Origin of the sequence: Streptomyces sp. NPDC003247, from assembly GCF_042888135.1 — a bacterium.
Lineage (GTDB): Bacteria > Actinomycetota > Actinomycetes > Streptomycetales > Streptomycetaceae > Streptomyces.
Genome location: NZ_JBIAPF010000012.1, coordinates 56,775 through 172,117 on the forward strand (window position 1 = coordinate 56,775; position 115,343 = coordinate 172,117).

At 73.6% G+C, this 115,343-nt stretch carries 94 protein-coding genes, 1 pseudogene and 1 riboswitch (2 of these 96 cut by a window edge); of the genes and pseudogenes, 47 read left to right on the forward strand and 48 right to left on the reverse strand.

Features of this window, described 5'->3' with window-relative positions; all coding sequences use genetic code 11:
- The 15 genes from ACFYWQ_RS33370 to ACFYWQ_RS33440 form a co-directional block, all read right to left on the reverse strand.
- Positions 1 to 2,256, reverse strand: partial view of a CHAT domain-containing protein gene (locus ACFYWQ_RS33370; RefSeq protein WP_389521708.1) — the 5' portion only. 1,266 nt of this gene lie to the left of the window's left edge; only the first 2,256 of its 3,522 coding nucleotides appear in the window; the start codon lies at positions 2,254 to 2,256; the stop codon falls past the left edge of the window.
- Between the two features lie 561 nt (positions 2,257 to 2,817).
- On the reverse strand, positions 2,818 to 4,431 hold the full coding sequence (locus tag ACFYWQ_RS33375; RefSeq protein WP_389521710.1) for a hypothetical protein: 1,614 nt from the start codon (positions 4,429 to 4,431) through the stop codon (positions 2,818 to 2,820).
- Entirely contained in the window at positions 4,428 to 6,179 is a 1,752-nt protein-coding gene (locus tag ACFYWQ_RS33380) for a hypothetical protein (RefSeq protein WP_389521712.1), read from the reverse strand. The genes ACFYWQ_RS33375 and ACFYWQ_RS33380 overlap by 4 nt, the downstream gene beginning before the upstream one ends.
- A gap of 155 nt (positions 6,180 to 6,334) precedes the next feature.
- Positions 6,335 to 8,464, reverse strand: a complete 2,130-nt coding sequence (locus ACFYWQ_RS33385) for a CATRA conflict system CASPASE/TPR repeat-associated protein (RefSeq protein WP_389521713.1) — start codon at positions 8,462 to 8,464, stop codon at positions 6,335 to 6,337.
- The gene (locus ACFYWQ_RS33390) at positions 8,461 to 8,874 is read right to left on the reverse strand and encodes a CATRA system-associated protein (protein ID WP_389521714.1); all 414 of its coding nucleotides are present in this window, start codon (positions 8,872 to 8,874) and stop codon (positions 8,461 to 8,463) included. The genes ACFYWQ_RS33385 and ACFYWQ_RS33390 overlap by 4 nt, the downstream gene beginning before the upstream one ends.
- Before the next feature lie 16 nt (positions 8,875 to 8,890).
- Positions 8,891 to 10,249, reverse strand: coding sequence for a macro domain-containing protein (locus tag ACFYWQ_RS33395; protein WP_389521716.1), 1,359 nt, complete (start codon positions 10,247 to 10,249; stop codon positions 8,891 to 8,893).
- 176 nt (positions 10,250 to 10,425) lie between these two features.
- Positions 10,426 to 11,271 carry an endo alpha-1,4 polygalactosaminidase gene (locus ACFYWQ_RS33400; protein ID WP_389521718.1) on the reverse strand — a complete coding sequence of 282 codons (846 nt, stop codon included), beginning with the start codon at positions 11,269 to 11,271 and terminating at the stop codon, positions 10,426 to 10,428.
- Between the two features lie 56 nt (positions 11,272 to 11,327).
- Entirely contained in the window at positions 11,328 to 11,990 is a 663-nt protein-coding gene (locus tag ACFYWQ_RS33405; RefSeq protein ID WP_389521719.1) for a spherulation-specific family 4 protein, read from the reverse strand.
- Entirely contained in the window at positions 11,987 to 12,883 is an 897-nt protein-coding gene (locus ACFYWQ_RS33410) for an NAD-dependent epimerase/dehydratase family protein (RefSeq protein WP_389521721.1), read from the reverse strand. Before ACFYWQ_RS33410 ends, ACFYWQ_RS33405 begins: the two co-directional genes overlap by 4 nt.
- A gap of 7 nt (positions 12,884 to 12,890) precedes the next feature.
- The gene (locus tag ACFYWQ_RS33415; protein WP_389521723.1) at positions 12,891 to 13,604 is read right to left on the reverse strand and encodes a sugar phosphate nucleotidyltransferase; all 714 of its coding nucleotides are present in this window, start codon (positions 13,602 to 13,604) and stop codon (positions 12,891 to 12,893) included.
- A 72-nt stretch (positions 13,605 to 13,676) separates the two neighbouring features.
- Complete coding sequence (locus tag ACFYWQ_RS33420; protein ID WP_389521724.1) at positions 13,677 to 14,678, reverse strand: GDP-mannose 4,6-dehydratase; 1,002 nt, start codon at positions 14,676 to 14,678, stop codon at positions 13,677 to 13,679.
- 249 nt (positions 14,679 to 14,927) lie between these two features.
- Entirely contained in the window at positions 14,928 to 16,352 is a 1,425-nt protein-coding gene (locus tag ACFYWQ_RS33425; protein WP_389521726.1) for a hypothetical protein, read from the reverse strand.
- Positions 16,349 to 17,863, reverse strand: coding sequence for a GT4 family glycosyltransferase PelF (pelF, locus tag ACFYWQ_RS33430; RefSeq protein ID WP_389521728.1), 1,515 nt, complete (start codon positions 17,861 to 17,863; stop codon positions 16,349 to 16,351). The genes ACFYWQ_RS33425 and pelF overlap by 4 nt, the downstream gene beginning before the upstream one ends.
- Before the next feature lie 954 nt (positions 17,864 to 18,817).
- On the reverse strand, positions 18,818 to 20,971 hold the full coding sequence (locus ACFYWQ_RS33435) for a hypothetical protein (RefSeq protein ID WP_389521730.1): 2,154 nt from the start codon (positions 20,969 to 20,971) through the stop codon (positions 18,818 to 18,820).
- A gap of 434 nt (positions 20,972 to 21,405) precedes the next feature.
- A complete protein-coding gene (locus tag ACFYWQ_RS33440) occupies positions 21,406 to 21,930 on the reverse strand; it encodes a hypothetical protein (protein WP_389521731.1) in 525 nt (174 codons plus the stop codon).
- 544 nt (positions 21,931 to 22,474) lie between these two features.
- Here ACFYWQ_RS33440 and ACFYWQ_RS33445 point away from each other — a divergent pair.
- Together ACFYWQ_RS33445 and ACFYWQ_RS33450 are read left to right on the forward strand one after the other, a co-directional pair.
- Positions 22,475 to 24,526, forward strand: coding sequence for a phosphocholine-specific phospholipase C (locus ACFYWQ_RS33445; RefSeq protein ID WP_389521733.1), 2,052 nt, complete (start codon positions 22,475 to 22,477; stop codon positions 24,524 to 24,526).
- Between the two features lie 83 nt (positions 24,527 to 24,609).
- Positions 24,610 to 25,443, forward strand: a complete 834-nt coding sequence (locus tag ACFYWQ_RS33450) for a phospholipid scramblase-related protein (protein WP_389521735.1) — start codon at positions 24,610 to 24,612, stop codon at positions 25,441 to 25,443.
- A gap of 328 nt (positions 25,444 to 25,771) precedes the next feature.
- Here the strand turns inward: ACFYWQ_RS33450 and ACFYWQ_RS33455 are convergent.
- Together ACFYWQ_RS33455 and ACFYWQ_RS33460 are read right to left on the reverse strand one after the other, a co-directional pair.
- Positions 25,772 to 26,710: pseudogene (locus ACFYWQ_RS33455) on the reverse strand (hypothetical protein); the annotation flags it as partial.
- Entirely contained in the window at positions 26,707 to 27,528 is an 822-nt protein-coding gene (locus ACFYWQ_RS33460; RefSeq protein WP_389521737.1) for a phosphatase PAP2 family protein, read from the reverse strand. The pseudogene ACFYWQ_RS33455 and the gene ACFYWQ_RS33460, both read right to left, overlap by 4 nt.
- A gap of 257 nt (positions 27,529 to 27,785) precedes the next feature.
- On the opposite strand from ACFYWQ_RS33460, the gene ACFYWQ_RS33465 reads away from it, so the two are divergent.
- On the forward strand, positions 27,786 to 28,403 hold the full coding sequence (locus tag ACFYWQ_RS33465; protein ID WP_389521739.1) for a TetR/AcrR family transcriptional regulator C-terminal ligand-binding domain-containing protein: 618 nt from the start codon (positions 27,786 to 27,788) through the stop codon (positions 28,401 to 28,403).
- Between the two features lie 144 nt (positions 28,404 to 28,547).
- Here the strand turns inward: ACFYWQ_RS33465 and ACFYWQ_RS33470 are convergent, their stop codons facing one another.
- The gene (locus ACFYWQ_RS33470) at positions 28,548 to 29,582 is read right to left on the reverse strand and encodes a DUF2510 domain-containing protein (RefSeq protein ID WP_389521741.1); all 1,035 of its coding nucleotides are present in this window, start codon (positions 29,580 to 29,582) and stop codon (positions 28,548 to 28,550) included.
- Positions 29,583 to 29,868: 286 nt separating this feature from the next.
- Between ACFYWQ_RS33470 and ACFYWQ_RS33475 the strand changes: the two genes are divergently transcribed.
- Entirely contained in the window at positions 29,869 to 32,592 is a 2,724-nt protein-coding gene (locus ACFYWQ_RS33475) for an ATP-binding protein (protein WP_389521743.1), read from the forward strand.
- Between the two features lie 561 nt (positions 32,593 to 33,153).
- Here the strand turns inward: ACFYWQ_RS33475 and pcaD are convergent.
- From pcaD to ACFYWQ_RS33510, 7 genes are read right to left on the reverse strand one after another with little or no spacing between them, the layout of a single operon-like run.
- The gene (gene pcaD, locus ACFYWQ_RS33480) at positions 33,154 to 34,275 is read right to left on the reverse strand and encodes a 3-oxoadipate enol-lactonase (protein ID WP_389521744.1); all 1,122 of its coding nucleotides are present in this window, start codon (positions 34,273 to 34,275) and stop codon (positions 33,154 to 33,156) included.
- Positions 34,272 to 35,615: a 3-carboxy-cis,cis-muconate cycloisomerase gene (gene pcaB / locus ACFYWQ_RS33485; RefSeq protein WP_389521745.1), complete on the reverse strand. Its 1,344-nt coding sequence runs from the start codon at positions 35,613 to 35,615 to the stop codon at positions 34,272 to 34,274. Before pcaB ends, pcaD begins: the two co-directional genes overlap by 4 nt.
- A complete protein-coding gene (gene pcaG, locus ACFYWQ_RS33490) occupies positions 35,612 to 36,214 on the reverse strand; it encodes a protocatechuate 3,4-dioxygenase subunit alpha (protein WP_389521747.1) in 603 nt (200 codons plus the stop codon). The genes pcaB and pcaG overlap by 4 nt, the downstream gene beginning before the upstream one ends.
- A 6-nt stretch (positions 36,215 to 36,220) precedes the next feature.
- A complete protein-coding gene (gene pcaH / locus ACFYWQ_RS33495) occupies positions 36,221 to 36,994 on the reverse strand; it encodes a protocatechuate 3,4-dioxygenase subunit beta (protein WP_389521749.1) in 774 nt (257 codons plus the stop codon).
- Between the two features lie 8 nt (positions 36,995 to 37,002).
- Positions 37,003 to 38,205 carry a thiolase family protein gene (locus tag ACFYWQ_RS33500; RefSeq protein ID WP_389521750.1) on the reverse strand — a complete coding sequence of 401 codons (1,203 nt, stop codon included), beginning with the start codon at positions 38,203 to 38,205 and terminating at the stop codon, positions 37,003 to 37,005.
- Positions 38,202 to 38,846 (reverse strand): CoA transferase subunit B, encoded by a 645-nt coding sequence (locus tag ACFYWQ_RS33505; RefSeq protein WP_389521752.1) that lies wholly within the window; start codon positions 38,844 to 38,846, stop codon positions 38,202 to 38,204. The genes ACFYWQ_RS33500 and ACFYWQ_RS33505 overlap by 4 nt, the downstream gene beginning before the upstream one ends.
- A gap of 2 nt (positions 38,847 to 38,848) precedes the next feature.
- The gene (locus ACFYWQ_RS33510) at positions 38,849 to 39,625 is read right to left on the reverse strand and encodes a CoA transferase subunit A (RefSeq protein ID WP_389521754.1); all 777 of its coding nucleotides are present in this window, start codon (positions 39,623 to 39,625) and stop codon (positions 38,849 to 38,851) included.
- Between the two features lie 217 nt (positions 39,626 to 39,842).
- Between ACFYWQ_RS33510 and ACFYWQ_RS33515 the strand changes: the two genes are divergently transcribed.
- Both ACFYWQ_RS33515 and ACFYWQ_RS33520 read left to right on the forward strand, forming a co-directional pair.
- Positions 39,843 to 40,307 (forward strand): MarR family winged helix-turn-helix transcriptional regulator, encoded by a 465-nt coding sequence (locus tag ACFYWQ_RS33515; RefSeq protein WP_389521755.1) that lies wholly within the window; start codon positions 39,843 to 39,845, stop codon positions 40,305 to 40,307.
- 266 nt (positions 40,308 to 40,573) lie between these two features.
- Positions 40,574 to 41,764: a zinc-dependent alcohol dehydrogenase gene (locus ACFYWQ_RS33520; RefSeq protein ID WP_389521757.1), complete on the forward strand. Its 1,191-nt coding sequence runs from the start codon at positions 40,574 to 40,576 to the stop codon at positions 41,762 to 41,764.
- A 15-nt stretch (positions 41,765 to 41,779) separates the two neighbouring features.
- Here the strand turns inward: ACFYWQ_RS33520 and ACFYWQ_RS33525 are convergent, their stop codons facing one another.
- Entirely contained in the window at positions 41,780 to 42,865 is a 1,086-nt protein-coding gene (locus tag ACFYWQ_RS33525) for an ATP-dependent DNA ligase (RefSeq protein ID WP_389521759.1), read from the reverse strand.
- Positions 42,866 to 42,939: 74 nt separating this feature from the next.
- On the opposite strand from ACFYWQ_RS33525, the gene ligD reads away from it, so the two are divergent.
- From ligD to ACFYWQ_RS33540, 3 genes are all read left to right on the forward strand, one after another.
- Positions 42,940 to 43,965, forward strand: coding sequence for a non-homologous end-joining DNA ligase (gene ligD / locus ACFYWQ_RS33530; protein WP_389521761.1), 1,026 nt, complete (start codon positions 42,940 to 42,942; stop codon positions 43,963 to 43,965).
- 89 nt (positions 43,966 to 44,054) lie between these two features.
- The gene (locus ACFYWQ_RS33535; RefSeq protein WP_389521763.1) at positions 44,055 to 44,993 is read left to right on the forward strand and encodes an ornithine cyclodeaminase family protein; all 939 of its coding nucleotides are present in this window, start codon (positions 44,055 to 44,057) and stop codon (positions 44,991 to 44,993) included.
- A 132-nt stretch (positions 44,994 to 45,125) separates the two neighbouring features.
- Complete coding sequence (locus tag ACFYWQ_RS33540) at positions 45,126 to 46,175, forward strand: LacI family DNA-binding transcriptional regulator (RefSeq protein ID WP_389521765.1); 1,050 nt, start codon at positions 45,126 to 45,128, stop codon at positions 46,173 to 46,175.
- A 39-nt stretch (positions 46,176 to 46,214) separates the two neighbouring features.
- Here ACFYWQ_RS33540 and ACFYWQ_RS33545 read toward each other — a convergent pair whose 3' ends face one another.
- Entirely contained in the window at positions 46,215 to 47,006 is a 792-nt protein-coding gene (locus ACFYWQ_RS33545) for a VOC family protein (protein ID WP_389521767.1), read from the reverse strand.
- Positions 47,007 to 47,336: 330 nt separating this feature from the next.
- On the opposite strand from ACFYWQ_RS33545, the gene ACFYWQ_RS33550 reads away from it, so the two are divergent.
- Positions 47,337 to 47,582, forward strand: a complete 246-nt coding sequence (locus tag ACFYWQ_RS33550; protein ID WP_389521769.1) for a WhiB family transcriptional regulator — start codon at positions 47,337 to 47,339, stop codon at positions 47,580 to 47,582.
- A gap of 327 nt (positions 47,583 to 47,909) precedes the next feature.
- On the opposite strand, the gene ACFYWQ_RS33555 is transcribed toward ACFYWQ_RS33550, so the two are convergent.
- The 4 genes from ACFYWQ_RS33555 to ACFYWQ_RS33570 form a co-directional block, all read right to left on the reverse strand.
- On the reverse strand, positions 47,910 to 48,884 hold the full coding sequence (locus ACFYWQ_RS33555; protein ID WP_389521771.1) for an acyl-ACP desaturase: 975 nt from the start codon (positions 48,882 to 48,884) through the stop codon (positions 47,910 to 47,912).
- Positions 48,885 to 49,108: 224 nt separating this feature from the next.
- Positions 49,109 to 49,885: a dimethylargininase gene (gene ddaH / locus ACFYWQ_RS33560; RefSeq protein ID WP_389521773.1), complete on the reverse strand. Its 777-nt coding sequence runs from the start codon at positions 49,883 to 49,885 to the stop codon at positions 49,109 to 49,111.
- A 144-nt stretch (positions 49,886 to 50,029) separates the two neighbouring features.
- Complete coding sequence (locus ACFYWQ_RS33565) at positions 50,030 to 51,652, reverse strand: ABC-F family ATP-binding cassette domain-containing protein (protein WP_389521775.1); 1,623 nt, start codon at positions 51,650 to 51,652, stop codon at positions 50,030 to 50,032.
- Positions 51,653 to 52,074: 422 nt separating this feature from the next.
- A complete protein-coding gene (locus ACFYWQ_RS33570) occupies positions 52,075 to 52,488 on the reverse strand; it encodes an SsgA family sporulation/cell division regulator (RefSeq protein ID WP_389521777.1) in 414 nt (137 codons plus the stop codon).
- A gap of 310 nt (positions 52,489 to 52,798) precedes the next feature.
- Here ACFYWQ_RS33570 and ACFYWQ_RS33575 point away from each other — a divergent pair, with 310 nt between their 5' ends.
- From ACFYWQ_RS33575 to mmpA, 3 genes are all read left to right on the forward strand, one after another.
- Positions 52,799 to 53,125 carry a plasmid stabilization protein gene (locus ACFYWQ_RS33575; RefSeq protein ID WP_389521779.1) on the forward strand — a complete coding sequence of 109 codons (327 nt, stop codon included), beginning with the start codon at positions 52,799 to 52,801 and terminating at the stop codon, positions 53,123 to 53,125.
- Between the two features lie 61 nt (positions 53,126 to 53,186).
- Positions 53,187 to 53,882, forward strand: a complete 696-nt coding sequence (locus ACFYWQ_RS33580; RefSeq protein WP_389521781.1) for an endonuclease V — start codon at positions 53,187 to 53,189, stop codon at positions 53,880 to 53,882.
- Between the two features lie 160 nt (positions 53,883 to 54,042).
- Positions 54,043 to 54,189 (forward strand): morphogenic membrane protein MmpA, encoded by a 147-nt coding sequence (gene mmpA / locus ACFYWQ_RS33585; RefSeq protein ID WP_389521783.1) that lies wholly within the window; start codon positions 54,043 to 54,045, stop codon positions 54,187 to 54,189.
- A gap of 143 nt (positions 54,190 to 54,332) precedes the next feature.
- Here mmpA and ACFYWQ_RS33590 read toward each other — a convergent pair whose 3' ends face one another.
- Positions 54,333 to 55,511, reverse strand: coding sequence for a saccharopine dehydrogenase family protein (locus ACFYWQ_RS33590; RefSeq protein ID WP_389521785.1), 1,179 nt, complete (start codon positions 55,509 to 55,511; stop codon positions 54,333 to 54,335).
- Between the two features lie 355 nt (positions 55,512 to 55,866).
- Between ACFYWQ_RS33590 and ACFYWQ_RS33595 the strand changes: the two genes are divergently transcribed.
- From ACFYWQ_RS33595 to ACFYWQ_RS33605, 3 genes are read left to right on the forward strand one after another with little or no spacing between them, the layout of a single operon-like run.
- Positions 55,867 to 57,033, forward strand: coding sequence for a CaiB/BaiF CoA transferase family protein (locus ACFYWQ_RS33595; protein WP_389522027.1), 1,167 nt, complete (start codon positions 55,867 to 55,869; stop codon positions 57,031 to 57,033).
- A 35-nt stretch (positions 57,034 to 57,068) separates the two neighbouring features.
- A complete protein-coding gene (locus tag ACFYWQ_RS33600) occupies positions 57,069 to 58,283 on the forward strand; it encodes an acetyl-CoA C-acetyltransferase (RefSeq protein WP_389521787.1) in 1,215 nt (404 codons plus the stop codon).
- A 40-nt stretch (positions 58,284 to 58,323) separates the two neighbouring features.
- Positions 58,324 to 60,501 carry a 3-hydroxyacyl-CoA dehydrogenase NAD-binding domain-containing protein gene (locus ACFYWQ_RS33605; RefSeq protein ID WP_389521788.1) on the forward strand — a complete coding sequence of 726 codons (2,178 nt, stop codon included), beginning with the start codon at positions 58,324 to 58,326 and terminating at the stop codon, positions 60,499 to 60,501.
- A 419-nt stretch (positions 60,502 to 60,920) separates the two neighbouring features.
- Here ACFYWQ_RS33605 and ACFYWQ_RS33610 read toward each other — a convergent pair whose 3' ends face one another.
- Positions 60,921 to 61,652 carry a MerR family transcriptional regulator gene (locus ACFYWQ_RS33610; RefSeq protein ID WP_389521790.1) on the reverse strand — a complete coding sequence of 244 codons (732 nt, stop codon included), beginning with the start codon at positions 61,650 to 61,652 and terminating at the stop codon, positions 60,921 to 60,923.
- A 272-nt stretch (positions 61,653 to 61,924) separates the two neighbouring features.
- Between ACFYWQ_RS33610 and ACFYWQ_RS33615 the strand changes: the two genes are divergently transcribed.
- Genes ACFYWQ_RS33615 through ACFYWQ_RS33625 form a run of 3 tightly spaced genes read left to right on the forward strand, consistent with a single transcriptional unit; the run spans position 61,925 to position 64,846 of the window.
- On the forward strand, positions 61,925 to 63,391 hold the full coding sequence (locus tag ACFYWQ_RS33615) for an amino acid permease (RefSeq protein WP_389521792.1): 1,467 nt from the start codon (positions 61,925 to 61,927) through the stop codon (positions 63,389 to 63,391).
- Positions 63,392 to 63,440: 49 nt separating this feature from the next.
- On the forward strand, positions 63,441 to 63,929 hold the full coding sequence (locus tag ACFYWQ_RS33620) for a macro domain-containing protein (RefSeq protein WP_389521793.1): 489 nt from the start codon (positions 63,441 to 63,443) through the stop codon (positions 63,927 to 63,929).
- Positions 63,926 to 64,846, forward strand: a complete 921-nt coding sequence (locus ACFYWQ_RS33625; RefSeq protein WP_389521795.1) for a PfkB family carbohydrate kinase — start codon at positions 63,926 to 63,928, stop codon at positions 64,844 to 64,846. Before ACFYWQ_RS33620 ends, ACFYWQ_RS33625 begins: the two co-directional genes overlap by 4 nt.
- A gap of 265 nt (positions 64,847 to 65,111) precedes the next feature.
- Here ACFYWQ_RS33625 and ACFYWQ_RS33630 read toward each other — a convergent pair whose 3' ends face one another.
- Positions 65,112 to 66,098 carry an FAD-dependent oxidoreductase gene (locus ACFYWQ_RS33630; protein ID WP_389521797.1) on the reverse strand — a complete coding sequence of 329 codons (987 nt, stop codon included), beginning with the start codon at positions 66,096 to 66,098 and terminating at the stop codon, positions 65,112 to 65,114.
- Positions 66,099 to 66,189: 91 nt separating this feature from the next.
- Here ACFYWQ_RS33630 and ACFYWQ_RS33635 point away from each other — a divergent pair, with 91 nt between their 5' ends.
- Positions 66,190 to 67,830, forward strand: a complete 1,641-nt coding sequence (locus ACFYWQ_RS33635) for an ABC-F family ATP-binding cassette domain-containing protein (protein WP_389521799.1) — start codon at positions 66,190 to 66,192, stop codon at positions 67,828 to 67,830.
- 2 nt (positions 67,831 to 67,832) lie between these two features.
- Here ACFYWQ_RS33635 and ACFYWQ_RS33640 read toward each other — a convergent pair whose 3' ends face one another.
- From ACFYWQ_RS33640 to ACFYWQ_RS33660, 5 genes are all read right to left on the reverse strand, one after another.
- Positions 67,833 to 68,420 (reverse strand): DinB family protein, encoded by a 588-nt coding sequence (locus ACFYWQ_RS33640; RefSeq protein ID WP_389521800.1) that lies wholly within the window; start codon positions 68,418 to 68,420, stop codon positions 67,833 to 67,835.
- Between the two features lie 182 nt (positions 68,421 to 68,602).
- The gene (locus ACFYWQ_RS33645) at positions 68,603 to 71,032 is read right to left on the reverse strand and encodes a Tex family protein (protein WP_389521802.1); all 2,430 of its coding nucleotides are present in this window, start codon (positions 71,030 to 71,032) and stop codon (positions 68,603 to 68,605) included.
- 108 nt (positions 71,033 to 71,140) lie between these two features.
- Complete coding sequence (locus ACFYWQ_RS33650; protein ID WP_389521803.1) at positions 71,141 to 71,341, reverse strand: hypothetical protein; 201 nt, start codon at positions 71,339 to 71,341, stop codon at positions 71,141 to 71,143.
- A gap of 3 nt (positions 71,342 to 71,344) precedes the next feature.
- A complete protein-coding gene (locus ACFYWQ_RS33655) occupies positions 71,345 to 71,476 on the reverse strand; it encodes an LPFR motif small protein (RefSeq protein WP_389521805.1) in 132 nt (43 codons plus the stop codon).
- A 117-nt stretch (positions 71,477 to 71,593) separates the two neighbouring features.
- The gene (locus ACFYWQ_RS33660) at positions 71,594 to 72,343 is read right to left on the reverse strand and encodes an enoyl-CoA hydratase/isomerase family protein (protein WP_389521807.1); all 750 of its coding nucleotides are present in this window, start codon (positions 72,341 to 72,343) and stop codon (positions 71,594 to 71,596) included.
- 342 nt (positions 72,344 to 72,685) lie between these two features.
- On the opposite strand from ACFYWQ_RS33660, the gene ACFYWQ_RS33665 reads away from it, so the two are divergent.
- The gene (locus ACFYWQ_RS33665; RefSeq protein ID WP_389522029.1) at positions 72,686 to 73,231 is read left to right on the forward strand and encodes an ATP-binding protein; all 546 of its coding nucleotides are present in this window, start codon (positions 72,686 to 72,688) and stop codon (positions 73,229 to 73,231) included.
- A gap of 15 nt (positions 73,232 to 73,246) precedes the next feature.
- Here ACFYWQ_RS33665 and idi read toward each other — a convergent pair whose 3' ends face one another.
- Positions 73,247 to 73,840: an isopentenyl-diphosphate Delta-isomerase gene (gene idi / locus ACFYWQ_RS33670; RefSeq protein ID WP_389521809.1), complete on the reverse strand. Its 594-nt coding sequence runs from the start codon at positions 73,838 to 73,840 to the stop codon at positions 73,247 to 73,249.
- Between the two features lie 217 nt (positions 73,841 to 74,057).
- Positions 74,058 to 74,999: a cation diffusion facilitator family transporter gene (locus ACFYWQ_RS33675; protein WP_389521811.1), complete on the reverse strand. Its 942-nt coding sequence runs from the start codon at positions 74,997 to 74,999 to the stop codon at positions 74,058 to 74,060.
- A gap of 389 nt (positions 75,000 to 75,388) precedes the next feature.
- On the opposite strand from ACFYWQ_RS33675, the gene ACFYWQ_RS33680 reads away from it, so the two are divergent.
- The 20 genes from ACFYWQ_RS33680 (at position 75,389) to ACFYWQ_RS33775 (ending at position 96,716) form a co-directional block, all read left to right on the forward strand.
- Positions 75,389 to 77,233 (forward strand): DUF5941 domain-containing protein, encoded by a 1,845-nt coding sequence (locus ACFYWQ_RS33680; RefSeq protein WP_389521813.1) that lies wholly within the window; start codon positions 75,389 to 75,391, stop codon positions 77,231 to 77,233.
- A complete protein-coding gene (locus ACFYWQ_RS33685; protein ID WP_389521815.1) occupies positions 77,230 to 77,985 on the forward strand; it encodes a sugar phosphate nucleotidyltransferase in 756 nt (251 codons plus the stop codon). Before ACFYWQ_RS33680 ends, ACFYWQ_RS33685 begins: the two co-directional genes overlap by 4 nt.
- Positions 77,973 to 79,034: an iron-containing alcohol dehydrogenase family protein gene (locus ACFYWQ_RS33690; protein ID WP_389521817.1), complete on the forward strand. Its 1,062-nt coding sequence runs from the start codon at positions 77,973 to 77,975 to the stop codon at positions 79,032 to 79,034. Before ACFYWQ_RS33685 ends, ACFYWQ_RS33690 begins: the two co-directional genes overlap by 13 nt.
- Positions 79,012 to 79,791: a CDP-alcohol phosphatidyltransferase family protein gene (locus ACFYWQ_RS33695; RefSeq protein WP_389521819.1), complete on the forward strand. Its 780-nt coding sequence runs from the start codon at positions 79,012 to 79,014 to the stop codon at positions 79,789 to 79,791. The genes ACFYWQ_RS33690 and ACFYWQ_RS33695 overlap by 23 nt, the downstream gene beginning before the upstream one ends.
- The gene (locus tag ACFYWQ_RS33700; protein WP_389521821.1) at positions 79,788 to 80,672 is read left to right on the forward strand and encodes a glycosyltransferase family 2 protein; all 885 of its coding nucleotides are present in this window, start codon (positions 79,788 to 79,790) and stop codon (positions 80,670 to 80,672) included. The genes ACFYWQ_RS33695 and ACFYWQ_RS33700 overlap by 4 nt, the downstream gene beginning before the upstream one ends.
- A 97-nt stretch (positions 80,673 to 80,769) precedes the next feature.
- On the forward strand, positions 80,770 to 81,699 hold the full coding sequence (locus tag ACFYWQ_RS33705; RefSeq protein WP_389521823.1) for an ABC transporter permease: 930 nt from the start codon (positions 80,770 to 80,772) through the stop codon (positions 81,697 to 81,699).
- Positions 81,692 to 82,474, forward strand: coding sequence for an ABC transporter ATP-binding protein (locus ACFYWQ_RS33710; protein WP_389521825.1), 783 nt, complete (start codon positions 81,692 to 81,694; stop codon positions 82,472 to 82,474). The genes ACFYWQ_RS33705 and ACFYWQ_RS33710 overlap by 8 nt, the downstream gene beginning before the upstream one ends.
- Before the next feature lie 359 nt (positions 82,475 to 82,833).
- On the forward strand, positions 82,834 to 83,736 hold the full coding sequence (gene hpnC, locus ACFYWQ_RS33715; protein ID WP_389521827.1) for a squalene synthase HpnC: 903 nt from the start codon (positions 82,834 to 82,836) through the stop codon (positions 83,734 to 83,736).
- A complete protein-coding gene (gene hpnD / locus ACFYWQ_RS33720) occupies positions 83,733 to 84,683 on the forward strand; it encodes a presqualene diphosphate synthase HpnD (RefSeq protein ID WP_389521829.1) in 951 nt (316 codons plus the stop codon). Before hpnC ends, hpnD begins: the two co-directional genes overlap by 4 nt.
- Positions 84,683 to 84,835 (forward strand): DUF6380 family protein, encoded by a 153-nt coding sequence (locus ACFYWQ_RS33725; protein WP_389521830.1) that lies wholly within the window; start codon positions 84,683 to 84,685, stop codon positions 84,833 to 84,835. Before hpnD ends, ACFYWQ_RS33725 begins: the two co-directional genes overlap by 1 nt.
- Complete coding sequence (gene hpnE / locus ACFYWQ_RS33730) at positions 84,832 to 86,328, forward strand: hydroxysqualene dehydroxylase HpnE (RefSeq protein WP_389521832.1); 1,497 nt, start codon at positions 84,832 to 84,834, stop codon at positions 86,326 to 86,328. The genes ACFYWQ_RS33725 and hpnE overlap by 4 nt, the downstream gene beginning before the upstream one ends.
- A 74-nt stretch (positions 86,329 to 86,402) precedes the next feature.
- Positions 86,403 to 87,467 (forward strand): polyprenyl synthetase family protein, encoded by a 1,065-nt coding sequence (locus tag ACFYWQ_RS33735; RefSeq protein WP_389522031.1) that lies wholly within the window; start codon positions 86,403 to 86,405, stop codon positions 87,465 to 87,467.
- 120 nt (positions 87,468 to 87,587) lie between these two features.
- A complete protein-coding gene (gene shc, locus ACFYWQ_RS33740) occupies positions 87,588 to 89,603 on the forward strand; it encodes a squalene--hopene cyclase (RefSeq protein ID WP_389521834.1) in 2,016 nt (671 codons plus the stop codon).
- On the forward strand, positions 89,603 to 90,244 hold the full coding sequence (locus ACFYWQ_RS33745; RefSeq protein WP_389521836.1) for a 1-hydroxy-2-methyl-2-butenyl 4-diphosphate reductase: 642 nt from the start codon (positions 89,603 to 89,605) through the stop codon (positions 90,242 to 90,244). The genes shc and ACFYWQ_RS33745 overlap by 1 nt, the downstream gene beginning before the upstream one ends.
- A gap of 5 nt (positions 90,245 to 90,249) precedes the next feature.
- Complete coding sequence (hpnH, locus tag ACFYWQ_RS33750; RefSeq protein WP_389521838.1) at positions 90,250 to 91,272, forward strand: adenosyl-hopene transferase HpnH; 1,023 nt, start codon at positions 90,250 to 90,252, stop codon at positions 91,270 to 91,272.
- 4 nt (positions 91,273 to 91,276) lie between these two features.
- On the forward strand, positions 91,277 to 92,434 hold the full coding sequence (ispG, locus tag ACFYWQ_RS33755; protein WP_389521840.1) for a flavodoxin-dependent (E)-4-hydroxy-3-methylbut-2-enyl-diphosphate synthase: 1,158 nt from the start codon (positions 91,277 to 91,279) through the stop codon (positions 92,432 to 92,434).
- Positions 92,435 to 92,461: 27 nt separating this feature from the next.
- Positions 92,462 to 94,384, forward strand: a complete 1,923-nt coding sequence (dxs, locus tag ACFYWQ_RS33760; RefSeq protein WP_389521842.1) for a 1-deoxy-D-xylulose-5-phosphate synthase — start codon at positions 92,462 to 92,464, stop codon at positions 94,382 to 94,384.
- On the forward strand, positions 94,381 to 95,766 hold the full coding sequence (locus tag ACFYWQ_RS33765; RefSeq protein WP_389521844.1) for an aspartate aminotransferase family protein: 1,386 nt from the start codon (positions 94,381 to 94,383) through the stop codon (positions 95,764 to 95,766). The genes dxs and ACFYWQ_RS33765 overlap by 4 nt, the downstream gene beginning before the upstream one ends.
- An 87-nt stretch (positions 95,767 to 95,853) precedes the next feature.
- Positions 95,854 to 96,597, forward strand: a complete 744-nt coding sequence (locus tag ACFYWQ_RS33770) for a helix-turn-helix domain-containing protein (protein WP_389521846.1) — start codon at positions 95,854 to 95,856, stop codon at positions 96,595 to 96,597.
- Complete coding sequence (locus ACFYWQ_RS33775) at positions 96,594 to 96,716, forward strand: DUF6126 family protein (protein ID WP_385068775.1); 123 nt, start codon at positions 96,594 to 96,596, stop codon at positions 96,714 to 96,716. The genes ACFYWQ_RS33770 and ACFYWQ_RS33775 overlap by 4 nt, the downstream gene beginning before the upstream one ends.
- Positions 96,717 to 96,735: 19 nt before the next feature.
- On the opposite strand, the gene ACFYWQ_RS33780 is transcribed toward ACFYWQ_RS33775, so the two are convergent.
- A complete protein-coding gene (locus ACFYWQ_RS33780) occupies positions 96,736 to 97,533 on the reverse strand; it encodes a tyrosine-protein phosphatase (RefSeq protein ID WP_389521848.1) in 798 nt (265 codons plus the stop codon).
- Between the two features lie 217 nt (positions 97,534 to 97,750).
- Between ACFYWQ_RS33780 and ACFYWQ_RS33785 the strand changes: the two genes are divergently transcribed.
- The 5 genes from ACFYWQ_RS33785 to ACFYWQ_RS33805 all read left to right on the forward strand — a co-directional run bounded on the left by ACFYWQ_RS33785 (position 97,751) and on the right by ACFYWQ_RS33805 (position 105,082).
- Positions 97,751 to 99,823: an alpha-galactosidase gene (locus ACFYWQ_RS33785; protein WP_389521850.1), complete on the forward strand. Its 2,073-nt coding sequence runs from the start codon at positions 97,751 to 97,753 to the stop codon at positions 99,821 to 99,823.
- A 307-nt stretch (positions 99,824 to 100,130) separates the two neighbouring features.
- Positions 100,131 to 100,288: riboswitch (cyclic di-AMP (ydaO/yuaA leader) on the forward strand.
- 4 nt (positions 100,289 to 100,292) lie between these two features.
- Positions 100,293 to 101,258 (forward strand): peptidoglycan DD-metalloendopeptidase family protein, encoded by a 966-nt coding sequence (locus ACFYWQ_RS33790; protein ID WP_389521851.1) that lies wholly within the window; start codon positions 100,293 to 100,295, stop codon positions 101,256 to 101,258.
- Positions 101,259 to 101,553: 295 nt separating this feature from the next.
- Positions 101,554 to 103,422 (forward strand): hypothetical protein, encoded by a 1,869-nt coding sequence (locus ACFYWQ_RS33795; protein WP_389521853.1) that lies wholly within the window; start codon positions 101,554 to 101,556, stop codon positions 103,420 to 103,422.
- Between the two features lie 14 nt (positions 103,423 to 103,436).
- The gene (locus ACFYWQ_RS33800; RefSeq protein ID WP_389521855.1) at positions 103,437 to 104,150 is read left to right on the forward strand and encodes a DUF6250 domain-containing protein; all 714 of its coding nucleotides are present in this window, start codon (positions 103,437 to 103,439) and stop codon (positions 104,148 to 104,150) included.
- A 146-nt stretch (positions 104,151 to 104,296) separates the two neighbouring features.
- Positions 104,297 to 105,082 (forward strand): SGNH/GDSL hydrolase family protein, encoded by a 786-nt coding sequence (locus ACFYWQ_RS33805; protein WP_389522032.1) that lies wholly within the window; start codon positions 104,297 to 104,299, stop codon positions 105,080 to 105,082.
- Between the two features lie 223 nt (positions 105,083 to 105,305).
- Here ACFYWQ_RS33805 and ACFYWQ_RS33810 read toward each other — a convergent pair whose 3' ends face one another.
- Complete coding sequence (locus ACFYWQ_RS33810) at positions 105,306 to 105,926, reverse strand: TetR/AcrR family transcriptional regulator (protein WP_389521857.1); 621 nt, start codon at positions 105,924 to 105,926, stop codon at positions 105,306 to 105,308.
- A gap of 185 nt (positions 105,927 to 106,111) precedes the next feature.
- Between ACFYWQ_RS33810 and ACFYWQ_RS33815 the strand changes: the two genes are divergently transcribed.
- On the forward strand, positions 106,112 to 107,338 hold the full coding sequence (locus tag ACFYWQ_RS33815; protein WP_389521859.1) for an MBL fold metallo-hydrolase: 1,227 nt from the start codon (positions 106,112 to 106,114) through the stop codon (positions 107,336 to 107,338).
- A 147-nt stretch (positions 107,339 to 107,485) separates the two neighbouring features.
- Here ACFYWQ_RS33815 and ACFYWQ_RS33820 read toward each other — a convergent pair whose 3' ends face one another.
- The 5 genes from ACFYWQ_RS33820 to fxsT all read right to left on the reverse strand — a co-directional run.
- Positions 107,486 to 108,571: a hypothetical protein gene (locus tag ACFYWQ_RS33820; protein WP_389521860.1), complete on the reverse strand. Its 1,086-nt coding sequence runs from the start codon at positions 108,569 to 108,571 to the stop codon at positions 107,486 to 107,488.
- Positions 108,568 to 110,235 (reverse strand): M48 family metallopeptidase, encoded by a 1,668-nt coding sequence (locus tag ACFYWQ_RS33825; RefSeq protein ID WP_389521862.1) that lies wholly within the window; start codon positions 110,233 to 110,235, stop codon positions 108,568 to 108,570. Before ACFYWQ_RS33825 ends, ACFYWQ_RS33820 begins: the two co-directional genes overlap by 4 nt.
- A 431-nt stretch (positions 110,236 to 110,666) precedes the next feature.
- A complete protein-coding gene (locus ACFYWQ_RS33830; RefSeq protein ID WP_389521864.1) occupies positions 110,667 to 111,899 on the reverse strand; it encodes a cytochrome P450 in 1,233 nt (410 codons plus the stop codon).
- An 81-nt stretch (positions 111,900 to 111,980) separates the two neighbouring features.
- Entirely contained in the window at positions 111,981 to 112,898 is a 918-nt protein-coding gene (locus ACFYWQ_RS33835; protein WP_389521866.1) for a RimK family alpha-L-glutamate ligase, read from the reverse strand.
- Between the two features lie 259 nt (positions 112,899 to 113,157).
- A protein-coding gene (gene fxsT / locus ACFYWQ_RS33840) for an FxSxx-COOH system tetratricopeptide repeat protein (RefSeq protein WP_389521868.1) crosses the window boundary here: on the reverse strand, positions 113,158 to 115,343 show its 3' portion. Its footprint extends 718 nt past the window's final position; 2,186 of the gene's 2,904 nt are visible here — the last part of the coding sequence; its start codon lies off the right edge, out of view — the gene reads right to left on this strand; the stop codon is at positions 113,158 to 113,160.

Consider the following 115,343-nt stretch of genomic DNA (forward strand, 5'->3'; position numbering starts at 1 on the left):
TTCCCGCAGCCGCACGAACTCCGCCGCCAGGGGCGCGGGCAGCGCCGTCGGGCCGTCATGGGCCTCGATGGCCTCGCCCAGCAGGACGCCCCGGGTGCGTTCCAGCAGTTCCACCGCGCGGCCGGGCCGTCCCGCCGCGAGGGCCGCCGCCACCGCCTGCTGCGGAAGACCGGCGTGCCGCTCCAGACCGCGCTCCCTGCCACTGCGGGCCAGGTGCCGGGGCGCCACGTACGGCAGGAGGCCGACCGCCTGTTCCACGGCGTCCAGCGCCTCGGCGGGACGGCCGGCGGCCAGCCACAGGGCGCACAGGGCACGGGCGCACTCCAGACGGTCCTGGGGGAGGGAGGCGGTGGCGGCGGCGCCCGCCGCGAGGACCTCGGCCGCCTCGGCCCAGGGAGGGGGCGACGGGGGCGGCGGCGCGGGCGGGGAGGGCGGGGAAGACGGGGAGGGCTCCGGTGCCGGGGCGCCGGCCGTCGCACCGGAGGCCGCGGCACCGCCGGAATCGTCCGCACCCGGCCCGTACCGCGCGACCAGCGCCGTTCCCAGCGTCAGCGCGACCCCCGCGTGCTCCACCCGGTCCCCGGGAAGGGCCCGCAGCGCGTGCCGGGCCAAGGCCACCGCCTCGGTCGCCGCCTCCTCGGCGGAGGCTTCCGCGACGCCCGGCGCGCGGGCCAGCAGGACCAGCGTCCAGGCGAGTTCGCCGGTGCGCCGGCCCCGGTCGGGGGAGTCCTCGGGCGTGTGGGCCAGGGCGCGGCGGGCCGCCGCCACCAGTTCCGTACGCAGGCCGAGGTCGCCGCCCGTCACCCCGTCCAGGTCGTGCAGCGCCGAGCAGAGCGTGCCCAGGTACAGCGGGAGGCGGGGGTCGTCGCCGGCCAGACGCACCGCCTCCCGGGCGGTCGCCACGGCCTCCTCCAGGTAGGCGCGGTCGCGGTCGAGCCAGTGACGGGCGCGCAGTGTGCCGCTCAGGTTGTTCAGCCAGGGCACGCGCTGCGCACCGGACTCCGGGCCCTCCTCCAGCGCCGCCCGGGCGGCCCGTACCGCGTCGTCCAGCAGACCGGGCTCCTGGGTGTGGTCGTACAGCGTGACCAGCGCCTCCACGAGCACCGAGCGGCAGGCCCCGCGTTCCGGACGGGCCGCCGGCAGTGCCGCCAGGGCCTCCTCCACGGCCCGCACCGCCGCTCTGAGCGTCTCGGTGTCGCCGGTCAGCCGGAAGAGGGCCAGGCGGTGGGACGACAGGGTGCGCAGATGGCCGGGCCGGTCCAGGTGGCCGGGCGGGGTGGCGGCGACGGCCTCCGCGGAGACGGCCACCGCCCGGCGGGCCCACCCGGCGTCCCCGGTGCGTGCGGCCAGGTGGCCGAGGGTGGCGGAGGTGATGTTGAGGTAGGCGGGACGGCGCGGATCGTCGGGCGCGACACGCTCCAGTGCCCGTTCCTCCAGGGCCAGCGCCTCGTGCGCGTCCGCGAGGTCGCCGCGCGCCAGGTACCGGGTGAGGAGGGCGCCGGCCGCGGACACCTGGTGCAGCGGGTCCCCGAGGGCCCCGGCCGCCGCCCGGCCCAGCGCGCAGGCCTCCTCCAGCGCGTCGAGGTCGCGGGTGGCGTCGTAGCGGGCCCGCAGGTGACCGGCGAGGTTGTGCTGGTGGCGGGCACGCAGTGGATCGTCCGGCGCGAGGCAGGCCAGTGCCTCCCGCTCGGCCGTGACGGCCGTGTCGAGGGCGGCCGGGTCACGGCGGAACTGGTGGACGCGGTGCAGCACCAGGGCGAGGTTGGACAGACAGCCCGCCCGCGCGGGGTGGCCCGGAGGACTCAGCCGCACCGCCCGCCTACCGTGTCGCTCCGCCTCGTCGAGCAGGGCGAGGTCCGTCGTCGTCTCGAACAGGGCGACGAGCGCGGCGCACTGGTTGCGGTGGACCTCGACGGGATCGGGATGCCGGCCGTCCAGCAGCGCGGCGCGCCCCAGCGCCACCGCCTCCTCCAAGGCCTCCGCCCGGCCGGACAGCCGCCACCGGTGGTACAGGTGCGAGGACAGCCGGCCGGCCAGCACCGCCCGCAGCCCCGGCTCCGCCAAGGGCAGCGCCAACGCCTCCCGCACGCCGGCGATCGCCTCCTCCAGCGCCGCCGCACCCCCGACGCCACGGTCGAAACGCTCCCGCGCGGCGAAGGCGCGCCGGGCGAGGGACAGGGCCCGGCGCAGGCAGACACCCGAACCACCGGACGCCTCCCCCGCTCCGGGGCCGCCCGAAGCGGGAGGACCCGGCACGGGATTCCCGCCCGCGAGCCCACCTTCGTCCGGGCGGGGCCGCTGGTCTTCGTCCGGGCCGGGCGCCTGGCCTTCGTCCGGGCGGGGCCGCTGGTCTTCGTCCGGGCCGGGCGCCTGGCCTTCGTCCGGGCGGGGCCGCTGGTCTTCGTCCGGGCGGGGCCGCTGGTCTTCGTCCGGGCCGGGCGCCTGGTCTTCGTCCGGGCGGGGCCGCTGGTCTTCGTCCGGGCCGGGCGCCTGGTCTTCGTCCGGGCGGGGCCGCTGGCCTTCGTCCGGGCCGGGCGCCTGGTCTTCGTCCGGGCGGGGCCGCTGGCCTTCGTCCGGGCCGGGCGCCTGGCCTTCGTCCGGGCCGGGCGCCTGGCCCTCGTCCGAGCGGGGCCCCCGGCCCTCGCACGAGCCGGGCCCCCGGCCCTCGTCCGAGCCGGACGCCCCCTGAGGGGACGCCGGCGCGATGGCGGGCTTCGGTGGCGGTGGCCTCTCGGCCGGGGGTGGCTCCCCGTGACTCATCCGTGCCCCCGGTCCGGCACCCGTTCCCGCTCCCGCCTCGCCGGCGCCCCCCCCGTCTCACTCGGAACCCCCCGTCTCCCCGGCGCGCAGGACCGCCTCCAGCAGCCGGCCGGTGTCCTCGGGCAGGGTCTGCTCCGCCTTGGCGGCGAGGGCCGCCGGGGTGGCGCCGAGGCGTTCGATGCGGCGGTGGATGTCGCGGCGGACGGCGTCCAGGGGGCCCGGGGCCTTGCCGGCGGCGGTGGAGAGGGCCGCGTGCCAGGCCGTGAGGGCGAGGGCGACGCCCCGGACGCCGAGGGGGTCGTACGTGACGGCCACCTCGCGCACGCCGACCGTCTCGTCCCAGTGGTCGGTGCGTACGTACCGCTGGTCGTAGCCGGTCACCACCTGCCGTTTCTTCTTCTTGTAGCCGACGAGGACCTCCTCGCTGACCCAGCGCTCGGCGACGAACCCGTCGCCGCCCAGCCAGTTGCCGATGCCGTCCAGGAACTCGTCGAAGTCGCCGGGCGAGACCTTCACCTTGCGGCGGCGCGTCTCGTAGACCGGCCGGCTGTAGTCGGTCTCCTTGACCCAGTCGTAGCGCGGCACGTCCTCGTAGACGTCCTTCGAGCGCCGTTCGATGATCGGCTCGGTGGCCACCTTCCGCAGGCCGGCGAGTTCCTTGGCGGTGAGGGCCTCGAAGCGCTTCAGCCAGGGCCCGTGGTCGCGGCCGCCGCCGCCCGCGAGGCGGTCCGCGTACTCCACGAGCCGCCGGGCGGCCGCCATGGGCACCTCGCCGGCCGTGGCGTCCGACGCGGGCGTGACCGCCGCGACCTGCGCGGCGAACCGGACCACGGCCTGCTGCACCTCCCGGCGGTACAGGCGCGGCGCCCGTTCGTGCTGGTAGGTGACGATCTCGGTCAGCGCGGCGTTCCCGCCGAGGCAGTCGCGGGCCGCGGACAGCAGTCCCGCCAGCCCCGCCCCGGACCGGCAGTCCATGGGCACGATCCGCGAGGTGTCCAGCCGCCGGCCCGCCTCCTGGTGCCAGCGCGCCAGGGCGGCGTGCGCGTCCTCCAGGTTCTGCGGGGTGGCGAGCCGCCGGCCGGCCTCGTCGTGGAAGAGGTTCAGCACGAACAGGACGCGCTCACTGCCGATCGCGCCCAGCAGGTCCACGATGTACGGCTCCTCGGCCCGGCCGACGCCCCGGTGCGGGGCGCAGAGGTACAGCACGAGGTCGGGGCGGAGCAGGTCGGGCGGGAGACCGGCGGCCGGGTGGGTGTCGTCGGCGATCTGCCGGCGCTCCTCGTACCGCAGGACCCGCAGCGCGTCCACGGTCGGCCACTGCGGTGCCTGCGGCAGGCCCAGCGCCAGCCGGTTGAAGTTCTCCAGCCGGTCGTCGCCGGCCACGCCGGGCAGGTCGACGTAGGTGAGTCCGCGGGGGAAGCGGAGGACGTGGGCGGCGTCGGTGCAGTCCTGGAAGCCGGTCGAGCGCAGCAGGTCGTCGGAGCCGACCAGGAGGTTGCCGAGTGTGGACTTGCCGCTGCCGGTCCGGCCGGTGGACACCAGCCGGGGCAGCCGGCCCGCGGTGGTGGGGCGGGCCGTGCCCAGCCGCCTCTGGATGAGGGCGGCGCGCACGTCGCCGAGGGACGGCTCGTCGAGGGTGAGCAGCGTCTGCCCCCTCGTGCGGGCGCTCATGACGTGGCGAGGAGACGGTCGAGCAGCACGGCGATCTCCTCCTCCGCTTCGTGGCCCTTGCGCAGCAGCTTCGACAGCTGCGGCTCGGCCCGGTCCAGCACGATCGCGATCCGCTGCCGCTCCCGTTCCACGTAGGTGTCGATGCCGTCCCGTCCGTCCTCGGCGACGCAGTACGCCTCCACGCCCGTCCCCACCGACAGCAGCAGCTCGATCACGGGGAGGCCGCCCTTGAGTGCCTTGGTGCCGATGACGCGCTCGGTGACGTCCACGACCTCCTCGACGGTGGCGAGCACCTTCTCCTGGTAGCCGACGACCTTCTGGCGGATCTCGGTGACCGGGACCTCGACCTCCTCCTGGACGGTGCTGGTGGTCCGGTGCACGGAGTTGCGCCGGGCCCGTTCGCGCAGCGCGTCGTGCTTGTCCCAGCCGCCGCCGCCGAGGGCGTTGTCGATCTGGTCGACGGTGGCCTTCGCGTGCTCCTTCAGCGTGTTCAGGAAGCCCTTGCCGGTGACCTGCTCGACCTCGCGGGTGATCTTCTTCTTCTCCTTGCGGGTCGTCTCGACGAGGTCGAACTTCGGTTCCTTGGTGACGATGTCCCGCTTGCGGGTCGTGAGGTCCTTGGTGATGACCTTCTCGGACTGCTTCTCCCGGACCGACCGCGCCTCACGGTCGACCAGTTCCGCGAGCGCGTCCCGGAGGGCGGCCGCCGCGGCCCCGGCCTCGAAGGTGAGCACCCCGAACTGGCTGACGCCCTTGGCGGCGACCGCCACCAGGTCCTGGTTCCCGGCCTGCTGGTCCACGGTGTTGAGCGCCAGCCGGGCCGCGATCCGGTTGACCGTACGGCGGTAGTGCAGGCTGCGTTCCCGGCGGGCGTGCTCCTTGAGGTCGCCGTCCAGGACGGCCTGCATGCCGCCGAGCTTCTCCGGGGCGATCACCTGGCACAGCGCCCGGGTGAGGTCGTGGACGCCCGTGCCGCTCAGGGCGTCGAACCGGACGAACCGGGGCTCGGCCGAGGCGCCGAAGACGTCCTGGTAGACCGACGTGATCTGCCGGCGCACGTTGAGCACGTCGACGTCCCGGGTGGCGCTCTCCCACGTGTTGAGGGCGACGACGACCTTGTCGCCGTACCGCTCCAGCATGTCCCTGAGGTAGTCCTGGTCGGGACGGAGGAACAGGCGCTGGGGCACCACGAGGTAGACGATGACGTCCGGCGGGTACTTCTCGCCGAAGTCCCGGTCGCGGTCGGCCGCCGCGACCTCCGTGCGCAGCACGCCGACCACCTTCTCGCCCTCCAGGGACGCGTCCGTGAAGTCGAGCAGTTCGAACGACTTCGCCTTCCTGCCCCGGATCTGTTCGAGGCCGAGGGCGAGACGGGCGAAGTTCTCGTACTGCTCGTCGCCGCCCGCGCCGGGGGTGTCGAAGTACCACAGGTCGCTGCGGAGCCTGAGCATGCCGATGTAGTCGGTGCAGTCCTGGTAGCCGGTCGAGCGCATCGCCCGCTCGCCGAACAGGAGGTTGCCGAGGGAGGTCTTGCCGGCGCCGGTCTGGCCCACGGCGAACTGGAAGACCGGCAGGCCGAACAGCCGGTCGTGGGACTGGATCTCCTCCACCACACCGCGGCCTTCGAGGTCGCCGAGCGTCACGGCCCGCAGCAGTCCGGGCCGGTCCTGGAAGAGGGCCCTGAGCAGTTCGAGCGTGGTGTCCGGCGAGGGCCGCCGGCTGGTGTCGTTGCTCTGTGTTTCTGCCATGCCCCGACCTCACCCCCGCCGCCGCTTCCGACGACACCACCCCGGTGATTCCCCGTGCTTCCCGCCGCTTCCCGCCGCTTCCGTGCGCTTCCCCTCCGCTTCCCGGGCGGGGCGCGGGCGGGCCCGGCCGGGCGGGGCCGGCCGGGCGGGACCGGTCACGGGGCGGCCCCGGGCGGGCGGCGGTCGTAGGCGGTGAGGGCGGTGAAGTCGCCCGCGGTGAGCCAGTCCTGGCCGTCCGTGTCGACCGGACAGCCCGCCAGCCGCAGCCGGCTCGCGACCTTGGCACGGAAGCCGGGCGCCCCGGACATCTGGACGAAGTTGCGCCCGCCGAGGTCGCTCACCGGCCGCTGGTCGCCGGCGACCACGATGACCGTCCGGTCGGGGTGGGTCACCAGGGCCATGCCCAGTTCGAGCAGCACGTTCGGACGGGCCTGCAACGACCAGCGGGCCTCGTGCGCCGCCTCCTGCGTCTCGTGCAGGTCGGGGTGGAGCCGGACGACGTCCTCGGGGGTCATCAGCACCACCACGGCCTGGGTGTACGGCATGGCCCGCGCGATCACCTCGCCCAGGAACGGTGACGCGCTGCCGGTGAGGGCGACCAGGTCCTCCCATTCGAGCGGGCACAGGCCGAGCGCGCGCAGGAAGGTGAAGAACGCGTCGCGGGCCGGGACGTCCCGGCCGTGCACGACGAAGACGTTGCGGGAACGGTCGCCGCCGGGCGGGCTGCCGGGTTCGCTGCCGGGCGTGGTGCGGGGCGTGCCGCGGGGTCCGCTGCCGGGCGGGCTGCCGGGCCGGCCGCCGGGTGCGCTTCCGGGCGGGCTGCCGGGCCGGCCGCCGGGTGCGCTTCCGGGTCCGCTGCCGGGCCCCGAGAGGCCCGCGACAGGCCCGGAGGCGGGGGTCACAGGCCCGGGGACCGGGACCGGGGCGGCTGCCGCTTCAGCCGTCGCTCCGGGCCCCGTGACGCCCTCTGCCGTGACGCCCTCTGCCGTGGCCTGGTCCGTCGTGGGGTCGCCCGTCGTGGCGCGGTCCGTCGTGAGGCCGTCTGCCGTGAGGCCGTATGGCGTGGCGCCGTCCGTCACGGCGCCGTCCGTCGTGGCGCGAGCCGTCGCCGCTCCCGGTGGGGGCGTGGGCGGGGGCGTCGCGGGCCCGGGGGCCGGGGAGGGGTGGGCCGCGGCCAGTTCTCCGGCGCCGTCGGCGGCGAGACCGAGGTACGCCAGGTCGTCGTCGAGCCGTTCCAGGAAGGACCGGGCGAGGTCGGCGTCGTCAGCGAACGGGGTGCCGGGGGCGGCCGGCCCGGGCAGGTCGACGGCCCGGCGCAGGTTGTCGGCGGCGATGTCCACGGTACGGCGCAGGGCGCGCAGGTCGTTGAGGAAGAGCAGCGAGTCGAGCCGGCGCAGCCGCAGCAGTTCGGCCGTCGCGCGGTCGCCGGCGCCGAGCCGGCGCAGTTCCGTACCCAGCGTCTCCAGGGCCGTCCGCAGCTCCCGGGCCTGGTTGTCGCGCTGCCACACCCGTAACTGGTAACGGAGTTTGGCGGCGTGCAGCAGATAGCGGGCGAACGGGGGCAGCGCGGTGTCGCCCCGGGACCACAGCCAGGCGCTCGCCGCCCGATCGGCGTCGGGGGCGACGGCCACCAGGAAGCGGCGCAGGGCGCGTTCGTCGGTGTCGTCCCCGGTCTCCCACAGAGCCAGGCCGCTGGTGTGGGGGGTGCCGCGCCGCCAGGCGGGGGAGGCGCGGACCGCCTCGGCGGGCAGCAGGCGGTGCAGCCGTGCGTACAGGGGCGGGGCGCAGGTGCGGACCTCCTCGGCGGAGGGGACGCGCGCCAGGTAGAGGCGGGCCTGGCCCAGCAGGTGCGGGGCGTGCCGGCCGGTGAGGGCGGACCACGCGCGGTTGGGGGCCCGCCAGCGCTCGCCCTCCTCGCCCCACGCGGTCCCGGTCGGCCCGGTAGGCCGGGTGAGCCCGGCGGGCCCGGCGGGCCGGTCGGACGTCAGGGACACCGACAGGTTGAGGAGGTCCTGGTGGAGGCGGAGGACGGCCTGGCAGTCGGTGCCGGGGCGTTCCTGCGCGGCCAGCGCCCGCTCCGCGCCGAGCGGCAGCGCGCCGAGGTCGGCCGGCGGCACGGGGGGCAGCCCGGTCCCCGCGATCGGCTCGGTCATGCCGAAGAGCAGGCGGCAGCCGTTCCACAGGGCGTGCAGGGCGCGGTGGGCGGCGGGTGCGCCGGGTCCCTCGGCGGGGGCGTACAGGTGGACGACCAGGTGCTGGTCGAGGAGTCCCGCCGGCCCGGTCACGGACGTCCGCCGGGCCGCTGCCCGCCGCGGGGGCCGTCGTCCGGCGGACGGCCGTCCTCGTCCGGGGTCCCGCCGGGGCCGCCCGACAGGGTGTGGATGAGATGGTTCAGGCGCTCCCGGACCGGCGGCGGTGCCGGTGCGGGGACGGATTCCCGGGGGGAGCCGCGGTGCGGGTCACCGATGCGGGTGATGCGGACGGGCCCGGCCAGCTCCAGCTCCACGGTGGCCTGGTCGAAGCGGTCCGCGTCGCCCGCGCGCAGGGCGCCCGCGGCCGTGTCGAGGAGGCCGGCCAGCCGCTCCCACCGGTCGGGCGGCAGCCGCCACAGCCGCACGTCCCGCAGGACCACGAGGGCCGCCTCACGCAGTCCGGGGGGCAGCTCACGCGTCGGCTCACGCGTCGGCTCACGCATAGGCTCCGGCGTCGGCTCACTCATCGGCGTACCGCCCGGTGCCGTCGAGGCGTTCCACGAACCGTGCCACGTCCCAGATGCGGATCCGTTCCAGGGACGAGGTGCGGACGACGATGCGCAGTTCGGGCGCGACGGGGGTGCTGCGCGACGCCCGCAGGAAGGTCTCGATGATCATCCGTATGGATTCCTCGTCGCCGAGCCCGTCGATCCGGGCGAGCCGGGAACCGACGAGCGGGACGGCCACCGGCTTGTACAGGCCGTGCACGGTCACCGACTCCCACAGCCGGTCCAGCGCGGCGCGCAGCTGGTCCTTGGTGCCGCGGGTGACGAGGTCGTTGCCCTGCCGGCAGTAGACGGTGGCGAAGATCCGTCTGCCGGGCAGCGGCAGCGGGACGACCGTGCCGACCGGGTAGCGCACGCGTTTGCCGCGCGGCTTGTCGCGGACGTTCTCCACCCCGGAGGGGGTCACCCCGCGCAGTGCCTTGCGCAGCCGGCGGTCCAGGTCCTCGCGGCTGCCGCCGTACACCCGGTGCAGCAGCTGGCCCTGCACGCTGTCCCGGCTGATGACGACGTCCTCGTCGGTCGAGGTGTCGAAGGTGTCGCCGAACCCGACGACGACATTGGCGTCGTCCTGGTCGAACAGGTCGCCCCGCTTGACCACGATCGTGGTGCGCAGCGGCCGGATCTCGTGGCGCAGCACCTCGTCGCCGTGCCGGGCCCGCAGGCTCTCCCGCAGGGCGTGCAGCGCGCGGGCGGCCTCCGGGTCGCCGGGCGCCTCCCGGGCCAGTGACTCGGCGATCGGCAGGGCCAAGTGCAGTTGCCCCAACTCGGCGTGCACGCGGACCAGTTCGCGGCGGGCCGTGTCGTACAGGTCGGTGAGCCTGCGGACCAGGGGCCGGGCGAAGGGGGAGGTGGCCACCTCCTCGAACGGGGTGCCCCGCCACAGGCGCAGCGCCTCGTTCAGCATCGCCGCCGCGTGGCCGGGCGCCGCGTGGGTGGCCTGGTTCACCAGCCGTTCGAACTCCAGGCGGTCCAACTGGTTCTGGTCCAGCACGAGCCGGTACGCCGACACCGGGTCCCGCCCGGTGAGCGACTGCTCGGTGCGTAACAGGCCGGCCTGGTCGCCGGGTGGTCCGGCCGCCATGGCGCGGCGCAGTTCGTGGACCCGTTTCTGTACCTCCGTGCGGTGCAGGCGGGTGATGCGCAGGCCGGGCGGGGCTCCCCACAGTTCCGCGTAGAGCCGCCCGGCGGGAATGGTGTCGCCGTCGGCGGCGACGAGGCGCAGCAGGAGTTTCACGGCCTGCGGCGAGAGGCGGACGCGCGCACCGTCGAGTTCGAGACACGCGGAGCCGAGGACCTTCACACGAATGCGCACCACATGGTCTCCAGGTGGCCGGTCTGCCTGCCCGTCCCCCAGACGCGGGCAGGGACGGAAGTCTATAACCTGCCAATGGCATAAATGAGGGTCCTTCGGTGGATCGATCGACAGAACGTGCGTTCCCGTCACAAGGGACTCAGCCGTCACCTCGCCGGAGGACGCGACCACCCGCGTCAGCAGGGCTTGCGCCACACCCCGAGTTCCGGCTTCTTCCGCATCGACGACAGCCCCAGCCGCCGCGCCTCGGGGCAGAAGGCGGCCGTCGGCTCGGCGTACTCCACGTGGAAGACCGCCTTGCCGGCCTCGATGAACGGGGTGAGCCGCCCGCACTCGTCGTACTGCGCGCACTCCTCGTTGACCGCGAAGTCGAAGTCGGCCAGCAGCTGCGGGATCTGGGGGAGGTCGTTCTTCAGGCCCACCGCCATCCCCCGCTCGTGGGCGAGAGCGGCGATCATGCGGTTGTAGCGGAGCTGGTCGCCGGCGGTGAGCGGGAAACCGGTGTCGTCGCCGTAGCCCTCCACCAGGTCGGGCTCGACCGCGTCGAAGCCCTTGTCGCGGCACATGTCGAAGCGCCGTTCCATGAGGGGGCGCAGCACGGAGATCCGCCGGATGTCCAGCCAGCGCTCGCCCTCCCAGCCGTTGGGCCCGCCGAGCACCGAGCGGGGGAACGCGTCGGCGTCGGGCCGGAAGTCCTCCCAGGCACCCACGTTGACGTAGCAGATGACCTTGCGCCCGGCGCGGTGCAGACGGGCGACGTCGGCCGCGGAGTTCTCGAAGCCGTCGATGTCGTAGACGGGCACGTCGGCCGACGGGTCGACCGGGCCGTCGAGCTGCCACTGCCAGGCCAGTCCGGGGCGCGGCTGCCAGCGGGCCTGCGCCGTGCCGCGCCCGTCGGCGGACCGGCGCGGGCCGTCGGGGCCATCGGGACCGTCGGGGCCGTCCGGGCCGGAACAGCCGGTCAGCGTCCAGGCCGCGAGCGCGGCCAGCAGTGTCACGTACGCCAGTGCCCTGCTTCTCATCCCTCCGCTCCTCATCCCTCCGTTCCTCATCCCTCCGTTCCTCATCGCTCCGCTCCTCATCGTTCCGTCCCGTTCAGCGCGGGCGTCAACGTGGCCCAGGGGTTGGGAAGGTGTCCCGTCACGGGCCCGCAGACCGCCGCGCCCCGCTCGTGCGCGGTGCGCACGGCGAGCGGGACGAGCGCCCGCGGGACCCCGTAGACCAGGTGGCACAGCCGGCCGGGCGGGTGCCGGGCGGTCCACGCCGGCCGGCTGAACGCCGAGACGTACGTCGACCAGGGACCCTCGAAGGTGACGGTCAGGTCGGCGAGGCGGGCGTACCCGGGCGCCGGGTGCACCCCCGGGTTCAGCACGACCGTCCCGGCCCCGAGCCGGCGCACCGCCCGCACCAGCCGGCGGCACGCGGGCAGCCCCTCGGCCGTCGCCGTGACCCGGTCGAGGAAGCAGCCGTCGGCCGCGTACCACTCCCGGTGCCGGCGGACGTCCTCGCTCACCTCGGCCCGGCCGCGCACCCCGTAGTCGGTGTCGACGTAGCCCAGCAGCCGCCCCCCGGCCGCCCGCAGCGCCGCGGCCGCCGCGGTGAACGCCGGGTCGGGGCGCTCGCCCGGCCCGTTCGCCGGGTTGAGGACGACGCCGTAGGTGTCCGGCGCGGCGGTGATCAGCCGGTGCCAGGCGCCCGGGTCGTCGGCCGGGTGGACGTAGAGCGGGACCAGCAGGCTCAACGGTCGCCTTCCCACAGGGCGGCCAGCGCCTCCTCCAGGGAGTGCGCGGGCCGCCAGCCGAGGGCCGCCTCGGCGGCGGTGATGTCGGAGCACTGCCACGACACCTCCGCCGACCGGGCCGAGCCCGCCGGACCCTCGGCGTCCTCCTCGATCCGGCCCCGGAACCCGGCCCGCCGGGCCAGGCCGTGGACCAGCTCGCGCACCGGGACGGCCCGGCCCCCGCCGACGTTCAGGACCGGCGGCAGCGGACCCGGCGCGGTGACCGCGAGGGCGACGGCCCGCGCCACGTCCCGTACGTCGACGAAGTCGCGGTACGCGGACAGGTCCCCGAGCCGCAGCACCGCGTCCGGGTCCGGCCCGGCGGCGCGCAGCAGTCGCCGGGTCCGCCCGGGCAGGCCGGTGGACGGCGCCCCCGGCCCCACCGGGTTGCCCACCCGCAGCACCACCGCGTCCAGGCCGGACGCGGTCACCGCGGCCGTGCCGGCGAGCTTGGTCGCGCCGTACGGTCCGGCCGGCCGGGTGGCCGCCGACTCCGTCACGGTGAGGCCGGGCGTGCCGGGGCCGTACTCGGCGGCCGAGCCCAGGTGGACCAGGCGGACCGCGGGAGCCGCCTCGCGCAGTGCGGAACACAGCACCGCGGGCCCGCGGGCGTTGACCTCCGCGAGGGTCACGGCGTCGCCGCCGGTGGCCCCCGCGCAGTTGACGACGGCGTCGGGGGCCGCCGACGCCAGCGCCTTCGCCAGCCGTGCGGGGCGGACGGTGGCGAGGTCGACGGGGAACGCGGCGGCGGACGAGCGGCCGGCGCCGAGGACCGTCACACCCGGCAGGGCGGTCAGCCGCCCGGCGACGTGGGCGCCCAGGTAGCCGGTGTGACCGAGGACGAGGATGCGCATGCGGTGCTCAGGCTCCCTTGAGCAGAAGCGACTTGCGGGTGGTGAACTCGGCGTTGGCCCGGTCGTAGTCGTCCGGGCGGCCGATGTCCAGCCAGTAGCCGTCGAACGCGTAGGCCTGCGGCGGTCTGCGGTCCCGCAACAGGTCGAGGACCAACTCGTCGAAGCCGAGCGGCAGCCCCGGCGTGTACCCCTCCAGCGTCGCGCGGGACAGGCCGTAGACGCCCATCGAGACGCGGTAGTCCATGCTCGGCTTCTCGGTGAACGCGACGACCTTGCTGTCGTCGGTGGTCAGCACCCCGAAGTCGATGCTCACGGTGCGGGCGTACGTGGCGATGGTCAGCGGCGCGCCCGACTCCCGGTGCCGGCGCAGCACGTCGGCGTAGTCGAGGTCGGTGAGGACGTCGCCGTTCATCACCAGGAACGTCTCCGGCAGCCGGTCGCGCAGGTTCAGCAGCGGGCCCATGGTGCCCAGCGGGCTCTCCTCGGTGGCGTAGTCGACGGCCATGCCCCACTGGGAGCCGTCGCCGACGTAGGCCCGGATGATCTCGCCGAGGTGGCCGATGGCGAGGGTGCAGCTGGTGAAGCCGGCCGAGGCGAGCTGGCGCAGCACGATCTCCAGGATGGCGTGCTGGTCGCCGATGGGCACGAGCGGCTTGGGCAGCGCGGTGGTGTACGGACGCAGCCGGACGCCCTTGCCTCCCGCCAGGATCACTGCGTGCATGGGGCTCCTCCTTCGTGGATGTGCTTCGGACGGACCGGATCTATGGGATGTATCGGAGGGACCGGACGGGGGTCAGATGTTGTAGATGCCGGTCTTGTAGCGGGCCAGGTTGGCCGGGTCGCGGAAGAACTCCACCGTGCGGGCGAGCCCGTCCTCCAGGGTGTGGGCGGGCTGCCAGCCGGTGGCGGCTGCCAGCCGGCTCGCGTCCGCGACCAGCCGCATCACCTCGGAGTTCGCGGGCCGGATGCGGGTGGCGTCCTCCCGCACGTCGAGGGCGGTGTCCATCACCTTGCCGATCAGTGCGACCAGGTCCCCCACGGAGATCTCGCCACCGGTACCGGCGTTGAAGGTGCGCCCGACGACCCGCTCCGCGGGCGCGGTGCCCACCGCGAGGAACGCCCGCGCGGTGTCCCCGACGAAGGTGAAGTCACGGGTGGGACGCAGGTCGCCCAGGGTGATCGTGCGCTCCCCGGCGGCGACCTGGCCGATGACGGTGGGGATGACCGCCCGCATCGACTGGCGCGGCCCGAAGGTGTTGAACGGCCGCAGCGTCACCACCGGCGTGCCGAAGCTGGCGTGGTAGCTGTCGGCCAGCCGGTCCCCGCCCGCCTTCGACGCGGCGTACGGCGACTGGGTGTTGATCGGGTGGTCCTCGGTGATCGGCACGGTCTGCGCGGTGCCGTACGTCTCGCTCGTGGACGTGTGCACCAGCCGGGGCGTGCCGAGGGCACGGACCGCCTCCAGCACGTTGAGGGTGCCGGTGACGTTGGTGTCCACGTAACTGTGGGGCGCCTGGTAGGAGTACGGGATCGCGATCAGCGCGGCCAGGTGGTAGGCGGTGTCGGCGCCGTCGAGCAGCCCGCGGACCGAGCCGGGGTCGCGGACGTCGCCGAGGACGACCTCCACCTGGTCCAGGACGTCCGGGTGCAGCGTCTCCAGCCAGCCGTAGGAGGAGAAGGAGTTGTACTGGGCCATGGCCCTGACCCGGTGGCCGGAGGCGACCAGCGCCTCGGTGAGATGGGAGCCGATGAAACCCTCGGCTCCGGTGACGGCGGCGAGCGGTGCGGAGGTCAACTCGGTGGTCCTTTCGGTCGGTGGAGGGGAGGAGCGGGGTGGTGGTGCGGGGTGACGGTGCGGGGCGGTGGAGCGGGTCGGTCCCAGGGGCAGGGGGCCGGGCGGTGCGGATCGGTGCGGATCGGGGCGAATCGGGGCGGCGGCTGTGGTGGTGGCGGCTGTGGTGTGGTGGCGGTGGCGGTAGCGGTGTGGCGGTCGAGGTCGAGGTCGAGGTCGCGGTGGCGGCGGTGCGGGGCGGGGCGGGTGGTCTCAGGCGTGCGCGGACGGGCGGCCCAGCAGCCGCAGCGCGCACGCCGTCAGACAGAGCGCCGCGGCACCGCAGCCGAGCGGGAGCACGGCCGGGCCCGGTGGGAGGTGCAGGAGGACGACCGCCCCGGCACCGCCCGCCGCCGTGAGACAGATGGCGGCCGACGGCCAGGCCGCCCCGAACGCCTGGAGCAGCAGCGCGGTCCACAGGGCCGCCGCCAGGGGCAGTACGACGGCGGGTTCGGCGCCGGTGAGCAGGGCCGCCGGCAGCAGCGGCAGGAGGTAGGCGGTCAGGCACAGGCCGAGGACGCCGGCCGAACGCAGCCGGAACCCCGCCGGGGTGACGGCGGCGCGCAGCGCGGCCACCGACAGCCCCCGGTAGCGGTACAGCAGCCACTCCGCCGGGCCCATGCTCACCGTCAGCACGATCACCGCGTACGGCTCCCGCTCTCCCGCCAGCAGCACCAGCACCCCCGCCGCCAGCCCGAACAGGCCGTACGGCAGGGACCGCAGCACGGGCGGCCGGCCGGCGCCGGGCACGGCGGGCGCGGCGAGCGAGGCCCGCAGGGCGTGGCCGGTGACGGCGAGGACGGCGAGCAGCGCCAGCAGCGGGAGCCCCGCCCGCGGCCACGGGCCCGGATCCGCCCAGGGCAGCACGGCGGCACCGGCGACCAGGGGAGCGAGCGCGGCCGCCAGCAGCCGTTCCCGGCCCAGGACGAGCAGCACGCCCGCCGCCGCGAGGTACGCCGACTGCGCGGCCGCCACGAGTGTCACCGGCCCGCCCCCGGCGGGCAGCGCGGCGGCCGCCGTGGCGATGACGGCCCCCAGCGGCGCGCCCACCAGGAGGGTGCGGCCCGCCTCCCGCGGCCCGGTCGCCCTCCGCAGATGGGCGCGGTGGCCCAGCGCCTGCCCCCACGCCCAGGACACCAGCCCCGCCACGACGAGCACGGCGGTGTGCCGGCCGGCGTCCCACAGCGGCGCCGTGAGCAGGTAGGCGAGGCCCGGCAGCGCGAACAGCACGCCCCGCAGCAGACAGCGCACGGTGTCCGGGCGCCACGGATCGGCCGCCGGCGGCGGATCGGGGAACGTGCGCGGCACCCGCTCGTACAGCGCGGCGGCGAGCGAGAACAGGTCCGGGTGGCCGTACCGCTCCTTGATCACCGAGCCCGGCAGGCCCTCCGCCTCCAGCAGCGCGGCCACCTCGTAGGGGTGGACGGCGGGCCCGATGCGGTCGGCGAGTTCGGCGGCGAGGGCGCTGACCGCCTCCTCGTCCGGTCCGGTGCCCGGCAACCGGATGGCGAGGGTGGTGTCGTCCAGGGCCCAGCGCGGGCGGCGGCGCGGCGGGCGCGGCGGGCGGGTCCCGGCGAGGCGGAGTGCGAGCGTGTCCTGTTCGGCGCCGCCCGGTTCGAGGGAGATCGGGCCGCTCATCCGGCGAGGCTCCCCGTGACCGTCGGGACCGCTCGCTCGACGCGGACGTCGCCCGCCGGCACGCCCCGCCCCACCGTGGGCAGCTCCTGGTAGATGGACCGGAAGGTGTCGACGGTCTGCCGCAGGGTGAACTGCTCGATCACCCGCAGCCGCGCCGCCTCCCCCATCGCCCGCCGCCGCCCGGGGTCGGCGAGCAGTTCCAGCGCCGCCGCGGCCATCGCCGCCGGGTCGCGCGGCGGGACCACCAGCCCGGTGTCGCCGACGGCCTCCCGCACCCCGCCCACGTCGGTGGAGACGGTCGCCCGGCCGCACGACATGGCCTCGATGAGGGTGAACGGGAACCCCTCGCTGATGCTGGAGAGCATCACGACGCTGCCGGCCGCGTAGGCGTCCTTGATGTCGTCGACGCGGCCCTCGAAGGTGACGGCGTCCGCGTGACCCAGCTCGGCGGCCAGCGCCTCGCACCGCTCCCGGTAGGCCTCACCGCCGCGCGGTGTCCCGCCGAACAGCCGCAGCCGGGCCTCGGGACGACGGGCCCGGACGAGGGAGAAGGCGCGGATCAGGGTCTCCAGGTCCTTGATCGGGTCGACCCGGCCTGCCCAGCTGAGGGTGGGTGCCTCCGGCTCGGGCCCGGCCGGCGGGAAAGCGGCGGGGTCCACGCCGTTGTAGACCGTGCGGATCGACTCCGGGGCGGCACCGCCCTGTTCCTCCCACAGCCGGTTGTAGCGGTTGCCGGGGGTGATCAGGGCGGCCCGGCGGTACGTCTCCTCGGCCAGCAGCCGGAAGAAGCCGAGGACGACCGCCTTCACCGGCCAGCGGTAGGGGGCGGTGCGGTAGCCGAGGTAGCGCTCGCGCAGATAGACGCCGTGCTCGGTCAGCAGCAGGGGGACGCCGTGCCGTTCGAGGGCGGCGAGGCCCGGCAGGACGGCGACCCCGCCGCTGACCGCGTGGGCGACTCCGGTCTCCGGCGGCGGCGCCGCCAGCGGGCGCAGCGCGTGCTCCAGCAGGGCGGTCGCGGTCAGCGCGTCGTGCACGGTCGGCCGGGCCTCGCGCGCCGCGATCCCGGGCCGGTTCCAGACGGCGGTCAGCAGGGCGACCGCCCGGTCGCCGCGGAGGAAGGCGCTGAGCCCGCCGTCGGCGGCCGACCGCGCCATCGTGTACAGGGCGGGCGCGAAGCCGCCCTCGGCGCGCGGGTCGAGGAGCGCGGTGAGGAACTCCTCGTAGGCGGCGGCGAGCCGGTCGCGCGGGCGGCCGCGGGGCGGGCGGCCCTCGGGCGGAGCGCCCCACATCGGGACGGAGAGCACGCGTGAGACGTGCGCGGGCAGCTCCCACACCAGGGGTTCGCGGCCCGTGCCGGTGACCGCGACGACGTCGAAGCCGACGTCGGGCATGCCCTGCACGAGCTGGTCGCACCAGACGCTCACGCCGCCGTGACTGTGCGGGTAGGTGCCTTCGGTGAGCAGGGTGACGCGCGTTGCGCCGGGGCGTCGCGCGCCGTGGGGATCGTGCATCGGTGTGCTCCACGGCCGAGGTGTGGGGTGGTCCGCGCCGGGCCGGTCGCCCGACGGCGGTCGGCTCCCGGGGGAACCGTTTCGCCTGTGGTGGTCCCGGCCTGGGTGGAGAGCGGCCGGAACCGGTGGATCGGAGGGTCTGCCGACGACCGGTCCGACATCGGTTCGAGGTCGGCCCGAGGTCGGCCCGAGGTCGGCCCGACGCCGGTTCGATGTCGGTCCGACGCCGGTCCGTCAACCGGCCCGACGCCGGTCCGTCGACCGGCCGAGGGCCGGGGCCGTCGGCGAACGCGGGCCGGTCCGCGGAGCGGTTCGCGGACCGGCCCGCCGGCGGGGTCTGTGAGCCGGCGGACCGCGGACGGGTCCGTGGACCGGTGCATCGGCGGGGCCGGTGGACCGATCGGCGGACGGGTGCGTGGGCCGGTTGGCCGACGGTCCGTGAGCCGGTCTGCCCACGGTCCCCAGCCCGGTCCGTAGCCCTGGTCTGCCGACCGGTCCGTGGGGCCGGTCCGCCGACCGGCCCGAGTCTGGTCCGTTGGTCGGTCCGAGCCTGGGCTGCCGACCGGTCCGAGCCCGGTCCGCCGACCGGTCCGCTGGCCGGTCCGTAGCCTGGGCTGCCGACCGGTCCGAGCCTGGTCCGTTGGTCGGTCCGAGCCCGGTCCGCCGACCGGTCCGAGCCTGGTCCGTTGGTCGGTCCGAGCCCGGTCCGCCGACCGGTCCGAGCCCGGTCCGTCGACCGGTCCGAGCCCGGTCCGCCGACCGGTCCGTAGCCCGGTCAGCAGACCAGCCCGAGAAGCCCGGTCGGCAGACCGGCCCACGGACCGGCCGCCGACGGAGGGGCCGACCGGCTGCGCGACCGGCCATGGACCGGCGCCTGCCGGTGGCCGCCGGCGCCCGCCCGACCGGCCTCCCCCCGGCTCCCGGACGCGCCCGGGAGCCGGGGGGAGGCAGGCCTCAGTCGCGCGTCGTGTACGGCACCTGCCGGGTCACGCCCGCCGGGACGCGGGTGTCCGGTGCGGGCGCGGTGACCTCGGCGGACGCGGTGGCGGCGGCGGACGCGGTGCCGGCGGCCGGTTCGTCGGCGGCGTCGGCGGTGGCCGGGAGGGCGAACGTGAGCGGGGTGCCGCCGGCCGGCGTCCACCCGGACACCGCGCCCGCGTAGGCCTCCCCGAAGGCGGCGCCCGCCAGGGTCGTACCGGTGGGCAGGGTCGCGGTGAGCGCGAGCCCGTCCGGGGCCTCCACGGTCACGGTGTCGCCGATGCGGTAGGCGGTCACCTGCCCGGCATCCAGGGCGGCCCGCCAGGCGGCACGGCGCTGGAGCTCGATGCCGATGTCCTTCATCCGCAGGTTCACCACGGGGGTGTCGTCGGCGAACAGCGCGGCGTAGCCGTCGAGGACGCCGTCGAGCACCGGGTAGGCGATCCGGTCCTCGGCCAGGTTCGACTGGTGGATGAAGTGCGGCTTCGGGTCGTTGGCGAGGACGTGACCGAGGGCGATCCGGGTCTCCAGCGGCACGATGTGCTCGGTGTAGCCGGTGGCCGGGTCGAGCGGGGCCGCCAGACAGGTCGTGGTGGCCGGGTTGTCCTCGCAGATGCCGCTGCCGCCCTGGGCGCGGCTGGTGTAGATCCAGTTGTACTCGTCGACCTGCTCGGCGGCGCGCCCCGCGTTGTAGAAGACGTTCACCGGGTAGCGCGGCACGGTGGTGGCGGTGCCGACCGCGCGCTGGCCGGGCTCACGGGAGTTGTCCGAGCCGAGCCAGGCGACGCCGTTGTCGGCGAGGGCGAGCGCCAGGTTGGGGTTGTCCTCGGTCTGCTGCGGCAGCACCTTCATGCCGGAGTGCTCTCCGGTGACCAGCTCGTCGTCCTCCAGCGGCAGTCCGGCCGTCTCGCCCCAGACCCGGTTGGTGGCGATCTCGTCGGAGATCTCGGCGCGGCTCACCCACTGGACGGTTCCGTCGGCATCGGTGGCGCACCGCCAGGGCACGACCGTGGTGTCCTGCACACAGCCGAGGAAGGCGTGCGTGTAGGTGTGGTTGATCCAGCGGAACTGGTTCCGGTCGGCGACCAGTTCGTCGGCGAGCAGGTCGACGCCGCCGTTGTCCTCCCGGTGGTCGACGCTGCCGGCGCCGTTGTAGGCGAAGTCGAGGGTGAAGCCGTGCTCGTTCTGCCAGGAGACGGCGTGGTCGACGTCCTCGGGGGTCATCCGGATCGGGTCGGGGGTGGCGTTCGGGTCGGTGCAGTCGACGTCGCCGGGCGTGCAGTTGAGGGTCGTGTTCCAGCGGTCGTCGGCGGCGAACACGTCGTCGACGTGCACGGCGAAGTAGTTCCGTGAGGCGCCCAGGTGCACGCCCTGCGTCGCCCACTCGACGATGCCGCGGGCGAGCAGCCGGAACTGCTGCTGGTACTGGTTGTATACGAAGGTGACGACCAGCTCGCGCCGCCCGTCGTGCCGGTACTCGCCCACCAGCGAGCCCCGCGTCGTCCCGCCCGGGACCGGGGCGTCCACGTACGAGGTGAAGTCGGCGCCGGTCGCGGGCGTCGACAGGTAGGCGTAACTCTCGCCCACGGCCGGGTCGTTGTCCTCGAAGGGCACGGCCCCGTCGAGGTAGCCGAAGGGGCCCGCCTTCCCGGCGGCCGTGACCGACGCCTCCGTCCCGTCGAGGCTGCCGGAGTAGCCGCCGTACACCGGGTACTGCAAACCCGCTTCCGGACGCGCGTAGGTGTAGGCGTCGACCTGGGGCACGGCGTACGTCCGCTCGTAGTCCGCGAGCGCCGTCATCTCGGTGGAACCGGCCGCGAACGGGTTGTCGTTGGGCAGCACGACCGCCTGGAACCTGGCCCGCGGCCGGCCGTCCACCGTGTCCGCGAGGAACCCGGCGTCGATCACGGTCCGGTCGGACCGGGTCAGGTCGATCTCGGTGTACGGCGTTCCCGCCGCGTCGAGTTCCGCCGCGATGGCGTCGGTCGACGGGCCGCCGTCGCTGACCACCAGTACCCGCAGGTCGACGCGGGGTGCGGTGGTGTCGGCGTGGGCCGTGCCGGCCGGCAGGCCCAGCGCGGCGATGAGTACGCCCGCCGTCAGCACGGCGGTGCGTATGGTCCGCTTCATGCGGTGAAGTCCCCCTCCCGGGCAGGGGTGGACACGGCTCCCACGGCTCCCGTGGAGCGGACGCACCCCCTTGCGCGACGCCGGCGTCCCCCTCAGAAGCCGGTCGTCGACGCATCCGTCGCGTCACATGGTGATGGCTGTGTGTAGCTTTTGCGGTCATGCTGCGAAACATGACGGAAAAGCGCAGGTGTCCATCAGGGCTTTTTCGGAACGGAGTTGAGCGTTCGGTCGCCCGTCGGGGCGAGGGGTGTGCGACGGGCGCGAGTGGTGTGTGTGCAGGTCCGGGCCGTGTGCGGTGCTCCGGCGGGTCGGTCGGGTCCGCCGGGCGCGGTGCCGGTGGTCCACACCGCGACGCGTGACTGATCGCAGACTGCTTTCGAGTCACCACGGGCCTTGCCGGGTGGGGCGCCGTCGGCCCGGACCCCGTCGGGCCGTCAGGCGCAGAGCACGCGGGTCTCGGGGGTGTACACCGGACCGCCGCTGACGCTCGTGGTGTCGCTGAACTCGGCGTAGAAGTACGAGTAGAAGCCGACGTTGCCGTTGCAGCCGGAGTCGGCGGCGATCTGGAGCGTCAGCGTCACGGTGCGGCTCTGGCCGGGCGGGACGGTGGTGCCGTAGTTGGCGCCGAGGTCGGCGGGGCCGGTCCCGGAGCAGGGGGTGGAGCCGGCGGCCGTGGTCAGGGCGCAGCCGGTGAAGGAGTACTTCAGGTCCGGGCGTTGGGTGGTCAGCCACGTGGGGTCGATCGTCTGGTACACGAACCAGATGTCGTAGGTCTTGTTGTTGGTGAGCGTCATCGACAGGTTCACCGTGCCGCCGGGCGTGGTGGTCGCGGTGTCGGTGGCGAACGTCAGCTCGGCCGGCGCGGGGTCCGCGCTCGCGCTGGGGGCCAGGCCGAACACGGCCAGTACGACGGCGAGGACGGCGCTGAGGCCGAGACGTCTCATCAGTGGTGATCGCATGGGCCGGGAGGCTAGGCAGGCGGCGAGTCCGCCGTCTGCACCGCGGGTTGCCTCTGTGGCGCGGATCGGCTGGAAGTGTGCGTCATGTGAGGAACGTGTGAAGGGACGTTTCCCGCGTGCTACGGGGCATGCGGGGCGGACGGCGGGAAACGCGGCGCCCCGGCGGTATTTGGCGCGTACCGGACCGGTGGGCCGCCCCCGCGGCCGGGCCGGCCCCCGGGGCATCTCGGCCATCCGCCGATTTCCGGCCCGCCCGGCCCCGCTCGCCCCTCCCGCCCGGCCCCACTTGCCCTACGCCCGGCCCGCGTTCGGCCCGCGCCGGACCCACCCCGCGCCCCCCGCACCCCCCGTACCGCCGCCCGTCACATCGGCGCCATGCGGCCCTTCCCTGGCGTTGCGCGCCCCTGGAACACTCCTAGGTCCTGGCGTCCCCTTCCCGTCTGCCCCGCGACGACGGGAAGGTGACGCCAGGACCCAGCGCGCGCACCCCGTCACGGCACCGGCCGGCCGTGGCCCTCCCCCTGGTACGAGAGGTCCCTCACCCATGCCCGAAGTCAACCGGCGCCGCTTCCTCCGGATCGCGGGTGCCACCACGGCCTTCAGCGCGCTCGCGAGCAGCATCGAGCGCGCCGCCGCCCTGCCCGCGAACCACCGCACCGGGTCGATCGAGGACGTCGAGCACATCGTCGTCCTCATGCAGGAGAACCGTTCCTTCGACCACTACTTCGGTACGTTGCGGGGCGTGCGCGGCTTCGGCGACCCGCATCCGGTCACGCTGCCGAGCGGCAAACCGGTGTGGTACCAGTCGGACGGCACCCAGGACGTGCTGCCCTTCCACCCCACCGCCGACGACCTCGGCATGCAGTTCCTGGAGGGCCTGCCCCACAGCTGGCCCGACGGCCAGGCCGCCTACAACGGGGGCCGGTACGACCGGTGGGTGCCGGCGAAGGGCACCACGACCATGGCGTACCTCACCCGTGAGGACATCCCCTTCCACTTCGCCCTGGCCGACGCGTTCACGGTCTGCGACGCCTACCACTGCTCGTTCATCGGCTCCACCGACCCCAACCGGTACTACCTGTGGTCCGGCCACACCGGCAACGACGGCCTGGGCGGCGGACCGGTCCTCGGCAACGACGAACTCGGCTACGACTGGACGACGTACCCCGAGCGCCTGGAGCGGGCGGGCGTCTCCTGGAAGATCTACCAGGACGTCGGCGACGGTCTCGACGCGAAGGGCTCCTGGGGCTGGATCCAGGACGCCTACCGCGGCAACTACGGCGACAACTCGCTGCTGTACTTCAACGCGTACCGCGACGCGCAGCCCGGCGACCCGCTGTACGACAAGGCCCGCACCGGCACCGACGTCAAGAACGGCGACGGCTACTTCGACCGGCTGCGCGCGGACGTGCGGGCCGGCACGCTGCCGCAGGTCTCCTGGATCGCCGCGCCCGAGGCCTTCTCCGAGCACTCCAACTGGCCCTCGAACTACGGCGCCTGGTACATCTCCCAGGTGCTGGACGCGCTCACCTCCGACCCGGAGGTGTGGGCGAAGACCGCCCTGTTCATCACCTACGACGAGAACGACGGCTTCTTCGACCACCTGGTGCCGCCGCTCCCGCCGGAGTCCGGGGCCGGGGGCAGGTCCACGGTCGACGTCTCGCTGGACCTCTTCGCGGGCAGCGCGACCCACACGGCCGGCCGCTACGGGCTCGGCCCGCGCGTGCCGATGCTCGTCGTCTCCCCGTGGAGCAAGGGCGGTTACGTCTGCTCCGAGACGCTCGACCACACCTCGGTCATCCGGTTCATGGAGCGCCGCTTCGGGGTGCGCGAGCCGAACATCTCGCCCTGGCGGCGCGCCGTCTGCGGCGACCTGACCGCGGCCTTCGACTTCGCCCGCACCGACACCCGGCTGGTCACGCTGCCCAACACCGGCGGCTACGAGCCCCCGGACCGCGAGCGTCACCCCGACTACCGTCCCGTGCCGCCCGCCGAGGGCGCCCTTCCCCGGCAGGAGCGCGGCTCGCGGCCCACCCGCCCGCTCCGGTACGCGCCCGCCGTGGACGGATCGGCCGACGCCGCCGCGGGGACGCTCACGCTCACCTTCGCCTCCGGCCCCCGGGCCGGCGCCGCCTTCCTCGTCACCTCCGGCAACCGCACGGACGGGCCGTGGACGTACACCACCGAGGCCGGCAAGAAGATCTCCGACACCTGGGACCCGGCCGGCTCCGACGGCACCCACGACCTGACGGTGCACGGCCCGAACGGTTTCCTGCGGGTCTTCAAGGGCGCCGGTAAGCAGGCGGGATGCGAGGTGGTCGCCCGGCACGTCGGCGACGGGCTGGAGCTGACCTTCACCAACCGGGGCTCGGGCACCGCCGCCTTGACGGTGGCGGACGGCTACGGCGGCCGTACGACGACCGTCCGAGTGCGGGTCGGGGCGGTCCTCAAGCGCACCGTCGACCTGGGCGCGAGCCGGCGCTGGTACGACCTCACCGTCACCTCGGACGCGGACACGGCCTTCCTGCGTCGGTTCGCCGGGCACGTCGAGAACGGCCGGCCCGGCGTCAGCGACCCGGCCATCGCCACGGATTGAGGGCAATGCGCTGGTAAAGGGCGGGTGAACACCGCATCGTGGGGACTGGTCAGGTCCTGGTGGGCTCGGGATAGTGTGCCCCGGTGACCACGCATTCGAACACACCTGCAGGTTGGTACCCGGACCCCCACGGAGCGGTGCGGACCCTGCGGTACTGGGACGGCACCCAGTGGACCGAACACACCCACGCCGACCAGCAGGCACCGGCGCCGGGGCAGCCCCCGGCCCAGGTGCCCGCGCAGCCCGCCGGGCCCGACCCGCGCGTGCAGCGCCAGGTGCAGCAGCAGGCCGGCGTCGCGGCGAGCGGCGCCGGCGGCGGCACGCTCTTCAGCGAGCCGGTGCTGGTGGTGAACCAGAAGGCCAAGCTGATCGAGCTCACCAACGAGTACACGGTCATGGACCAGCAGGGCAACCAGCTCGGCTCGGTCGTCCAGGTCGGGCAGAGCGCGCTGCGCAAGGTCCTGCGTTTCGTCGCCAGCATCGACCAGTTCCTGACGCACAAGCTGGAGATCCGCGACGCGTACGGGCAGCCGGTGCTGCTGCTGACCCGGCCCGCGAAGGTTTTCAAGTCCCGGGTGATCGTCACCCGTCCCGACGGGCAGCCGGTCGGCGAGATCGTCCAGCAGAACGTCTTCGGGAAGATCAACTTCTCGATGACCGCGAACGGGCAGCAGGTCGGCGCCATCAAGGCCGAGAACTGGCGGGCCTGGAACTTCGCGATCGTCGACCACGCGGACAACGAGGTCGCCCGGATCACCAAGACCTGGGAGGGCCTCGCCAAGACCCTGTTCACGACCGCCGACAACTACGTCCTGCAGATCCACTACCAGCTGCCCGAGCCGCTGCTGAGCCTGGTCGTCGCCACGGCGCTCACCGTGGACACGGCGCTCAAGCAGGACTCGCGCGGGTTCGGCTGACGGCGCCCGCCGCCCCGCCCCCCGGCCCGGCGGCCGACTCCTGGAGCGGGGCGGGGCGTCCCGGCCCGCCCGGCTGCCGGGGCAGCAGCACCGGCTCGGGCGAGGCGGTGCGCGGCTCCAGCACCAGCACCACCGCCACCGGATGCCCCTCCCCACCGACCGGTGCCGGCTCCGGCACCGCCACGGCGGCCACCGGGCGCTCCGCCCGGCCGGCCGGTCCCGGCGCCGGCTCCGGTTCCGGCGTGAGCAACGCCACCACCGGGTGCTCCGCCCTGCCGACCAGTGTCGGCTCCGGCGCCGGCGCGGCGGCCACCGGGTGCTCCTCCCCACCGACCGGTGCCGGCTCCGGCACCGCCACCGCGGCCACCGGGTGCTCCGCCCCGTCGGCCGGTTCCGGCTCCCGCGTGACCGCCGCCGCCGTGTGTTCCGCCCCGTCGGCCGGTTTCGGCTCCGGCGCCGTTCGGGACAGCAGCACCACGCCCCATCCGGCGAGGCCCGCCCCCAGCAGCGCCGGCAGCATGCCCGTGGCCCCGCCCCGGAGCCGTTCGCCCAGCAGTGCGATGCCGATGACCGCGGCGGCGACCGGGTTCGCCAGGGTGACCACGGCGAGCGGGGCGCCGAGGCCGCCCCGGTAGGCGGTCTGCGACAGCAGCAGCCCGGCCGTCGCGAAGGCGGCGACGAGCAGCGCCACCCCCAGCACCTGCACGCTGAGCAGCGGACCCGACCGGTCCGTGGCGGCCACCGTGACGGTCTGGGTGAGCGCCGAGGCGACGCCGGAGGCGCACCCGGACGCGGTCGCGTGCCGCAGTCCGGGCCGGGTGCCCGGCCGCGCCAGCAGCCCGATCAGCGCGGCCGTGGACCCCGCCACCGCGAGCGCCTCGCCCACGCCGAGCACGTCCTCGGGCGCCGGCCCGGACGCCGCGGCCAGGATCGCCGCCAGCCCCAGCAGGGTGAGCGCGGTGCCACGCCACTCGGCCGTGCCGACCCGCCGCCCCGCGACCCGGGCCCCCAGCGGCACGGCCGCGACCAGGGTGAGCGCGCCGAGCGGCTGCACCACGGTGAGCGGACCGTACTTGAGGGCCACGACGTGCAGCAGCGCGGCACCGCCGTTCAGTCCCGTCGACGCCCACCAGGCGCCGCTGCCCAGCAGCCGCAGCAGTCCCGTGCCCGGGGAACGGGCGGCCAGCCGCTCCTGGGCGACGGCCGCGCCCGCGTAGGCGACGGCCGACAGCAGCGACAGCGCGACGGCGACGACGGCGGCGCTCATCGTCCCGCCCCCACGAGCACCCGCTCCCCGGCCGGCACGGGCCGCCGCTCCCGGCACCCCACCGTGGTCCCCGGGCGCCGGGGCGCCCGCACCGCCGTGAGCACGACGCCCGCCAGGGCCGCGGCCACCAGCGCGTCGATCCAGTAGTGGTTCGCGGTGCCCACGATCACGAACAGCGTGACCAGGGGGTGCAGCAGCCACAGCCACCGCAGGGGCGACCGGGTGGCGGCGATCAGCCCGAGCGCGACCATCAGCGCCCAGCCGAAGTGCAGCGAGGGCATCGCCGCGAACTGGTTCGCCAGGTGGTCGGCCTGCGGCGGCCCGTACACCGACGGGCCGTACACCCGCGCGGTGTCGACCAGGCCCGCCGCCGCGAGCATCCGGGGCGGGGCGAGCGGGAAGAGGAGGTGGAGCAGCAGGGCGGCGGCCGTGACGGCGGCCAGCGCCCGCCGCGCCCGGACGTAGTGCGCCGGGCGCCGCAGGTACAGCCAGACCAGGAAGGCGGCGGTGGCGGGGAAGTGGACGGTCGCGTAGTAGGTGTTCGCGGCGCGGGCCAGGGTGTCGCCGTGCAGCAGCAGGGACTGCACCGCGCCCTCGCCGGGCAGCCGGAGCCACCGTTCGGCGTCCCACACCCGGTGGGCGTTGCGGAAGGCCTCGGCCGTGTGGCCCGCGGCCAGTTGCCGTCCCGCCTTGTAGACGAGGAAGAGCCCTGCGACGAGCAGCAGCTCCCGGACCACGGGAGGCCGGGCCGGCGTGGCCGGCTCCGCTTCCCCAGGCTCGGCCGGCTCCGCTTCCCCAGGCTCGGTGCGGACGTTCATCCCCCGGCCCCTTCGCTGACGGTGGTGCGTGTGGAGGTGCGGCGCGGACCGAAGACCCGTGTATGCACCATCGATACGATCTCGTACCGATACGCCAGTGTACCGATACGCCTCGGTACCGGTACACTGGCGTATCGATTGTTGTCGGAGACACTGGAGTCGGCCCCCCACGGGCCCGCGCACCGCGCCGCCGGCGACAGCGGTGACGACAGCAACGACAGTCACGACAGCAACGACACTCACGAGGGGACACAGCGATGACGTCGCAGGCCGCGGACGGACCGGACCCGGTCACCGCCTCGCGCCGCTCCAAGCTCACGCCCGAGCGCGAGCAGGAGTTCTTCGACGCCGTCCTCGAACAGATCCGCGAGTGCGGCTACGAGTCCGTCACCATGGAGGGGGTCGCCAGCAGCACGCGGTGCAGCAAGTCCACCCTCTACCGGCAGTGGAAGACCAAGCCGCAGTTCGTGGTGGCCGCGCTGCGCTCCCGGCGCCGCTCCCGGCTGACCGGCATCGACACCGGGTCGCTCACCGGGGACCTGCGCGAGGCCGCGCGGGCCGCGGCCCGCTGGTCCACGGCCGACACCAAGCTGCTCCAGGCCCTCGGCCACGCGGTCACCCAGGACCAGGAACTCGCCCGGGCCCTGCGCGAGGCGCTCGTCGACCCGGAGATCGCCGCCCTGCGGGAGATCCTGCGGCGCGGTGTCGAGCGCGGCGAGGTCCCGGCCGGGCACCCGGCGCTGGAGTTCGTCCCGGCCCAGATGTTCGGCGTCGTCCGCGCCCGCCCCGTGGTGGACGGCACCTACGCCGACGAGGAGTACCTGCTCCGCTTCGTGGAGGCCGTCGTGCTGCCGGCGCTCGGCCTCACACCATGACCCAGGCCGCCGTCCGCGGGATGACCGGACGGTGACCTGCTCGCGCCGCACCGTGGGGACGGGGGCGGCGCGCACCCCCCGGCCGGGTGGGGTTCCCCTTGAGCGGAGGGGCGCCCCACCCGGCCGACCGGCGTCCGGGGCGGCTCAGACGTCCTGACCGCTGCCGCTGCCGCCGCCCGAGGCGGCCTTGATGCCCTGGGTGACGGTGTCGATGACCGACACCGACTGGTCGGCGTCCACGCCGAAGCGCACCACCACCAGCCGGTCGGTGTCCGCGGGCGCCGGGAACACCAGCGACTCGACGTAGCCGTCGGCGCCCTTGCTGGTGACCGCCTTCCAGCGGACCAGGTAGCCCTTCTGCCCGGCCACGGTGACCGCCTTCGAGGCCAGCACCTGGTGCGAGGTGATCTCGCCGTAGGTGGTGCCGCCGTAGGACTCCTCGGCGTTGGCCTCGATGTCCGCCTTCGCGACCTCCTCCGCCGTGTCCCCCTCGGTGCCCAGCGCTTCGGCGGGCGCCGAGTACAGGCCTCCCTTGGTGCACGTCTTCGACGTGTCGCCGGGGCACTCGTAGGAGGAGTCGGACGTGATCTGCGCCCCCACGCTCAGCTCCTGCCCGGTCCAGCCGTCCGGGATCGGGATGCTGATGCCGTTGAGCGCGTCCGTCACCGAGCCGCTCTTGATCTCGGGCGCCTCCGACTCCTCCGGCGCGGGGGAGGACCCGCCCGAGCCGCCCGAGCCGCCGGACCCGCCCGAGTCGCCGAACGGCCCGCCCTGGCCGCCGCCCTGGCCGCCGGGGCCGCCCGACTCGCCCGGAGCGCCCTGGCCGCCGGGTCCCTGCGCGGTTCCCGTACCGCCGGAGCCGCCGTCGTCCTTGGTCAGCGCGTACACGCCGATCCCGATGCTCGCCAGGACCGCCACGGCCGCCGCGACGGCGATGCCGGTGCGCAGCCCGCGCCGTCCGCCCTGGCCGGCCGGTGCCCCGGGATACGGCGGGTAGGCCGGATAGGCCGGGCCGCCCCCGGCGGCCGGCTCCTGCGCCGCCGGACCCCATGCGTCGGCCGAGCCCGCGGGGCGGGTCCGGTCCGTCCACGCCCCGCCGTCCCACCAGCGTTCGGTGGCGGGACCGTCACTTGTCTGCCCGGGGTCGGGGTACCACCCGGGAGGAGTCACCTGCGTCATGCCCCCACCGTATGAGGCGTCGGTGAAAGTCGTATGAGAGGGATGGGTACTTGTTGGAGCACTCTGTCCGGCACCCCGTGCCACCGTGGCGTGAAACCGACGTCAACGCCCCGCGCGCTACGCGCCGTTGACGTCCACGCGCCTCCCCGCAGGCTCGCGGCGGCGCCCCGGTCCGGCCCCCGTCACCCGGCGGGGCAACAGCTGCGCGGACCGCCCTCCGCACCGGCCCCCGGAGGACTACGCTCAAGGTCTGTACGTCGTTCGGGCGACTCGGGGAGGTAGCGGGATGACGGAGGTACGGCCGGCGGCGGCCGCCTCGGCCTCCCTGTGGGAGCGCGACGAGGCGGTCGCCGCCATCGAGCGGGCGGTCGGGACACTCTGCGCCGACCGGTCCTCCTCGGGCCGGGTGCACCTGCTGCGCGGCGACGCCGGACTGGGGAAGACCACGCTGTTGGCCGAGACCCGCCGTATCGCCGAGGCCCGGGGATGCACGGTCTGGTCGGCGCGCGGCGGCGAGACCCTCAGGTCCGTCCCCTTCAACGTGGTACGGCAGTTGCTCCAGCCCGCGCTGCTGTCCCTGCACCCCGAGGAGGCCCGCGAGTACCTCGGCGACTGGTACGACATCGCCGGCCCCGCCCTCGGCATCGCGGAACCCGTCGCGGACCAGGCCGACCCGCAGGGCGTGTGCGACGGCCTGGTCGCCGCGGTGACCCGGCTGGCCCGGCGGGACTGGCCCCTCGTCCTGCTCGTGGACGACGCGCACTGGGCCGACCAGGAGACCCTGCGCTGGCTCGCCGCCTTCGCCGACCGCCTCGACGAGCTCTCCGTCCTCGTCGTCGTGGCCCGCAGGCCCGGCGGGGTCAAGGGGGACAGCGCCCGCCACCTCGACGCCGTGGCCGCCGTCGCCGGATCCTCCGTCACCAGCCTCAGCGCCCTCACCCCCGACGCGGTCGCCGGCCTCACCCGCGCCACCGTGGGCGCGCACGCCGACGACCCGTTCTGCCGCGAGGTCTGGGCCGTCACCGGCGGCAACCCCTACGACACCGTCGAACTCCTCGCCAAGGTCCAGGACGGCGCGATGGAGCCGAGCGAGTCCTCGGCCACCGAACTGCGCCCCCTCAACCGCGCGGCCCGCGGCGGCGGCCTCGTCGACCGCCTGGAGGAACTGGGCGTCGACGCCACCCGGTTCGCCATGGCCGCCGCCATCCTCGGCGCCGACATCTCCGTCGATGAGGCGGCCCAGCTCGCCGGCATGCACCGCGACGACGCCGAGCGCTGCGCCGACCTGCTGCGCAGCGCCCGCATCCTCACCGACCCCGATCCCGCGGTGGGGCCCGTCGCCGAGGCCGGCCGACTGGAGTTCGTCCACCCGCTGATCGCCACCGCCGTCTACAACTCCATCCCCGAAGGCCTGTGCCGGGCCATGCACGGCATCGCCGCGAAGGTCGTCCTGGACGCCGGCCGGGGTGTCGCGGCCGCCTCCCGCCACCTCCTCCAGGTCCATCCGGACGACGACGAGGAACTCGTCGAGCAGTTGCGGGAGGCCGCCCGCGAACACGTCGCCGTCGGCGCCCCCGAAGCGGCCCGCCGCTGCCTGGAGCGCGCCCTGGAGGAACCGCCCGGGCCCGACGTCCACGCGCACGTGCTCTACGAACTCGGCTGCGCCACCCTCCTCACCGCGCCCGCCCGGACCATCGGCCACCTGCGGGAGGCGCTCGCCGCACCCGGCCTCGACGGCGGCCTGCGGGTCGACGCCGTCTACCGGCTCTCCCAGGCGCTCCTGCACAACGACCAGTTGGAGCAGGCCGTGCGCACGGTCGAGGCGGAGGCCGCCCGGCAGCCGCCGGGACCGGCCCGGATGCGGCTCCAGGCCGTGCAGTTCATGTGGGAGGGCATCCACGCCGGGGAGACCACGTCACCGGGCCGCTCGCAGAAGCTCGCCGCGCTGGCCGCCACCTGCACCGGCCGCGACAACGCCGAGCGCGCCCTGCTCATCCTGCGCGGCTTCGACGCCATGACCCACGGCGAGAACGCCGAGATCGTCGTCGAACTCTGCGACCGCGCCCTCGTCAACGGACGCCTGGCGCCCGGCCTCGGCTGGACCGACACCGAGTGGGGCATCGAACTGCTGATGATGCTCGCCAGCTCCTACGTCTACACCGACCGCCTCGACCGCGCCGAAGCCCTCTTCAACGAGGCCCTGCGCGCCTACGAGTCCGCCGGCTGGAGCGGCGGGCACCTCGCCCTCGCCCACGCCTACCTCGGCCTGGGCCTGCGCCGCCGCGGCCGGCTGAAGGAGGCCGAGGAGTCCCTCCGGGAGGCACTGCGCCTGGCCGAACGCGTCGGACGCGGGCTGCCCCTGTACTGGTCCGCGACCTGCAACCTCGTCGACACGCTGCTCGCCCGCGGCCACGTCGAGGAGGCCTGGCGGATCGCCGACCAGTACGGTTTCGCCCCGCCGTACCCGTCCACGATCGTCCTGCCCGACCCCCGCTCGGTGCGCGGCCGGCTGCTGCTCGCCGTCGGCCGCACCCAGGAGGGCGTCAACGAACTGGAGGAGGCCGAGAAGGCGGCGGCCGTCCGCGGGCACCTCAACCCCGTGATGGTGCCCTGGGCGGCCGACCTCGCCCGGGCCCTCGCCACCGAGGACCCGGCCCGCGCGGCCCGGCTCGCCTCCGACGCGCGCCGCCAGGCCGAGCGCTTCGGGACCGACACCGCCATCGGAGAGGCCCTGCGCTGCGCCGCCGCCCTGGAGACCGGCCAGCGCGCCGTCCGGCTCACCGCCCAGGCGGTCGCCTACCTGGAGTCCTCGCCCTGCCAGTACGAACACGCCGCCGCCCGCATCGAGCACGGCATAGCCGCCCGCTCCGTCGCCGAACTCAACCGCGGCCTGACCCTCGCCCGCACCTGCGGCGCCGACGGCCTGATGACCCGAGCCCGACAGGCCCTGGCCGGCTTCGGCTCACCCCAGGTGGGACTCGTACCGGGACAGGCACGCGGACGCGAGTAGGAGCGGGGCCCCACCATGGGCGGTGCGCCGCGTAGGCCCGTGAGCGGTGTCGGCGGGCGGTGCGCCGCGTAGGCCGTTGAGCGGCGCCGGTGGGCGGTGCGCCGCGTAGGCCCGTGAGCGGTGCCGGTGGGCGGTGAGCCGCGCGCGGGACGCCAGGTGGCGGGCGTCCGGCCGGTGTGCCTGTCCGCCCGGTGCGCCTGTGCGCGGAGGAGCCGGGGTGCGCGGAGGAGCCGGGGTGCCGCGGGGGAGTCGGGGCGCGCGGGGGAGCCGGACGGGCTCACCCGGCGACGTTCGCCGAGACACCGGTGCCCGTCCCCTCTGAGCCCCGGTCGCCCCGGGGCGGGCAACTCCCCGCCTCGGTCGCCCTGGCGCGGATCGCTCCCGCCCGGTCACTCCCGGCAGGGGGCGCTTCAGGCCGCGGGCACGTGCGGCTCCGGTCGCCTCGGACCGGGGTGTGCCGGGGCGGGGCGCTCCCGGCCCCGTGCTCTCGGCCCCCGGGCCGGGGTGCCCCCGGCCCGGCGGCCGAGGCCCCCCGTCACGCTCGGCCCGGGCCGAAGCGCCTCAGCCCTCGTCCTCCTCCGCCAGCACCCGCTGGGCCGTCGCGAAGGCCGAGTTCGCTGCCGGGACCCCGCAGTAGACGGCCGTCTGGAGCAGGACGGCGCCGATCTCCTCGGGGGAGAGGCCGTTGCGGCGGGCGGCGCGGACGTGCATGGCCAGTTCGTCGTAGTGGCCGTGTGCCACCAGCGCGGTCAGTGTGATCATGCTGCGTTCGCGGCGGCTGAGGGTCGGGTCGGTCCAGATCTCGCCCCAGGCGTAACGCGAGATGAAGTCCTGGAACCGGGCGGTGAACGGCGTCTGCCGGGACTGCGCCCGGTCCACGTGCGCGTCGCCGAGCACCTGCCGCCGTACCTCCATGCCCCGCTTCGCCCCACCGGAGAAGTGCGCGCGCAGCGCGGTCAGCACGGCTTCGGGGCGCTCCGCGGGCGCGAGGTGCGAGGCGCCCGGGATCTCCGTGAGCGCGGAGCCCGGGACCGCGTCCGCGATCTCCCGCAGGTGCGCGGGCGGCGTCGCGGGATCCTCGCGGCCGGCGACCAGCAGGGTGGGCACGGAGATCTCCGCCAGCCGCTCCCGCAGGTCGAACGCGGCCAGCGCGTCGCAGCAGGCGGCGTACGCCCCGGGGTCGGCGTCGCGGTGGTCGGCGACCAGTTCCGGCACGGTGAAACCGGGCGTGAACCAGCGGGCGTTCGCGCTCTCCGCCAGGCCGGCCAGCCCCTCGCGCCGGACCAGCGCGGCCCGCTCCTGCCACGGCCCGGCCCCGTTGAAGTGGGCGGACGAGCAGATCACGGCGAGCGACGACACCCGCTCGGGGTGGTGCAGCGCCAGGTGCAGTCCGACCGCGCCGCCCAGCGACACCCCGGCGTACGCGAACCGCTCCAGGCCGAGGGAGTCGGCGAGCTCCAGCACCAGGCCGGCCAGGTCGCCGACGGTGGCGCCGGGGCCGATCAGGCCGGCGTCGGAGCCACCGTGCCCGGGGAGGTCCCAGCGGACCACCCGGTGGGTGATGGACAGCTCGGGCGCGACCTTGTCCCACAGGGCGTACGAGGTGCCCAGGGACGGCCCGAGCAGCAGCGGCGGAGCGGAAGCGGGCCCCTCGGCACGGTGGTTGAGCAGTTTCTCGGTCAACGTCGCTCCAGCGCACGGTCGGTGAGGGCTCCGGCGGAGCCGGTGTAGCGGGCGGGGTCGGTGAGGTCGCCGAGGTCGACGTCCTTCAACTCGGGCTCTTCCGTGAGGAGTTCGGCCAGTGAACGGCCTTCGGCGTAGGTGCGCGGTGCGAGCCGGGTGAGGAGTTCCTTGGCGCGGGCGCGGCCGAGCACGGCCGACAGCTCGGCGGACAGCCGCTCGGAGACGATCAGCCCGTGGGTGAGGTCGAGGTGCGCGCGCATGGCGTCCGGGTGCACCCGCAGGCCCTCCGTCAGCTCGGCGGCGTCCCGGGCGGCACCGCCCACCAGCCGCAGCAGGTCCCGCAGCGGCTCCCACTCGGCGTGCCAGGCCCCGGCCGGCCGCTCGTCCTCGGCCACCAGCGACCCGTACAGCGTGGCCGCGAGCTGCGGGGCGTGCCGGGCGGCGGCCGCGATCAGCGTGGACCGCACCGGGTTCGCCTTGTGCGGCATCGCCGACGAGCCGCCCCCGCTGCCCTCCGCGACCTCGGCGGTCTCGGTGCGGGCCAGGGTGAGGACGTCGGCCGCGAGCTTCCCCAGCGCCCCGGCCGTGAAGGCCAGGCATCCGGCGAGGTCGGCGACCGGCGTGCGCAGGGTGTGCCACGGCAACCGCGGGGCGCGCAGGCCCAGTTCACGGGCGTACGCGGCGGGCAGCGCGGTCGCGTCGGCGGCGCCGTACGCCGTGAAGGCGGCCAGGGTGCCGGCCGCGCCGCCGAGCTGGGCGGGCAGGGCGTCCCGTACGGCCGTCACGCGGTCCCGCGCGTCCAGCACCAGCGACCGCCAGCCGGCCGCCTTCAGCCCGAAGGTCGTCGGGACGGCGTGCTGGGTGAGGGTGCGCCCCGGCATCGGCGTGTCCCGGTGCCCGGCGGCGAGCCGCGCCAGCGCGCGCTGCGTGCGGTCGAGGTCGGCCAGGACGAGGGCCAGGGCGCGCACGGCGACCAGCATGGTCGCCGTGTCCATGATGTCCTGGCTGGTGGCCCCCCGGTGGACGTACGGCCCGTACTCCGGGCCGGTCGCCTTCGTGAGGTCCGCGACCAGGGGGATCACCGGGTTCCCGCCGCCGCGGGCGCGCTCCGCCAGCGACCGTACGTCGTAGGCGTCCGCACCGGCGGCCTCGGTGACCGCCGCCGCGGCCTCGGCGGGGGCCAGGCCCAGGGAGGCCTGGGCGCGGGTCAGCGCGGCCTCCGCGTCGAGCAGCGCCCGCAGGAAGGCGTCGTCGCTCGTCGCGGAGGCGGCGGGGGCGCCGGTCCACCCGGGGGCGAGCAGACCGGCGTCGGAGGGGACATCGGGGACAGCGGGTGTCACTGGAACTCCAGGAAGACCGTCTCGCCTTCGCCCTGAAGGCGGATGTCGAAACGGTAGGTGCTGTTGCCCTCGTCCTTCGCGATCAGCGTGTCGCGCCGGTCGCCCACCCGGGTGAGCAGCGGGTCGGCCGCGAGCGCGGCGTCGTCGCCCGGCAGGTAGATGCGGGTGAACAGGTGCACCAGCAATCCGCGTGCGAAGACGCACACGCTGAGGTAGGGGGCGCTGTGCCCGCGAGCGCCGGGGCGCAGCGTGCGGGCGTACCAGTGGCCGTTCGCGTCGGTCTGGATGCGGCCGAAACCGGTGAACTCCACGCCGTTGCGGCCCAGGAAGCCGCCGGACGACGGGTCGCGGCGCATCGAGCCGTCGGCCGTGGGCACGTTGCCCTCCGGGTCGGGACCCCACAGCTCCACCATGGCGTCCGGCAGCCCGTTGCCCTCACCGTCGTACACGTATCCGTGCACGGTGATCGTGTCCGCGTGCCCGTGGGGCGCGATGTCCTCGCCGCCGCGGAACGGCAGGGCGTGGCCGTAGAAGGGGCCGACCGTGTGCGACGCGGTGGGCAGCACGGTCTCGGGACGGCTCGTGTCGATCTTCGTCATGGCAGGTCAGCGTCCCTCTTCGATCCAGGTGGCGTTCGGGCCGTCGAGCACGATGTCCCAGTGGTAGCCCATGGAGAACTCCGGCACCGACAGGTTGTGGTCGTACGTGGCGACGAGCCGCTGCCGGGCCGCGTCGTCCGTCACCGACTGGATGATCGGGTCGTACGGGAACAGCGGGTCGCTCGGGAAGTACATCTGCGTCACGAGCCGCTGGGTGAAGGCCGAGCCGAAGAGCGAGAAGTGGATGTGCGCCGGCCGCCAGGCGTTCACGTGCTGGCGCCACGGGTACGGGCCCGGCTGGATGGTGGTGAAGTGGTAGGAGCCGTCGTCGCCGCTGAGGGTGCGGCCCACGCCGGTGAAGTTCGGGTCCAGCGGCGCGTCGTGCTGCTCGCGCTGGTGGGCGTACCGGCCCGCCGAGTTGGCCTGCCAGATCTCGATCAGCTGGCCCCGGATCGGGCGGCCGTCGCGGTCGAGCAGCCGGCCGGAGACGGTGATGCGCTCGCCGATCGGTTCGCCGGTGTGCTGCCGGGTCAGGTCGTTGTCGATCTCGGTGATGTCGCGCTCGCCGAAGGCGGGGGAGGCCAGCTCCACCAGCTCCGGGTCCTTGTTCACGTCGATCGCGACCAGCGGCTGTTTCGGGTGGCGCAGCACCGAGGAGCGGTAGGGGGCGTAGTCGCGGCGCGGCTGGTGCTCGACGGGGGCGCCGTCGGCGATCCGCTTCTCGTACGCGGCGCGCTCGGCCGCGATCTCCAGGTCGATGTCCGCTTGCGTGAGAGTCATGGGGATTCCTAGCGTTCGAGGACGAGGGCGAGGCCCTGGCCCACGCCGATGCAGAGGGTGGCGACGCCGATGCCGCTGCCGCGGCGGGCGAGCTGGTGGGCGACCGTGCCGGCGAGGCGGGCGCCGGACGCGCCGAGCGGGTGGCCGAGGGCGATCGCTCCGCCCTGCGGGTTGAGGATCCCGGGGTCGAACTCGGGCCACTCGGCCACACAGCCCAGCACCTGGGCGGCGAAGGCCTCGTTCAGCTCCAGCACCGACAGGTCACCGAAGCCCTTGCCGGCCTTGGCCAGCGCGCGGTTGACCGCCTCGACGGGGGCGAGCCCGAAGTACTGCGGGTCGTTCGCCGACACCCCGGTGGCGCGGACGCGGGCGAGGGGCTCGCGGCCGGTGGCGGCCAGGCCCTCCTCGTCGACCAGCAGCAGGGCCGCGGCGCCGTCGTTGAGGGGGGAGGCGTTGCCGGCCGTCACCGTGCCGTTCTCCGTGCGGAAGGACGGCTTCAGCTTGGCCATCGCCTCCAGGGAGGCGTCCGCGCGGACGCTCTCGTCGGCGGCGACGACCTGCGGGTCGCCCTTGCGCCGCGGGATGGTCACCGGCGCGAGCTCGGCGTCGAACAGGCCCTCCGCCTGCGCGGCGGCCGCCTTGCGGTGCGAGGCGAGCGCGAACTCGTCCTGCTGCTCCCGGCTGATCTTGTGCTTCTCGGCGATGAGTTCGGCCGACTCGCCCAGCGGGATCGTCCACTGGGGGTCCATCTTCGGGTTGACCATCCGCCAGCCGAGCGTGGTCGAGTACAGCTCGGTGTGCGCGGCCGGGAACGGCCGGTCGGACTTGGGCAGCACGTAGGGGGCGCGGGTCATCGACTCCACACCGCCGGCCACGGCGACCGAGGCGTCCCCGACGGCGATGGCGCGGGCCGCCTGGATCACCGCCTCCAGGCCGGAGGCGCACAGCCGGTTGACGGTCACGCCGGGCACGGAGGTCGGCAGGCCCGCGAGGAGGGCGGCCATACGGCCGACGTTGCGGTTCTCCTCGCCGGCGCCGTTGGCGTTGCCGAAGTAGACGTCCTCGATGCGGGAGGGGTCCAGCTCGGGGGTGCGGGCCAGGAGTTCGCGGATGGCGTGCGCGCCGAGGTCGTCGGGGCGCACCGGGGCGAGGGCGCCGTTGTAGCGGCCGATCGGGGTGCGGACCGCGTCGACGATGTAGACGTCCTTCACTGCACTTCCTCCGTCAGGGTCACCTTGGCGTCGGTCTTGGCGACGATCTCGTCGGCGCTCACCCCGGGGGCGGTCTCGACGAGGACCAGCCCGTTCTCCGTGACGTCGAGGACGCCGAGGTCGGTGATGATCCGGTTCACGCACCCCTTGCCGGTCAGGGGCAGCGCGCACTCGCTGACGATCTTCGGGCTGCCGTCCTTGGCGGTGTGCGTCATGACGACGATGACCGTGCGGGCGCCGTGGACCAGGTCCATCGCCCCGCCGATGCCGGTGATCATCTTGCCGGGGATCGCCCAGTTGGCCAGTTCGCCGGTCTCGGACACCTGCATCGCGCCGAGCACGGCGACGTCGATGTGACCGCCGCGGATCATGCCGAACGACAGCGCCGAGTCGAAGAAGGAGGCGCCCGGCAGGACCGTCACGGTCTCCTTGCCGGCGTTGATCAGGTCCGGGTCGACCTGGTCCTCGGTGGGGTAGGGGCCGGTGCCCAGGATGCCGTTCTCCGACTCCAGGATCACCTCCACGTCCGCCGGGAGGTAGTTCGGGATCAGCGTCGGCAGACCGATGCCCAGGTTGACGTACTGACCGTCCTGGAGTTCGCGGGCCGCGCGGGCCGCCATCTCTTCCCGTGTCCACGCCATGGTCAGGCCACCGTTCCCTCTGCCGGCGCGGAGACCGTGCGCCGCTCGATCTTCTTGTCCGCCGCCTGCTCGGGGGTCAGCGCGATCACCCGCTGCACGAAGATGCCCGGCACGTGCACCGCGTCCGGCTCGATCTCGCCGGGCTCGACGAGTTCCTCGACCTCGGCGATCGTCACCCGTCCGGCCATCGCCGCGAGCGGGTTGAAGTTGCGGGAGGACTTGTTGAACACCAGGTTGCCGTGCCGGTCGCCCTTGGCGGCCCGCACCAGCGCGAAGTCGGTGCGGATACCCCGCTCCAGCACGTACTCGGTGCCGTCGAACTCCCGCACCTCCTTCGGCGGCGAGGCCAGCGCGACGCCGCCCTGCCCGTCGTAGCGCCACGGCAGACCGCCGTCGGCGACCTGCGTGCCCACCCCGGCCGGGGTGAAGAACGCGGGGATGCCGGCGCCGCCGGCTCGCAGCCGCTCGGCGAGCGTGCCCTGCGGGATCAGCTCGACCTCCAGCTCACCGGCCAGGTACTGGCGGGCGAACTCCTTGTTCGCGCCGATGTAGGAGCCGGTCACCCGGGCGATCCGCCCCGCGGCCAGCAGCACCGCCAGCCCCGACTCCATCGCCCCGCAGTTGTTGGAGACGACGCTCAGGGAGCCGACCCCGCGCTCGTACAGCGCCTGGATCAGTACGTTCGGGACACCGCTCAACCCGAAGCCGCCCACCGCGAGCGACGCGCCCTCCGGCACATCGGCCACAGCCTCCAGGGCCGTGGCGACCACCTTGTCCATCCGTGAAGCCCCATCCGTCCGAGCGCCCAGGTCGTCAATTAATCAGGGCACTGATTATTTCAGCGAGGTGTCCATCACGCTGCCATCGGGGGAGCGAGGCGTCAAGACCTCGGTGAAAGTGCAGGTCAGATCACATTGGCCGCCAGGAGATGCGGCCCGGCTCCCGCGCGGTATTGTTCAGTGCACCAACGAAACGAAGACGATCTCGGGAGCGCACATGGCCGCGGTGGACCTCTCCTCCCACCCCGGGCACCTGGCCCGCCGGTTGCAGCAGGCGCACTACCTGCTGTGGAACACCATGGTTTCCGAGGAGATCACCTCACCGCAGTTCGCGGTGCTGAACGCGCTCGTCGCCGAGCCCGGCCTGGACCAGCGCACCGTGGGCGAACGGGTGGGGCTGGACCGCTCCACCATCGCCGAGGTGATCAGCCGGCTCGGCCGGCGCGAACTGCTCGACAAGGTCCGCGACCCGCAGGACGGCCGCCGCTTCCTGCTGCGCCTCACCGACGAGGGCCAGCGCGTCCACCGCAAGCTGAGCGTGCGCACGGCCCGGATGAACCAGGTCTTCCTGGCCCCGCTCTCCGCCGAGGAGCAGGTCGTCTTCTTCGACCTCATCCGGCGCGTCTCGGACGCGACCGAAGGACTCCGCAACCCCGTGGAACCCGTCGTCACGCCTTCCTGACCTCCGCCACGCGTTCCTGGCGTCCGTCAGGCCTTCCTGGCCTCCGTCATGTCTTCCTGACCCTCGTCACGCCTTCCTGGCCCCCGTCATGTCTTCCTGACCCCGCGAGCCGGCGGCTGCCCGCACCCCCCGCGGGGCGGACCGGGCCGGACCGGTCCGGGCGCCCGCGCGGTTCGGGGCGCCGCCGCCGGGTACCCGGGCGGCACCCAGGACCAGGCCCCCCGACACGGCGGGACCCCGAAACTCGGTGGAGGGAGCGCGGCACGATGAAGGCAGTGACCTGGCAGGGGAAGCGGGACGTACGGGTGGAGACCGTGCCCGACCCGAAGATCCAGGAACCGACGGACGCCGTCATCCGCGTCACGTCCACCGGACTGTGCGGTTCCGACCTGCACCTCTACGAGGTGCTCACCCCGTTCATGACCCCCGGCGACATCCTCGGACACGAACCCATGGGCATCGTCGAGGAGGTCGGCCCGGGCGTCCCCGACCTGAAGGCCGGCGACCGGGTCGTGGTGCCCTTCCAGATCGCCTGCGGCGGCTGCTGGATGTGCCTGAACGCCCTGCCCACGCAGTGCGAGACCACCCAGGTGACCGGCGAGGGCATGGGCGCCGCCCTGTTCGGCTACACCCGCCTGTACGGCGCGGTGCCCGGCGGCCAGGCCGAGTACCTGCGCGTCCCGCAGGCCCAGTTCGGGCCCATCAAGGTCCCCGAGGGACCGCCCGACGACCGCTTCGTCTACCTCTCCGACGTCCTGCCCACCGCCTGGCAGGCGGTCTCCTACGCCGACGTCCCCGAGGGCGGCACCGTGGCCGTGCTCGGCCTGGGGCCCATCGGCGACATGGCCTGCCGGGTCGCCCAGGTGCGCGGCGCCGGACGGGTGATCGGCGTGGACCTGGTCGGCGACCGGCTGCGCCGGGCCAAGGCGCGCGGCGTGGAGACGTACGACCTGCGCAACTTCGACAGCGAGAAGGAACTGGTCGCCGCGATCCGCGACGAGACCGACGGCCGCGGCCCCGACGCCGTGATCGACGCCGTCGGCACCGAGGCCCACGGCAGCGCCGCCGCACGTCTCGTCCAGAACGCCTCCGCCCTGCTGCCGCGCAAGCTCAGCGGCCCCCTCGCCGAGCGCTTCAGCGTCGACCGGCTCGCCGCCCTGCACACCGCCATCGAACTGGTGCGGCGCGGCGGGACGCTCTCCCTGGTCGGCGTCTACGGCGGCACGGCCGACCCGATCCCCATGCTCACCCTGTTCGACAAGCAGATCCAGATCCGGATGGGCCAGGCCAACGTGCGCCGCTGGAGCGACGACATCGTCCCGTACCTCACGGACGAGGACCCCCTCGGCGTCGACGACTTCGCCACCCACCGGCTGCCGCTGTCGGAGGCGCCCAAGGCGTACGAGATGTTCCAGCAGAAGCGGGACGGCGCGGTGAAGATCCTCATGACACCGTGAGGACGCCGCCGTGCCTCAGGAGGGCGGTGTCCGGGGCGGTGCGCCGAGGATCTCCGCGAGGTCGTAGCGCACCGGCTCCTCCAGCTGCGCGTACGTGCAGCTCTCCGGTGTCCGGTCCGGGCGCCAGCGGCGGAAGCGGGCCGTGTGCCGGAAACGCGCGCCGTTCTCCATGTGGTCGTAGGCCACCTCGGCCACCCGCTCCGGTGCGAGCGGCACCCAGGACAGGTCCTTCTTGCCCGACCAGCGGCTCGGCGCACCGGGCAGCCGGGCCGTCTCGTGGGCGGTCTCGTCCGACCAGGCCGCCCACGGATGGCCCGCGGCGTCCGCCAGGCGCAGCGGTTCCAACTCCTCGACCAGCTCCGCCCGGCGCTTCATCGAGAAGGCGGCGGAGACGCCGACGTGCTGGAGGGCGCCCCGGTCGTCGTACAGGCCCAGCAGCAGGGAGCCCACCACCGGGCCGCTCTTGTGCAGCCGGTAGCCGGCGACGACCACGTCCGCCGTGCGCTCGTGCTTGACCTTGAACATGGCGCGCTCGTCCTGGAGGTACCGCAGGGTGAGCGGCTTGGCGACCACCCCGTCCAGGCCCGCGCCCTCGTACTCCTCGAACCACTGCCGTGCCACCTCGACGTCCAGGGTCGCCGGCGCCACGTGGACGGGCGGCGTCGCCCCCTCCAGCGCCCTGGTCAGCAGGGCCCGCCGGTCGCTCAGGGGTACGTCCAGCAGGGACTGGTCGGCCAGTGCCAGCAGGTCGAAGGCGACGAAGGAGGCGGGGGTCCGTTCGGCGAGCGTGCGCACCCGTGAGTCCGCCGGGTGGATGCGCTCGGTGAGCGCGTCGAAGTCCAGCCGCCCCTCCCGCGCGATCACGATCTCGCCGTCCAGCACGCACCGCTCGGGCACCCGCGCCAGGAGGGCCGCGACGAGTTCGGGGAAGTACCTGGTCAACGGCTTGCCGGTACGGCTGCCCAGCTCGACGTCCGGCCCGTCGCGGAACACGATGGCCCGGAACCCGTCCCACTTCGCCTCGTACTGCATGCCGGGCGGGATCGCCGTCACCGACTTGGCGAGCATGGGCTTCACGGGAGGCATGACGGGCAGATCCATGCTCCGATTCTGCTCGTTCGGTGCGGGTATCGCCCGGTATGCGTGCTGTGCGAGGTGCGCCTACCGTGGCTCGCATGGGTGACGCGGTGGAACTGGAGGCGGGCGGCCGGACGGTACGGCTGTCCAGCCCGGACAAGGTCTTCTTCCCGGAGCGCGGTTTCACCAAGCTCGACCTCGCCCGCTACTACCAGGCGGTCGCTCAGGGCATCCTGCGCGCCCTGCGCGACCGCCCCACCACCCTGGAGCGCTACCCGGACGGCGTGACCGGCGAGTCCTTCTTCCAGAAGCGGGCCCCCAAGGGCATGCCCGACTGGATCCCGACCGCGCACATCGCCTTCCCCAGCGGCCGCACCGCCGACGAGATGTGCCCGACCGAGGAGGCGGCCGTGCTGTGGGCCGCGCAGTACGGCACCCTCACCTTCCACCCCTGGCCCGTCCGCCGCACCGACGTCGACCGCCCCGACGAACTCCGCATCGACCTCGACCCGCAGCCCGGCACCGACTACGACGACGCCGTGCGCGCCGCCCACGAACTGCGCGAGCTGCTCGACGAGTTCGGCGGGCTGCGCGGCTGGCCCAAGACCTCCGGAGGCCGCGGTTTGCACGTCTTCGTACCGATCGAGCCGCGCTGGACGTTCACCCAGGTCCGGCGCGCCGCCATCGCCGTCGGCCGGGAGATGGAACGCCGCATGCCGGACCGGGTCACCATCAAGTGGTGGAAGGAGGAGCGCGGCGAACGCATCTTCATCGACTACAACCAGACCGCCCGCGACCGCACCATCGCCTCCGCCTACTCCGTCCGCCCCCGCCCGCACGCCCCCGTCTCCGCCCCCCTGCGCTGGGAGGAGGTCGGCCGGGCCCACCCCCGCGACTTCGACATCGCGACCATGCCGGCCCGGTACGCCGAACTCGGCGACGTGCACGCCGACATGGACGACCACGCCTACTCCCTCGACGCACTCCTCGACCTGGCCGCCCAGGACGAACGCGACCACGGCCTCGGCGACCTGCCCTACCCACCCGAGTACCCGAAGATGCCGGGCGAGCCCCGACGCGTCCAGCCGAGCCGCGCGAAGAAGAACCACCCACCGGCTTCTTGACGGCCCGCACACCCTGATCCCGCGGGGGGCCGCGCCTTTCAGGGCGCACGGGCACCGGGGGATCACGGGCACTGAGGGATCATGGGGACATGACCCTCGTCCTGACCCGCGGTGACCTGGAGACGGTTCTGGACCCCGAAGCCTGCCTGGCCGCCCTGGACGCGGGCTTCCGCCGCGCGGACGGGGAACGGACACCGGGCCGCCGGATCCGCACCGACCTCCCGTTCCCCGGCACGGCGACGGCGCTCGTCCCGGGGCTGTTGCCCGGCATCGAGGCGTACACCGTCAAGGTCAACGCCAAGTTCCCCGCGGCCCGGCCCGCGCTGCGCGGGGTGATCTGCCTGCACGGCGGACGGGACGGCGAACTGCTCGCTCTCCTCGACTCCGCCACGGTCACCGCCTGGCGGACCGGCCTCGCGGCCGCCCTCGGCACTCACGTCCTGACCGGGCGGGCCGACGGCACCCTCGGGGTGGTCGGCGCGGGCGCCCAGGCGGAGCTGGTGCTGCGCGGACTCGCCGTTCTGCGCGGGCGGCGCGCGCTCGTCGTCCACGACACGGACGCCGGCCGGGCCGCCGCGTTCGCCGCCCGGCACGGCGGAGGGACCGCTGGATCGGCCGCGGAGGTGGCCGCGGCCTCCGATGTCGTCCTGCTGGCGACCTGGTCGCGCACACCGCTGCTGTGCCTGGCGGACACCCGGGCCGGGCAGCACGTCACCAGCCTCGGCGCCGACGAGCCCGGCAAGCGGGAACTCGCCCGCGACCTGCTGGAGGCCGCGCTGCTCGTCGTCGACGAGCGTGAACCGGCGGCTGAGATGGGCGTGCTCGCCTCCGCCGGCCTGCCCCCGAAGGCCGCTGCCGCCACCCTCGGCGAGATCCTGCGCGGCGACCACCCCGGGCGCACGGACCCCGCCACCCGCTCCGTGTACGCCCCTGTCGGCCTGCCCTGGCAGGACCTGGCGCTCACCTGGCTCGCGTACGAGCGGGCCGAACGGACGGGCGTCGGGCGGCGGATCGACCTGCTGGCCTGAGGCCGGCCTGCCGACCTGGGGCCGGCGCCGGGGCGCGTCCCGTTCTCCGGTGGGGGAGCGCTCTCAGCGGCGCCGGTCAGTGTCCTGGTGCGCGGCTATTCTGTCCCCCAGCCGCCGAGGAGGAGCCCCGTAGTGACCGAGACAGCGCCGCGTCCCACGCTGGAGGCCGTGGCCGCCCGGGCCGGGGTCTCCCGGGCCACGGTCTCACGGGTCGTCAACGGTGGGGACGGCGTGCGCAAGCCCCTCGCGGAGCGGGTCCGGCGGGCCGTGGAGGAACTCGGGTACGTGCCCAACCAGGCCGCCCGCAGTCTGGTGACGAAGCGGCACGACGCCGTCGCCGTCGTCATCGCCGAACCGGAGACCCGGATCTTCGCCGACCCCTTCTTCGCGCTGCACCTGCGCGGCATCAGCAAGGAACTGACGGCCCACGACAACCAGCTCGTGCTGCTGCTCACCGAGGGCCGCGACGACCATGCCCGGGTCGCCCGCTACCTGGCCGGCGGCCACGTCGACGGCGCCCTCGTCTTCTCGCTGCACCTCGACGATCCGCTGCCCGGGCTGATCCAGGGCGCCGGAGTGCCGACGGTGTTCGGCGGCCGCCCCGGCTGGAGCGACGGCACCCGCGACGTGGTGTACGTCGACAGCGACAACCGCGGCGGCGCCCGCGCGGCCGTCCGCCACCTGGCCGGTCTGGGGCGCGGCCGGATCGCCCACCTCACCGGTCCCCTCGACCAGACCTCCGCGGCGGACCGGCTGGAAGGGTTCCGGGACGTCGTGGGCGACACCGATCCACGGCTCGTCGTGGAGAGCGACTTCACCTTCGGCGGCGGTGAGCGGGCGATGCGGGAACTCCTCGACCGCCGCCCCGACGTCGACGCCGTGTTCGCCGCCAACGACCTCACCGCCTCGGGTGCCCTGCGCGTCCTGCGCGCACGCGGACTGCGGGTGCCCGAGGACGTCGCCGTGGTCGGCTTCGACGACATGCTGCCCGTCGCCGAACAGACCGACCCGCCGCTGACGACCGTCCGTCAGGACATCGAGGAGATGGGCCGGATCATGGCCCGCCTCCTGCTGCGCGGCCCCGACCCCCGCATGCCCCACGCCGGACCGGACGACGGGCCCGACGCCCCGCCGTCCGGCGTGGTCCTGCCGACCACACTGGTGCGCCGCGCCTCGGCCTGATTGGCCACCACGCCGGAATCCCGGCGTCCCGCGCCGTGCTCACGTCCGCCGCGGCGCGGTACTGATCACCGCGAAGACGGCCCCGTCCGGGTCGGCGAGACGGGCGATCCGGCCGACGTCCTCGATGTCCGTGGGGGCCAGCCGCACCGCGCCCCCCAGCTCCCGCGCCGCCCCCACCACCGCGTCCACGTCCCCGACCGCGAAGTACGGCAGCCAGTACGCCCCCGCCCCCGCCCCCGTGGGGGCGTCGGCCGACGGGACGACCCCGCCGAACGCGCCGTCCTCCCCGGCGCCCGCCGGACGGACACTGGTGTAGGTGCCGCCGGGGAAGGAGACGGCCGAGGTCTCCAGGCCCAGGGCGGCGTGGTAGAAGGCGGCGGCCGCGGCCTCGTCCGGTGTGTACAGCTCGACCCAGCACAGCGAGCCCGGCGCTCCCGCCACCTCCAGGCCCTGGAGCCGCGCGGGCTGCCAGATGCCGAACGGCGCGCCCGCCGGGTCGGCGAGGATCGCCATCGTGCCCTGGTCCCTCACCTCCATCGGCGGGAAGACCACTCTGCCGTGCGCCCGTTCGGCGGCCCCGCACGTGGTCTCGGCGTCCGATGACCGGAAGTACACCGTCCACGACGGCGGGCCCTGCTCGGGCGTGGTCTGCATACCGCCCGCCGCGATGCCGCCGTCCAGCCGGAAGAAGCCGTAGCCCCCGGCGTCCGGCCCCGCCGACTCGAACCGCCAGCCGAGGAGAGCACCGTAGAAGACGGAGGCGCGCCCGATGTCGCTCGTACCGATGTCGATCCAGGTCGGAGCGCCGTTGACGAAACGGGTGGTGAGCATCGTCGCCCTCCTCGTCGAAGTCCCGCCGATCCACTGCCGAGTCTCGCACCGCCCACCGACAACCGCTGCCGGAGCCCGGCGGGGGGAGGGGGCGGGGAGGAGGGGGCGGGGGCAGCGGCCGGGGACTCACCGGCGGCGGGGGACCTGTCAGGGCCGGCACCGATCGAGTCCTGCACCGGTGCCGGAACCCTCCTCCTTCGTCGCGGTCCCGCGCGCCGCCGTGCGCCGCGCCCCTCGGCGGGGGCACCATCGGGGCGGCCGGAGGCCCTGCCGCACCGCGTATATCCGGCGTTGATCGAACGTTTTTCGCCGTTCGCCACGATGCTGGCCATGTACACCGACACCACATCGACGCCCGATCTCACCTGGCAGCGGGAGGCGCTGTGCGCGCAGACCGGGGCGGACTTCTTCTTCCCGGAGCCCGGCAGCTCGGTGCGGGAGGCCAAGCGCATCTGCACCCTGTGCGACATGCGCCCCGCCTGCCTCGAGTACGCCCTGGCCAACGACGAGCGCTTCGGCGTATGGGGCGGCCTGTCCGAGAAGGAACGGTTGCAGCTGCGGCGCGCCTCGTACTGAGCCCGCGAGAGCCGGGCGACCGCATCGCGGGGGTGTGGTCGGGAACCGGGAATCGGGAATCGGGAATCAGGAACCGGGAACCGAGAACGCGGGCCGCGCGGCCGCGGTCCGAGGCGGCATGGTGCCGCAGACCGGGGGACCCGGGCCGGGGGCCGGGGGTCGGAGCCCGGGGCCCCGGGACCGCGGACTGCGGACTGCGGACTGCGGACTGCGGGCCCCGGGTCCGCGGGCTGCGGACCGTGGACAACGGCTGCGCCGAACGACGGACGGCCCGCACCAGGAGGTCGTTCCCGGTGCGGGCCGTCCGTCGTTCGGCGGAGCCGTGTGTCAGCCGGCGGCGCGGGCCGCCATGCGCGCCTTGCGCGCCGCCAGCTTCTCGTCGAACTTCAGGGCCTCGGCGTCCAGGCCGCCCATGAACAGGCCGAGTTCCTCCTGCGCCTTCTGCCCCTCGGGGCCGAGGCCGTCGATCTCCATGACCTTCAGGTGGCGCAGCACCGGCTGGATCACGTCGTCGTGGTGGATGCGCAGGTTGTAGACCTCGCCGATCGCCATCTGCGCCGCGGCCCGCTCGAAGCCGGGGATGCCGTGACCGGGCATCCGGAAGTTGACCACGACGTCCCGCACGGCCTGCATGGTCAGGTCGGGCGCGAGTTCGAACGCCGACTTGAGCAGGTTGCGGTAGAAGACCATGTGCAGGTTCTCGTCGGTGGCGATGCGGGCCAGCATGCGGTCGCAGACCGGGTCCCCCGACTGGTGGCCGGTGTTGCGGTGCGAGATGCGGGTGGCGAGCTCCTGGAAGGCGACGTAGGCGACCGAGTGCAGCATCGAGTGCCGGTTGTCGGACTCGAAGCCCTCGCTCATGTGGGCCATCCGGAACTGCTCCAGCTTGTCCGGGTCCACCGCGCGCGAGGCGAGCAGGTAGTCGCGCATCACGATGCCGTGCCGGCCCTCCTCCGCCGTCCAGCGGTGCACCCAGGTGCCCCAGGCGCCGTCCCGGCCGAACAGGCTGGCGATCTCGTGGTGGTAGCTGGGGAGGTTGTCCTCCGTCAGCAGGTTCACCACCAGGGCGATCCGGCCGACCTCGGTGACCTTCGACTGCTCCTTGTCCCAGGCCTCGCCGTCCTCGAAGAAGCCGGGGAAGTTGCGGGCGTCGCTGAACGGCACGTACTCGTGCGGCATCCAGTCCTTGGCGACCTTCAGGTGCCGGTTCAGCTCCTTCTCGACCACTTCCTCCAGGGCGTACAGCAGCCGGGCGTCGGTCCAGACGGAGGGGCTGCCGAGGTGCGGGGAGGCGATCGTCACGGGTACTCCAGGGGACGTGATGCAGAGCGGAAACCGTCCGGCGGTGCGCCGGAACTTACGGGATCGTAGGCTACGAATCCGTAGGTTACGAAGCCGTAGGTTAAGCGCGCCGTAAAGATCCCTGATCAGCCGCTCTCCGGCACCCCTCGCGGAGGGCGTCCGGGCGGGGCGGACGGCCCCGGATCCGCAGGTCCCGGGGCCACCGGGACGATCCCGCCGGCCGGTCAGGCGTACAGCTCCCGCAGGCGCACCGAGAGGCACGTCACACAGCCCTCGAGTTTCTCGAATTCGCTGATGTCGACCACGACGGGCTCGTACCCGAGGTCGGCGAGGAGACCGGCCGTCCGCGGCGCGCTCGCCGCCATCAGCACCTTGGGGCCGCCCAGCAGCACCACGTGGGCGCCGGCCTCCTCGGGCACCGAAAGGAAGCGCGGGAACAGCGACGGCCGGTCCACCTTCGGGATGTGGCCGATCACCGTGCCGTCGGGCAGCGCGGTCACCGCCGACTTCAGGTGCAGCACCTTGCTCACCGGTACGGCCACGACCCGCGCCCCCAGCGGTTCGAAGGCCTCCCGCACCTGCTGGACGCCGGCCGCGTTGGTCCGGCCGCCGCGGCCGACGTAGACCGTGTCGCCGACCTTCAGCACGTCACCGCCGTCCAGGGTGCCCGGCTCCCAGATCCAGTTGACCGAGCAGCCGAGCCGGGCCACGGCCTCCTCGACGCCGGCGGTCTCCGCACGCCGGGACTCCGCGCCGGACCGCGCGATCAGGGCGACGTTCCGGTACATGACGACCGTGTCCTCCACGAACACGGAGTCCGGGCAGTCGTCGGCCGGGTCGACCTCGATGGTCTCCCAGCCGTGCGTCCGCAGGGCCTCGGCGTACGCCTCCCACTGCTCCCCGGCCAGTCCGACGTCGACCGTCTCCCGCTCGACGTGTGTCACCAGGCCTTCGGCGAGGCGCGGGCCGGGGCGGCGGACGAGGGCCTTCTTGCTGGGCACGACCAGATCTTTCGCATCGGTGGGAGGTCAGGGCCGTCCCTGACCGGCGCCCCTGACGCGGCGCCGGTCAGCCATCATGCAGGGCCGGTCCATCGGGACGAAATCCTCGTTACCGGCCTGTGCCCCTCCTGAGACCCCCCGTGTCTACGCGGGATCCGCCAGCTCCTGCGCGGACGTCTCCCGCAGCTCCCCGTCCAGCAGCAGCCAGCGGGTGATGCCGATCGACTCCAGGAACGGCAGGTCGTGACTGGCCACGACCAGCGCCCCCTCGTACGACGCGAGGGCAGTGGTGAGCTGGCGCACGCTCGCCATGTCGAGGTTGTTCGTCGGCTCGTCCAGCATCAGCAGCTGGGGTGCCGGCTCGGCGAGCATCAGGGCGGCCAGGGCGGCCCTGAACCGCTCCCCGCCGGACAGCGTCGCCGCCTTCCGGTCGGCGCGCGCGCCGCGGAACAGGAAGCGGGCCAGCCGGGCGCGGATCCGGTTGCCGGTGGCGTCGGGCGCGAACCGGGCCACGTTCTCGGCGACCGTCAGCTCGCCGTCCAGGACGTCCAGACGCTGCGGCAGGAACCGCAGCGGCACGTGTGTGCCCACCTCGCCCGACACCGGCGCCAGCTCCCCGGCGATGGTCCGCAGCAGCGTGGTCTTGCCCGCCCCGTTGCGCCCGACCAGCGCGACCCGCTCGGGCCCGCGCAGGTCGAGGCCGCCCACCACGCGCGCACCGTACGCCAGGTGCACGTCCCGGAGCGTGAGCACCTCGCGCCCGGGAGGTACGGCCGTGTACGGCAGGTCGACGCGGATCTCGTCGTCGTCGCGTACGGCGTCCACGGCCTCGTCGAGCCGCTCCCTGGCCTCGGCGAGCCTCTCCTCGTGCAGGATGCGGTGCTTGCCCGCGGACTCCTGGGCCGCGCGCTTGCGCGCCCCCATGACGATCTTCGGTTCGCGCTTGCTGTCCGCCATCTTCTGGCCGTACCGCTTGCGGCGGGCCAGTTTGACCTGGGCGTCGGCCAGTTCGCGTCGCTGCTTGCGCAGGTCGGCCTCCGCGACGCGCACCATCCGCTCGGCGGCCTCCTGCTCGGTGGCGAGGGCGTCCTCGTAGGCGGAGAAGGCGCCGCCGAACCAGGTGACCTCGCCGGCGTGCAGGTCGGCGATCTGGTCGACGAGCTCCAGCAGTCCGCGGTCGTGGCTGACCACGACCAGCACGCCCGGCCAGGACGACACGGCCGTGTACAGCCGGCGGCGGGCGTACAGGTCGAGGTTGTTGGTGGGTTCGTCGAGCAGCAGCACGTCCGGGCGGCGCAGCAGCAGCGCGGCCAGCCGCAGCAGCACCGACTCGCCGCCCGACACCTCGCCGATGGTGCGGTCCAGGTCGACGTGGCCGAGTCCGAGCTCGCCGAGGGCGGCCAGGGCGCGCTCCTCGACGTCCCAGTCGTCGCCGACGGTCTCGAAGTGCTCCTCGGACACGTCACCGTCCTCGATGGCGTGCAGCGCGGCCCGCTGCGCGGCGATGCCGAGGGCTTCGTCGACGCGGAGGGAGGTGTCGAGGGTGACGTTCTGCGGGAGGTACCCGACCTCGCCGGCGACGCGGACGGCGCCGTGGGCGGGGGCGAGTTCCCCGGCGATCAGCTTCAACAGGGTGGACTTGCCGGAGCCGTTGGCTCCGACGAGTCCGGTGCGGCCGGGGCCGAAGGCGACGTCGAGTCCCTCGAAGACGGCGGTGCCGTCCGGCCAGGCGAAGGAGAGGGCGGAACAGGTGACGGAAACGGACAAGTGGGCCTCGCGGTTGCGTGTGCGGTCAGGGCAACGCGTATCGAGACACCAGGGGGCGACCACTGCGGGGAGCGGGTTGCGCGGGCAGCGGGCATACAGAAAGCCCTGTTGCGCAAGGACGGCTCGGACGGTCGAGGTCGCACGCGACGCCCACCCCTCTCGCGGGTGTGGCGCGGTGTCTCAGGACCTCAGACGAGCAACGTCCTTCTCCGATCGGCGGCAACAGAAGCGTTCCACACCGTAGGAGGGGGGTGAGAAGGCTGTCAACGCATTAATCACGGCCGACAGAACGCCCCGCACCGCGCCGGTCACACGTCCGCACCGGGCCGGTCACGCGTCCCGCACCGGGTCGGTCACGCGTCCCGCACCGGGTCGGTCACGCGTCCCGCACCGGGTCGGTCACGCGTCCCGCACCGCGCCGGTCACGCGTCCCGCATCAGCTCCGCCAGGCCGTGGTCGAGGTCGAGCTGGAGGTGTTCCCGGCCGGCCGGCACCAGGTCGCGCGTGGCCCGCAGGAAGCGCCGGATCTCCGACGAGTGCACATGGATCACCGCGGTGCCCTCGGGCGCGCGGAACTCCAGGACCGTGCGGTCGTAGCCGTAGGGGCGGACGCGGACGTCGCCGTGTCCCTCGACGTCGTGGAGGCCGGCGGCGAGCAGGTCGCGGGCGAAGGTCCAGCAGACGTCCACGCCCTCCAGGGTGGCCGGGGCCGGGAAGGTCATGCGGACCGCGAAGGGATCGCGTCGGTCGTAGTGCAGCGTGGCGGGGATGTTCGGCATCCGGGGCGCGGCGGCGACCAGGCGGGCCTCGACGGGCTGCTCGATGACGGTGGACAACGCCTTGCTCCCTCGTGACGGCGGGACGAAACTTCCGGGACGGTGGGCCGGACACTGGAAGAGACGCCGGAACCGGCCGATCCGTGCGCACGAAACGAGTGACCTCGGTCACCGCCTTTCATGCACGGGAGTGACCGACTTCTCCTCCCGTGCCCCGCAGGGCGGTTGAGACCCGTGGGGCGGGGCGCGGCGCACGGGACACCCCGGTGGGCGACCGGTGCCGGCGGCGGGGGGAACATCCGCGGACCGGGGCCGGTCGGCGCGCCGTTTCGGGGTACCCGTCGGGAGCAGGCGAAAGGAGTGAGCGCACATGCCACGCGGTTCCAGCCCCAAGCGGGAGCGCCAGTACGAGCACATCAAGAAGAGTGCGCAGGACCGGGGGGAGAGCACCGACCGGGCGAAGGAGATCGCCGCCCGCACGGTGAACAAGGAACGCGCCCGGTCCGGTGAGTCGAAGACCGCCAGCCGCACCTCCACGCAGGACATGTCGTCCGGCAGGCGCGGCGGCCAGCGGTCCGGGAAGGGCTCGCAGGGGCCCACGTACGACCAGCTGTACGAGGAGGCCAAGCGGCGCAACATCCACGGCCGTTCGGACATGAACAAGAGCCAGCTCCAGCGGGCCCTGGGCAAGGACTGAACCGGCCGCCCGGCGGCACGTTCGCGGGCCGGTCCCCGGGAGCCGTACGCTCGTCCTCACCATGACGACCGTACGCATTCCGGCGGGCTGGCCCGCGAACGACGCCGAGGCCCGCGCCGTGCAGGACGAGCTGCGGGCGAGGGTGGTGCTGGACGAGCCGGGCCCCGCCCCCGGCACGGGCCGGGTGACCGGCGTCGACGTCGCCTACGACGACGCGCTCGACGTCGTGGCGGCGGCGGCCGTCGTGCTGGACGCGGCGAGCCTCGACGTCGTGGCCGAGGCCACGGCCGTCGGACGGATCTCCTTCCCGTACGTGCCCGGCCTGCTCGCCTTCCGCGAGCTCCCCACCGTCCTCGCCGCCCTCGACGCCCTGCCCTGCGAGCCGGGCCTGGTCGTCTGCGACGGCTACGGCCTCGCCCACCCCCGCCGCTTCGGCCTCGCCAGCCACCTCGGGGTCCTCACCGGCCTGCCCACGATCGGCGTCGCCAAGAACCCGTTCACCTTCACGTACGACGACCCGGACGCCCCGCGGGGGTCCCTGTCGCCGCTGCTGGCGGGCAGCGAGGAGGTGGGCCGTGCGCTCAGGACCCGCCAGGACGTGAAGCCGGTCTTCGTGTCCGTCGGCCACCGCGTCGGCCTGGACAACGCCTGCGCCCACACCCTCGCGCTCACCCCCCGGTTCCGCCTGCCGGAGACCACCCGCAGGGCGGACGCGCTGTGCCGCCGGGCCCTGAAGGACGCGACGGCACGCGCCTGACCGGCAGGCTCCGGCGGTCGGCCCGCCTGACCCGAGTGCCTGACCCGAGTGCCTGACCCGAGCACCTGCGCTGAGTACCCGCCTGAGTACCCGACTGAGTACCTGCCCTGAGTACCTGTACGGATGTGAGGCCCGGCCGTCGCCCGGCAGGCTGGTCCGCATGACGACGCACCGTGCCCCGAAGCCCCTCGCCGATCCCGACCGGCCCGTCGAACGCGCCGTGAACGCCGTGCTGGTCCTCGCCACCCTGGCGGGGCTGGCCTGGATCGTCGGGATGGTCTACACGCTGGTGGAGTGGCCGGTCTAGGACGGGACGGGTCAGGACTGTTCCAGGGCGGTTCCAGGACGGTTCGAGGACCGTGGGGGACGGCCGGTCCGGGTGCATGCCGGAACCGCCGGTCCGGGAGCGTGCTGGCACCGCCGGTCCAGGAGCGTGCGGCCGAGGTCCGTTCAGCGGCTCGCGGCCACCCGGAAGCGGATGCCCGCCGCGCGCAGCCGTCCGGTCAGCGCGTCGCCCATCGCCACCGCCGGGGTGACCTGGCCGGCCGTCTCCGGGAGGTCGTCGAAGGACAGGGCGAGCGCCGCCTCGGCGAACATCTTCGCCGTCTCGTCGTAGCCCGGGTCGCCGCCCGAGACCTCGGTGCACACCCGCCGGCCGCCGCCCTCGCCTACGAACCGGACGGAGAACCGGCTGCGCGCCCGCTTCTCGGCGCTCGGCCCCTCCCCGGGCTTCAGCCGGTCCGACAGCACGCGCCGCACGGACGGCAGTTGGGCGGCGGCGAACAGCGCCCCGACGGCCGCGGTGCCGCCCACGGCGACCGGCAGCCGCCGTACCGCCGCGTAGTGCCGGTAGCGGAAGTCGGGGCCGTAGCGCTCCAGAGCCTTCGCGGACCGGCGCACGATCTGCGGGTCGATGGTCGGCAGGGGCAGCGCCCACGCGCCGACCTCCGGGGCGAACCGGGGCACCCCCAGCGGTGCCGTGGCCCTGCGGCCCATCAGCCGCGGTTCGTGACGGTGCCGCTCCCGCGCGGCGGCCACCAGGTGCCGGCCGCGGGCGAACTGGCCCAGCGCGGAGGCGAGCGTGCCGCCCGAGAAGGAGGCGTCGACGGACACGTAGCCGTCCACGGTCAGCGGCACGCCCTCGGGCAGGTGCCGGACGGTGAAGTACACGCCCAGGTCGTGCGGGACGGAGTCGAAGCCGCACGCGTGCAGCAGCCGCGCCCCCGTCTCCCGCGCGCGTGCGTCGTACCGGACGTACATGAGGTCCACGAACTCCGGCTCACCCGTCAGGTCGACATAGTCGGCACCGGTGTCCGCGCAGGCCGCCACCAGGTCCTCGCCGTGGCGCACGTACGGGCCGACCGTCGTCGCCACCACGCGCGCGTGCTCGGCGAGGGCGCGCAGCGAGGCCGGGTCCGACACGTCCGCCCGCAGGACCGCGGGCCGCGCGTCGGCGGGGAGCGCGTCGCGCAGCCGCCGCAGCCTCGTGTCGTCGCGGCCCGCGATCGCCCAGCGCAGGTCCGCCGGCGCGTGGGCCGCGAGGTACTCCGCGGTGAGCGTCCCGACGAAGCCCGTGGCCCCGAAGAGCACGATGTCGTACGGACGGTCCGTCCTTCTTAGCCTGCTCATGACACCCCTTGGTCGTGCAGCACGCGCCGCTCTCGGTGGCTGAGGCTAGCGTGAGGTGTGCCGAGCGCGACCCGGGCCTCCCGGCCGGACGGCGGCCGGGTGGACCGGGCCTCCCGGCCGGACGGCGCTGAGCGGAACCCGGCCTCCCGGCCTAGACTGGCCAAGCGCTTGCTCGCCCGTCCCGCGCGTCTTGTGTCCACTGGAACACGTTCCTAGCATCAGTGGTGTTACATCGGTTGTGTCACAGCAAGGGGGCTGGATGACAACGGCAGGCAGAGCGGGAACGACGGGCACGGCCCCCGCGCCCGGTACGGCCCCCGTGCCCGGTACGGCCCCTGTGCCCGGTAAGGCCGGCATGCTCGGTACGGCCGGCACGCCCGGTACGGCCGGCACCGCCGGTCACGGTCCGCTGGCCGGGGTGCGGGTGGTCGAGCTGGCCGGCATCGGGCCCGGCCCCTTCGCGGCCATGCTCCTGGCCGACCTCGGTGCCGACGTCGTCCGCGTGGACCGCCCCGGCGGCCCCGCCCTCGGCATCGACCCGGCGCACGACCTCACCAACCGCGGCAAGCGTTCCGTGATCGTCGACCTCAAGGCCCCGGACGGCCCCGCCCGCGTGCTCGACCTCGCCGCCCGCGCCGACGTGCTGATCGAGGGCAACCGCCCCGGCGTCGCCGAGCGCCTCGGCGTCGGCCCCGACGCCTGCCGCGCCCGCAACCCCCGGCTGGTCTACGGCCGGATGACCGGCTGGGGCCAGGACGGCCCGCTCGCCCACCGCGCCGGCCACGACGTCGCCTACATCGCCCTCACCGGCACCCTCGGCATGATCGGCGCCCCGGACGCGCCCCCGGCCGTCCCCGCCAACCTCCTCGGCGACTACGCCGGCGGCTCCCTCTACCTCGTCGTCGGCGTCCTCGCCGCCCTGCACCACGCGCGCGCGACGGGCACCGGCCAGGTCGTCGACGCCGCCATCGTCGACGGCGCCGCCCACCTCTCCACCATGATCCACGGCATGCTCGCCGCCGGCGGCTGGCAGGACCGCCGCGGGGTCAACCTCCTGGACGGCGGCTGCCCGTACTACGGCACCTACGAGACCGCCGACGGCGGGCACATGGCCGTCGGCGCCCTGGAACCCCGCTTCTACGACGAGTTCGTAGGCCTGCTGGGGCTCGACGGCTTCACCGACGCCCGCACGGACCCGTCCCGCTGGGACGAGCTGCGCAAGGCGGTCGCGGCCCGCTTCTCGTCCCGCACCCGGGACGAGTGGACGGCCGTCTTCGCGGCCTCCGACGCGTGCGTGGCGCCCGTGCTGTCGCTGCGCGAGGCCCCCCACCACCCGCACCTCGCCGCCCGCGCCACCTTCACCGACCACGGCGGCATCACCCAGCCCGCGCCCGCCCCCCGCTTCTCCGCCACCCCCACCGCCGTCCGCGGCGGTCCCGCGCGGCCCGGCGTCGACACGGCCGACGTGGCGCGCGACTGGGACGCACCCCGGCTCCTGACCGACCCCCCGCAGGGCGACTGACCCCGCTCGGCCCACCCACCCCGAAAGGCTTGCCAGTGAGCACCGAAGCGTACGTGTACGACGCGATCCGCACCCCGCGCGGCCGCGGCAAGGCGAACGGCGCCCTGCACGGGACGAAGCCCATCGACCTCGTCGTCGGCCTCATCCACGAGCTGCGCGACCGCTTCCCCGGCCTGGACCCCGCCGCCGTCGACGACATCGTCCTCGGCGTCGTCGGCCCGGTCGGGGACCAGGGCTCCGACATCGCGCGGATCGCCGCGCTCGCGGCCGGCCTCCCGGACACGGTGGCGGGCGTGCAGGAGAACCGCTTCTGCGCGTCGGGCCTGGAGGCCGTCAACCTGGCCGCCGCCAAGATCCGCGCGGGCTGGGAGGACCTCGTCCTCGCCGGCGGTGTGGAGTCGATGTCCCGGGTGCCCATGGCCTCCGACGGCGGCGCCTGGTTCAACGACCCCATGACCAACCTCGCCGTCAACTTCGTGCCGCAGGGCATCGGCGCCGACCTCATCGCCACCATCGAGGGCTTCTCCCGGCGCGACGTCGACGAGTACGCGGCCCTCTCCCAGGAGCGGGCGGCCACGGCCGTCAAGGACGGCCGCTTCGACCGCTCGGTCGTCCCGGTGAAGGACCGCAACGGCCTGGTCGTCCTCGACCACGACGAGCACCCGCGCCCCGGCACCACCGCCGACTCCCTGGCGAAGCTGAAGCCCTCCTTCGCCGACATCGGCGAGCTGGGCGGCTTTGACGCCGTCGCCCTCCAGCAGTACCACTGGGTGGAGCGGATCGACCACGTCCACCACGCCGGCAACTCCTCCGGCATCGTCGACGGCGCCTCGCTCGTCGCCATCGGCTCGAAGGAGATCGGCGAGCGGTACGGGCTCACCCCGCGCGCGCGGATCGTCTCCGCCGCCGTCTCCGGATCCGAACCCACCATCATGCTCACCGGTCCGGCCCCCGCCACCCGCAAGGCCCTCGCCAAGGCAGGCCTGACCATCGACGACATCGACCTCGTCGAGATCAACGAGGCCTTCGCGGCGGTCGTCCTGCGCTTCGCCAAGGACATGGGCCTGTCCCTGGACAAGGTCAACGTCAACGGCGGCGCCATCGCCCTCGGCCACCCCCTCGGCGCCACCGGCGCCATGATCCTCGGCACGCTCGTCGACGAACTGGAGCGCCAGGACAAGCGCTACGGCCTCGCCACGCTGTGCGTGGGCGGCGGCATGGGCGTCGCGACGATCGTCGAGCGCGTCTGACCACCCCGGCGGAACCCCACGACTTCTACGGAGACCTGTCATGACACAGAGCACCACCATCCGCTGGGAACAGGACCGCACCGGCCTCGTCACCCTCGTCCTCGACGACCCCGACCAGTCCGCGAACACCATGAACGCGGCGTTCCGCGCCTCGCTCGCGGCGGTCACCGACCGGCTGGAGGCCGAGAAGGACACCGTCCGGGGCGTCATCATCACCTCCGCGAAGAAGACCTTCTTCGCCGGCGGCGACCTGCGCGACCTGATCCGCGTCACCCCGGAGACCGCCCAGGAGCTGTTCGACGGCGGCCTGGAGATCAAGCGCCACCTGCGCCGCATCGAGACCCTCGGCAAGCCCGTCGTCGCCGCCATCAACGGCGCGGCCCTCGGCGGCGGCTACGAGCTCGCCCTCGCCTGCCACCACCGCGTCGCCCTCGACGCGCCCGGCTCGAAGATCGGCCTGCCCGAGGTCACCCTCGGGCTGCTCCCCGGAGGCGGCGGCGTCGTGCGCACCGTCCGCCTGCTCGGCATCGCCGACGCCCTCCTCAAGGTCCTCCTCCAGGGCACCCAGTACAGCCCGCGCCGCGCCCTGGAGAACGGCCTGGTCCACGAGGTCGCCGCCACCGAGGAGGAGATGCTGGCCAAGGCCCGCGCCTTCGTCGACGCCCACCCCGAGTCGCAGCAGCCCTGGGACAGGCCGGGCTACCGGATCCCGGGCGGCACCCCGTCGAACCCCAAGTTCGCGGCGAACCTGCCCGCCTTCCCCGCCACCCTGCGCAAGCAGACCGGCGGCGCCCCCTACCCGGCCCCGCGCAACATCCTCGCCGCCGCCGTCGAGGGCTCCCAGGTCGACCTGGAGACCGCGCAGGTCATCGAGGCCCGCTACTTCGTGGAGCTGGCCGCCGGGCAGACCTCCAAGAACATGATCCAGGCCTTCTTCTTCGACCTCCAGGCCGTCAACTCCGGCGCCAACCGCCCCCAGGGCGTCGAACCCCGCCAGGTCCGCAGGGTCGCCGTCCTCGGCGCCGGGATGATGGGCGCCGGCATCGCCTACTCCTGCGCCCGCGCGGGCATCGACGTCGTCCTCAAGGACGTCTCCCTGGAAGCCGCCCTCAAGGGCAAGGGCTACTCCGAGAAGCTGTGCGCCAAGGCCGTGTCCCGGGGCCGTACCACCCAGGAGAAGGCGGACGCGCTGCTCGACCGCATCACGCCCACCGCGGACCCGCAGGACCTGGCCGGCTGCGACGCCGTCATCGAGGCGGTGTTCGAGGACACGTCCCTGAAGCAGAAGGTGTTCCAGGAGATCGAGCACATCGTCGCGCCGGACGCCCTGCTGTGCTCCAACACCTCCACCCTGCCCATCACCGTCCTCGCCGAGGGGGTCGAGCGCCAGGGCGACTTCATCGGGCTGCACTTCTTCTCGCCCGTCGACAAGATGCCGCTCGTCGAGATCATCAAGGGCGGGCGCACCGGCGACGTGGCGCTGGCCCGCGCCTTCGACCTGGTCCGGCAGATCAAGAAGACGCCGATCGTGGTCAACGACTCCCGCGGCTTCTTCACCTCGCGGGTGATCGGCCACTTCATCAACGAGGGCGTCGCCATGGTCGGCGAGGGCATCGAGCCCGCCTCCGTCGAACAGGCCGCCGCCCAGGCCGGCTACCCGGCCAAGGTCCTCTCCCTGATGGACGAACTGACGCTCACCCTGCCCCGCAAGATCCGCAACGAGTCCAGGCGGGCCGTCGAGGAGGCGGGCGGCACCTGGCCCGGCCACCCCGCCGAGGCGGTCATCGACCGCATGGTCGACGAGTTCGGCCGCACCGGCCGCAGCGGCGGCGCCGGCTTCTACGAGTACGGGGAGGACGGCCGTCGGACCCGCCTGTGGCCGGGCCTGCGCGACCACTTCACCCGGCAGGGGGCGGAGATTCCCTTCCAGGACATGCAGGAGCGCATGCTCTTCTCCGAGGCCCTCGACACCGTGCGGCTCGTGGAGGAGGGCGTGCTGACCTCGGTCGCCGACGCCAACATCGGCTCCCTCTTCGGCATCGGCTTCCCCGGCTGGACCGGCGGTGTGCTCCAGTACATCAACGGCTACCAGGGCGGCCTGCCCGGCTTCGTGGCCCGCGCGCGGGAACTCGCCGAGCGCTACGGCGACCGCTTCACCCCGCCCGCGCTGCTGGTGCGGAAGGCGGAGGCGGGGGAGACCTTCACGGACGGACGCTGATCCGGACCCACGGGCGGGCGCCCGCCGCCGGGCCCTGCCCGGAGGCGGCGGGCCCGTCCCTCGGAGGCCGTGGGCCGTCCGGAGGCCGCAGGCCCGTCCGCAGGTCGTGGGTCGGTCCGGAGGCCGCAGGCCCGTCCGCAGGTCGTGGGTCGGTCCGCGGTCCGTGGGTCCGTCCGCAGGACGTGGCCTGCCCGGAGGCAGTAGCCCCGTCCGCGATCCGCGCGCCCGCCTACGGCTCGTAGGCCTGCCGGCGACCCGTAGGCATGCCCGCGACCCGTAAGCCTGCCCGCGACCCGTGGGCGGGCCCCCGGACCCGTGGGCGAGCCCCCGGACCCGTGAGGCGGCCCCCCGCCCGTGGGGCAGCCGGCTCATGAATCCGCCGCGGCGGCCCCGGGCCACCCGCCCGGGACGGACAGCCCTCAGGAGGACCCGTCCGCGGGCGGCTCCCCCATCCACTCCCGCAGCTCCTCCGTGAGCGACCGCTGGAACGCCGTCAGCAGGGCCTGGACCACCAGCGGCTGCATGTGCGCCGACAGCGACCGGACCGCGCCCGCGTCGCGCTCCGGCACCTCCTCGCGCAGCAGCCGCGACAGCTCGTGGGCGGCGGTGCGCGCATGCTCCAGCAGGACGGTCCGGGCGGCGAGGATCGCCTCCGGCGACAGGGGGACGTCGAGGAGCCGGACGCCCAGCCGCAGCAGCCCGGCGTCGACGCGGTACGAGCCGCCGTCGGCCCGGTCGCCGGACCCGGCCCCCACCACGCCCATGGCACGGAGCCGGTCCACGTCCGCCTCGCCGAGCGCCCGCCCGGCCCGCCGCTCGAGCTCCTCCCGCGTCACCGTCTCCACGGTGTCCGGCGCCCACGAGGCCACCACCGCCCGGTGGACGGCGAGGTCGTGCGCGTCGAGTCCGGGCGGCAGCCGGTCCAGGTAGCGCTCGATCGCCGCCAGCGTCATGCCCTGCTGCTGGAGCTCCGCGATCAGCGCGAGACGCGCGAGGTGCTCCGGACCGTAGTGGCCCACCCGGCGCGGACCGATCACCGGCGGCGGCAGCAGGCCCTTGGTGCTGTAGAACCGCACCGTGCGCACCGTGACCCCCGCCCGCGCGGCCAGCTCGTCGACCGTGAGGGCCGGCTCCTCGGTCTCGATCGTCATGTGCAGCAGTATCGCTGTCCCACCACTCCTGTGACACCAGCCGGGACCGCCGAGACCGCGGGGAACGCCGGGACAGCGGGGACCGCCGGAACCCCCGCACCCCGTGTGACGGTCGTGTGAGGAGTCACGCTCTGTGACGTGAAGCACCGCATGAGAGGGGTCCCTCCGGGAAGCTGCTTCCTTGGTCTGGGCCCCGACCGGGGAGCCGCGGGCCACGACCGTCAGGACACCCGGGCATACGGCGCCCGGGCGCACCAGAGAGTGGAACACCCGTGAGCAAGGACACCGCGCACACGGCCGACGTCGCCGCCCACCCCCAGGCGACCACGACACCCGCGGACGCGGGCGACGCCGGCTACAGCAAGGACCTCAAGCACCGCCACGTCAACATGATCGCCATCGGCGGCGCGATCGGCACCGGCCTCTTCCTGGGCGCCGGCGGACGCCTCCACACCGCCGGCCCGGCGCTCGCCCTGGCCTACCTCGTCTGCGGCGTCTTCGCCTTCTTCGTCGTCCGCGCCCTCGGCGAGCTGGTCCTGTACCGGCCGTCGTCCGGTTCCTTCGTGTCGTACGCGCGCGAGTTCCTCGGCGAGAAGGGCGCCTACGTCGCCGGCTGGATGTACTTCCTGAACTGGTCGACCACCGGTATCGCCGACATCACCGCGATCGCGTTGTACACCCACTACTGGAGCATGTTCACGAGCATCCCCCAGTGGGTGCTGGCGCTCGTCGCGCTCGCCGTGGTCCTCGCGGTGAACCTCATCTCGGTGAAGATCTTCGGCGAGATGGAGTTCTGGTTCGCGATCGTCAAGGTCGCCACTCTGGTCGCCTTCATGTGCGTCGGCGTCTTCCTGCTCGCCACCGGGCACGAGGTGGACGGCCGGACGCCCGGCCCGAGCATGATCACGGACCACGGCGGCGTCCTCCCGCACGGCCTGCTGCCCGTCGTCCTCGTCATGCAGGGCGTGATCTTCGCGTACGCCGCCCTGGAACTGGTCGGCGTCGCCGCGGGCGAGACCGCCGAGCCGGAGAAGGTCGTCCCGCGCGCGGTGAACTCCATCATGTGGCGCGTCGGCCTCTTCTACGTCGGTTCCGTCGTCCTGCTCGCCCTGCTGCTGCCCGGCTCGGTCTACTCGGCCGACGAGAGCCCCTTCGTCACCGTCCTGTCGAAGATCGGCGTCTCCGGCGCGGGCGACGTCATGAACCTGGTCGTCCTCACCGCCGCCATGTCGTCCCTGAACTCCGGCCTGTACTCCACCGGCCGCATCCTGCGCTCCATGGCCATGTCCGGCTCGGCCCCGAGCTTCACCGCCCGGATGAACCGCAGCCAGGTCCCCTACGGCGGCATCCTGCTCACCTGCGCGGTCTGCGTCCTCGGCGTCGGCCTGAACTTCCTCGTGCCCGAGCAGGCCTTCGAGATCGTGCTGAACGTCGCCTCCCTCGGCATCATCAGCACCTGGGTGATCATCATGATCTGCCACCTGGTCTTCGTCCGCCGCGCCAGGGCCGGTCTCGTGGCCCGCCCCTCCTTCCGCCTCCCCATGAGCCCGGTCACCGAGATCGTCACGATCGCCTTCCTGATCGCCGTCCTCGGCCTGATGTGGAGCGACCCCGAGGTCGGCCGCAAGACCCTGCTGCTCGTCCCGGTCGTCGCGGCCGCCCTGGTCGGCGGCTGGTTCGCGGTCCGCCGCCGGGTGGCGCGAACGGCCGACGAGGAACTGTCGCGGCTCACGCCGTAGCCGGGGAAGGGGCCGGGCCACTGTCAGTGGCATCGCCTACGGTGGCGTCATGTCGGAGATCACGTATGTCCGGGGGGACGCCACCGTGCCGTCGGTGAAGGGCGTCAAGGTGATCGCCCATGTCTGCAACGACATCGGGGGCTGGGGGAAGGGCTTCGTCCTCGCGCTGTCGCGCCGCTGGCCCGAGCCCGAGAAGGCCTACCGCGCCTGGCACCGGGACCGCGCGTCGAACGACTTCGGGCTGGGCGCCGTCCAGTGCGTCCAGGTCGAGCCGTACGTGTGGGTGGCCAACATGATCGGCCAGCGCGGGACCAGGACGGGCAGCAAGGGCGTCCCCGTGCGGTACGAGGCCATCGACGCGGCACTGGCACGGCTGGCCGGCCGGGCGGTGGAGCTCGGTGCCTCCGTCCACATGCCGCGGATAGGGTGTGGCCTGGCCGGCGGCACGTGGTCCCGCGTCGAACCGCTGATCACCGAGCGGTTGGTCGGGCGGGGGATCGCGGTCACGGTCTACGACCAAGGGGAGGGCCAGAGTTGAGCCGTGACACCGACGTCCTCGTACTGGGCGGCGCGGGCGTGGACACCATCGTGTACGTCCCGGAGCTGCCGCTCCCGTACGCCGACAGCTACATGATCGACAGCGGGGTACGCACCCGAGCGGGCCAGACCGGGGACTTCGTCGCCATGGGCCTGAGCGCCCTCGGTCTGCGCACCCACCACCTCGACTTCCTCGGCGACGACCCCGAGGGGGACCTGGTCCGCGCCCTGCACCGCGACCGGGGCATCGGCCTCACCGCGGTCCCGCAGCCCGCCGGCACCAAGCGCGCGGTGAACCTGGTCGGCCCGGACGGCCGGCGGCTGTCCCTGTACGACACCAGCCGCTCGCTCCCCGACGACCGGTTCCCCGAGGACACGCTGAGGGCCCTGGCCGCGAGGAGCCGCCACGCCCACGTCTCGATCACCCAGCCCTGCGCCCTCGCCCTGCCGGTGCTGCGCGAGGCGGGCGTCGGCATCTCCACCGACCTGCACAACTGGGACGGGGAGAACCCGTACCACGCGTCGTTCGCGTACGAGGCCGACGTCGTCTTCCTCTCCGCGGCCGAACTGACCGACCCCGAGCGGACCATGCGCCGCGTCGCCGAACGCGGGCGGGCCGAGGTGGTCGTCGCCACCGCGGGCGCGCACGGCGCGTACCTTTTGACCGACGGCGAGCTGACCCGCATACCGGCGGTGCCGCCCCCCGCGCCCGTGGTGGACTCCAACGGCGCCGGCGACGCCTTCGCGGCCGCCTTCCTCTTCGGCCGCCTCACCGGCGAGCCGCCCCTGACCTGCGCCCTGTTCGGCGCGGTGGCCGGCGCCCACGCCTGCACCGTGCCGTCGACGCGGACGGACGCGATCGACCGCGACGAACTCCTGACCCGCTCGGCCGTCGCCCAGGCCGCCGAACCGCGCTAGGAGGCCCTCGGCCACCGCCTCCGCGCGCGGTGTACCGAGGCCGATGGCCCAGGTCGGGGAGATCAAGGACCGGCTCGACCGCCGTACCGATGCCGGAGCACCGGTCCGACCGGTCCGGGCCTGTGCCCCCGATCTGGCGCCCGCGCCGCCGCCGGAGCCCTGGCACCGTCCGGGCCCCGCTGCCGCTCGGCCCCCAACGCCGCCCCGGCCCCGACGGCACGCTCCGACCCGACGCCGACCCGCCCCGCCCCGGCGTGCCGGGACGCTACAGCCCCTGGAGCCGGGCCCCGGTCGGGCCGGCCGGGAACGCCAGCCCGGCCGCCTCCTCCGCGCACCCCCACGCCACGGTCACCCCGCCGCCGCCGTGCCCGTAGTGGTGCACCACGGACCGCCCGTCCGGCAGCACCTCCCGCTCCAGCCGCACCGCGGGCCGCACGGGCCGCAGCCCCACCCGGTGCTCCAGGACCCGCGCCCCCGCGACCTCCGGGCGGAAGGAGGCGCACCGCCGCACGATCGCCGCGGCCACCGCCGGGTCCGGATCCGGCGACCAGTCGTCGTCCTCCGCGGTGCCGCCCAGCAGCAGCCGCCCCGGCTGCGGGAAGAGGTACGCCAGTTCACCGTCCGGGCCGGTGGACACCAGCCAGGTGCGGATCCCGGGGTTCTCCACGACGACCAGCTGCCCCCGCTGCGGCCGTACCGAGCCGTCCGCGGCCAGATCACGGGCGCCCAGGCCCGTGCAGTTGACGACGACCGGCGCGTCGGCCTCCGCCAGATCGCCCACGGCGCGTTCCTCGACCGTGCCGCCCGCGCGCAGCAACCGCTCCCGCAGCCACGGCAGATGGACCGCCATGTCGATCAGCGGCAGCCGCGCCCACAGACCCCTCCCGGCGGGGTACTCCCGGGCGGTCGCCGGACGCAGCCCGGTCAGCCGGCCGGCCGTCCAGGCCGCGACGGCGTCCGGCTCCGCTCCGCCCATGACCCCCTCGACCAGACGCACCCCGGTGTCCTCGGGCCGCCCGGCCAGTCGCTCGTACACCTCCAGCGAGCGCAGCGCCCACACCCGCGCCGACGCCACCGGCCCGATGTGGTACGGCCACCACAGCGCGCCCGCGACGGCCGAGGTGGTCCGCTCGGCCGGCTCCCGCGTCCACATCCGCACCCGGCGGCCCCGCTCGGCGAGGACCACCGCCGTCACCAGCCCGACGACCCCGCCGCCGACCACGATCACATCGTCGTTCCCGCGCGTGCCCACGCCCTGACGGTAGCCCGTCGGCGCGCCCACCGGCCACGGGGCGCGACCCCCGCGCCCCGGGCGCCGCGCGCCCACTAGGATCTACCGTCTGATGACTGCCACCCTCGTCGCCAAGAACCTCGCCGCCGGCCACGGCGACCGCTCCCTCTTCTCCGGGCTCGACCTCGTCGTCGCCCCCGGTGACGTGATCGGGCTGGTCGGAGCCAACGGCGCGGGCAAGTCCACCCTGCTGAAGCTCCTGGCCGGCCTCACCGCGCCGGAGGAGGGCGAGCTCCGGCTCTCCCCGCCGGCCGCGACCGTCGGCCACCTGCCCCAGGAGCCGGAGCGCCGCCCCGGCGAGAGCGTGCGGGAGTTCCTCGCCCGCCGCACCGGAGTCGCCGAGGCGCAGCGCGCGATGGACGAGGCCACCCAGGGCCTGGTCGACGGCGCTCCCGGCGCCGACGACGCCTACGCGGCGAGCCTGGAGCGCTGGCTCGGCCTCGGCGGCGCCGACCTCGACGAACGCGCGGAGGACGTCGCCGACTCCCTCGGCCTCGGCGTGGACCTCGGCCAGCCGATGACGTCCCTGTCCGGCGGCCAGGCCGCCCGCGCGGGCCTCGCCTCCCTCCTCCTGTCCCGCTACGACGTCTTCCTCCTCGACGAGCCCACCAACGACCTCGACCTCGACGGCCTGGAGCGCCTCGAACGCTTCGTGACCGGCCTGCGCGCCGGCACCGTCGTCGTCAGCCACGACCGCGAGTTCCTCGCCCGCACCGTCACCAAGGTCCTCGAACTCGACCTCGCCCAGCGGCAGATCAACCTCTACGGCGGCGGCTACGAGGCCTACCTGGAGGAGCGGGACACGGCCCGCCGGCACGCCCGCGAGGACTACGAGGAGTACGCCGACAAGAAGGCCGCCCTGCACGAGCGCGCGCAGACGCAGCGCTCCTGGATGGACAAGGGCGTGAAGAACGCGCGCCGCAAGGCGGGCAACGACAACGACAAGATCGGCCGCAAGTTCCGCAGCGAGGCCAGCGAGAAGCAGGCCGCGAAGGCCCGCCAGACCCAGCGCATGATCGAACGCCTGGAGGTCGTCGAGGAGCCCCGCAAGGAGTGGGAGCTGCGCATGGAGATCGCGGCCGCCCCGCGCTCCGGCGCGCTCGTCGCCACCCTCCGGGACGCCGAGGTACGGCGCGACACCTTCACCTTCGGCCCGGTGACCCTCCAGATCGACTGGGCCGACCGGGTCGCGGTCACCGGCGCGAACGGCGCGGGCAAGTCGACCCTGCTCGCCGCGCTGCTGGGCCGCATCCCGCTGGACGCCGGCCACGCGGCCCTCGGCTCGGGCGTCCTGGTCGGCGAGGTCGACCAGGCGCGCGGGCTGTTCCACGGCCCCGAGGCCCTGCTCGACGCCTTCTCCGCCGCCGTACCGGACACCGAACCGGCCGACGTGCGCACCCTCCTGGCCAAGTTCGGTCTGAAGGCGGACCATGTGCTGCGTCCGGCGGCGACCCTCTCACCGGGCGAACGCACCCGCGCCGCCCTCGCGCTGCTCCAGGGACGCGGCGTCAACCTGCTCGTCCTCGACGAGCCGACCAACCACCTCGACCTCCCGGCGATCGAGCAGCTGGAGTCCGCCCTGGACGCCTACGAGGGGACCCTGCTGCTGGTCACCCACGACCGGCGCATGCTGGACGCGGTCCACGTCACCCGCCGCCTGGAGGTCGCGGACGGCAAGGTGACCGAACGGTAGCCTCACCCGGTGCGGCCCGCCTCCCGGGCCGCCCGTTCCACCCGCTCGCGGTGCGCCGTCCACCACGCCGGGTCGCCGTCGGGCGTGTTGGCGCCGCCCGGGCGCTGTCCCGTCGCTCCGTCGACCAGCTCCCGGACGACGTCGGCGTGCCCGGCGTGCCGGTGCGTCTCACCGATCATGTGGGCGAGGATCCGATGCAGGGTCACCTCGCCGCCCTTGCCTCCCGGGATCCGGCCGACCGCGTCCCACGGCAGCGCCGCGACCGTCTCGTCCGCGTGCGCGCAGGCCCGCCGGTACAGTCCGACGATCTCCTCGCGCGTCTCGTCGGCCCGCGCCCACAGGTCGGCGTTCGGCTCCGCGTCCCCGGTGATCCACAGCGGCGTCCCCGCGAACGGCCGCCCGAACACCGCCCCGAAGTACAGTGCCTCCGCCCCGGCCAGGTGCTTGACCAGCCCCAGCAGATTCGTGCCGGTCGGCGTCATGGGCCGGCGCACCTCGTACTCCGACAGCCCGTCGAGCTTCCACACCAGCACGTCGCGGGCGTCCTGGAGGCACCGGAGGAGGTCCGCCTTGGGGTCGAAAGCGTTCATCCCGCCAGTGTGTCGGTACGACGATCACCGGCAACCGGATTTTCCCCGCCCCGAGCGGGCGTCCCGCCGGCCCCGGACGGTCGGCGGCGTCCCGTCCTCGTCGGACCCGGTGTCCTCGCGGACGCGGACGGTACGAGCGGGGGCCGGGCCACGGGCGGTGCCGCCGGGCCCGGCCCCCTCGCTCAGCTCCGGCCCTTCTTGGGGTCGACCAGCCCGGCCCGGCGCAGTGCGTCGGCCATCGCGCTGTTCGCCGGCGCCGGAGCCTGCCGGGCACCGCCCCCGCGCTGACCGCCGCCCGCGCCCCGCTGACCGCCGCCCGCGCCCCGCTGACCGCCGCCGCGCTGGCCGGACTGCTGCCGCTGCTGCGGCGGGCGCCCGCCCCCGCGCTGCGGCCGGCCCTCGCCCGGGGCGCCCTGGGGGGCCGCCTCGTCGTCGAGCCTGAGCGTCAGTGAGATCCGCTTGCGCGGGATGTCGACGTCGAGGACCTTCACCTTGACGATGTCCCCGGGCTTGACCACGTCCCGCGGGTCCTTGACGAACGTCCTGGACATCGCGGAGACGTGCACCAGGCCGTCCTGGTGGACACCGACGTCGACGAACGCGCCGAAGGCGGCCACGTTCGTCACCACGCCCTCCAGGACCATGCCGGAGGACAGGTCGGAGATCTTCTCCACGCCCTCCTTGAAGGTGGCCGTCCGGAAGGCGGGCCGCGGGTCGCGCCCGGGCTTCTCCAACTCCTTGAGGATGTCGGTGACGGTCGGCAGACCGAAGGTGTCGTCCACGAAGTCGTCCGGCCTGAGCGACCGCAGCACCGACGTGTTGCCGACGAGGGCGGCCACCTCCTGCCCGCTCGTCTTCACCATCCGCCGGACCACCGGGTACGCCTCGGGGTGCACGCTGGAGGCGTCCAGCGGGTCCTCGCCGCCGCGGATCCGCAGGAAGCCCGCGCACTGCTCGTACGCCTTGGGCCCGAGCCGCGCCACCTTCTTCAGGTCCTTGCGGGAGGTGAACGGGCCGTTGGCGTCGCGGTGCGCCACGATGTTCTCGGCGAGGCCGGAGGTGATGCCGGAGACCCGGGCGAGCAGCGGGGCGGACGCGGTGTTCACGTCGACACCGACGCCGTTCACACAGTCCTCCACCACCGCGTCCAGCGAGCGCGACAGCTTCACCTCGGACAGGTCGTGCTGGTACTGGCCGACCCCGATGGACTTCGGGTCGATCTTCACCAGCTCGGCCAGCGGGTCCTGGAGCCGGCGGGCGATCGACACGGCGCCGCGCAGCGACACGTCCATGTCGGGCAGCTCCTGCGAGGCGAACGCCGAGGCCGAGTAGACCGAGGCGCCCGCCTCGGACACCATCACCTTGGTGAGCTCCAGCTCCGGGTGCCGGGCGATGAGGTCACCGGCGAGCTTGTCGGTCTCACGGGACGCCGTGCCGTTGCCGATCGCGACCAGCTCGACGGCGTGCTCCTTCGCCAGCCGGGCCAGCTTGGCGATCGCCTCGTCCCACCGGTTCGCCGGGACGTGCGGGTGGATGACGTCGGTGGCGACGACCTTGCCGGTCGCGTCCACCACGGCCACCTTCACGCCCGTGCGGAAGCCGGGGTCCAGGCCGAGCGTCGCGCGCGTGCCCGCGGGGGCGGCGAGCAGCAGGTCCCGCAGGTTCGCCGCGAACACGTCGACGGCCTCGTCCTCGGCGGCCGTCCGCAGCCTGAGCCGCAGGTCGATCCCCAGGTGCACCAGGAGCCGGGTGCGCCAGGCCCAGCGGACGGTGTCGGTCAGCCACTTGTCGCCGGGGCGGCCCCGGTCGGCGATGCCGAACCGGTGGGCGACGATCCCCTCGTACGACGAGGGCCCGTCCGTCGGCTCCTCCGGCTCCAGGACGAGGTCGAGCACCTCTTCCTTCTCACCGCGCAGCATCGCCAGGACGCGGTGCGAGGGCAGCTCGGTGAACGGCTCGGCGAAGTCGAAGTAGTCGGCGAACTTGGCGCCCGCCTCCTCCTTGCCGTCCCGCACCTTCGCGGCGAGGCGCCCGCGCACCCACATGCGTTCGCGCAGCTCGCCGACCAGGTCGGCGTCCTCCGAGAACCGCTCGGTGAGGATCGCCCGTGCCCCGTCCAGCGCGGCCTGCGGATCGGCGACGCCCTTGTCGGCGTCCACGAAGGCGGACGCCGCGGCGAGCGGCTCGACGCCCGGGTCGCCGAGCAGCCCCGTGGCCAGCGGCTCCAGCCCGGCCTCCCGCGCGATCTGCGCCTTCGTGCGCCGCTTGGGCTTGTAGGGCAGGTAGATGTCCTCCAGCCGGGCCTTGGTCTCGGCGCCGCGGATCCGCGCCTCCAGTTCGCCGGTGAGCTTGCCCTGCTCGCGCACGGAGTCCAGGATCGCCGCCCGGCGCTCCTCCAGCTCCCGCAGATAGCGCAGCCGCTCCTCGATCGTGCGCAGCTGCGCGTCGTCGAGCATCTCGGTCGCTTCCTTGCGGTAGCGGGCGATGAAAGGCACCGTCGAACCGCCGTCGAGCAGTTCCACGGCGGCCTTCACCTGCCGCTCCCGTACGCCGAGCTCCTCGGCGATCCTGCCTTCGATGGACCCTACTTCGATGGACCCGGGTGTCGTCACGATCCCGTACCGCCTTCTCCACTGAGGTTGCGCGGCAATTGTGGCAGGCGGCGCCGACAATCGGGGATCAGGGCGGACTCCCGGCGGGCCGGGCGGGCGGCAGCGCCCTCACGCGTCCGGAAACGCGTCCGGAAACGCGTCCGGAAACGCGTCCGGGAACGCGTCCGGGAACGCGTCCGGGAACGCGTCCGGGAACGCGTCCGGGAACGCCTCCGGGAACGCCTCCGGGAACGCGTCCGGGAACGCCTCCGGGAACGCCTCCGGGCCGCCGGGGAGCGGCTCCGCCCCCGGCGGCCCGGAGGGCCCCACGGCTCAGGCCCTGCCGTGCCGCGTGGAGGCGGAGGCGTGCCCGAAGAGCCGGGCCACGGCCCGGAAGGGCAGGGTCACCACGGTGGCGACGGCGCCACCGATCTGCCGCAGCACGTCTGCGATCGCACGGAACACGTGAGTCTCCTCTCCTCTCCCGGCCGCTCCGGCCGGGAGGGAACGGGTACCTCCACGGCGCCCGGACATGCCCGTCCGTCGTCGGCGGGCGGTGGGAAGGCCCCGCCGGAGCGCGTCTCACCCCGACGAGGTCCAGGTGAAGCGCGGCTCCCTGCGCTCCAGGAACGCGGCGACGCCCTCCGCGGTCTCGCCCTCGGCGCGGGCCAGCGCGGCCCAGTGGGCGTCGCGGTCCGCGTGGCCGTTCGCGAACTCCTTCGCGGCGGCCTGCGTCAACTGCGAGCGGGACGCCAGCACCCGCGTGAACCCGGCCACGCGCTCGTCGAGCGATCCGGCCGGCAGCACCTCGTCCACCAGCCCGGTGCGCAGGGCCCGTTCCGCGTCGATCAGTTCCCCCGAGAACAGCAGGTACTTGGCGGTGGCCGGACCGACCAGCGCGACCAGCCGCCGGGTCGCGGAGGACGGGTAGACGATCCCGAGCTTCGCCGGCGTCACCCCGAACAGCGCCCCCTCCTCGGCGAACCGCAGGTCGCACGCGGCCGCGAGCTGCGTGCCGCCGCCCACGCAGTGGCCCTTCACGGCCGCCAGCGTCGGTTTCGGGAAGGCGGCGAGGGCCTCCTCGGCGCGCACCGCCAGTCCCTGCGCCTCGTCGGGCGACCCCTGGAGCGTGGAGATGTCGGCTCCGGCGCAGAAGGTGCCGCCCGCGCCGGTCAGCACGAGCGCCCGCACGCCCGGGTCGGCGGCGAGCCCGTCCAGCAACGGGGGAAGCGCCCGCCACATCGCGGCCGTCATGGCGTTGCGCTTGGCGGGGTGGTGCAGGACGACGGTGGCGACCGCGTCGGTGACGCCGTACAGCAGCTCGGGCTCCATGTGCCGGATGCTAACGGCCCGTTCGCGCACCCGGCCGACCGCGTCCGGCCGACCGACCCGGCCGACCGCGTCCGGGTGAGCGTCGCCGCATCGCGGGCAGAGGAAATCACCGCGGCACGGGGTACGAAAAGGGGCGAGCGCCCCGGTAAACCCGTACAACCTGAATAGTGCACGAAGGTGGTGTGTACCGGACAGAACTCGACAAGATGCAGAAAATCGCGGGCGGGAAACGCCGAGAACGCTCGATAAGTGCTGACTTCTGTTCAGTCATCCGGCGCCCCGGGTCGGGTTACCAAACTCGGGGGCGTGGCGACAATCGAGCGCAAGGGTGGCGACCGGACGATGGACGACCGCGGGCGCGGGCCCGGCCCTCGCCCACAGGGCGACGCAGGCGCACCTCTCGGACCCCGTGGGACGGACGTGCCGCGACCGCTGCCGTACGAGGGGGTCTGGCGGTTCACCGCCGCCCCCGTCGAGGTCTCGGTCCCGCAGGCGCGGCACGCCGTGCGGGACCTGCTGCTGCGTCAAGGGGTGCCGGTCACGGACGACCTCACCGAGGGGCTCCTGCTGATCGTCTCGGAACTGGTGACCAACGCCGTCAGGCACGCGGCGCTGCTGTCGCCGGTGCTCGCGGTGGAGGTGGCCGTCGGCGCCGAGTGGGTGCGGGTGTCCGTGGAGGACGACCACCCCTACCGCCCCACCGCCCTGGAGGCCGACCACGCCCGGACCGGCGGCCGGGGGCTGCTCCTGGTGCGGGAGATCACCCGGGAGGCCGGCGGGGTGTGCGACGTCGAGCACACGGCGAGCGGCGGCAAGGTCGTCTGGGCCGCCCTGCCGCTCAAGCCCCCGGACGCCCTGGAAGGGGTGATCCTTCCCGCCGGGGAGTGATCCGGACGCCCCGGCTCACCAGCCGGCCGACGGGCCCGTCAGTTCCCGGACGGCCGGCCGGGCCGTGTCCAGCACGGTCATGAACCACGAGGAGAACGTGTCCCTCGCGTGCCGCTCGGCCAGCTCGGCGGGCGTCACGAAGGCCGTGCCGCCGACCTCCTCCGGGTCCGGCCGCAGCGGGGACTGCACCATCCCGACGAACAGGTGGTTGTACTCCTGCTCCACCAGGCCCGAGGCCGGGTCCGGGTGGTTGTAGCGGACCGTGCCCGCCTCCGCGAGCAGCGACGGGGACACCCCCAGCTCCTCGAAGGTGCGCCGCGCGGCCGCCGCGAAGGGGGCCTCCCCCGGGTAGGGGTGGCCGCAGCACGTGTTCGACCACACACCGGGGGAGTGGTACTTGCCGAGCGCCCGCTGCTGGAGCAGCAGCCGGCCGTGCTCGTCGAAGAGGAAGACGGAGAACGCCCGGTGCAGCTGCCCCGGCGCCCGGTGGGCGGCGAGCTTCTCCGCCGTGCCGATGGTCACGCCGTTCTCGTCGACGAGTTCCAGCAGAATCGCGTCAGCGGTGCCGCTCGACGAGCCGGTCGTCGTGGTGGCAGAAGTGATCGGCATACCCATCCTTAGCATCGGTCCTCGCCCCCTCAGTCTGCCGTACGCGCCCGCGCTCCCCGCATTCCGCGTGAGCGCCGCATGTCCCGCGTCCGGCGACCGGGCCCCCTGGTCGATCTTGCCCGGCACGGCACCCGGGGAACCGTGCCGAACGCACATACGAAACCGGGACCGGTGGAGCGGCCACCGCGGCGCCGGCCCGGGGCCCGTCCCGCTCGCGTCAGTGGCAGAGCCGCGCCTCGTGCTCGGCGTGCCCGCCCGGCTCCAGCTGGAAGGTGCAGTGCGCCACGTCGAAGTGGTCGCCCAGACAGCCCTGGAGCTCGTGCAGCATCTTCTCGTGACCGGTCGCGTCCAGCACGTCCGAGCGCACCACCACGTGCGCGGAGAGCACCGGCATCCCCGAGGTGATCGTCCAGGCGTGCAGGTCGTGCACGTCCTCCACCCCGTCCAGCGCCAGTATGTGCGCCCGCACCTCCGCCATGTCCACGTCCCGCGGAGCCGACTCCAGCAGGACGTCCAGGGTCTCGCGCAGCAGCTTGAGGGTCCGCGGCACGATCATCAGGCCGATGACGAGCGAGGCGACCGGGTCGGCGGCCTGCCAGCCGGTGGTGAGGATCACCGCCGCCGACACCAGCACCGCCACCGAGCCCAGCGCGTCCGCCGCCACCTCCAGGAACGCGCCCCGCACGTTCAGGCTCTCCGCCTGGCCGCGCATCAGCAGCGTCAGCGAGACCGTGTTCGCCACCAGGCCCACCGCGCCGAACACGATCATCAGCCCGCCCTCGGTGGCGGCCGGCGCGAAGAACCGCTGGACCGCCTCGTACAGGACGTAGCCGCCCACCCCGAGCAGCAGCAGACAGTTGGCCAGGGCGGCGAGGATCTCCGCCCGGGCGTAGCCGAAGGTGCGGTGCGTGCTCGGGGGACGGTTCGCGAAGTGGATGGCGAGCAGCGCCATGCCGAGGCCCAGCGCGTCCGTCGCCATGTGCGCCGCGTCCGCGATCAGGGCGAGGGAGTCCGCGAGCACCCCGCCCACCAGCTCCACCACCATCACGGTGAGCGTGATCGCCAGCGCCACCCGCAGCCTGCCGCGGTACGCCGCGGCGGCCGTGGCGGTGGCCGGCGCGTGGGTGTGCGTATGGCCGTGGTCGTGCCCAGCCCCCATGGAGCAAACCCTCCTGTCAGCGGTCCGGCACCCAGTCAACTACGGGTGGGGGGTATCCGGCAACGCGGCACTGAACACCGTTGTCATCTGCTCTGACCTGCGAAAACGATTCCCGGTTCAGGTCGGTCCCGCCTGCCGCCCGGCCGTTCCGCGCGGGTGCGCGGCGCCGCGGTTTGTCGGCCGGGCCGCCGATCGCCCATGATGATCTCGGCAAAGGGCGGTGCACACGTGCTGTCAGACCGTGTGATCCGTCCTGAACGGCCGGTGAACACGGTCTTCGCGGCATCCGATAGCCTCTGCCGACATGCCGCCCGGCTGGTACCGCCGGAGGGCGACCCACGATGCAGATGACCGGCGCGGACGCGTCGGGACCCAGGGAGTGAGTTCGGTTGCCGACCGCCATCCTCACCGGTCAGCCGGTCCCCGGATCGTCGATCGAGACGGACCTGCGGTCCCTCGGCTTCGACGTCCTGACCGCGGCCGGCACCGCCGACGCCGAGACGCTTCTCGCCGCCGTCCCCGGTGACGAGCGCGTCGCCCTCGTCGACAGCCGCTTCGTGGGCCACCCGCACGCGCTGCGCCTCGGCCTCACCGACCCCCGCTTCCCGCTCGCCGCGATCCCCGGCGCCGTCACCGCCCAGCCCGCCGGCCGGCAGGCCCTGACCCGGGCGATGGCCCGGGAGAACTCCGCGAGCGGCGGCACGGCCGGTGGGGGTGCCCCCGCGCGAGCGAGGTCGAGCGTGGGGAACATCGACAGCCTCGACAGCCTCGCCGAGCGTGTCGTCGGCGCCCTCGACGCCGACGGCGCCGACGTCCACCGGCCCGAGCTCGGCAGCCTGGTCGCGGAGGTCCCCGCCGACCCGCAGGCCCGCAACGAGGCACGGCAGGCCGTCGCCGCCGTCGACGACGAGGCCGTACGCCTGAAGTCGGCCGTGAAGTCCCGCGACGGTTTCTTCACCACCTACTGCGTCAGCCCCTACTCGCGGTACATCGCCCGCTGGTGCGCCCGCCGCGGCCTCACCCCCAACCAGGTCACCACCGCCTCCCTGATCACCGCGCTGATCGCGGCGGGCTGCGCGGCCACCGGCACCCGGGGCGGATTCGTCGCCGCCGGCCTGCTGCTGATCTTCTCCTTCGTCCTGGACTGCACCGACGGCCAGCTCGCCCGCTACTCCTTGCAGTACTCCACCCTCGGCGCCTGGCTCGACGCCACCTTCGACCGCGCCAAGGAGTACGCCTACTACGCGGGCCTCGCGCTGGGGGCCGCCCGCGGCGGCGACGACGTATGGGCCCTCGCGCTCGGCGCGATGATCCTCCAGACCTGCCGGCACGTCGTGGACTTCTCCTTCAACGAGGCCAACCACGACGCCACCGCCAACACCAGCCCCACCGCCGCCCTCTCCGACAAGCTCGACAGCGTCGGCTGGACGGTCTGGGTGCGGCGGATGATAGTCCTGCCCATCGGCGAACGATGGGCCATGATCGCCGTCCTGACGGCCGCGACGACCCCCCGCATCACCTTCTACGCCCTGCTGATCGGCTGCGCCCTGGCGGCGACCTACACCACCGCGGGACGGGTGCTGCGGTCGGTGACCCGCAGGGCGAAGCGCACGGACCGGGCCGCGCGGGCACTGGCGGACCTCGCGGACAACGGTCCCCTGGCCGCCTTCGTGGGCAGCCTGCGCAGCCCGAACACCCGCTTCCACCCGAGCTCCCCGCTGCTGCTGGCGGTCTTCGGCGTCGTCGTCCTCGCCGCGAACGTCGCGTCCGGCAGCCCGTGGGCCGCCGCCGTCGGCGCGGTGATCTACGCCCTCACCTCCGGCCTCGCCCTCTCCCAGCCCCTCAAGGGCGCCCTCGACTGGCTGATCCCGCCGCTCTTCCGCGCCGCGGAGTACCTCACCGTCCTCGTCCTCGCCGCCCGCGCCGATGTGAACGGGGCGCTGCCCGCGGCTTTCGGGCTGGTGGCGGCCGTCGCCTACCATCACTACGACACGGTGTACCGCATCCGCGGCGACGCCGGAGCGCCGCCGGCCTGGCTGGTGCGCGCCGTCGGGGGGCAGGAGGGGCGCACCCTGCTCGTCACGGTGCTGGCCGCGCTGCTCACCGCCTCGCAGTTCACGGTGGCGCTCACGGCCCTGGCCGTGGCCGTCGCCCTCGTGGTGCTCGCCGAGAGCATCCGCTTCTGGGTGTCCTCCGGGGCCCCCGCCGTACACGACGAAGGAGAACCCGCATGATCGGCCTCGTGCTGGCGGCCGGCGCCGGACGGCGTCTGCGCCCCTACACCGACACCCTGCCGAAGGCGCTGGTGCCGGTGGGGCCCGCGGGCATAGAGGGCGAACCCACGGTCCTCGACCTCACCCTCGGCAACTTCGCCGAGATCGGCCTGACCGAGGTCGCGGTCATCGTCGGCTACCGCAAGGAGGCCGTCTACGAGCGCAAGGCGGCCTTGGAGGCGAAGTACGGCCTCACGCTCACCCTCATCGACAACGACAAGGCCGAGGAGTGGAACAACGCCTACTCCCTGTGGTGCGGCCGTGACGCCCTCAAGGACGGCGTGATCCTCGCCAACGGCGACACCGTCCACCCGGTCTCCGTCGAGAAGACGCTGCTCGCCGCCCGCGGCGACGGCAAGCGGATCATCCTCGCCCTCGACACCGTGAAGTCCCTCGCGGACGAGGAGATGAAGGTCGTCGTCGACCCCGACAAGGGGAACATGACGAAGATCACCAAGCTGATGGACCCCGCCGAGGCCACCGGCGAGTACATCGGCGTCACCCTCATCGAGGGCGACGCGGCCGCCGAGCTGGCGGACGCGCTGAAGACCGTGTGGGAGACCGACCCGCAGCAGTTCTACGAGCACGGCTACCAGGAGCTCGTGAACCGCGGCGTCCGGATCGACGTGGCGCCGATCGGCGAGGTCGACTGGGTCGAGATCGACAACCACGACGACCTCGCCCGGGGACGGGAGATCGCGTGCCGGTACTGACGAGGCTCATCCCCTCGCCGGTCGTCGTCGACATCCGCCCGGGTGCCCTCGACGACCTGGCGTGCGTCCTCGCCGACGAGCGCATCTCGCACTCCGGCAAGCTCGCCGTCGCCGTCAGCGGCGGCTCGGGCGCCCGGCTGCGCGAGCGGATCGCTCCCTCGCTGCCCGGAGCCACCTGGTACGAGGTCGGCGGCGGCACCATCGACGACGCGGTGCGGCTGGCCGCAGACATAAAGGCCGGCCGGTACGACGCGGTGGTGGGTCTCGGCGGCGGCAAGATCATCGACTGTGCCAAGTTCGCGGCGGCACGCGTCGGTCTGCCGCTGGTCGCGGTCGCCACCAACCTCGCCCACGACGGCCTCTGCTCGCCGGTCGCCACCCTGGACAACGACGCGGGGCGCGGTTCGTACGGTGTGCCGAACCCGATCGCGGTGGTCATCGACCTCAATGTGATCCGTGAGGCCCCCGTCCGCTTCGTGCGCTCCGGCGTCGGCGACGCCATCTCCAACATCTCCGCCGTGGCGGACTGGGAACTGGCCAACCGGGTCAAGGGCGAGAAGATCGACGGCCTCGCCGCCGCGATGGCCCGCCAGGCCGGCGAGGCCGTGCTCCGGCACCCGGGCGGCGTCGGGGACGACGGGTTTCTCCAAGTGCTGGCCGAGGCACTGGTCCTCACCGGCATCGCCATGTCCGTGTCGGGCGACTCCCGCCCGTCCTCCGGCGCCTGCCACGAGATCAACCACGCCTTCGACCTGCTGTTCCCCCAGCGTGCCGCCGCCCACGGCGAGCAGTGCGGACTGGGCGCGGCGTTCGCGATGTACCTGCGCGGAGCCCACGAGGAGTCGGCCTACATGGCCGAGGTGCTGCGTCGGCACGGGCTGCCGGTCCTGCCGGAGGAGATCGGCTTCACCCCGGACGAATTCGTCCGTGCCGTGGAGTTCGCCCCGGAGACCCGGCCCGGCCGCTACACGATCCTCGAACACCTCGACCTCAAGACCGAACAGATCAAGGACGTCTACGCCGACTATGTCAAGGCCATCGGTAGCTGAACTCAGACCGGTCGTGCACCCCCCGGGGGTGAAGGACCGGCGCAGCGGTGAGCACTGGATGGGACGCCTCTACATGCGCGAGGTGTCCCTGCGGGTCGACCGCTACCTGGTCAACACCAGGGTCACGCCCAACCAGCTCACGTATCTGATGACCGTCTTCGGCGTCCTCGCGGCCCCGGCCCTGCTGGTGCCCGGGATAGCGGGCGCGGTGCTCGGCGTGGTGTGCGTCCAGCTCTACCTGCTGCTGGACTGCGTCGACGGCGAGATCGCGCGCTGGAAGAAGCAGTACTCGCTGAACGGGGTCTACCTGGACCGCGTCGGCGCGTACCTCACCGACGCCGCCGTACTCGTCGGCCTCGGGCTGCGCGCCGCCGACCTGTGGGGGAGCGGCCGCATCGACTGGCTGTGGGCCTTCCTCGGCACCCTGGCCGCCCTCGGCGCGATCCTGATCAAGGCCGAGACCGACCTGGTCGGCGTCGCCCGGCACCAGGCCGGGAAGCCGCCGGTCAAGGAGACCGCCGCCGAGATGCGCTCCTCCGGCATGGCCCTGGCCCGCCGGGCCGCCGCGGCGCTCAAGTTCCACCGGCTGATCCTCGGCATCGAGGCGTCCCTGCTGATCCTGGCCCTGGCGATCGCCGACCAGATCCGCGGCGACCTCTTCTTCACCCGGCTCGGCGTCGCCGTCCTGGCCGGCATCGCCCTCGTGCAGACCCTGCTGCACCTGGTGTCCATCCTCGCGTCGAGCAGGCTGAAGTGAGCGCGCCCGTGAAGGTCGGCGCGGTGATCATCACCATGGGCAACCGCCCCGACGAGCTGAGAGCCCTGATCGACTCGGTCGCCAAGCAGGACGGCGACCCGGTCGAGGTGGTCGTGGTCGGCAACGGCTCACCCGTTCCCGACGTCCCCGACGGTGTCCGCACCGTCGAACTGCCCGAGAACCTCGGCATCCCCGGCGGCCGCAACGTCGGCATCGAGGCCTTCGGCCCCAGCGGCCGCGACGTCGACGTCCTGCTCTTCCTCGACGACGACGGCCTCCTCGCCCGGCACGACACCGCGCAGCTGTGCCGCGAGGCGTTCACGGCCGACGCGGGGCTCGGCATCATCAGCTTCCGCATCGCCGACCCGGAGACCGGTGTCACCCAGCGCCGCCACGTGCCCCGGCTGCGCGCCTCGGACCCGATGCGCTCCTCCCGGGTCACCACCTTCCTCGGCGGCGCCAACGCCGTCCGCACCCGGGTCCTCGCCGAGGTCGGCGGCCTCCCGGACGAGTTCTTCTACGCGCACGAGGAAACCGACCTGGCCTGGCGGGCCCTCGACGCGGGCTGGATGATCGACTACCGGTCCGACATGGTGCTGTACCACCCGACGACCGCGCCCTCGCGGCACGCGGTCTACCACCGCATGGTCGCCCGCAACCGGGTCTGGCTGGCCCGCCGCAACCTGCCCGCCCCGCTGGTCCCCGTCTACCTCGGCGTCTGGCTGCTGCTCACGCTGGCGCGCCGCCCCTCGCGGTCCGCGCTCAAGGCGTGGTTCGGCGGGTTCCGGGAAGGGTGGGCCACCTCGTGCGGACCGCGCAGGCCCATGAAGTGGCGTACGGTGTGGCGGCTGACCCGACTGGGCCGGCCTCCCGTCATCTGACAAGCTCGTCCCCGAGGGCCCCGGAGCGTGCCGAGGCCCCCCGGCTCATGCCAAGCCCGTCCAGGCTGTGCATCCCGAAGACGAAAGTTTCCTACTGGTGAGTGAGACAACGCATGACGGCGGAGTCGCGGTGAGCGCGCCCCCGTCGCCCGACGAGGGCCTCACGGCGGCGCAGCTGGCCGCCAAGCACGGGCTGGCCGTGAGCGGGGCCAGGCCCACGCTGCGGGAGTACGTCCGCCAGCTCTGGGGGCGGCGCCACTTCATCCTGGCCTTCTCCTCGGCGAAGCTGACCGCCCAGTACAGCCAGGCCAAACTGGGCCAGCTGTGGCAGGTGGCCACCCCGCTGCTCAACGCGGGCGTGTACTTCGCGATCTTCGGTCTGATCCTCGACGCGGGCCGCGGGATGGACAAGGACGTGTACATCCCGTTCCTCGTCACGGGTGTGTTCGTCTTCACCTTCACGCAGAGCTCCGTCATGACCGGTGTCCGCGCCATCTCCGGCAACCTCGGACTGGTCCGCGCCCTGCACTTCCCGCGGGCCTCGCTGCCGATCTCGTTCGCGCTCCAGCAGCTCCAGCAGCTGCTGTACTCGATGATCGTGCTGTTCATCGTGGCGATCGCCTTCGGCAGCTACCCGGACGCCTCCTGGATCCTGATCGTCCCGGTGCTGGTCCTCCAGTTCTGCTTCAACACCGGCCTGGCGCTGATCTTCGCCCGGGCCGGCGCGAAGACCCCCGACCTCGCGCAGCTGATGCCGTTCGTGATGCGCACCTGGATGTACGCGTCCGGCGTGATGTTCTCCATCCCGGTCTTCCTCGCCGACAAGCCCCAGTGGATGGCGAACGTCCTCCAGTGGAACCCCGCCGCCATCTACATGGACCTGATGCGCTTCGCCCTCATCGAGGAGTACGGCGCCGAGAACCTCCCCGACCACGTGTGGGCGGCGGCGGGCGGCTGGGCGGCCCTGTTCGCCATCGGCGGCTTCGTGTGGTTCTGGCAGGCGGAGGAGAGGTACGGCCGTGGCTGACCAGGTACCGGGACAGCGCATCCCCACCGTCATCGCCGACGACGTGCACATCGTCTACCGCGTCAACGGCGCCCGCACCGGAAAGGGCAGCGCCACCGCCGCCCTGAGCCGGATCGTCAAGCGCGGCGGCGAGGAACGCGGGGTGCGCAAGGTGCACGCGGTGCGCGGCGTCTCCTTCGTCGCCCACCGGGGCGAGGCCATCGGCCTCATCGGCTCCAACGGCTCCGGCAAGTCCACCCTGCTGCGGGCCATCGCCGGCCTGCTGCCCCCGGAGAGCGGCAAGGTCTACACCGACGGCCAGCCCTCGCTGCTGGGCGTCAACGCCGCCCTGATGAACGACCTCACCGGCGAGCGCAACGTCATCCTCGGCGGTCTGGCGATGGGCATGTCCCGCGAGCAGATCAAGGAGCGCTACCAGGAGATCGTCGACTTCTCCGGCATCAACGAGAAGGGCGACTTCATCACCCTGCCGATGCGCACCTACTCCTCCGGCATGCAGGCCCGGCTGCGCTTCTCCATCGCCGCCGCCAAGGACCACGACGTGCTGATGATCGACGAGGCCCTGGCCACCGGCGACCGCAAGTTCCAGAAGCGCTCCGAGCAGCGCATCCGGGAGCTGCGCAAGGAGGCCGGCACGGTGTTCCTGGTCAGCCACAGCAACAAGTCGATCCGGGACACCTGCGACCGCGTGCTCTGGCTGGAGCGCGGCGAGCTGCGCATGGACGGCCCGACCGACGAGGTCCTCAAGGAGTACGAGAAGTTCACGGGCAAGTAGCCCGACGCGACCGGGGCCCCGCCGGAACTGCCCGGCGGGGCCCCGCGTCTGCAAAGGAAACGTCAACTCGGCCTCGGCACAGGAAGCTTGACGCCAATCGGTGTGTTGTTGTGATCTGCGGGCCACCCCCGCGAACCCCGCTGCGTTGTACAACGTAAGCTGGACCGGTCCCGAAACGAGTCAAGTGGGGCGATATGGCGCGACGCCCTCGGACAGGGCTGCCGTGCGGACGGCTGGGCGGCGTGTCCGAAATAGTGGGTATCGGGTTGTCGGTGTAGAACGGGAGATGTGACGGCAATGGCTACGGAAACTCCCCAGCGTAACGGAGCATGCGCCGTCCCTGCCCCGGGCAGCCGACGATGACGGCGCCGACCACGTCACGCCCGGTGGACCCGGAGCGCGACACCCTCGCCAAGGCCGCGCACGAGAACTTCCCCGTGGCCCCGTTCTTCCTGCCCCGGGCCTGGCGCGACGACCTCATGGCCGTGTACGGCTTCGCCCGTCTGGTCGACGACATCGGCGACGGCGACCTGGCCCCGGGCGGCGCCGACGCCCGGCTGCTCGGCGTCCCGGCCGCCGACGCCGAGGACCGCCTCGTCCTGCTGGACGCCTTCGAGGCCGATCTGCGCCGGGTCTTCGACGGCACGCCCCGCCACCCCCTGCTGCGCCGCCTCCAGCCGACCGTCCGCCGCCGCGCCCTCACCCCCGAGCCCTTCCTCGGCCTGATCGCCGCCAACCGCCAGGACCAGCTCGTCACGCGCTACGCGACCTACGACGACCTCCTCGCGTACTGCGAGCTGTCCGCCAACCCCGTGGGCCGGCTCGTCCTCGCCGTCACCGGAACCTCCACCCCGGAGCGGATCCGCCGCTCCGACGCGGTCTGCACCGCGTTGCAGATCGTCGAGCACCTCCAGGACGTGGCCGAGGACCTCGGCCGCGACCGCGTCTACCTGCCCGCCGCGGACATGGAGCGCTTCCACGTCCGGGAGGCGGACCTCGCCGCGCCCACCGCCGGCGCCTCGGTGCGCGCCCTGATCGCGTACGAGGCACAACGCGCCCGCGACCTCCTGGCCGAGGGCGCCCCGCTGGTGCGCAGCGTCCACGGCAGGCTGAGACTGCTGCTCGCGGGCTTCGTGGCGGGCGGAAGGGCGGCGGTCCACGCGATCGCCGCCGCCGATTACGACGTCCTTCCCGGCCCGCCCAGGCCCGGCAAGCTCCGGGTGCTGCGCGAGGCGGGCGCGACCCTGCGAGAAGAGGGGTGATCCGGACCGTGGACTCTCCGCAGAACGTGTCCGCACCGGTACTCGCCGCCTACGGCTACTGCGAGGCCGTCACCGGGCAGCAGGCGCGCAACTTCGCCTACGGCATCCGGCTGCTGCCCACGCCCAAGCGGCGCGCGATGTCGGCGCTGTACGCGTTCTCCCGCCGGGTCGACGACATCGGCGACGGCGCGCTGGACGCCGAGGTCAAGACGGCCCGGCTGGAGGACACCCGGGCGCTGCTCGCCCGGGTGCGCGCGGGCGAGGTCGAGGAGGACGACACCGACCCCGTCGCGGTCGCCCTCGCCCATGCCGCGCGGGTCTTCCCGATCCCGCTGGGCGGCCTGGACGAGCTGATCGACGGCGTCCTGATGGACGTCCGCGGCGAGACGTACGAGACCTGGGACGACCTGAAGGCGTACTGCCGCTGCGTGGCCGGCGCCATCGGCCGGCTCTCGCTCGGCGTGTTCGGTACGGAACCGGGCGCGCGCGGCGCCGAGCGCGCTCCTGAGTACGCCGACACGCTGGGGCTCGCGCTCCAGCTCACCAACATCCTGAGGGACGTCCGCGAGGACGCCGCGGGCGGCCGCACCTACCTGCCCGCCGACGACCTCGCGAAGTTCGGCTGCTCGGCCGGCTTCGACGGGGCGCGGCCGCCGGAGGGCTCCGACTTCGCGGGCCTCGTGCACTTCGAGGTGCGACGGGCCCGCGCCCTCTTCGCCGAGGGCTACCGGCTGCTGCCCATGCTGGACCGGCGCAGCGGCGCCTGCGTCGCCGCGATGGCCGGCATCTACCGCCGCCTCCTCGACCGCATCGAGCGCGACCCCGAGGCCGTCCTGCGCGGCCGGGTCTCCCTGCCCGGCCGGGAGAAGGCCTACGTCGCCGTGCGCGGGCTGTCCGGTCTGGACACCCGGCACGTGTCCCGGCTGGCCGTCAGGAGGCAGCTCTGATGGGCCCCACCAGCGACCCGGCGGACCGGGGTGACGCCGCCGGGGAAAAGCGGCACGCAACCCTCCGGCGCGGCGCGGCGTCCCTGACTCCGACGGCCTGCCGGGCACGGTTCCCGCGGCACGGCGGGCGCGCAGGGGAGGGGGCGCCATGAGCGACGAGCTGCTCCCGGACGGCCCGCGGACGTCCGGACGGGACGCCGTCGTGGTCGGCGGCGGGCTGGCTGGCGTCACCGCCGCGCTCGCGCTCGCCGACGCGGGCGTCCGCGTCACGCTGCTCGAAGGCCGGCCCCGGCTGGGCGGCCTGGCCTTCTCCTTCCACCGCGGCGGACTCACCGTCGACAACGGACAGCACGTCTACCTGCGCTGCTGCACCGCCTACCGCTGGTTCCTCGACCGGATCGACGGCGCGACGCTGGCACCGTTGCAGGAACGTCTCGACGTGCCCGTCGTCGACGTCGCCCGGCCCGAGGGGCGACGGCTCGGCAGGCTGCGGCGCGACGCGCTGCCGGTCCCCCTCCACCTGGGACGCAGCCTCGCCGCGTACCCGCACCTCTCGCTCGCCGAACGCGCCCGGGTGGGCCGGGCCGCGCTGGCGCTCAAGAAGCTCGACCTCGCCGACCCGGCGCTCGACGCCCAGGACTTCGGCAGCTGGCTCACGGCGCACGGCCAGTCGCCGCGCGCCGTCGAGGCCCTGTGGGACCTGGTCGGCGTCGCCACCCTGAACGCGGTCGCCGGCGACACCTCGCTCGGGCTCGCCGCGATGGTCTTCAAGACCGGTCTGCTGTCCGACCCGGGCGCGGCCGACATCGGATGGGCCCGCGTCCCGCTGGGCGAACTGCACGACCGGCTCGCCCGCCGGGCGCTCGACGCCGCGGGCGTGCGCACCGAGCTCCGCGCCCGCGTCACCTCCGTCTCCCCCGGCGGCGACGGCGGCTGGAGCGTCGAGACGCCCGGCGAGACGCTCCGCGCGGACACCGTCGTCCTCGCCGTACCGCAGCGCGAGACGTACGACCTGCTGCCGCCCGGGGCGCTGGAGGCGCCCGAGCGGCTGCTGGACATCGGCACCGCGCCCATCCTCAACGTGCACGTCGTCTACGACCGCACGGTGCTGGACGCGCCCTTCCTCGCCGCGCTGGGCACGCCGGTGCAGTGGGTGTTCGACCGCACCGACGCCTCGGGGCTGCGCTCGGGCCAGTACCTCGCGCTGTCGCAGTCGGCCGCGCGGGACGACATCGACCGGCCCGTGGCCGCGCTGCGCGAGCGCTACCTGCCCGAGCTGCGCCGGCTGCTGCCGCGCGCCCGCGAGGCCCAGGTGCGGGACTTCTTCGTGACCCGGGAGCGCACGGCGACGTTCGCCCCCACCCCCGGCGTCGGACGGCTCAGGCCCGGCGCCCGCACCAAGGCACCCGGCCTGTACCTGGCCGGAGCGTGGACCGCCACAGGGTGGCCCGCGACCATGGAGAGTGCGGTCCGCAGCGGTGTGAACGCGGCGGACGCCGCGCTCGGCGCCCTGGGCCGGCCCCGCCCCCGCCACCTCTTCGCCAGCGAGGAGGCGGCCCACTGCATCGTCCCGGGGGACACCCCCCGGACCCCCGGCCGAGAACCGGAGGGAACCGGCGCCCCCCTGCGAGGTGGCGTCCGGTGAAGTTCGATCAGCACGGCTCGGCACATCCCCGCACCCCCTCCGGTACCGCAACAAGAGGAGAAACTGTGCCCCCTGTGTCCCCGGCGCCGACGGCCGCCCGAGAGACCGCGGTGGACGTGACCGCGCTCCTGGAGCGCGGCCGGACCCTGGCCACACCGGTGCTGCGGGCGGCCGTCGACCGTCTGGCGCCGCCCATGGACACGGTCGCCGCCTACCACTTCGGCTGGATCGACGCCCAGGGCAACCCGACCGACGGGGACGGCGGCAAGGCCGTGCGTCCCGCGCTCGCGGTGCTCTCCGCGGAGGTCACCGGGGCCGCGCCCGCCATCGGCGTCCCCGGCGCGGTCGCCGTCGAACTGGTCCACAACTTCTCGTTGCTGCACGACGACCTGATGGACGGCGACGAGCAGCGCCGCCACCGCGACACCGTCTGGAAGGTGCACGGCCCCGCCCAGGCCATCCTGGTCGGCGACGCCCTGTTCGCCCTCGCCAACGAGGTCCTGCTGGAGCTCGGCACCGTCGAGGCCGGCCGGGCGACCCGCCGGCTGACCACCGCCACCCGCGCCCTGATCGACGGCCAGGCGCAGGACATCTCCTACGAGCACCGCGACCGCGTCAGCGTCGAGGAGTGTCTGGAGATGGAGGGCAACAAGACCGGCGCCCTGCTGGCCTGCGCCAGCTCCATCGGCGCCGTGCTCGGCGGCGCGGACGACCGCACCGCCGACGCCCTGGAGAAGTACGGCTACCACCTCGGCCTCGCCTTCCAGGCCGTCGACGACCTCCTCGGCATCTGGGGCGACCCGGTCTCCACCGGCAAGCAGACCTGGAGCGACCTGCGCCAGCGCAAGAAGTCCCTGCCGGTCGTGGCCGCGCTCGCGGCGGGCGGCCCCGCCTCCGCGCGGCTCGGCGAGATCCTCGCCGCCGACGCCGGGAGCAGCGACTTCGCGCACTTCTCCGAGGAGGAGTTCGCCGCCCGCGCCGCGCTCATCGAGGAGGCCGGCGGCCGCGAGTGGACCGCCGAGGAGGCACGCCGCCAGCACACCGTCGCCCTCGAGGCCCTGACCGCCGTCGACATGCCCGAGCAGGTCCGGGCCCGGTTCACGGCGCTCGCCGACTTCGTCGTCGTACGAAAGAGATGATCCCTATCGGTCGAATAGCCCTCGCGTAGTCGCCGGCCGGTGCAGCGAGGCGGGACGGCGCACCGGCCGACGGCGGACCCACAGCAGCACGACGTCGCACGACTGCACGAAGGGGAAGCCATGACAGCGACGACCGACGGAAGCACCGGGGCGCTGCCGCCCCGCGCCGCCGCGGCCAGCGAAACCGACATCACCACCCCCGTGGCGGCCGGGGCCCACGAAGCCGCCGCGCGCGACGCGATGCGGCGCGCGACCGACTTCCTGCTCGCCCGGCAGGACGCCGAGGGCTGGTGGAAGGGCGACCTCGAGACGAACGTCACGATGGACGCCGAGGACCTGCTGCTCCGCCAGTTCCTGGGCATCCGCGACGAGCCGACCACCCGGGCCGCCGCCCTCTTCATCCGGGGCGAGCAGCGCGAGGACGGAACCTGGGCCACCTTCCACGGCGGCCCCGGCGACCTCTCCGCCACCATCGAGGCCTACGTCGCCCTGCGCCTGGCCGGCGACGCGCCCGACGCGCCGCACATGGCGCGCGCCTCCGCCTGGGTCCGCGACCGGGGCGGCATCGCCGCCGCCCGTGTCTTCACCCGGATCTGGCTGGCGCTGTTCGGCTGGTGGAAGTGGGAGGACCTGCCCGAACTCCCCCCGGAACTGCTGTACTTCCCCAAGTGGTTCCCGCTCAGCATCTACCACTTCGGCTGCTGGGCCCGGCAGACGATCGTCCCGCTCACCGTCGTCTCCGCCAAGCGCCCGGTGCGCCCGGCGCCCTTCCCGCTCGACGAACTGCACACCGACCCGGCCCGCCCCAACCCGCCGGGGCCCCTCGCGCCGATCAACAGCTGGAACGGGCTGTTCCAGCGGCTGGACAAGGTCGTGCGCGGCTACCGCACGGTCGCGGTGCGCCGGCTGCGCCGGGCCGCGATGGACTCCGCCGCCCGCTGGATCATCGAACGGCAGGAGAACGACGGCTGCTGGGGCGGTATCCAGCCGCCCGCCGTGTACTCGGTCATCGCCCTGCACCTGCTCGGCTACGACCTGCGGCACCCCGTGATGCGGGCGGGGCTGGAGTCCCTGGACCGGTACGCCGTCTGGCGCGAGGACGGCGCCCGGATGATCGAGGCCTGCCAGTCGCCGGTGTGGGACACCTGCCTGGCGACCATCGCGCTCGCCGACGCGGGGGTGCCCGCCGACCACCCCCAACTGGTCAAGGCGGCCGACTGGATGCTCGGCGAGCAGATCGTCCGCCCCGGCGACTGGTCCGTACGGCGGCCAGAACTGCCCCCCGGGGGCTGGGCGTTCGAGTTCCACAACGACAACTACCCCGACATCGACGACACCGCCGAGGTCGTCCTCGCGCTGCGCCGGGTCGACCACCACGACCCGGAGCGGGTGGAGAGGGCGATCGCGCGCGGAGTGCGCTGGAACCTCGGCATGCAGTCGCGCAACGGGGCGTGGGGCGCCTTCGACGTCGACAACACCAGCCCGTTCCCCAACCGGCTGCCGTTCTGCGACTTCGGCGAGGTCATCGACCCGCCGTCCGCGGACGTCACCGCGCACGTCGTGGAGATGCTCGCCGTCGAGGGCCTGGCGCACGACCCGCGCACCCGGCGGGGCATCCACTGGCTGCTGGCCGAACAGGAGCCGGACGGCTCGTGGTTCGGACGCTGGGGCGTCAACTACGTCTACGGCACCGGATCGGTCGTCCCCGCCCTGACCGCCGCCGGGCTGCCCGCCCGGCACCCCGCGATCCGCAGAGCGGTGGCCTGGCTGGAGCGGGTGCAGAACGACGACGGCGGCTGGGGCGAGGACCTGCGCTCCTACCAGGACGCCGGCCGGTGGAGCGGCCGGGGCCCCTCGACCGCCTCCCAGACGGCGTGGGCGCTGATGGCGTTACTGGCGGCGGGGGAGCGGGACTCCCCGGCGGTCCAGCGGGGCGTCGCCTGGCTCACCGACAGCCAGCGGGAGGACGGCTCCTGGGACGAGCCCCAGTTCACCGGCACCGGCTTCCCCTGGGACTTCTCCATCAACTACCACCTCTACCGGCAGGTGTTCCCGCTCACCGCGCTCGGCCGGTACGTCCACGGCGACCCCTTCGCCCCGAAGGTCCCCGGTGCCGTCGAGGCCGAGGGGGGCTGATGAGCGCGCAGCCCGCTCCCGCCCCGCTGCTGATCGCCTGCGCGCTCGGCATCGAGCACCTCGCCCTGCGCATGGGCGACCGGTCGGGGGCGGGCGGGCCGGTCACCGTCCTGCGGACGGGCATGGGGCCGAGGGCGGCCGAGCGGTCGGTCACCCGGATCCTCACCGACCCGGTGCTCGGCGGAGCGGCCGTGCTGGCCACCGGCTTCTGCGCGGGGCTCGCCCCCGGCATGCACCCCGGGGACCTGGTCGTTGCCGAGGAGACCCGTGACCCGCGCGGCGGCGTGCCGTGCGTCGGCACCGAACTGCTCGTCAAGGAACTCGCCCGCACCCTGCCCGGGCGTACCGTCCACACCGGCCCCGTCACCGGCTCCGACCACGTCGTGCGCGGTCCCGAACGGTCCGATCTGCTCGCCACCGGCGCGATCGCGGTCGACATGGAGTCGGCGGCCACACTCCTGAGCGCCGTCCGCGCGGGCACGCGCCCGGTTGCGGCTGTCCGGGTGGTCGTGGACGCTCCTGAACATGAACTCGTCCGGATCGGCACGGTGCGCGGTGGAATATCGGCTTTCCGTGTCCTTCGCTCCGTCCTGCCTGCATTCTTCGAATGGCACCGTAGTGTGCTGCTCCCCCGGAGGTGAGCCAGATGGCCATGCCGCTGCGCCAGTCCATCAAGGTCGCTACGTACTTGGCTGAACAGAAGCTCCGCAAGCGGGACAAGTTCCCGCTCATCGTCGAACTGGAACCGCTCTTCGCCTGCAACCTCAAGTGCGAGGGCTGCGGCAAGATCCAGCACCCGGCGGGAGTGCTCAAGCAGCGCATGCCCGTCGCCCAGGCCGTGGGGGCGGTGCTCGAATCCGGCGCGCCCATGGTCTCGATCGCCGGCGGCGAGCCGCTGATGCACCCTCAGATCGACGAGATCGTCCGGCAGTTGGTGGCCAAGCGGAAGTACGTGTTCCTCTGCACCAACGCGATGCTGCTGCGCAAGAAGATGGACCGCTTCACGCCCTCCCCCTACTTCGCCTTCGCCGTGCACATCGACGGGCTGCGGGAACGGCACGACGAGTCGGTGGCGAAGGAGGGCGTGTTCGACGAGGCCGTCGAGGCGATCAAGGAGGCCAAGCGGCGCGGCTTCCGGGTCACCACCAACTCGACCTTCTTCAACACCGACACCCCGCAGACCATCGTCGAGGTGCTCAACTTCCTCAACGACGACCTCAAGGTCGACGAGATGATGATCTCGCCCGCCTACGCCTACGAGAAGGCGCCCGACCAGGAGCACTTCCTGGGGGTGGAGCAGACCCGCGAGCTGTTCAAGAAGGCCTTCGCGGGCGGCAACCGCCGCCGCTGGCGGCTCAACCACTCGCCGCTCTTCCTCGACTTCCTGGAGGGCCGGGTCGACTTCCCCTGCACCGCCTGGGCCATCCCGAACTACTCCCTCTTCGGCTGGCAGCGCCCCTGCTACCTGATGAGCGACGGGTACGTGCCGACGTACCGCGAACTCATCGAGAAGACCGACTGGGACCGGTACGGGCGGGGCAAGGACCCGCGGTGCGCCAACTGCATGGCGCACTGCGGCTACGAGCCCACCGCCGTCCTCGCCACCATGGGCTCGCTCAAGGAGTCGCTGCGCGCGATGCGCGAGACGGTCTCCGGGAACCGGGAGTGACGCCGTGACCGCCGTCTCCCTGGGCGTTCCCGAGGTGCCGGTCAGGCCGGTCGCCGAGCGGCGTGTGGCGCGCCGGATCCAGGTCGGCTCGGTGGCGGTGGGCGGGGACGCCCCGGTGTCCGTGCAGTCGATGACGACGACGCGTACGTCGGACATCGGTGCCACGCTCCAGCAGATCGCCGAGCTGACCGCGTCGGGCTGCCAGATCGTGCGGGTGGCGTGCCCCACGCAGGACGACGCCGACGCCCTGTCGACGATCGCCCGCAAGTCGCAGATCCCGGTCATCGCCGACATCCACTTCCAGCCGAAGTACGTCTTCGCGGCGATCGAGGCGGGCTGCGCGGCGGTGCGGGTCAACCCCGGCAACATCAAGCAGTTCGACGACAAGGTCAAGGAGATCGCGAAGGCGGCGAAGGAGCACGGCACCCCGATCCGTATCGGCGTCAACGCCGGTTCGCTGGACCGGCGCCTGCTCCAGAAGTACGGCAGGGCGACCCCCGAGGCGCTCGTCGAGTCCGCCCTGTGGGAGGCGTCCCTCTTCGAGGAGCACGACTTCCGGGACATCAAGATCTCCGTCAAGCACAACGACCCGGTCGTGATGATCGAGGCCTACCGGCAGCTCGCCGCCGCCTGCGACTACCCCCTCCACCTCGGCGTCACCGAGGCGGGCCCCGCCTTCCAGGGCACGATCAAGTCGGCCGTCGCGTTCGGCGCGCTCCTCTCCCAGGGCATCGGCGACACGATCCGGGTGTCGCTGTCCGCGCCGCCCGCGGAGGAGGTCAAGGTCGGTATCCAGATCCTCCAGTCCCTGGGGCTGCGGGAGCGGCGGCTGGAGATCGTCTCCTGCCCGTCCTGCGGCCGGGCCCAGGTCGACGTCTACAAGCTGGCCGAGGAGGTCACGGCAGGGCTGGAGGGCATGGAGGTGCCGCTGCGGGTGGCCGTCATGGGCTGTGTGGTGAACGGCCCGGGCGAGGCGCGTGAGGCCGACCTCGGCGTCGCCTCCGGCAACGGCAAGGGCCAGATCTTCGTCAAGGGCGAGGTCGTCAAGACCGTCCCCGAGTCCAGGATCGTCGAGACCCTCATCGAGGAGGCCATGAAGATCGCCGAACAGATGGAACGGGACGGCACCGCGGCAGGGGAGCCGGCCGTCACCGTGAGTTGACCAGCACGGACCGAAGGGGGCCCGAGCGTGACGATCCTGGAGACCATCCGGCAACCACGCGACCTGAAGGCGCTGTCCGAGGCGGAACTCGGTGAACTGTCCGACGAGATCAGGGAGTTCCTGGTGCACGCGGTCGCCAGGACCGGCGGGCACCTCGGGCCCAACCTGGGCGTGGTGGAGCTGACCATCGCGCTCCACCGGGTCTTCGAGTCACCGGCCGACCGCATCCTGTGGGACACCGGCCACCAGAGCTACGTCCACAAGATCCTGACGGGACGTCAGGACTTCTCCAAGCTGCGGGGCAAGGGCGGCCTGTCCGGCTACCCCTCCCGCGAGGAGTCCGAGCACGACGTCATCGAGAACAGCCACGCCTCCACCGCCCTCGGCTGGGCCGACGGGCTCGCCAAGGCCCGCCAGGTGCGGGGGGAGCGGGGGCACGTCGTCGCGGTGATCGGGGACGGCGCGCTCACCGGCGGCATGGCCTGGGAGGCGCTGAACAACATCGCGGCCGCCAAGGACCGGCCGCTGATCGTCGTCGTCAACGACAACGAACGTTCCTACGCGCCGACCATCGGGGGGCTCGCCGACCACCTCGCGACCCTGCGCACCACCGACGGCTACGAGAAGGTCCTGGCCTGGGGCAAGGACGTCCTGCTGCGCACACCCGTCGTCGGGCACACCGTCTACGAGTCGCTGCACGGCGCGAAGAAGGGCTTCAAGGACGCCTTCGCCCCGCAGGGCATGTTCGAGGACCTCGGCCTGAAGTACGTCGGTCCGATCGACGGACACGACGTCGGGGCCGTCGAGTCGGCGCTGCGCCGGGCCAGGCGCTTCCACGGGCCGGTCCTGGTGCACTGCCTCACCGAGAAGGGCCGCGGCTACGGACCGGCCCTCGCCCACGAGGAGGACCACTTCCACACCGTCGGCGCGATGGACCCGCTGACCTGCGCCCCGCTCACACCCGCCGGCGGCCCGTCCTGGACGTCCGTCTTCGGCGACGAGATCGTACGCATCGGTGAGGAGCGCGACGACGTCGTGGCCATCACAGCGGCCATGCTGCACCCGGTGGGCCTCGGACGGTTCGCCGAGCGGTTCCCGGACCGGGTGTGGGACGTCGGCATCGCCGAGCAGCACGCGGCGGTCAGCGCGGCGGGCCTGGCGACCGGGGGCCTGCACCCCGTCGTGGCCGTCTACGCCACCTTCCTCAACCGCGCCTTCGACCAGGTGCTGATGGACGTGGCCCTGCACCGCTGCGGGGTGACCTTCGTGCTCGACCGGGCGGGCGTGACCGGCGTCGACGGCGCGTCCCACAACGGCATGTGGGACATGTCGGTCCTCCAGGTCGTCCCGGGGCTGAGGATCGCCGCCCCGCGCGACACCGGCCAGCTGCGCGCACAGCTGCGGGAGGCTGTGGCGGTGGACGACGCGCCGACCCTGGTCCGCTTCCCGAAGGAGTCGGCCGGACCGGAGATCCCGGCCGTCGACCGGGTGGGCGGCATGGACGTCCTGCACCGCGCCGCACGGGCCGAGGTGCTGCTGGTGGCCGTCGGCGTGATGGCGCCGGTGTGCCTGAAGGCCGCCGGGCTGCTGGAGTCCCGCGGCATCGGCTGCACGGTCGTGGACCCCCGCTGGGTCAAGCCCGTCGACCCGGCCCTGCCCGGCCTCGCCGCCGCACACCGACTGGTGGCCGTCGTCGAGGACAACAGCCGCGCCGCCGGCGTCGGGTCGGCGGTGGCGCTGGCCCTGGGCGACGCCGAGGTCGACGTCCCCGTACGGCGGTTCGGCATCCCGGAGCAGTTCCTCGCCCACGCCAAGCGCGCCGAGGTGCTCGCCGACATCGGTCTGACCCCCGTCGAGATCGCCGGACGGATCAGCGCGAGCCTGGCCGTCAAGGCTGCCGAGGACCCCGTCCGGCACACCGCCGGCCCTGGCAAGGAGAACGACGCATGACCAAGGAGTTCGACCTCGGTGACCTGCTGGCCGAGCGCGGAGCCGAACGCTACGAGCTGCACTCCCGGTACCTCAACCACCAACTGCCGCGGGTCCTGCACACCATCGGCTTCGACAAGGTCTACGAGCGGGCCGAGGGCGCCTACTTCTGGGACACGGACGGCAACGACTACCTGGACATGCTCGCCGGGTTCGGGGTGATGGGCCTGGGCCGCCACCACCCCGTCGTCCGCAAGGCACTGCACGACGTCCTGGACGCGCGGCTCGCCGACCTCACCCGCTTCGACTGCCCGCCCCTGCCCGGACTGCTCGCGGAGCGACTCCTCGCGCACAGCCCTTACCTGGACCGGGTGTTCTTCGGCAACAGCGGGACGGAGGCCGTCGAGACCGCGCTGAAGTTCGCCCGGTACGCGACCGGCAGGCCGCGTGTCCTGTACTGCGACCACGCCTTCCACGGGCTGACCACCGGCTCCCTGTCCGTCAACGGCGAGTCCGGCTTCCGGGACGGATTCGCGCCGCTGCTGCCCGACACCGCCGTGCCGCTCGGCGATCTCGACGCCCTGGCGCGGGAGGTGGCGAAGGGCGACGTGGCCGCCCTGATCGTCGAGCCGATCCAGGGCAAGGGCGTCCACGAGGCACCGCCCGGCTATCTGCGCGCCGCCCAGGAACTGCTGCACCGGCACAAGGCGCTGCTCATCGCCGACGAGGTGCAGACCGGCCTCGGCCGGACCGGCGACTTCTACGCCCACCAGCACGAGGAGGGCGTCGAGCCCGACCTGGTGTGCGTGGCCAAGGCGCTCTCCGGCGGCTATGTGCCGGTGGGCGCCACCCTCGGCAAGGACTGGATCTTCAAGAAGGTCTACTCGTCCATGGACCGGGTGCTGGTCCACTCGGCGAGCTTCGGTGCCAACGCCCAGGCCATGGCGGCGGGCCTCGCGGTGCTGTCCGTGATGGAGAACGAGCGGATCGTGGCCGGCGCCCGTGCCACGGGCGAGCTGCTGAAGTCCCGGCTCACGGCGCTGGTCGACAAGTACGAGCTGCTCGCCGACGTCCGGGGCAGGGGCCTGATGATCGGCATCGAGTTCGGCCGGCCGAGGTCGCTGAAACTGCGCGGCCGCTGGACCATGCTCCAGGCCGCCCGCAAGGGACTGTTCGCGCAGATGGTGGTCGTGCCCCTGTTGCGACGGCACCGCATCCTCACCCAGGTCTCCGGCGACGAGCTGGAGGTCATCAAGCTGATTCCGCCCCTGATCGTGGGGGAGAAGGAGGTGGACCGGTTCGTCGACGCCTTCACCGAGGTGATGGACGAGGCCCACGCCGGGGGCGGGCTGGTGTGGGACTTCGGCAAGACGCTGATCAAGCAGGCGGTGGCCGGCCGCTAGCGTGGCTCCGGGTGCGGCGAGGTGGCGGGTCTTTGCCTCAGAGGTAAGAAACTTGCCGCGGAGGCAATAGCGCGGCTCAATGGAGTCATGAGCTCTCCCGCCTCCGAGCCCGGAGCCGAACCGGCCGACGGCCTGCCCGGCGACGGATCGACCGCCGACGGATCGCCCGTGGCCGGATCGCCCGTGGCCGGGTCGTCCGCGCCCGGGTCGTCCGTGCCCGCGTCGCCCGGGGCCGGACCGCCCGCCGGCGGCCTGCCCGTCGTGGCGCCTCAGCTGCGCGCCCTGCGCCGCCGCGCCTCCCTCACGCTGGAGGCCGCCGCCCGCTCCGCCGGCCTGTCGCCCGCCCACCTCTCCCGCCTGGAGACCGGCCGGCGACAGCCCTCGCTGCCGATGCTGCTGGCCCTCGCCCGTATCTACGGTACGACCGTCTCGGAACTGCTCGGCGAGACGGTCGCCGACCGGGACGCCGTCGTACGTGCCGCCGACATGGAACCGACGGCGGCGGGCGGCTGGACGTACTGGCAGGCCGGGGCGTCCGGGCGCGGGATGCAGGCCCTGCGGGTGCGGGTGCCCCACGGCTCACAGGGCGACATCGTGCGCGTCCACCCCGGCGAGGAATGGCTGTACGTCCTCACCGGGCGGCTGCGGCTGCGCCTCGGCGACACCACGCACCTGCTCGGCGCGGGCGACAGCGCGCACTTCGACTCGCTGACCCCGCACCGCATCGCGGCCGACGACCCCGACGGGGTCGAGCTGCTCTTCGTCCACACCCTGTTGCAGAGCCCGACGGCCGCGCTGTGCCTGGGCCCGACCTCTGGAGGAACGCCATGAGCGACATCGAGGAGCGCTTCCCGCGCAGCCTATGGATCCGGCTGATCATCTACATCGCGGTGGGGCACGTCGTCGCGGCGTTCATCTGGCTGCTCTTCGAGGTGGGGGCCAACCAGTAGGAGTCCCCGGCGGCCGGGCTCAGTCGAGGAGGCGTTCGCGCAGCCGCTCCCGGGTCGCCGGGGTGAGCCCGAGGCCCTGCTCCAGATAGGCGTCCACACCGCCCCATGTCTCCTCGACGGTCTCGAAGGCCGCCGAGAGGTACTCCGCGCGGGCGTCGAAGAGGGGGCTGAGCAGTTCCATGACCTCGGGGGAGTAGGCCGAGGGGGAGGTGCTGCTGCGGCGCACCTTGTAGCGGCGGTGGGTCGCGTTCGACTTCAGGTAGTCGTCGAGGATCGCCTCCCGCTCGACCCCCACGGCGAGCAGCGTCACCGCGATGGACAGGCCCGCGCGGTCCTTGCCGGCCGCGCAGTGCATCAGGGCGGGGACGCTGTCCTCGGCGAGCGCGTGCACCACCTGGGAGTGCTCGGCGGTGCGCTCCTTGATGATCGTGCGGTAGGAGACGATCATCCGGTCCGCGGCCCGGCCGTCCGCGAGGATGGCACGCAGCTGCTCGATGTCGCCGTCGCGGACCATCCTCCAGAACTCGGCGCCGTCCGCGGGGTCCGACAGCGGCAGGTTCACATTGCGCACGCCCGGCAGTTCGACGTCCGGGCCCTCCAGCTTCTGGTCCGCCGCGTTGCGGAAGTCGAAGACGGTGTGCAGACCCAGCGAGGACAGGAACACGGTGTCCTCGTCGCTGGCGTGCGCGAGGTGGCCGCTGCGGAACAGCACGCCGTGACGCACCCGCCGTCCGTCGACGGTCGGCAGGCCGCCCACGTCTCGGAAGTTGCGCACACCGGCCAGCTCGGGCTCGGTCGACGGGATCTGCTGCGTCACAGGTGCTCCTCCGGTCGTCGGTCCCGCTCGGCGCGGCTCGGGTGGCCGACGGAACACTTCCCCGACCATACGGTACGGATTCACGGGGCAACGGGTTGTCCACAGGCGGGCGTCGCCGGGGGCCCGAATGGTTTTCCACAGGCGTTGCTCCACGGGACACCGGCCCCTGATGATGTCGGTGCTTGATCGCACCTGTTCGAATCAGTGGGAGTTTCTGATGCCCGAGTCCGCCGCCGACGGCCGTACCTGGCTCCTTTCGGGGCCCCACAGCAGCTACGCCGTCCATGTCACCGAGGCCGACGAGCTCGTGCACCTGCACTGGGGCCCGCGGCTCGCCCTCGCCGACGCCGAGGCGCTCGCCGTGCGCCCGCTGCCGGACTACTGGGCCTTCGAGTCCCCGCTCGACGGCCGGGAGGAGTATCCGGTCGAGGGCGGCGCCCGCTTCGTCCGCCCCGCCCTGTCCGTGCGCACCGCCGGCCGGCGCGGAACCGAGTGGACCTTCACCGGCCACGAGACCGAGGGCGACGAGCTGCGGCTGCGCTTCCGGGACGGCGGGCTGGCCGTGACCCTCCACTACCGGATGCGCGACGACGTCGTGGAGCGCTGGACGACCCTGCGCAACGACGGCGACGAGCCCCTGGAGCTGCTGCGCGCCGACTCCGCCACCTGGACCCTGCCCGACCGCGACGGCTGGCGCCTGTCCCAGCTGCACGGCCGCTGGGCCGCCGAGTCCCGCCTCACCCGCGCCCCCCTCACCTACGGTGAGAAGGTCATCGGCAGCCGCCGCGGCCACACCGGCCACCAGCACCTGCCCTGGGTGGCCCTGGACACCGACGCGACCGAGGAGCGCGGCGAGGTCTACGGCTGCGCCCTGGGCTGGTCCGGCTCCTGGCGGATCGCCGTGGCCCAACTGCCCGACGCGCGCGTGCAGGTCACGGGCGGCGCCGGGTACGACGACTCGGGCCTGCTGCGGCTGGCGGCGGGGGAGTCCTTCACCACGCCGCTCTTCGCCGGTCTGTGGAGCGACGGCGGCTTCGGCGGCGCGAGCCGCGCCTGGCACGCCTACCAGCGGGGGTACGTGATCCCGGACGCCGAGCGGGACCGGCCCGTGCTCTTCAACTCCTGGGAGGCCACGTTCTTCGACATCTCGGAGGAACAGCAGGCGACCCTCGCGCGCCGCGCCGCGGCCATCGGCGTCGAGCTGTTCGTGGTCGACGACGGCTGGTTCGGGGCCCGCACCGGCGACCACGCGGGACTCGGCGACTGGCGCCCCAACCCCGACCGCTTCCCCAACGGCCTCAAGCCGCTCGCGGACCAGGTGCACGCGCTCGGAATGCAGTTCGGCATCTGGGTCGAGCCCGAAATGGTCAATCCGGACAGCGACCTCTACCGGGCGCACCCCGACTGGGTCCAGTTCCAGCCCGGGCGGAAGCGGACGGAATTCCGCAACCAGCTCGTCCTCAACCTCGCCCGCGAGGACGTCCAGGAGTACCTCTGGCAGCAGCTCGACACCCTCCTGTCCAGCGCGCCCGTCGACTACGTCAAGTGGGACTTCAACCGCTGCTTCACCGACGCCGGCTGGCCGGACGACCCCTATCCGCAGCGGCTCTGGGTCGACCACGTGCGCGCCCTGTACGCGCTGTTCGACCGGTTGCGGGCGGCCCACCCGGGCGTCGCCTTCGAGTCCTGCTCCGGTGGCGGTGGGCGGATCGACCTCGGGATCGCGAGCCGGACCGACCAGGTGTGGACGTCCGACAACACCGACCCGCTGGACCGGCTCGCCATCCAGCACGGCTTCAGCCAGGTGCACCCGGCGCGGATCATGGCCGCCTGGGTCACCGACAGCCCCAACACCCAGCTCAACGGCCGGGTCAGCTCGCTGCGCTTCCGGTTCGTCAGTGCCATGGCCGGTGTGCTCGGCGTCGGCGGAGACCTCTCCGAGTGGACCGAGGATGAGCTCACCGAGGCGCGCGGCTGGGTCGAGCTGTACAAGGAGATCCGGCCCCTCGTGCAGCACGGCGACCTGTACCGGCTGCGGCCCCCGGAGGGCGGCCTGAGCGCCGTGCAGTACGTGCGCGGGGACGAGAGCGTCGTCCTCGCCTGGCTCCAGGCGCAGCGCTACGGCGAGCCGGCACCGGCGCTGCGGCTGCGCGGCCTGGACCCGGCAGAGTCGTACGAATGCCTTGAAACGGGTGAAGTGCGCCGAGGGGCGGTGCTGTTGCACCACGGGCTGCGCACCGGGCTGCGCCGCGACCTCGATGCGGCGGTTATCCGGCTGCGTCGCATCTGAGAGTTCTGTCCGGATTGAATTCCTTCATCACAACTCGCTCTGGAATAAAGAAGCCTGGAGGCGTGTCACGTGAGGAGCGTCATATCCGTGACCGTGCGTCGCCCGTCATGCTCACGTAATCAATGCGTTTCTCATGGGCGTTCCGGGAAGTGCGGGCCCCGCGGTACACGGAAAGTGACGGGGAATTCTCACAGAGGATCAAGAGAAAGGCGTGAACAGCGCAACCGCTGCTTGTTCCTGTGCGTCCTGGTCGCTTACGTTCCACACCAATCCGGACGGACGCCCAATCCTGCCGCCGCCCGGAGCCCGCACACACTCACCCGTACGTGGCAGGAGCGGGGGACCCACAGGTAGAACCGCCTGTTCCGGTCTCCGGAACGGCTAGGGGTAAAGCCGTGCCTCGGCGCGGCCGGGCATCTCCAGCCCGCACCCGACAGCTCACCTCGCAGGCGCCGGAGAGGAATGCGACATGCCCGCGAAGGGTAAGCACCGCCGCCCGAAGACCCCGCGCTTCACCCGCTCCATCGCCGTCGCCGGAACGGGCGGCGCCGCGCTCGCCCTCCCGCTCATGGGTGCCGCCGGCGCCCATGCCGCACCGGCCCAGTCGGCGGCCCGGTCGGTCTCCGCCGTCGCGGAGACGTCCGTCCAGGCCGCTCCGGCGGCGCAGCAGGCCGCCGCCGACGCGACGTCCGCCACCGAGACCCGGACCTACACGGTGGTGGCCGGCGACTACCTCTCGAAGATCGCGGACGAGCAGAGCGTCAGCGGCGGCTGGCAGGAGCTGTACGAGGACAACCGTCAGGCCGTCGGCGCGAACCCGTCGCTGATCCACCCGGGCCTCAAGCTGTCGATCGGTGAGAAGGCGGCCACGACCGGTACCACCAAGTCGCCGTCCACGTCGTCCGGTTCCTCCTCCTCGAAGTCGTCGCAGTCGTCGAAGTCCACGCAGTCCTCGACGTCGGCGAAGTCCTCCGGCTCCGCCGCCGGGTCGACCACGGAGAGCGCCGGGAACACCACCGCCTCCAGCGGCTTCGTCCTCCCCGTGGCGAGCGCCGCCATCGGCACCCCGTACCGGATGTCCGGCAGCATGTGGTCCAGCGGCTACCACACCGGCGTCGACTTCGTCGTCTCGACCGGCACCTCCCTCAAGGCCGTCGGCGCGGGCACGGTCGTCTCCGCCGGCTGGGGCGGCGCCTACGGCAACCAGGTCGTCATCAAGCTCGCCGACGGCTACTACGCCCAGTACGCCCACCTCTCCTCGCTCTCCGTCTCGGCCGGCCAGACCGTCTCCGCGGGCCAGCAGATCGGTCTGTCCGGCGCGACCGGCAACGTGACCGGCCCGCACCTGCACTTCGAGATCCGCACCACGCCGAACTACGGCTCGGACATCGACCCGGTCGCCTACCTCCGCTCGCACGGGGTCTCCGTCGGCTGACCGGTCGCACGACCACCCGCCCGACACGCCACCGAAGGCCGGACCCGTTCCCAGGGTCCGGCCTTCGGTGTCTTTGCGCGTTCATGATCACTGTATTGCGGTCGTGTGGCAGGTCCCGCCGGACCGTCGACAGCGGGGGCGGAGGAGGGACACAGTGATCTCCGGCAAGGGACAACCGCTTTCCCCACCCCTTCCGCATGTCCGATTCCTCGAACGCCGTTCGGCTCCGTGGACGGCGGCCGGGCCATCGCGAGGTGGCCGACCACACGACCACGCTCATCGTGAAGGACCACTAGTGAACCCCTCCCGACGCCGAAGAACCGTCGCCGTCACCGCCGCCGCCCTGCTCGCCGGACTCTTCTCCGCGCCCACCGGTCAGGCCGCCGAGCAGCCGCGCCGGATCGTCGAGAACCTCGACCGCGGCCTGGTCGCCGTACCGTCCGGCGAGGGCACCTTCCTCAGCTGGCGCCTGCTCGGCACCGAGTACGCCCGGTACGGCGACGCGATCGCCTTCAACGTGTACAAGAACGGCCGCCGGCTGAACCGCGAGCCGATCAGGAAGTCGACGACCTACCAGGACGACTCCCGGGGCACGGGGACCTACACCGTGCGCGCGGTGGTCGACGGACACGAGCAGCGGCCGAGTTCCGCCGCCCTCGACTTCGCCGACGGGTACGCCGAGATCCCGCTCGCCGCGGCCGACGGCTACACCGTCCAGCACGCCTGGCCCGGCGACCTCGACGGCGACGGACGCTACGAGCTCGTCGTCAGCCGGCTCTCCCAGACCCGGGACAGGTCCGACCTGCTGGAGGCCTACACCCTCTCCGGCGAGCGGCTCTGGCGGGTCGACCTCGGCCCCGGCTCCTACACCCAGGTCGGCGGGAACGGCGCCAACGACCCGGCGCCCGCCGCTGTCAGCGGATCCACCGCGATCGGCGGCTACCGCAACGACGACAACGTCACCGTGTACGACCTCGACAGCGACGGCAAGGCCGAGGTGCTGGTGCACACGGCCGACGGCACCACCTTCGCGGACGGCGCACAGGTCACCGCCGCCTCGCCCGCGAACCAGTTCGTCTCGGTGATCGACGGCGCGACCGGCACCGAGCGCACCCGGCAGCCCGTCCCCGACGACTTCGTCGCCGACGGGCCCTCCGGCGGCCACTTCGGCATCGCCTACCTGGACGGCGTCCACCCGAGCCTGGTCACCAAGCTGGTCACCCGCGTCGGCGCCAAGCGCGGCACCTTCCGGATCCTCTTCCAGACCTGGGACTTCGACGGCACGGACCTGACCCGCCGTTGGAAGTACGTCGTGCCCTCCGACAGCGGCGCGACCAGCTTCCACCAGATCCGCACCGTCGACGTCGACCAGGACGGCCGGGACGAGATCGCCGACGGCAACTACGTCGTCAACAGCGACGGCACCCTGCGCTACGTCGTCGACGGCGCCGGCCACGGCGACCGCTTCCACATCGCCGACCTCGACCCCGACCGCCCCGGCCTGGAGGGCTTCGCCATCCAGCAGGCGGAGCTGGGCGTCGTCCCGAACTTTCCCTGGTACTACTACGACGCCGACACCGGCGAGCGCCTGGTCACCGGCCAGCACCCGGCGGACTGGGTGAACGACACCGACATCGACGTCGGCCGCGGCAGCACCGGCGACATCGACCCCGGCCACCCCGGCTACGAGTACTGGACGTCCACCGCCGACGTCACCGCCCCGGGCGCGGGCGTCTACAACGTCCAGGACGGCAAGGTCTCCACGACCACGCCCAGCGTCAACTTCCGCATCTGGTGGGACGGCGACAAGGCGTCGGAGAACCTCGACTACACATACGTAGAGAAGTGGGACCCGGCGACCCAGACCAGCGCGAAGATCTTCGAGCCGTCCGGAGTCGTCTCCGGCGCCCGCAACGCCACCCCGTTCTACGGCGACATCCTCGGCGACTGGCGCGAGGAGATCCTCGCCGAGACCGCCGACCACACCGCCCTGCGCCTGTACACCACCACCGAGCCGACGAAGACGCGCCTCTACACGCTCGCCCAGAACCCCGGGTACCGCCTCGGCTGGACCGTGCGCGGCTACCTCCAGTCGACGTACACCGACTACTACCTCGGCACCGAGACCCGCCGCGTCCCCGCACCCCGCGTCACGACCCCCTGAAGGAGCCGTCTCCCGTGACCACTTCCCGCAGAGCCTTCGGCGCCCTGGCCGCCGGCGCGGCCCTGGCCGCCCTCGCCCCCGCGGCGGAGGCGAGCGCCGCACCCCGCCACGGCCGTCCGATCGCCCACGACGACTTCCGCCACGGTCTGCGCCAGTGGGCCGTCGAACTGGAGAAGGGCGGCACCGTCACCGCCTCCCGGGGCACCCTGGAGGTCGACGTTCCCGCCGGCGCGACCATCTGGTTCAAGCAGCGGCTCGAAGGACCGTACGTCCTGGAGTACACCGCCACCCCGGTCTCCGCGGGCGGCGCCAACGACCGCGTCTCGGATCTCAACAACTTCTGGAACGCCCTCGACGCCCGTTCCCCGGACGACCTCTTCGCCACCCCGCGCGGCGGCGCCCTCGCCGAGTACGACCACCTCAAGACCTACTACGTCGGCTACGGCGCCAACACCAACACCACCACCCGGCTGCGCCGCTACGTCGGCCAGGCGGGGGTCCGGCCGCTGGTCTACGACTACACCGAGCCGCTGCTGGTGGCGAACGAGCCGAACCACGTCCGCATCGTCTCCGACGGTTCCACCGTCCGGTGGTGGAACAACGGGCGGCTCGTCTTCGACTACACCGACCCGGAGCCGTACACCGCCGGGCACTTCGCCTTCCGCACCACGTGGAGCCATTTCCGGATCAGTGACTTCCGGGTGTGGTCACTGCGTCGACACGGCTGACCGCACGCCTTATTCCCACATTGGCGAATTCTTTAGGAGTGGCTTATCTCACCGTCCGTCAACCCCTTCCTACGGTCGCGTAGGTCACATTCGAAGGTGAATCATGCACTGTTGTGGCAGACGATTCGAAGAGTGACAGCAGATCAGTGATCGGGTCGTACGTGGCGGTGGGGGACAGCTTCACCGAAGGCGTCGGCGACCCCGGCCCCGACGGGGCGTTCGTCGGCTGGGCCGACCGGTTCGCGGTGCTGCTCGCGGACCGGCGGCCCGAGGGCGACTTCCGGTACACCAATCTGGCGGTGCGCGGGAAGCTGCTCGACCAGATCATGGCGGGCCAGCTTCCCCAGGCCGTCGGGCTCGCACCCGACCTGGTCTCCTTCTGTGCCGGCGGCAACGACATCCTCCGTCCCGGCACCGACCCGGACGAGGTCGCCGAGCGCTTCGAGCGGGCGATCGCCGCACTGACCGCGGTGGCCGGGACGGTCCTGGTGACGACCGGCTTCGACACGCGCGGGATCCCGGTGCTCAAGCACCTGCGCGGCAAGATCGCCACCTACAACGGGCACGTGCGCGCCGTCGCCGACCGCTACGGCTGTCCGGTGCTCGACCTGTGGTCCCTGAAGTCGATCCAGGACCGGCGGGCCTGGGACCACGACCGGCTCCACCTGTCCCCGGAGGGGCACACGCGCGTCGCGCTGCGCGCCGGACAGGTCCTCGGGCTGGAGGTGCCGGCCGACCCCGAGCAGCCCTGGCCGCCGCTCCCGCCGCGCGGCACCCTGGAGGTGCGGCGCGACGACGTGCACTGGGCGCGCGAGTTCCTGGTGCCGTGGATCGGGCGCCGGCTGCGCGGGCAGTCCTCGGGCGACCACGTGACCGCCAAGGGGGCGCTGTCGCCGGACGACATCAGGACACGGATCGCCTCGGTGGCCTGAGCCCCGGTGGACCGCGGCCGTCCGCCCGCCCGCCCACAACGGGTCCGGGCCGCCGCGGGTCCGGGCCGAAGCGCGGCCGGGCGACAGCGCGGATCGGACAGCAGCGCGGCCCGAACCGAACCGCGTCCGGGCCACAGCGGGTCCGGACCGCAGCACGGACCGCAGCGCGGACGGGCCCGACGGCCTCCCAGCCGACGGGCCCGCGCCCCGTCCGAGGCCGCCGTCAGCGCCCCTGGACGCTCACCGTCCGTGCCTCCAGCCCGAGTTCCCGGGCCAGCGCCTCGTCGACCCACTCCCGGGCGCGGGTCCGGGAGACCGCGCCTTTGTAGGACGTCAGCTGCACGGCGAGGCCGTCGAGCAGGGCCGTCAGGCGCAGGGCGGTGCCGGAAGGGTCGGGGCAGCGGAACTCGCCCGCCGCCACCCCCTGGGCGATGACTTCGGTGAGCGAGGCCTTCCACTGCCGGTCGAGGTGGCGGGCGACGTCGCGCAGGGCGGGCTCGCGCAGGGACACCGCCCAGCCCTCTATCCACAGCCGCCAGCCCTTGGCCTGGCCGGTGGGCGCGTACCAGCGCACGGCCGACCGCAGCCGGCGCAGGGCGGTGGTGCGGCGGCCGAGCAGCTTGCGCAGGCGGGTCAGGTCGTCCTCGGCGGCGTACGCGAACGCGTCGGCGACGAGCTTCTCCTTGGTCGAGAAGTGGTAGAGCACCAGCGCGTTGCTCACACCGAGCGCCGCGGCCACGTCGGCGATCCTGACCGCCGCCACGCCCCGCGCCTCGATCTGCTCGATGGCGGCCTTCAGCAACTCCTCGCGCCGCTCGGCCACACTCAACCGGACTCTTGCCACGCCGTCACCCTACACAGGGCCCGCGACCTGCGCCGACGTCGTCGGCGAGGGCGGTCGGAGCGCCTCGCGCCCACGGACGGCCGGGCCCCACCCACGAGTTCGCGGCCACCGGGACAGGGGCGGTCCGGCGGCACCGCCCGGGCCGACCATAATGGAAATCCTCAGCGACTCCACCTGGAGGTACCGTGGCCGGTTTCCGTACCCTGAGCTCCGGGCTCCGCGCGCTGCAGCCCGAGGCCTTCGGCGCGGACCCGAGCGGTGAGCGCCTGGCGCGCATCCGCAGATCGCCCCACTTCAAGGACGGGGTCTTCCAGAACCCCGGCGGCCCGACGCGCACCCGCCCCTCGGGCTCGGCCCTCGACTTCGCCAAGGTGTACTTCGACCAGGACTCCCGCACCCGCCGCGCCCCCGCGGGCACGGTCCCGGTGCACGCCACCACCGTCGCCGACCTCGCCAAGCCGCCCGCCACGGACCTGCGTCTGACGTGGCTGGGCCACTCCAGCGTGCTCGCGGAGATCGACGGGCATCGCGTGCTGTTCGACCCGGTCTGGGGCGAGCGCTGCTCCCCCTTCCCCTTCGCGGGCCCCAAGCGGCTGCACCCCGTCCCGCTCCCGCTCGCCGCCCTGGGCCCGGTCGACGTCGTGGTCATCTCGCACGACCACTACGACCACTTGGACCTGCCGACGATCAAGGCGTTGGCCGGCACGGACACCCTGTTCGCCGTCCCGCTCGGGGTCGGCGCCCACCTGGAGCACTGGGGCGTGTCCGCGGACCGGCTGCGCGAGCTGGACTGGCACGAGGCGACCAAGGTCGGCGGACTCACCCTCACCGCCACCCCGGCCCGCCACTTCTGCGGCCGCGGCCTGCGCAACACCCAGCACACCCTGTGGGCCTCCTGGGTGGTCGCCGGTGACCAGCACCGGATCTACCACAGCGGTGACACCGGTTACTTCGAGGGCTTCCGGGACATCGGCGCCGAGCACGGCCCGTTCGACGCGACGATGATCCAGATCGGCGCGTACTCCGAGTTCTGGCCCAAGAACCACACGGGTTCCGCGCCGCTGCCCGGCGCGTGGCCGGACATTCACATGAGCCCCTCGCAAGGGGTCCAGAGCCATCTCGACCTCCAGCAAGGCCGGCCGAGCGGGGTCATGCTGCCGATCCACTGGGGGACGTTCAACCTCTCGTTGCATCCCTGGGCCGAGCCGGGGGAGTGGACCCTGGCCGCGGCCGAGGCGGTCGGACAGGCGGTCGCCGTCCCGATTCCGGGCCGGCCCTTCGAGCCTGCCGGAGCCCTCCCCACGCACCCCTGGTGGCGGGATGTGTCCCTGCCGCTGAACCGCGAGTGGCCCGTTCCGGAGATCACCCCGGGGACGTCTCGTGACGACCTCGACCTCGTGGGCGAGGGCTGACCCGGCGGTACACGGCCTTGATCAGCGGGGCAGCGGGCGGCAGGGGAGTTCACCGTTCGCGACGTCGTGATCCGTTCGCGGGCGTTCTTCCCGTACGCGGGGGCGGTACTCGGTGAAGATCGAGTGCCGCCCCCGTTCCGGCCGTCGTCAGCCCGCGGCGACCACCTGCGCCGACGAGTTGCGGATCCTGCAGTAGTACGCCGCCATGTCGCCCCGGTAGCGCCAGGGCAGCGCGTTCACATGCCCGTCCACGAGCCGGAACTGCTCTATGGCCACCTCGTCCCGGTCCTGGAGCGAGAGGTAGTACGCCAGCAGGTGGCGCAGCTCCGGCAGCCGCGGATGGGTCGGGTCGGCCGCGGCGGCGTCCGCCAGGCCCGCGTCGACCCGCGCCACCATCCCGGGCGTGCGGTCGCCCTCGGTGTCGTCGTCGGACTCGTCGTGCTCGAAGTGGGCGACCAGCGGGAACACGGTCAGCAGGCTGCCCGGCGGCGCCTTCGCCGCGGCCTGCTCGGCGAACTCCATGGCCAGTCGCTCCGAGCCGCGCCACTTCTTGCACCAGTACTGGAGCGCCCACCAGTGCCCCTCGTAGTGGTGCGGGGCGCGTGCGGTGATCTCCGCCCAGAGCTTGTCCATCTCGGAGTGCGGGTAGCCCAGGCCGAGCGCCAGCGAGATCTCCGTGACGTACGGCGTGGGGTCGTCGGGATCGAGCGCCGCCGCCCGGGCTATCTCGTCGCGGGAGCGTTGCAGCATCCGGTGGAAGCCGGCGAACTGCTCCTCCGTCGTGTACTGGGCCCGCTTGGCGCCGCGGATCCGCCCGGCGAGGGTGACCGTGCTGGTGGCCCGGACCACGGCGGCGTCCGGGTCGTCGGGGTGGGCGGTCTCCCAGGCGAGCAGCCAGGCGTCGTCCTCCGCGGCCAGCCCGCCCAGCAACGCGACGGCCATCGACCGCCGGTCCCAGTCCCGCCCGATGCCCCGCAGCAGCTCGGCCGCCGCCAGCCAGTCGCCGTCGCCCACGCGGCCCAGCGCCGCTTCCCAGCCCGCGGGCAGCGGGCCGGCGTGCTCGGTGTCCTGCCGGTCGGCGGGCAGCAGCCCGAGCTTCTCGGCCGCCTCGGCGGCGGCGTCCTCGTCATGGCTCGGGGAGAAGAACTCCCTGAGGAACACCCAGGCCAGCCACCCGAGGACGAGCAGCGTGGGTACGGCCAGGATCGCGAGGATCCACAGCACTACGGTCATCGGGGACTTTCCGTTTCTCGGTCGGCGGGGTCGGTCGGAGCAGGGGGCAGCAAGGCGCGCAGCGGGCCGGTGTCCGGGTGGTCGGCGACCGCGGCGGCCACGGCGGGTCCGATCAGGTCGTTCAGCGCCGTGCCGGACGGCGGCGCCGGTTCGCCCGGCGCGGGCAGCAGCCGCGCGGTCGCCGCCCGCTCCCAGGAGAACTCCCAGCGCAGTCGGGCGCGTGCGCTGAACTCGGCCAGCACCATGCGGTGCAGCGACTCGGCCAGGGCCGGCCGCACGAACTCCCGGAAGACGCGCCCCTTCGCGGCCACCGCCTCGTCGGACAGCGGCAGCCGCCGCGCCAGCTGCCACACCCGGCCGTCGTCGATCAGGCCGAGCAGGGCGGGCAGGGTCGGGCGCGCCTTGGTGTACATGGCCAGGGCCCGGTGCAGGGGGGTGTCGAGGCTCACGAACCGGCTGGTCATCGAGGTGTCGAGCAACTCCGGCCAGTCGGCCGTACGCCGGAACCGCCGCACCTCCTCCGCCAGGACCGCGTCCTCCAGGGCCGCCAGGGTCCGTTCGGGGTCGGACAGCAGAGCGAGGGCGGCGCCCCCGCCCTCGTCGGTGCGGTCGTCGGCGGGCAGCGCCTCGATACGGCGGACGCGGTCGGCGATCGGCGGGTGGGAGTCGTACGGCGAAGCGGGCTCGGTCGGCAGCTCGGCGCGCAGCCCGGCCAGTTCCAGCTGGCGAGCGCTCAGCATCCGGCCGAAACCGCCGAACACCTCACCGCGCGGCGGCAGCAGCTCGGCGTCCTCGCCCAGGCTGACGTAGTGATGCATGTAGAAGCCGAACGCGGCGTCCAGCACCGGGATCTCGCGCAGCGCCGAGGCGGTGGCGTCCCGGCCGGCGATGCGGGCGGCCGCGGCGTCGGCGGCGTACTCCTGGCCGCGGGCGCCGGCCAGCGTGGCGCGGAAGTACAGCTTGGCGTACGCGGTGTAGATCCGGGCCATCGCGCGGTACGTGACGCCCCGGTGCCGGGTGTCGACCTCGCTCGTCTCCTTGCCCTTGGCCGCGGCCCTGGCGTTCTTCTTCTCCTGCCGGGCCTGTTCGCGTGCCGCGGTCTTCCCGGCGCGTTCCTCGAAGTGCCCGATGGTGCGCAGGATCTGGGCGCGGCCGCGCAGGGTGAGCGCGGTGAGGCGGGTGTCGGCGTGGGAATAGTGGCCCAGTTCGTGCGCGAGGACCGACCTGAGCTGGGCCTCCGTCAGCCCTTGGAGGAGAGGCACGCCGAGGTGGAGGCGGCGGGGACCGGGCAACAGGCCGAGCAGGCGGGCGTCCTCGGCGACGGCCGCGTTGACGTCCGGCATCAGCACGATGCGGGACGGCGCGCGAGTGCCGATGCGGTCGGCCAGCTCCCGTACGGTGCGCCACAGCACGGGCTCGTCGGCCTCCGTGACGGGCAGGCCGGGAGCTTCCTCCGCCTTCGGCGTGCGCAGCATGAACAGGCCGCGGACCAGCGGAACCGCCAGCAGCACGGAGACGAGGTACAGCTTCGCCGCGACGCCCGACGGGGCGTGCAGATACAGCAGGTAGTCGATGCCGGCGAGCACCGCCAGCAGCAGGACGCCGAGCAGATAGAAGCCGGCGAGCAGCAGGAGAGCGCGCAGCGCGCGCAGGATTGCGCCCATCGGGCAGGGCTCCACGGGATGTCAGGTGGACGGCATCGGGTGCGGCGACACGGGCGCCGCGGCTGATCGCGGCCGGTGCGAGGCGGGCTCGCGGACGGTCGTGATCAGTGGTTGTGGGGGGAAGCGGAGTATGGCTCACCAGGAGGTTGACGTGCAAGACGTGTCCATGGCAGGCCGGTCCGGTGCCGGCCCGGGAGCCTCGTACGATGCGGCCCTCCCGTCGGCTCCGGAGAGCCCGGACGGAGACCTGCCCGCTGCCGCGAGGACGCCCGCCGACGCGAGGGCGCCCGCTGCCGCGAGGGCGCCCGCTGCCGCGAGGACGCCCGCTGCCGGGAGGACGCCCGCCGCCGCGAGGACGCCTGCCGGCGCCGAGCGGCCCCGGGTGCGGCGGCCTCACACAGGTGCCGGTGACGGGGGAGGGTGACGGACGGTCAGACGGAGCCGTCGGTGTCCCAGGTGGTCAGGAGGTGTTCGAGTCCGCCCGTCACGGTCGCCTCGGCCAGGACGTGTTCCTGGCCCGGAGACGCCGGGCCGAGTCCCGGGAAGCGGGTCAGTGCGGCGAGGTAGACGCTCAGTTCGAGCCGGGCGAGCGCGGCGCCCAGGCAGTAGAAGGTGCCGTGTCCGAAGGCGATGTGCGGGTTGGGGTGCCGGCGTATGTCGAAGCGCTCGGCCTCGGGGAAGACGCGTTCGTCCCGGTTGGCGGACTGGAAGGACAGGACGATCAGGTCGCCCGCCGTGACCGTGGCGTGCGGCAGGGGGATGTCGGAGCGCGCGTAGCGGGGTATCCAGCTGCCGCCCGGGACCGCGAGGCGGAAGATCTCCTCCACCGCCCCCGGTATCAGCGCCGGGTCTCCCGTGAGGGCCCGGAACTGCTCGGGGTGGTCGAGGAGGTAGGCGGTGCCGTGGACGATGCGGGTGGAGATGGTGTCGTAGCCGGCGAGGAACACGTCCAGGACGGCGTCCGCCCACTCCTCGCGGGCGAGCCGGTGGGCTCCGGGCCGGGCGAGCGCCATGTCCCTGACGAGGGTGTCGTCCGCCGTGGAGTCGCCGGCCTCGGCCCGGACGTCGTCGAGCACCCGGTCGATCCGCTGCCGGAGGGCGCCGCGACGGGCGGCCGCCTCCCGGGCCCTGCCGCGTGCGCGCGCCGTGTCCGACCACGCGACCAGAGCGGGGCGGAGGGCGTGCGGAAGTCCCAGGAGGTCGCAGATGACCGTCGCGGCGAAGGGCTGCGCCAGACCCGTACGGACGTCCATCGGCGGTCCTTCGGCGAGCCGGTCCGTCACGATGCGCCCCAGCACCTCTTCCACGTGCGGCCTGAGCTGCTCGACGTGCCGGCTGCTGAAGTGCCGTGACAGCGTGTGCCGCCAGCGGGAGTGGACCGCGAACTCGTCCGCGTGACCGCTCTGCGGTTCCATGAGCGCGGCGTCCCACAGGCGGGGCGCCCGCGAGGGGTCCGCGTGGGACTTGCCCACGCGCGGGTCACCGCACATGGTCCTCACACCGTCGTGGCTGGTCACCAGCCACGCGCTGTCCCCGGTGGAGGTGGGCAGGCGGTCGATGCCCGGCCCCTGGCGCAGGACCGGGAACTGTGGGGGCTCTCCCAGGTTCGCCGGACAGCGATAGGGGAGAGCGGCCTCGTCGTGCGACTCGTCGGCCGTGACCACCGCTGCCCTCCCCGTTGTGGCGCGATCTCTCAGCGCGATCCTTCAGCGCGGTCTCTCAGCGCCGTCTCTCAGCGCCGTCTCTCAGCGTGATTCCGCTACTTGACGGTCTTTCAGTTCTCCGGCGCGTACGGCGGTGTCGACGATGGCGCGGGTGACGGTGGGCAGGGAGTCCGGCTGCACCGCGAGGAAGAGGTTGGGCTCGACGAGTTCCAGCTCCATCACGGTGGGCCGGCCGTTCTCGTCGTCCACCATGTCGACGCGTGCGTAGAACAGGTGCTGTCCGTCCGGTACCACCGACAGGGCGCTCTGGGCGACCTCGACCTCGTGCTGCGTGGGGTTCCACGGCTCCAGGCCCGGGTGGGCGACCTTGCGCTGGTCGAACGGGACGTTCGGCGCCAGTACGGCGTTCTTCCGGATGGCGTGCAGCAGGGCGCCGTCGAAGAAGACCAGGGCGCGTTCGCCGCTCGAGTCGATCGCCGTCATGTAGGGCTGGACCATCGCGGTGAAGCCCTCGCCGTGCATGCGGCGGATCTGCTGGAGGGCCGTGTCGCGGTCGGCCGGCTGGTACCGGGCCGCGTAGCGCGCGCCCGCTCCGACCGCGGGTTTCACCACGAACTCGTGCGAGGCCGGGAGGGTGGGCTCCGTGCCCGGGGCGACGTAGTGGGTCCTCACCACCGGGACGTTCGCCTCCGCGAGGCGGGAGAGGTAGTACTTGTCCGCGCTCCAGCGCACCACGGACGGCGGGTTGAGGAGCGTGCTCAGGGAACTGACCCGCTCCACCCATTCCATGAATTCCGCCGACCGCCAGGTGTAGTCCCAGGTGGACCGGATCACCACGAGGTCGAATTCCTCCCAGGCGGCTTCCGGGTCGTCCCAGTTGACGGAAACGGCCTTGGCGCCTTCCTCGTTCAGGGCCGCCAGAAGCAGCGGCATGTCGTGATCGACGTTGATCTCCGGGCGCGGCCTGGTGGTCGCCAACGCGATCTTGACATCCGGCATGACTCATTCCTTACTCGGGACGACATGACGGGAGGCACGCTACTCGCGAGCATGGAAGTGCACTGAACCTTCCCGAACCGGAATCCGCTCTGTGCTATCCGTGACGCCGGATGCCGCGGTTTCCGGTGCTCACCCATTTCACTCTCACGGAATGATCGGAAGTTGACGCCCCGACAATCGTAGATGTCCTGCGTGTCGTCTGGCTATCGGCATGACCATTATTGGCGAAATCCAGCTGCTTTTCGGCGCTGTGGCATGGTCATTTTTTCCGCCCTGGTGTACGACGTTCGCTGATCTTTTCCAGGAGATCCACCGCGTTTCTCGTCTCCGGATGGTCGTCGCCGAGTACACGCCGATAGCGCCGTACGGTCTCCTCCTGGAGATCCGCCGCGCGGTCGAGCAGGTTCAGGTGCAGCAGGATCTCGCACAGGGCGTGCCCGGCGCGCAGACTCTGCGGGTGGTCGGCGCCCAGGATCTGCCGGGAGCGGACGAGCGTCGTCTCCTGGAGGGCCAGGGCCGGTTGCAGACGCCCCAGTTTGCGCAGGATGGTCGCGTAGGAGACGGCCGCACGGAGCGTGTAGGGGTGCTCCTCGCCGAAGGTGCGCCGGCAGCGTTCCAGCGTGTCCTCGTCCAGCGCCCGCGCCTCGGCGTACTCGCCGAGGGCGATGAGGTCGGCCGCGAGGTGGTTCGCCGACCGCAGGGTGTCGGGATGGTCGTCGCCCAGGACCCGCCGGTAGCGGGCCAGCGTGTCCTCGTGGAGCCGTCTGGCCTCGTCGTGGTGGCCCAGCGTGCCGAGGTCGACCGCCAGGTGGTTGGCGGAGTGCAGGGAGTGCGGATGGTCCTCGCCGAGCACCTGGCGGTACGACTCGAGCGTCGCCGCCTGAAGGGCCCTGGCCTCCTCGTACCGTCCGAGGAGCCTGAGGTTGATCGCCGAGCCGTGGGCCAGCCGGAGGGAGTCGGTGTGCTTCCGGCCGAGGACGCGCCGGTACCGCGGCAGCGTGTCGTCGTACAGGACCCGGGCCTCTTCGTAGCGGCCCTGTTCGCGCAGGGCGCGGGCGAGGCACCGGGTCACCCACAGGACGTGCACGTCGTCGGGGCCCAGGTCGCGCAGCCAGGCCTCGCGCAGGGGGCGCGCGAGCCGGTCCCCGGCGTCCGCGTCGCCCCGCTCGATCAGGTACCACGACGTGTCGCAGGAGAGCGTGCGCAGGTGCGGGTCGGTCGGGGTGGTCGGCTCCACGGCGAGGAGGTGGGGCACGATGCGGGCCCATTCCGGCCAGGTCGCCGGGTCCTCGGGGTCGCCCGGGCGGTTGGCGACCAGCAGGGCGCGCGCGTGGCGGCGGACGCGCTCCCGTGAGCTGGCGGGCAGCAGATCGCGGATCACCCCCTGGACGAGCCGGTGGAGCCGGACGCCGTCCCGGTTGCTCTTCGCCAGGCCGAAGCGGACGGCCGTGCCGATGGCGCGGCGCAGGAGCATCTCGTCGCCCGCGACCTCGGCGAGGGGCGCCAGGGCCTCGTCGTCGCCGGTGGTGATGTCGTCCACGGCCATGAGCCAGCGCACCGGAATGGACTCGGGGGCGAGCAGGGCGCACACCCGCACGGTGGTCAGCCCGATGGGGTCGGCCCGGGTGAGCTGGTCGAGGCTGAGCCCGATCACCGCGGCCAGGGACCGCGGGTAGTCCCCGGCCTCGCCCTCGCTCAGCAGGGCGGCGGGGTGGGTGTGCAGCAGCTGGACGTAGTCGCCGACCTCGGTGGCCGTCTCGGCCAGGAAACCGCCGGCCTGGCACAGGGCGAGGGGGAGGTAGTCCAGTTCCTCGGCCAGCGACTCCGCCTCGCCGTGGCTGAGTTCGGGGCAATGGGCCTGGAGCAGGGCGACGGATTCGGACTCCCCCATGACGTCCACCGGCACCGTCGCGGCGACGCGTTCCCAGCCGCCGGCCCGTGACGTGATCAGTACGTGCCCCGGTCCGCCGGGCAGCCACTCGGAGACGGCCGCCCGCTCCTCGGCGTTGTCGAAGATGATCAGCCAGCGGTCCCGGCCGCGCAGCTGCGACTTCACGACGGCGGCCGCCGTCGCCGTGTCGGTGCCCTGCTCGACGAGGCCCAGCTCGACGGCGAGCGCGGCGATCTGCTCGCCGACGAGCGAGGGGTCCTCGGCCGCGACCCACCAGACGAGGTCGTACGCGTCGGAGTGCCGGTGCGCGTACTCGACGGCGATCTGGGTCTTACCGACCCCGCCCGGTCCCCGTAACGTCTGGACCATGGAGGGACCGCCCTGCCCGAACCGCTGCCGGAGCGCGCGCAGGATGTTGTCCCTGCCGGTGAACTCGGGATTGCGCGGCTCCAGGTTCCAGATCGCGGGCAGCGCGCCCGCCACCCGGCCCCGGGACGCGGTCCGGTCGGGCCGCCGCTCCGTGACGTCGGTCCCCACGAGGACCAGGGGCTCGG

Coding starts and splice junctions, on each gene's coding strand:
- ACFYWQ_RS33375 (WP_389521710.1), bottom strand. CDS start 4,431: ATGAGCGCCCGCACGAGGGGGCAGACGCTGCTCACCCTCGACGAGCCG.
- ACFYWQ_RS33380 (WP_389521712.1), bottom strand. CDS start 6,179: ATGGCAGAAACACAGAGCAACGACACCAGCCGGCGGCCCTCGCCGGAC.
- ACFYWQ_RS33390 (WP_389521714.1), bottom strand. CDS start 8,874: ATGCGTGAGCCGACGCGTGAGCCGACGCGTGAGCTGCCCCCCGGACTG.
- ACFYWQ_RS33400 (WP_389521718.1), bottom strand. CDS start 11,271: ATGAGAAGCAGGGCACTGGCGTACGTGACACTGCTGGCCGCGCTCGCG.
- ACFYWQ_RS33410 (WP_389521721.1), bottom strand. CDS start 12,883: ATGCGCATCCTCGTCCTCGGTCACACCGGCTACCTGGGCGCCCACGTC.
- ACFYWQ_RS33415 (WP_389521723.1), bottom strand. CDS start 13,604: ATGCACGCAGTGATCCTGGCGGGAGGCAAGGGCGTCCGGCTGCGTCCG.
- ACFYWQ_RS33425 (WP_389521726.1), bottom strand. CDS start 16,352: ATGAGCGGCCCGATCTCCCTCGAACCGGGCGGCGCCGAACAGGACACG.
- pelF (WP_389521728.1), bottom strand. CDS start 17,863: ATGCACGATCCCCACGGCGCGCGACGCCCCGGCGCAACGCGCGTCACC.
- ACFYWQ_RS33435 (WP_389521730.1), bottom strand. CDS start 20,971: ATGAAGCGGACCATACGCACCGCCGTGCTGACGGCGGGCGTACTCATC.
- ACFYWQ_RS33440 (WP_389521731.1), bottom strand. CDS start 21,930: ATGCGATCACCACTGATGAGACGTCTCGGCCTCAGCGCCGTCCTCGCC.
- ACFYWQ_RS33445 (WP_389521733.1), top strand. CDS start 22,475: ATGCCCGAAGTCAACCGGCGCCGCTTCCTCCGGATCGCGGGTGCCACC.
- ACFYWQ_RS33460 (WP_389521737.1), bottom strand. CDS start 27,528: ATGAACGTCCGCACCGAGCCTGGGGAAGCGGAGCCGGCCGAGCCTGGG.
- ACFYWQ_RS33465 (WP_389521739.1), top strand. CDS start 27,786: ATGACGTCGCAGGCCGCGGACGGACCGGACCCGGTCACCGCCTCGCGC.
- ACFYWQ_RS33470 (WP_389521741.1), bottom strand. CDS start 29,582: ATGACGCAGGTGACTCCTCCCGGGTGGTACCCCGACCCCGGGCAGACA.
- ACFYWQ_RS33475 (WP_389521743.1), top strand. CDS start 29,869: ATGACGGAGGTACGGCCGGCGGCGGCCGCCTCGGCCTCCCTGTGGGAG.
- pcaG (WP_389521747.1), bottom strand. CDS start 36,214: ATGACGAAGATCGACACGAGCCGTCCCGAGACCGTGCTGCCCACCGCG.
- pcaH (WP_389521749.1), bottom strand. CDS start 36,994: ATGACTCTCACGCAAGCGGACATCGACCTGGAGATCGCGGCCGAGCGC.
- ACFYWQ_RS33505 (WP_389521752.1), bottom strand. CDS start 38,846: ATGGCGTGGACACGGGAAGAGATGGCGGCCCGCGCGGCCCGCGAACTC.
- ACFYWQ_RS33510 (WP_389521754.1), bottom strand. CDS start 39,625: ATGGACAAGGTGGTCGCCACGGCCCTGGAGGCTGTGGCCGATGTGCCG.
- ACFYWQ_RS33515 (WP_389521755.1), top strand. CDS start 39,843: ATGGCCGCGGTGGACCTCTCCTCCCACCCCGGGCACCTGGCCCGCCGG.
- ACFYWQ_RS33520 (WP_389521757.1), top strand. CDS start 40,574: ATGAAGGCAGTGACCTGGCAGGGGAAGCGGGACGTACGGGTGGAGACC.
- ACFYWQ_RS33525 (WP_389521759.1), bottom strand. CDS start 42,865: ATGGATCTGCCCGTCATGCCTCCCGTGAAGCCCATGCTCGCCAAGTCG.
- ligD (WP_389521761.1), top strand. CDS start 42,940: ATGGGTGACGCGGTGGAACTGGAGGCGGGCGGCCGGACGGTACGGCTG.
- ACFYWQ_RS33535 (WP_389521763.1), top strand. CDS start 44,055: ATGACCCTCGTCCTGACCCGCGGTGACCTGGAGACGGTTCTGGACCCC.
- ACFYWQ_RS33545 (WP_389521767.1), bottom strand. CDS start 47,006: ATGCTCACCACCCGTTTCGTCAACGGCGCTCCGACCTGGATCGACATC.
- ACFYWQ_RS33550 (WP_389521769.1), top strand. CDS start 47,337: ATGTACACCGACACCACATCGACGCCCGATCTCACCTGGCAGCGGGAG.
- ACFYWQ_RS33575 (WP_389521779.1), top strand. CDS start 52,799: ATGCCACGCGGTTCCAGCCCCAAGCGGGAGCGCCAGTACGAGCACATC.
- ACFYWQ_RS33580 (WP_389521781.1), top strand. CDS start 53,187: ATGACGACCGTACGCATTCCGGCGGGCTGGCCCGCGAACGACGCCGAG.
- mmpA (WP_389521783.1), top strand. CDS start 54,043: ATGACGACGCACCGTGCCCCGAAGCCCCTCGCCGATCCCGACCGGCCC.
- ACFYWQ_RS33590 (WP_389521785.1), bottom strand. CDS start 55,511: ATGAGCAGGCTAAGAAGGACGGACCGTCCGTACGACATCGTGCTCTTC.
- ACFYWQ_RS33595 (WP_389522027.1), top strand. CDS start 55,867: ATGCTCGGTACGGCCGGCACGCCCGGTACGGCCGGCACCGCCGGTCAC.
- ACFYWQ_RS33605 (WP_389521788.1), top strand. CDS start 58,324: ATGACACAGAGCACCACCATCCGCTGGGAACAGGACCGCACCGGCCTC.
- ACFYWQ_RS33610 (WP_389521790.1), bottom strand. CDS start 61,652: ATGACGATCGAGACCGAGGAGCCGGCCCTCACGGTCGACGAGCTGGCC.
- ACFYWQ_RS33620 (WP_389521793.1), top strand. CDS start 63,441: ATGTCGGAGATCACGTATGTCCGGGGGGACGCCACCGTGCCGTCGGTG.
- ACFYWQ_RS33635 (WP_389521799.1), top strand. CDS start 66,190: ATGACTGCCACCCTCGTCGCCAAGAACCTCGCCGCCGGCCACGGCGAC.
- ACFYWQ_RS33640 (WP_389521800.1), bottom strand. CDS start 68,420: ATGAACGCTTTCGACCCCAAGGCGGACCTCCTCCGGTGCCTCCAGGAC.
- ACFYWQ_RS33660 (WP_389521807.1), bottom strand. CDS start 72,343: ATGGAGCCCGAGCTGCTGTACGGCGTCACCGACGCGGTCGCCACCGTC.
- ACFYWQ_RS33665 (WP_389522029.1), top strand. CDS start 72,686: ATGGACGACCGCGGGCGCGGGCCCGGCCCTCGCCCACAGGGCGACGCA.
- idi (WP_389521809.1), bottom strand. CDS start 73,840: ATGCCGATCACTTCTGCCACCACGACGACCGGCTCGTCGAGCGGCACC.
- ACFYWQ_RS33675 (WP_389521811.1), bottom strand. CDS start 74,999: ATGGGGGCTGGGCACGACCACGGCCATACGCACACCCACGCGCCGGCC.
- ACFYWQ_RS33685 (WP_389521815.1), top strand. CDS start 77,230: ATGATCGGCCTCGTGCTGGCGGCCGGCGCCGGACGGCGTCTGCGCCCC.
- ACFYWQ_RS33695 (WP_389521819.1), top strand. CDS start 79,012: ATGTCAAGGCCATCGGTAGCTGAACTCAGACCGGTCGTGCACCCCCCG.
- hpnC (WP_389521827.1), top strand. CDS start 82,834: ATGACGGCGCCGACCACGTCACGCCCGGTGGACCCGGAGCGCGACACC.
- ACFYWQ_RS33725 (WP_389521830.1), top strand. CDS start 84,683: ATGGGCCCCACCAGCGACCCGGCGGACCGGGGTGACGCCGCCGGGGAA.
- hpnE (WP_389521832.1), top strand. CDS start 84,832: ATGAGCGACGAGCTGCTCCCGGACGGCCCGCGGACGTCCGGACGGGAC.
- shc (WP_389521834.1), top strand. CDS start 87,588: ATGACAGCGACGACCGACGGAAGCACCGGGGCGCTGCCGCCCCGCGCC.
- ACFYWQ_RS33745 (WP_389521836.1), top strand. CDS start 89,603: ATGAGCGCGCAGCCCGCTCCCGCCCCGCTGCTGATCGCCTGCGCGCTC.
- hpnH (WP_389521838.1), top strand. CDS start 90,250: ATGGCCATGCCGCTGCGCCAGTCCATCAAGGTCGCTACGTACTTGGCT.
- ACFYWQ_RS33765 (WP_389521844.1), top strand. CDS start 94,381: ATGACCAAGGAGTTCGACCTCGGTGACCTGCTGGCCGAGCGCGGAGCC.
- ACFYWQ_RS33770 (WP_389521846.1), top strand. CDS start 95,854: ATGAGCTCTCCCGCCTCCGAGCCCGGAGCCGAACCGGCCGACGGCCTG.
- ACFYWQ_RS33775 (WP_385068775.1), top strand. CDS start 96,594: ATGAGCGACATCGAGGAGCGCTTCCCGCGCAGCCTATGGATCCGGCTG.
- ACFYWQ_RS33785 (WP_389521850.1), top strand. CDS start 97,751: ATGCCCGAGTCCGCCGCCGACGGCCGTACCTGGCTCCTTTCGGGGCCC.
- ACFYWQ_RS33790 (WP_389521851.1), top strand. CDS start 100,293: ATGCCCGCGAAGGGTAAGCACCGCCGCCCGAAGACCCCGCGCTTCACC.
- ACFYWQ_RS33820 (WP_389521860.1), bottom strand. CDS start 108,571: ATGACCGTAGTGCTGTGGATCCTCGCGATCCTGGCCGTACCCACGCTG.
- ACFYWQ_RS33825 (WP_389521862.1), bottom strand. CDS start 110,235: ATGGGCGCAATCCTGCGCGCGCTGCGCGCTCTCCTGCTGCTCGCCGGC.
- ACFYWQ_RS33835 (WP_389521866.1), bottom strand. CDS start 112,898: ATGCCGGATGTCAAGATCGCGTTGGCGACCACCAGGCCGCGCCCGGAG.